Origin of the sequence: Tsukamurella paurometabola, assembly GCF_900631615.1 — a bacterium.
In the GTDB taxonomy this organism is placed as follows: Bacteria; Actinomycetota; Actinomycetes; order Mycobacteriales; family Mycobacteriaceae; genus Tsukamurella; species Tsukamurella paurometabola_A.
In genome coordinates this window covers 3,578,978-3,692,779 of sequence record NZ_LR131273.1, presented here as the reverse complement: position 1 = coordinate 3,692,779, position 113,802 = coordinate 3,578,978, and the positions used below count along the sequence as shown (strand labels likewise).

The following is a 113,802-nucleotide window of genomic DNA, read 5'->3' as shown; positions in this document are numbered from 1 at the left end:
CGCGATAGCCGAGGAGTTCGTCCGGGATGGTGTCGTTCGGGAACAGCCCCGGGGCGATGTCCTCGAGCGTGCCCTGCGTCCCCGCGGCGGTCTCCGCCTGCGGCGCGTTCTGCCCGGTGCCGTCCTGATCGGTCACTGCCGTCTCCCTCGTGAGGTCCGTGCGCACTCCTGAGAGTACGCCTCCCGCGTGGAGGCCGTCGGTGTAATTCCCTCGGTGCCATTCGCGGTGTTCGGCGTGAACGCTAGGGGGCGGAGAGCGCCGAATCAACGCGACACACCGACACCCTCAAGTTGAAGTTGAGGTCGAGATCGAATCGTGACCTCGGGCCGCCGCCCGATTCAGGAGTCGCCCGGCGCCTTGAAGTCGTCGGCGGAGATCGAATCGAGGAACTCCTTGAACGCCTCGACCTCCTCGTCGGCGGGCGGCTCCTCACCGGAATCGGTTGTCTCCGCGTCGATCTCCTCGTCGGGCAGCAGGAGGCCCGCCTCGGCGAGCACCTCCTCCTCCGCGAAGATGGGGACCTCCAGCCGCACGGCCATGGCGACCGAGTCCGACGGGCGGGCCGAGACGGTCTGGTCACCGTCGAGCACCAGGTCCGCGAAGAACGTGCCCTCCTGCAGCCCGGTGATGCGCACCTCGGTGAGGGAACGCCCCAGAGTCTCGAGCAGGTCGGCGATGAGATCGTGCGTCAGCGGGCGCCGCGGCTCGACGCCCTGCAGCTTGATCGCGATCGCGGTGGCCTCGCCCTGACCGATCCAGATGGGCAGGTACCGGGGTCCCGAGACCTCCCGCAGGAGCAGCACGGGATCGTTCTGCGGCGGGTCCATCCGGATGCCCGCGACGGTCATCTCGATCATGGTTCCAGCTTACCGGCGCGACGGCCGGACCGAGCGCCGACGCCCGGTTGCCCGGAGCCCGAGACCCCGTTGCCGGAGCGAAGCGGCCCCGAGGCGGGGCGTCAGCGCACCGCGTCCTTGACGGCGGCCTTGACCAACTGGGTGTGGAAGGTGACCGAGAGCGCGGCGAGCTCGCGCACCAGCTCGGCCGCGCGCTCCGCGGCACCGGCGTCTCCGCCGCGAGCGACGGGATTGGCGATCTGCGCGATGAGGCCGGCCTCGCGGTCGGCGGAGGTCTTGAAGGCGCGCAGGTGCCGCGCCTCCAGGCCGTACTCGGCGAGCGCCTTAGCGGCCTGCACCAGGGCGACCGCGTCCTCGTCGAAGAAGCCGGCCTTGCCGGAGGTGAGCAGTGCCGAGCGCTCGAGCTCCCGGAGGAAGGCCTCGTCGGCCCCGGACCGGGCGAGCAGATCGGCGCGGCTGATCCGGGTCTGCCGGCGCGCCGAGAAGTCCGTGGCGGGCGCCGTCTTCGACGACACCGAGGCGAGCGCCCGGGGCGCACGCGGCGCGGGACCCTCGACGGTCTCGCCGCGGTCGTGCGCGTCCAGCTGCTCCTTGATGATCTTCAGCGGCAGGTAGTAGTCGCGCTGCGCGGTGAGCACGTACCTGAGCCGCTCACAGTCCTTCGGCGAGAACCGCCGGTACCCCGACGGGGACCGGTCGGGTGTGACCAGCCCCTCCGACTCGAGGAATCGGATCTTGGAGATGGTCACGTCCGGGAACTCGTCACGAAGGCGCTCGAGGACGGCCCCGATCGACATCGCGCTCGGGGCCGCCGATTCCTGGCGTGGGGCCGTCACTGGGGTCAGCCGGCCGCCGGGACGAAGAAGACCAGGCGGAACTTGCCGATCTGGACCTCGTCGCCGTGCGCGAGCGGCGAGGCGTCCACCGGCTCGCGATTGACGTACGTACCGTTCAGGCTGCCCACGTCCACGACGGTGAAGCCGCCCTCGACCGAGCGGAACTCGGCGTGCCGACGCGACACGGTCACGTCGTCGAGGAAGATGTCGCTGTCGGGATGGCGACCGGCGGAGGTCGTCTCCTGGTCCAGCAGGAAGCGGGAACCCGCGTTCGGGCCGCGCTTCACCACGAGCAGGGCGGCGCCGGCCGGGAGGTTCTCGAGGCCCTGGACGGGCGCATCGTTCTCGGGGCCGCCGGAGGCGTCCATCTCGCGGATGATGTCGGCGCGGAACACCGAAGTGGTCTCAACGGGGGCCGATTCGTTGCCCTTGTCGTTCTCGCTCACATCGCTCCTTCGTCAGTGATTACTGCACAGGTCTGTAGTTCACGACACCTGATGGACGTACGGTCCACGGTACCGCGCCCGGCGCCCGGAGGGCGGCCGGATTCGTCGGCTCTAAAGCCGTTCTAAGGAATGGCGTTCACGCCTCGGCGGTCAGCGCCTTGTACGCATCTGCGTCGAGCAGTTCACCCAGAGCGGTCTCCAGGTCCTCGGGAGACGCGGCCTCGATCTCCACGATCCAGCCCTCGCCGTACGGGTCCGAGTTGATCAGGTCGGGGCTGGAGTCGAGTTCTCCGTTGATCGCGACGACGGTCCCGGACAGCGGCGCGTAGATGTCGGAGACGCTCTTGGTGGACTCCACCTCGGCGAACGAGTCACCGGAGGCGACCTCGGCGTCGTCCTCGGGCAGCTGCACGAAGACCACGTCGCCCAGCTGATCCTGCGCGTAGTCGGTGATCCCGATCCGCACCACCGTCTCGCTCTTCTTCAGCAGCCACTCGTGATCGGGGGTGTACAGCAGTTCTCCGGGGAAGCTGGCACTCAACGTGGACGTCCTTTCGCGAGGGCTGTGCGGGGCGCGCAGCGGGTTACAACTTAGTGGGCGGCATGATGATTGAGCAACACACCCCCCGGTTACCGCACCCGGGGCAGGTCACGTACCACCAGCACCGTCTGCCACCAGTACAGCACCAGGGTCCACCAGTACATGCCCAGGCCCCAGATCAGGAACGCCCAGCCCAGTGGGTGCATCGCCGCGCCGAACCCGTTGTCGAAGGTGCCCGCCAGGAGCATCGGGAGCGCGTACATCAGGGCCATCGTCGCGGCCTTGCCGAGGTACAGCGTCGGCAGCGCGGTCAGGCCCCGGCTGCGCAGCAGCGGCACCGTGCCGGCGAGCACGACCTCCCGGCCGATGAGGAGTCCGATCACCCACCAGGGCAGGATCCCGCGGATACCGAACGCGATCGGGATCGCGATCATGTAGAGCCGGTCGGCGGCCGGATCCAGCAGCTCGCCCAGCCGCGTCTGCTGGTTCAGCAGGCGCGCGAGCTTGCCGTCGAGCCAGTCGGTGAAGCCCGAGGCCATGAGCACCGCCAGCGCCCAGCCGTCGGCGTGCTCCACGAGCAGCAGCCACAGGAACAGCGGCACGCCGAGCAGACGGAGAACGCTCAGGGCGTTGGGCACGTTCAGCGGGTTCGGGGGCTCTCCCGGGGCCGACGGTGCGCCGCCGGCCTCGGGTGTGGACCGCCCGGGTTCGCTCACGGTCCGCTCAGATCATCCCGAACATGTTCGCCATCCCCTTCGTGGCGAACGGGTTGTCGTGGACCATGTAGGTCCAGGTCAGGGTGTTCCGGCCGAGGTCGGCACCGTCGAGGTCGATTCCCTCGTCGGTGATCTCGGCCTCCCGCAGCGTCTCCCGGGCGCGGCGGACCGCCTCCTCGGGAAGCTTGCGGAACTCCTCGATCACGAGGCGGTGGAACTCGTCGAGCGGCGACTGACGGCCCAGCGCACGCAGGTGGATCGTGGTCTGCACCTCGGAGACGAACGCGAGATGCTCGGCCCACGTCCGGTCGAGGTGGAACAGGAAGGCCTCGCGGGCCGCCTGCTCGATCACGTCGTCGGCGACGCCCGCCTCGCGCAGCTCGGCGAGCCGCTCCGGCTCGAGATCGGCGAAGTCGGTGAGCGGCCGATCGGTGGTGAGCAGGGTGTGGCGGCGCGCCATCACCAGGTCGCGCTGCTGGTTGACCAGCTGGTTGTAGCGCCACGTGTTGGCGTGCGTCTCGAGCATCCCGCCCTCCGCGACCCGCTGCGCCGACTCGAGCATGTCGGCGGCCTTGCCGCGCGGGAACTCCCCCGTCTCGGGGTCCGCACCGCCCGGCGGGCGCTTGAGCGGCAGGTGCCGCTCCACGATCGGGTCCTCCACCGACGCGAAGATCACCGACGTACCGGGATCGCCCTGCCGGCCCGCGCGACCGCGCAACTGCTGGTCCAGGCGCTCGGTGTCGTGCAGGCCCGTGCCGACGACGGCCAGGCCTCCGAGGGCGGCGACCTCGTCGTGCTCGGGACTCTCGTCGCCCGCGTCGTGGCCGCCGAGCTTGATGTCGGTGCCGCGGCCCGCCATCTGGGTGGAGACGGTCACGGCGCCCTTGGTGCCCGCGTCGGCGATGATCCGCGCCTCGTCGGCATCGTTCTTGGCGTTGAGGACCGTCGCGATCACGCCCGAGATCTTGAGCATGTGGGCGAGTTCCTCGGACTCGGCCACGTCATGGGTGCCGATCAGCACCGGCTGGCCGGTCTCGTGCACCTCACGCACGTAGTCGACGATGCCCGCGACCTTGTTGCCCTTGTTGTCGTAGACGCGCATGGGCTGGTCGACCCGGATGTTCGGCGTGTTCGGCGGGATCTGCGAGACGCCCAGGTCGTAGAACTGGCGCAGCTGCTCACCGGCCGCGATCGCGGTGCCGGTCATGCCGCACACCAGCGCGTAGCGCTGCAGCAGCGCCTGCACGGTGATGGTGTCGATGACCTCGCCCGAATCGGTCTGCGAGAGCCCCTCCTTGGCCTCGACGGCCGCCTGCAGGCCGTCCGGCCAGCGCTGCAGCTCGGCGACGCGGCCGCGGGAGGAGTTGATGAGCTTCACCTGGCCGTCGCGCACGATGTAGTGCACGTCCCGCTCCACGAGCGCGTAGGCGTGCAGCGCGATGTTCACCTGCGGCAGCGTCGACGCCACGTGCGCGTCGGAGTACAGGTCGATGCCGCCCAGCTCCTCCTCGACCAGTTTCGCGCCGTCGTCGGTGAGGAAGGCGGACTTGCCGTCGGCGTCGATCTCGTAGTGCTTGCCCTCGCGGAGCCGGGCCACGACCTCCATGATCGCGGCCTGCGGCACGTCGCCCTTGACGGAGCCCGCCAACACCAGCGGGATGAGGGCCTCGTCGACCAGCACCGAATCGGCCTCGTCGACGATCGCCACGTCGGGCGTCGGGGAGAGCAGGTCCTCGGCGCGGGTGGCGAGCTGGTCGCGGAGGACGTCGAAGCCGATCTCGTTCACCGAGCCGTAGACGACGTCCTTCCCGTAGGCCTCGCGCCGTTCGTCCCGGGTGGACGACTCCGCGACGTACCCGACTGTCACGTCGAGCAGGTCGAAGAACGGCTTCATCCACTCGGCGTCGCGGCGGGCGAGGTAGTCGTTCGGCGAGATCACGTGGACGCTGCGCCCGGCGAGCGCCATGCCGGCGGCGGCGACGGCCCCGGCGAGGGTCTTGCCCTCGCCGGTGGCCATCTCGACGACGTCGCCCTCGAGGAGCCGGTCGGCGCCCTGCAACTGGACGTCGAAGGGGCGCAGCCCCAGGGCGCGCTGGGCACCCTCGCGGGCGATCGCGATGAACTTCGCCCGATCGTCCGACTTGGCGGCGTAGACGTCCAGCGCCAGCGCGGCGTCGGGGAACTCGTCGTCGGAGAGCCCGTGCGCCCACTCGTCGAATGCGGCCGACTGCTCGATCAGCGCGACGGACCGGGACTGGTTCCGTGTGCTCTGCGCGCCGAGCACCTTCCACATCTTGTTGCTGAACCTGCCCACGTGACCTCCGCACTCGACACTCGACCGCTTGCGCAGTCGAGACTACCGGTGCCGCGCCCGCCGGTTCAGAGCGCCGCGAAGTACGCCGTCGACCAACCCACCGAGCCGAGCGAGATGCGGTACATGTCGCGGTTCACGTTCTCGATCGTGTCGCGCGGGCTGTGGTAGTTCGGGTCGAAGATGTCGCCGACGGTGCCGCCCCACTGCCGCTGCTGCTCCGCGGTCTTCTCGGCGTCGGCGCCGGTGTCCATGCCGCCGGAGGCGATGCCCACGTCCTTGAAGGGCCCGTAGTCCGAGCGGCCGTCGAAGGCGGACGCCTCGACGGGCACGTTGCGCCACGCGAAGTAGTTCCGGAAGACCTGCTCGATCACGCCGGAGCCGGCGGGCCCGGCGCCGCCCTCGAGCTTGGAGGAGCCGTCGCCGTCGAAGGTGAAGTAGCCGCCGTTGGGCGAGCCGAGCATGTCGAAGTTCAGGTAGCGCTTGATCTTCGAGGCCTGCTCCTCGCTCAGCTCCTTGACGTAGTGCTCCGATCCCACGAGGCCCTCCTCCTCGGCGCCCCACAGCGCGAACCGGACCTTGTTCTTGACGTCCGCGTTCGCGCCGAGCTTCGCGGCGGTCTCCAGGACCGCGGCCGAGCCGGTGCCGTTGTCGTTGATGCCGGGCCCCTCGGTCACGCCGTCGAGGTGCGCGCCGACCATCTGCACGTTGGCGTCGTCGCCCTTCGTGGTCTCCGCGAGGATGTTCCAGGTCTTGGCCTTCTCGGTCTTCGCGTCGACGGTGAGCGTGAGGTCCTGGCCGTCGGTGATCGGCGCGTCCTGCGCGACGCCGACGACGGCGATGGAGGCACCGTCGTCGAGGCCGAGCGTTCCGCCCTTCCAGTCCCCCGCCTGGTTGTTCGTGATGACGAGCGCCTTGACGCCCTTCGCGGCAGCGGCCTTGTACTTCTCGCCGAACGTGCACTTGCCGCGCTGCACGACCGCGATCGAACCGGCGGTGACCTTCTCCAGGTCGGCGGCGGTGCAGCCCTGCGTCCCGGTGACCACCGCCTTGGCGGTGACGGTGCCCTCCGTGGCGCCCGAGAAGGACAGCGCGGCGGCCTTCACCGGCGCGCCTGCGGCCTGCACGTCGACCTTGGACGCCGACCACACGGCCGTCGAGAACTCCTGGCGCACCGGGTTGTAGCCGGCGTCGCGGAGGACCTTCTCCGCGTACTCGACGCTCTGCTGATAGCCGGGCGAGCCCAGCGCGCGGTTGCCACCGTTGCGGTTCGCGATGTCCTGGAACGTCTCCAGGTGCTTGATCGCGCCGTCGAGGGTGACGGCGTCGGCGAGCGCGCGGGCCTTCTCCGTGGCGCCCGCGTCGTCGGCGGCGCCCGCCGGGGCGGGCCGGTCGACGCTGCTGGGCGCGGCCTTCGACGACGAGCCGGCGGCCGTGCTCGACGGTGCCGCGTCGTCGCCGGACGAGCCGCAGCCGGCCGCGACGAGACTCACGGCCGCCAGCACGCTGACGGCCCGGACGGTGGTGGACTTCTTTCGCCTGTGCAACATGCTCCCCATTAGATACACAACGGGGGACGATTGCGGGGTGAACGAGCACACTTATTCGGTCGACGTCGAATGGTCCTCGCCTGCGGGCACCGCCGATTACCGCTCCTACCCGCGCGAACACCGGCTCAGCTCCGCCGCCGAGATGTCGATCGACGCCTCGGCCGATCCGCAGTTCCGCGGCGACCCCGCGCTGTGGAACCCCGAGCAGTTGCTCGTCGCGGCGGCGGCGAACTGCCACATGCTCTCCTACCTCGCGCTGTGCGCGCGGCGCGGCGTCGTGGTGGTCGATTACGTGGATGCCGCCGTCGGGACGATGGTCGAGACGCCCGGCGCCGGTGGGCGGTTCACCTCCATCGACCTGCGGCCGCGGGTGGTCCTCGCGCCGGGTTCGGACGCCGAACTGGCGCTCGCTCTGCACCACGAGGCCGCCGAGCAGTGCTACATCGCGGCGTCGCTCAGCTGCCCCGTCACGCACGCCCCGCAGATCGTCCCGGGCTAGCGCACCGCGGCTCAGGTCGCGGCGAGATGCTCCAGCAGCAGGCCCGTGACCGCCTCCGGGGCCTGTTCGGGCGCCCAGTGCGACACGTCCTCGAGCATCTCGAACCGGTACGGCCCGCTGCAGTGGGCGGCGGTCGCGAGGGCGGCGACGTCGCCGAAGGCCGCGTCCTCGGTCGGCCAGACGTACAGGACCGGGGTGTCGACGGTGCCGAGCGCTGCGGGCGGGCGCCCGCTGCGGTACCAGTTCAGGGCGGCCGTGAGCGCACCCGGTTCCTGCAGCCGCAGGATGTAGTCGTCCACCGCGTCCCGTGGGACGTCGCGCCCGAAGATCCGGCGCAGCGCGTGGGCGTCGTCCGCGAGCATGGCCTTCTCGGTGGCGGGGGTGGCGCGCCATTCGGTCATGTAGCGCGAGCGGTTCGCCTGATCCTCGTCCGTCTTCAACGCGGTGGCGAGGGCGGCCGGGTGAGGTGTGGACACGACGGTGAGAGAGCGCAGCCGGTGCGGGTGATCGGTCGCGGTCCACCAGGCGACGGCGCCGCCCCAGTCGTGCCCCACGAGGTCGAACCGCGACCAGCCGAGCGTGTCGGCGATGGCCACCACGTCGGCGACCAGCTCGGAGATCCCGTACTCGGCGGGCCGTTCGGGGCGCACGCCGGGCGAGTAGCCCCGCTGGTCGACGGCGACGGCACGGAATCCCTTCTCCCCCAGCGCCGCCACCTGGAATCGCCACGCGATCGCCGCCTCGGGAAAGCCGTGCAGCAGGAGCACGGGACGCCCGTCCACGGGGCCGGCGGCGATCGCGTCGAAGGTGCCGGCGGCGGTGGGGATGCTGAGGTGTTCGGTCACGGATGTCACGGTAGGCCACGCACCTGTCGGTGGCCCGTGCCAGAGTGGCGCCATGACCGAACTCAGCACGCTCTCCCCCGCCGAGCGCCACCGTGCGGCGGCGGCCACGTTCGCCGGCGTCGCCGGCGCGATCACCGACTGGGACGCCCAGACCCCGGTCCCCGAGTGGAAGGCCCGCGACGTGGTCGGGCATCTCGTCGCGTGGCTCCCCGGGTTCCTCGGGGCGAACGGGGTCGAGCTGCCCGGCGCACCCTCGGACGCGGCGGAGCCGGCGGCGGCGTTCGGCCAGCTCAGCGAAGCGGTGCAGGCGCTGCTCGACGCGCCGGACGCCGCACGGGTGCTCACCACGCAGATGTTCGGGGAGAAGCCGCTCGACGCGCTGATCGACCAGTTCTACACCGCCGACGTGTTCATGCACACCTGGGACCTGGCCCGGTCGAACGGCATCACGCCCGACCTCGATCCGGCGTTCGCGCGGGCCCTGCACGGCGGCCTGGCGTCGATGGGGCCGATGCTGCAGGAATCGGGGCAGTTCGGCGCGCCGATCCCGGTGCCGGACGGGACGGACGAGGTCACCGCTCTGATGGCCTTCATCGGGCGGGATCCGTCGTTCGGGAAGTGACCGGGAGGCCCTCGACGTGTTGACGCCCCCGGACCGGCCCACCGCCGCCGACGTGCTCGCCGCGGTGCGGGACGCCTGGTCGATGGAGGTGACCGCGGCCGTTCACCTGCCGCTCGGCTTCGGCGCCCACCACTGGCGGGTCGACGGTGCCGCCGGGGCCGCGGCGTTCGCCACCGTCGACCTCGACACCGAGATCCGGCCTCTGGAACTGACCGCTGCCGCCTACCGCTCGGCCGCCCGGCTGCAGGCCGACGGGGTGCCGGGCGTCGTCGCGCCGGTCCCTGCCGCCGACGGCCGGTACCTCGTCCCGCTCGGTCCGGACGGCCTGAGTCTGACCCCGTGGCTCGACGGCCGCACCCCGTCCGAGGACGAGGCACGCGCCGCGGCTGAGCGAACCGTCGGCCTCCTGCTCGAGCTGCACGCCGCGACGCCGCCCGCCGGGATCCCCCGCTGGTCGACGCGCGTACCCGCCGACCTCGCGACGCGGGCGGGGCGGATGACGGCGAAGCCCTGGGACCAGGGACCGTACGGCGAGGCCGCGCGGGCCGCCGTCGCGAGCCGGCTCGACGCGATCGGAGACTGGGTGGTGCGGCACGCCGCACTGGTGGCCCGCGCGGGCACCGGCGCCGGGTGGGTGCCGACGCACGGGGAGCCGCACCACGCCAACCAGATGCTCATCGGCGATGAGCTGGTGTTCGTCGACTGGGAGTCGCTGCGCCTGGCACCGCCCGAACGCGATCTGCTCGACGTGCCCGCCCCGCTCCGCCCGGCGTTCGGCGCACGGGACTGGGCCGTCGAGCTGTTCGCGCTCGAATGGCGCCTGACCGAGATCGCCGAGTACCTCGACGGGTTCAGCGGCCCCCACGGCGACGGCCCCGACGAGGTGGCGGCCTACCGCGGCCTGTTGGAGGAGCTCGGGCTCACGCCGTGATCCGCGGCCCGTCCGTCACCGCGGAGTGAGGACCACGACCGGGATGTCGCGGTCGGTGCGCTTCTGGTAGCCCTCGTATCCGCTGTAGGCCCGGGTGATCTGCGGCCAGAGCCGCGCCTTCTCCTCGGGCGTGGCGGCTTTCGCGGTCCACGGGGTGGTGACGTCGTCGACCGTGATCTCGACGTCGGGGTTCGCCGCGAGGTTCTTGAACCAGTCCGGGTTGTCCGAGTGTCCGCCCTTGGACGCGACCACCACGACGCGATCCGGTCCGTAGATCGGCGCGGTGAGCATCGTCGACCGACGTTGGCCGGACTTGCGTCCGATCGTGTGCAGTTCCAGCGTCTGCATGCCCAGCACGCGCTTGGGGAAGCGACCGCCGGTGATCGCGAGCAGGGCGCGGTGCCCGTTCTCGAGACCCCACGCGCCGAGCTCCGTCACCTTGTCAGAAAGACTCATGCGCCCATCATGCACGCCGCGACGCCCACCCGCCCGCCTGCGACTGCCGTACGGTCGGGGTATGGCCCCGCGCTCCGTCCAGATCGTCCTCTTCGACGGGACGACGTGGCCGCGACCGCGACGGGTAGGGCCGAACTCGACTACCGGACCGACTCGACCGAGGACCCTTTCGCGGCGCTGCACGGCCTATGACGGGTGCCGATGCGCCGGACCTCCGGACAGCCCCGCGGCCACGTGCGGGTGCAGGGCGATGGAGTGGTCGTAGAACTCGTCCGTCATCGGCAGATACGGGATCGGCGCCTCGGTCGCGACGGTGCCGAGCCGCTCCGCGAGGTTCGCGGCGAGGCGGCGCGCGCCCACGGCGTCGATGCCGTGCACGTCCGTGATGAGGTGCGGCGCCAGCGCCTCCATGCCCGTGTACCAGAACGTGCCGTGCAGGAGGGTCCAGAACAGGTCCTCGACGTCGCCGCTGATCCCGCGCGGCGAGATCGAATTCGCCCGGTCGCCGGCGGTGACGACGGCCAGTGCACGGCGGCCGGCGAGGCCACCATCGCCGTACTTGCGGTTGCGCCCGGTGACCGGGTCCGGGACGTCGTAGGCGAACCCCCGTTCGAAGACCCGGTCGATCCAGCCCTTGAGCATCGCCGGCGGGCCGTACCACCACAGAGGGAACTGGAGGACAACGAGATCCGCGGCGAGGAGGCGGCGTTGTTCCGCCCGGACGTCCGCGCCGCCCTCCTCGACCAGGATCGGGTCGAAGCCCTCCGCGTACAGGTCGGCCACGTCCACCGACCACCCGTCGGCCCGGAGCCGCGCTCCCCCCGCTTCCCGGAGGGTCGCGTTGAGCGAACCCGGCCGCGGATGCGCGTAGACCCACAATGCGTGCGCGTTCACTCGTTCACCGCCCATGTCAGAGCCAACCCCGCAGCGGCGTCGAGGATTCCATCGGGCATCCGGATCAGCAGCCCGGAAACCAGAGAAGTCCCGAGACACTGTGTGTCTCGGGACTTCTGGTCGGGCTGACAGGATTTGAACCTGCGACCACTTGACCCCCAGTCAAGTGCGCTACCAAGCTGCGCCACAGCCCGTGGCCCGCTCTCGCGGTGCTGTAGGAGATTACCCCATGGGTCACGTGGAGGAGAAATCGCCTGGACGCGGAGTCAGTGCCGCGCGTTCGCGAACGGCAGACGCCCGCCCGTGTCGCGCCTCGAAGGCGGCGAGCATCGCGCTCAGTCAAGCATCGATCGCAGGCGCAAGCCGGTGGAATCGGACGTTCCGCCCTAGTGTGGACGCATGCGCACCCCGATCCGGCACCGAGGCGTGGCGGTCGCACTCCTCGCGGCGCTGACCGTCACGGCGTGCGGGGGCGGCGCACCGTCGGACATCCCGGAACCGCGCTCGAGCGCGGCCCCAACCGCGGAGACCACGATCGCGACGGGCCTCGACGCACCCTGGTCGATCGCCTTCGCCGACGGCGCTCCCCTGGTCAGCGAGCGCGACCGCGGCAGGGTCGTGGAGATCGTCGACGGGAAGCCGCGGGAGGTCGGCCGGATCGAGGGCGTCGCGGCGCGCGGCGAGGGTGGGCTGCTCGGCATCGCGGTCCACGCCGGCGATCTCTTCGCGTACTTCACGACCGCGACCGACAACCGGATCGCCCGCATGCCCCTACTGGGCACGCCGGGTGCGCGCACCCTCGGCCCCGCTCGCACGATCCTCACGGGGCTGCCCGCCGCGTCGATCCACAACGGCGGTCGCATCGCGTTCGGGCCCGACGGCATGCTGTACGCCACCGTCGGCGACGCGGGGCGCCCGGACGACGCGCAGGATCCCCGAGCACTCGGCGGCAAGATCCTACGGATGACGGCCGACGGGACCCGCCCCGCGGACAACCCGTTCCCCGATTCGCTCGTCTTCAGCCTCGGCCACCGGAACGCCCAGGGACTGGCCTGGGCACCCGACGGTGCGCTCTACGCCAGCGAGTTCGGCCAGAACACCTGGGACGAACTCAACCTCATCCGCGCGGGCGCGAACTACGGCTGGCCGGTGGTCGAGGGCATCGGGCGACGCGAGGGCTTCGCCGACCCGCTGCAGCAGTGGGACACCTCGTCGGCGAGTCCCAGCGGGATCGCCGTGGTGGGCACGGATCTGCTCATCGCGAACCTCCGGGGCGAGCGGCTCCGGACGGTACCGCTGGCCGCCACCGGTACGGCCACAGAGCAGTACCGCGAGGCCCTGGGTCGCCTCCGCGATGTGGTGCGGGCGCCCGACGGCTCGGCCTGGATCCTCACCAACAACACCGACGGTCGCGGCGACCCGAGGCCCGGCGACGACCGGATCGTGCGGGTGGGTCCGCGTTAGCCCAGCTACCTGCGGTGTACGCGCGGTACAGTGGCGTGCATGAAGCGTGCTCTCCTGGTGTCGGCGATCGTCGCCGCCTCCTGCGTGGTCGCGCTGCCCGCCATGGCCGAGCCGGCCGTCGACGGCGACCGCTACCGCGCCGAGGGCGGCGGCTACGCCTTCCTCTACCGCTACGACGGCGGCAAGCGGGTCTGCACCATCGAGGCGGACCCGACCACCGTGCGATGCGGGATCTCCGCGCCGGCGGGCACGCGGATCACGGTGAAGAATCGCAGCGTCCGGCCCGAGGCCGTGGAGATCACCGAGCGCGGCTGGCGCTACCTCGACAAACTCTCCGTGCAGGAGCGTCCGCGGGCGCTGCCCGAAGGGGCCCGGCTCTCGGTGCACGGTGCTTCGTGCACCGCGCTGCGCGACGGCGGCTTGGACTGCTCCGTCGACGCGGCAGGCTTCACCCAGGAGGACGGGCGGTTCTCGACGCGCGGCCGGAAGCTGGGCTAGGCGGCTCGGAGCGCCGGCGCCTGCTCAGCCGACCAGTTTCGCGTGCAGACGCTCGATGACGGCGTCGTCGAGCCCCAGCCCCGCGCGGACGTACCCGGCGAAGTCACCGTATCGGGCATCGGCCTCGTCGAACGCCGCGGTCAGGGCCTCGGGGAAGACGCCGGCGAGCACCCGCGCCGCTTCGCCGATCGCCTCGCCGCGCTCGGCCGCCGCTCCGGCGGCGATCTTGTCGATCACGGCGGCGGAGTAGTCGTTGGTCAGCAGGTAGTCGGCCATCACGTCGTCGGGCGAGACCCCCACGATCCGCTGCACGATCGCCGCGGCCCATCCCGTGCGGTCCTTGCCCGCGGTGCAGTGGAAGACCTGCGGGCGATCCTCGCCGGCGACGGCGCGCACCAACGTCGCGAACTGGGCGCGCGCGTTGTCCTCGCTCACGAACATCCGGTAGACATCGGTGAGCAGGCCGCGGGCACCCGCGGCGTCCTTGAGCGACTTCGGATCCAGCGCGCCGAGCTCCACGTCGTCGCCGATCACGTTGAGGCGCACGTACCGGGCACCGTCGGGCACGACATCGGGCTTGGGGGTCACCTCGGCCGTCATGCGGAGGTCGAACACGTCCGCCAGGCGGGCCTCGGCGAGCCGGGCGGGGTCGATGGCGTCGGCGTCCAGGGCGCTGGAGCGGAAGAGCAGGCCGCGGCGCATCCGACCACCGTCGGCCGCGTAGCCGTCGACACCTGCCACGTCGCGGAAGTTGTGCACGGGCCGAGCCTAATCCACCGGGCCCGCGCCTCCACCCGCAGCGCCGCTCAGGCCAGGCGTTCGAGGCCGCGACGGGCGCAGGCAGCGGGCCACCACGCTCGGGCCCCGGGGGTCGCGAGGCCGTGCGGCAGCGTCAGTGCGAGGGCGATCGGCGCATCCACCGGCACGTCGACGGGAACCTCGACGCGGGCGGCGAGACGCGCACCGTCGGCGCCGCGGACCAGCAGCTGCCGCATGCGGGCACCTGCGAGCCGAGCGCCGGGCCAGGCGACGTCGGCCAGGCGCGCGTGCGGCGGGAGCTCGCCGGCGACGTCGCAGATAACCACCGGGCCGGATCGCACGAGCCGGCTGATCCGGCTCACCACCACGGGGTAGGCCGACGGTGCGCCGTCCGCCAGTGCGGCTGCCGGGGTGCCGGCGATGAGGACGTCGTCGCCGTCCATCGCGGTCCCTTCGGGCCAGATCGTGGGGTCGAACGAGCGGGCGACGCCGGCGCGGGCGAGCGAGGGAAGTACCTCCATCAGAGTCACGCCTACCGGTCTACGCGGACCGCGCGGCGGACGGAAGATCCGGCGGCGTCAAGGTCGCGCTAAGACCGTCAGACGCCCGGCTCGGCGCACGGCAGAACTCCGGCCTTGACGGCGGCCTGCACTGCGGCGTAGTCCTTTTCGTTCTGATCGGCGTACGCCGTGGCGAACTTCGCGACGGCCTCCTCGAACTCCGCCGACTTCCCGAGGTAGGCCGAGGCGGTGGCGGATCCCGGCGATTGCGCGTGGGCGCGCGCCAGGACCGCGGCGCACGCCTGGCCGTACCGCTCGAACTGGTCGTGGGTCAGCAATTCGGGGACGACGGAGCCCTTCATGTCGCGGAACTGTCGCCAGTAGAAGTCCTTGCCTCGGATCGTCGGCGTGTAGCCGAGGAAGGAATCGGACTGCGCCTGCAGGATCTGCTGTCCGGCGACGACGCGCCAGGCCTGCGCCCCGCTCGACGGTGCGCGCGGGGGCATCGTCGACGGGCCGAGCTTGCCGTAGGTCTGCAGGACCGATTGCGTCGCCTCCTTGACCTGGAGGAAGAGGGTCTCGGTACCGCCACCGGGGACGTCGCGCCCGAGCAGGACGATGAAGCAGCGGGTGCCGACGCTGCCGACGCCGACGACCCGCAGCGCCCAGTCGAGCACGCGGAACTGCCCCAGTAGTTGCGCGGCGTCGGCGCGGATCGAGTCGAGGTACTTCGCGTAGAGGCCCTCGAAGCCCTCGACGAGCTTCGCCGGTGCGGGCACGAGGGTGGGCGGGTCGGCGACGATGTGCGGCTCGCCGTCCGCGCTCGTCGCGGTGATCTTCTCGACCATGCGCGCCGACGTGCGTTTACGCGCCTTCTTGGCCGTCTGCTCGATGAGGTCCCTCAGCGACTGGTCGTCCGCGGCCTGTGCGGTGAGCCGGTCCACGTCGACGGACAGGTAGTAGCGGTCGACGGCACTCTGTCCGACGAGGCCGGCGAGCGTGGTCCGGTAGGCGCCTGCGGCGCTGACGACGGCGCCGCGCGCCTGGTCCTCGGTGTACCCGTTCTCGCGGGCGGCGATCATCACGCTCGCCGCGAGGCGCTTGACGTCCCATTCCCAGGGAGCGTTGCCCGCCTCGTCGAAGTCGTTGACGTCGAACAGCTGCCGGCGCTCCGGGGAGGCGAACAGACCGAAGTTGGAGATGTGGGCGTCGCCGCAACTCATGACCGTGACGCCGGTGTCGGCTTCGCCCGCGAGGTCGTGCGCCATGAGTGCCGCGCCACCGCGGTAGAAGGAGAACGGCGAGTGCAGCATGCGCGAGATCCGCACGGGCACCAGTTCCTGGATGCGGGTGCTGTTCTGCTCGCGGATGATGTCGACGGGATCGCGGCCGTCCGGAGTGAAGGCCGCCTGCGCGGATCGGGGGACGCGCTTGCGAAGATCCTTGCCGTTCGGGGCATCTGCACTCATGGTGGGAGATGCTAGTCCCGGCCCACCCCGGGACGGACCGTTCTGAGTAGCAAACCCCACCCCCGACCGATTGATTAGGAGACCCTAACTTTCGAGGCGTACGGTGGAGTCGTGACTGATTCGCGTACTGAAACTCCACCCGCCCGGCGCCCGCGGCCGACGTACGAACTCACGGTCGTGCGCACCGAGACGATCGGCGCCCACCTGGTCCGCGTGATCGCCGAGGGCGAATCCCTCGCGACCTTCGGCGACCCCGACCTTCCCGGCCTGCCGAGCACCGACGCGTACGTCAAACTCGCCTTCGGCGATGCGACGCGCACGTACACGGTGCGGTTCTTCGACCGCGCCGAGCGCACGATCGCGATCGACTTCGTGGTGCACGGCGACGAGGGGCTCGCCGGCCCCTGGGCACAGCGCGCCCGGGCGGGCGACACGCTGACCCTCATGGGCCCGGGCGGCGCCTACACCCCGGACCCGGCGGCGGCATGGCACCTCCTGGCCGGCGACCTGTCCGCGGTGCCGGCGATCGCGTCGGCCCTCGAGGCGCTGCCCGGGGACGCTCGGGGCGCCGCGCTCATCGAGGTCGAGAGCGACGCCGACCGGGTCGCGCTCACGGCACCGTCGGGCGTGGACGTGCGATGGGCCGTGAACCCCGATGTGGCCGACGTCGATTTCCTGGCACGCCAGGTGGCCGTCGCGGACTGGCCCGCGGATCGCAGCACCGCACACGTCTTCGCCCACGGCGAGCGTGAGTCGATCAAGGCGATCCGCAAGGTGCTGCGCGAACTCGAGGTGCCCCGCGAACGCATCTCCATCTCCGGGTACTGGGCGCGGGGCCGCGCGGAGGACGCCTTCCAGGCGGAGAAGCGCACCGCCGTGGGGCAGATCGACTGACGCCTCCCGGGGTCCGATCGGACGCGGACGTGTCTGTCGTCACAGCAACGCCGGCGACGTGAGTGTGGGCACAAAAGGCCCCGCCGGAGCATGGATTTCAGACAGCTACGGATAATTTGTCTATCTGTGGATCTTGCACCGGTGCCCGGCTTCTCCCCGTCGCCCGCCCAGCTCCGGCGGCGCGGCGTCGCGTTCAGCCTGTGCCTGGTACTGATCGCCGCCGTGGCGTGGGGCGTGAACGCTCTGCGACCGCAGGACGTCTTCACGTTCACCCTGCGCACTCCGTCGGTCGCCGCCGGCATCGTCGAGGGCGCCAAGGTCCGGATTCAGGGCGTCGAGGTGGGCACCGTCTCCGAGATCCGGGCGCTGGGGAACGCCCAGCAGGGCGTCACCCTGCGCATCGACGGTCCCCAGGGCCGCTCCCTCACGACCAAGGTGGAGGCCGCGTTCTCGGCGGGCAATCTGTTCGGCGTCTCCGAGGTGATCCTCACGCCCCACGAGGGAGGTGCCGCGCTGCAGAACGGCGCAGAGCTCGCCCCGACTCGGCGGATCACCGACAACACCATCTCCAACATGATCACCACGCTCGGCGACGTGAACAAGGACGCGCTGCGCCCCCACATGAGCCAGCTGCTGCTCAACCTCAACGCGTCGTCGGAGGCGATGCTGCCGCTGCTGACCGCGGTGGGCAGTCTGACGCAGGCCGTACAGGACACGCAGCGCCTGTCGACGTCGCAGACCTTCCCCACGGTGACCGCGTCGCTGCGAGCGGCCGACTCGTCCCTGGCGGCGTTCATCCCGGCGTTCCGCACGAACTTCGAGCACAAGCCGCTGCACGACGGATCGAGCGCGCGGACGATCGCGATGCTCGATGGGATCAACAACGAGCGCACCGGTATGCTCGCGGGCCTCGAGGCCATCCTTACGCCGGAGGCCCTCAACGGCCTCCGAACCGCGACACCGATGCTCGTCAGCCTGCTGCAACCGCTGCTCAAGGCGTTCCCGAACGGCAGCGCGAGCGGCGTCGGCGTGCAGCTGTCGCAGCTCATCGAGAACGTCCGTCGGGCCATGCCCAACACCCCCAACGGCCCGGTGCTGAACCTTCGCCTGTCCGTGGACTACCCCGCCATCGCCGCCCTGCTCCCTCCCGGCGCTGACGCCGCGAAGCCCGGCACTCCGGCCAAGCCCGGTTCCGGGTCCCCGGCGAAGCCGGCCTCTCCGTCGAAGCCCGCCTCCCCCACCACCTCCGCGTCGGCCCCGCGCTGACACGGGCACCCACAGACACGGAACGCGCCCGCCGAGAGGCTCTCGGATACCCCCAACCCCTCATTTGTTTCAAACAGTTGACACATTACGGGTGTCGTGATCAACTCCTTGTATCAAACACACGACACAAGGAGTCAAAATGCGTTGCTCCGTGATCGCCGCTCCGGCGGTTGTTCTCGCCGTCCTGCTCACCGGCTGCGGCATGAGTACGACGGTGACGAAGTACCCGGTGTCGGGCACGCTAGTCGCCCTGCCGGAGTGCCCGGGCGAGGACTTCATCGTGTTCAACGAGGGAATCGGTCCAGCCATCAAGCGGGCGAGCCAAGGGCTCGCCGAACTGGAGCACCCAGTCAACTTCAGCGGCTCCTTCCGTGCAGACCAGGCAGCGGACGGGCGACTCGCGCTCACGATCGAGATGTGCGGACCGGGCGCCGGCCCTGACGAAACACGGGACGGTGCCACCACACTCGCACGATCCTTCGCTCGCACCGAGGGCCTCCGTGACAAGTTGGGCAGCATTCTGGTCATCAACAGCGACAACGGAATCCGCATCGAAACCTCCCTGTTCGACAAGGAACGATTCGACACCGACACCCCTGTGGCCGACCTCCGGTCCGAGTGGCGCGACGCCCCCAAGGAGAAGTGACCGATGCTCGGAGCAATCCTCCTTCTGCCCCTCATCCCGCTGGCGATCGCCGCCGTGATCGTCCGGTTGGTCTACGTGCTGGCGACCACTGACACAGCCACGGCACGCACCCCGGAGGCACGACGCGCATCTCGTTGGGTGGCCGGGGTACTCGGCGTCTCCTCCGTTCTCGCCGTCGCCACTGCGATGGTTCTGATCGCCAACGACCGCCTCGGTCGAGGGCTCCTCCTCGCCTTTCCATCCCTGCTCGTCGTCCTACAGATCGGGCTGGCCGTCGCCACACGCATCATCGGTTCAGCGGTTCGCGTTCGCGAGTCGGTGCGGGTCGCTTCGCTCTCGCCACGGACGATCGGTGTCACAGCGCCCCGCAAGCTCCTCGTCGCCACCGCAGTGGGCGTCCTGGGCGCCTTGTCGTTCGCCGCGATCGGATGCGCCACCGCAGCCGCCGATGACAATGGTCTGAGCCGCGCCTTCGCCTCCCCCGGCGAGTACGGCGGCATCGAGATCACGACGCCGTTCGTCGGCTCGTTCTACGCCGTCCCAGCGGCGCTCGCGATCACGGTGTCGACGGTGCTCACTGTCTCGACAGTGATCGGGGCCCGGCGGTGGGGAGCCCTGAACCAGGCCGAATTGGATATCGCTCTTCGCGTCGCGATCACTACCCGCACGATCGCCGCGACCGCGATGACGACCGCATTCCTCCTCGTCGTGATGGGTTGGTCTCTCATCGAAGCATCACTGCAGGTCGCACACTCGCCAGATGATTCGGCCTGGTGGTCGATCGGCCGTTTCGGCTTTCCGCTCGGCGCGGCGTTCGGCTTCGCCCTCGGGATCTGGGCATTCATCGCCTTCCTGGTTCCGGCACGCGTCAGGAAGGCAGCGACCGCACCGATTCGCTTGCAGGAGGTGCGGCCGTGACCGGTCCAGCGATCGTGGTGCGCGCCGACGATCCGCTGCCTCCGTACGAGCAGATCCGGCGGCAGATCGCGGGCGTGATCGCCTCGGGCGGACTCCAGCCCGGCGACCGGCTGCCCCCACTGCGACAGCTGGCGCGGGACCTCGACGTGGCCGTCGGCACCGTCGGTCGGGCGTACCGGGACCTGGAGGCGCAGGGGTGGGTGGAGTCGCGGCGCGGACGTGGCACGCACGTGCTCTCGCCGCCCACCGCCACCGTCGCGCCGCCGACGGAGGACCTGCACCGCCTGGCTCGCAACTATCTCGCCGCCGCCATGGAACTGGGGTTCACGCACCAGCAGGCCGTCGACGCCGTGCACCGCTGAGCAACGGCGCCCGCCGATGAACCGACAGAAACGGAGCGACTCTCGGATTCCGTCCACCCCGGACACCGTGTCCGTTCCGGACAGAATCCGAGAGTGCACCGGTCCGGACTGTGCGCCCCGCCTCCGTCGAGCCCGGCCGCCGGCGCCCGGCGCACGACGAGCCCGCTCAGGCGAGCGCGCGATCGCGGGCGGGGCGAACCTGCAGGAGCAGGAGCAATCCCAGCGCGAGGACGACGAGAATGCCGCCGATACCGGCCCGATCGGTGCCGAACGCCGCAACGAAGATCCCGAACAACAGCGGACCGAGGAACGACGCCGCGCGGCCGGTCGTCTGGTAGAGCCCGAACATCTGGCCCTCACGGCCGGGCACCGTCATCCGCGCGAGCATACTGCGCGCCGACGACTGGGCCGGGCCCACGAACACCGTGAGCATCAGCCCGAAGATCCAGAACATGGCCTCGCCGCGCACGAACAGCAGCACCGTCCCGGCCATCAGCATGCCCACGAGACACGTCACGATCACCGGCTTCGGGCCGACGCGATCGTCGAACCGGCCAGCGACCACCGCACCCAACGCCGCCACGACGTTCGCGGCCACGCCGAACAGCAGCACCGTCGATTCGCTCATCCCGTACACGCTGTGCGCCAGCACCGCGCCGAAGGTGAAGGTCGCCGCGAGCCCGTCGCGGAACACCGCCGACGAGACCAGGAACCACACGACGTTGCGGTCCGCGCGCCACAGCGAGCCGATCGTCGCGAACAGATCCCGGTAGGCCCCGACGATCCCGCGCCGGGGCACCGCGGTCGGGTCCGCGGGGAGCTCGGGCACGAGGAACAGCACCGGCAGCGCCGATATCGCGAACCATACGGCCGCGAGCAGCGCGACGAGCCGGATGTTGAGCCCGCCCTCGGTGGGCACGTTCAGGAACCCGCGGGTCGGGCCGTCACCCGCGATGAAGCCGAAGTTGCAGAGCAGCAGCAGGACGATGCCGCCGAAGTAGCCGCAGGCCCAGCCGATCCCGGACACCCGCCCTATGGTCCGCGGAGTCGAGACCTGCCGGAGCATCGCGTAGTACGGCACGTTCGCCAGCTCGAAGGCCGCCGTCCCCACCGCGAGCAACAGCAGGCCGAGCCACAGGTACTGGTACTCGTCACGGACGAAGAAACAACCGGCGGTACACAGCGTGACGACTGCGCTCCACACGGCGAGGGAGAACTTCCGCCGACCGGCGGCGTCGGCGCGCCCGCCCAGCACCGGCGCCGACAGCGCGACGACCACCCCGGCCGCGGCCATCGCCCACGACAGCCAGCTGGTGGCACTGATCGAGCCCGGGAGATCCTCGCCGACCGCACCGGTGAGGTACACGGTGAAGATGAACGTGGTCATCACCGCGTTGAACGCGGCGCTCCCCCAGTCCCATGCGCACCACGCCGCCACCTGCCGGCGCGGCACGGGAGCGGCCGGCACCTCCACCGCCGTCACGGCGCTACTTCTTTGCGCGCTTCTCGCGGACCCGGACGTTCACCCGCACCGGCGAGCCGTCGAATCCGAACTCCTCGCGGAGCCGGCGCTCGAGGAACCGTCGATACCCCGCCTCGAGGAAGCCCGTCGTGAACAGCACGAACGTCGGCGGCCGCGTCGCGGCCTGCGTCGCGAACAGCACCTTGGGCAGTTTGCCGCCGCGCAGGGGCGGCGGGGTCGCGGCCATCACCTCGCGCAGCCAATTGTTGAGGCGGCCCGTCGGGATCCGCTTGTCCCAGGACTCGAGCGAGGTCTCGATGGCGGGCACCAGCTTCTGCAACGCGCGGCCGGTCTGCGCGGAGATGTTCACCCGCAGCGCCCACGGCAACTGCACGAGTTCCCGGTCGATCTCCTTCTCCAGCTGGTACCGGCGGTCCTCGTCGACCAAGTCCCACTTGTTGTAGGCGATCACCAGCGCCCGGCCCGAATCGATCACCATCGACAGCACCCGCAGATCCTGCTCGGTGATCGGCTGCGAGGCGTCGATGAGCACGATCGCGACCTCGGCGGCCTCGATCGCTCCCTTGGTGCGCAGCGAGGCGTAGAACTCGTGCCCGCTGGCCTGGTTCACCTTCTTGCGCAACCCTGCGGTGTCGATGAACTTCCAGGTCTTGCCGCCGAGCTCGACGAGCGAGTCCACGGGATCGACGGTGGTGCCCGCGACGTTGTCGACGACGGAGCGGGTCTCGCCGGTGAGCTTGTTCAACAGCGAACTCTTGCCGACGTTCGGCTTGCCGATCAGCGCGATGCGGCGCGGTCCGCTGCCGCCGGTGCCCTCACGCGGCGTCTCCGGGAGTTTCTCCAGGATGACGTCCAGCAGATCGCCCGTGCCACGACCGTGCGCGGCGGAGATGGTGTGCGGCTCACCGAGCCCCAGGGACCACAACGCCGCGGCCTCGGCCTCGGTGCGCTGATCGTCGACCTTGTTCGCCGCGAGGATGACGGGGGCCTTCGACCGGCGCAGCACCCGCGCGACTGCCTCGTCCGTCGCGGTGGCGCCGACGGTCGCGTCCACGACCACGACGATCGCGTCCGCGGTGCGCATGGCGACCTCCGCCTGCGCCGCGACGGACTGCTGCAGTCCCTTGGCGTCCGGCTCCCAACCACCCGTGTCCTGCACCAGGAACCGTCGCCCGGCCCAGTTGGCCTCGTAACTGATCCGGTCGCGAGTGACGCCGGGAATGTCCTCGACGACGGCCTCGCGGCGCCCGAGGATGCGGTTGACCAGCGTCGACTTACCCACGTTGGGGCGGCCGACGATGGCGACCGTCGGCAGCTTGGCGGCGGCCTCGGCCGCCTCGGCCTCGAGATCGGCGAAATCGCCCTCGTAGTCGGCGAAGTCGCCCTCGTCGTCCCACGTACCGTCCTCGACGGCGTACTCGAACTCGTTGTCACTCATCGGGTGGCCTCCTTGTCGCGGGAGGCGCTCAGTGCACGGTCGGCCGTCTCGGCCACCGCGGCGACGGTCTCCTCCAGGTTCATCTCCGACGAGTCCAACTCGATCGCGTCGTCGGCCGGGCGCAGCGGTGAGATCTTCCGCGTCGAGTCCAGCCCGTCGCGGCGCTGCACGGACGCGAGCACCTCGTCGAAGTCGCTGGGCAGACCCAGCTCGATGTTCTGCGCGTGCCGGCGCTCGGCACGCGCCTGCGCCGATGCGGTCAGGTAGATCTTCACCGGCGCATCGGGGAAGACGACGGTGCCGATGTCGCGGCCCTCCACCACGATCGGCGATTCGTCGTCGGCGGCGATGGCCCGCTGGTAGTCCACGAGCTGCTCGCGCACCTCGGGCACCGCCGACACCGCCGAGACCGCCGCCGTCACGTCGTCCTCGCGGATCCGGCGGGTGATCGAGATCCCGTCCAGCTCCACCTGTTCCGACAGCGGATCGCATCCCATCGCCAGTGGCAGGTCGGCCGTCACCGCGGCGATCGCGGCGGGGTCGGTGAGGTCCACGTCCTGCTCCAGCGCCCACACGGTAGCGGCGCGGTACATCGCGCCGGTGTCGAGGTACCGCGCGCCGAGGTTCTCGGCGATGCGCCGGGCCACCGTCGACTTGCCGGTCCCCGACGGGCCGTCCATGGCGATCACGAGCGTCACAGTCCCACCGCCTTGTAGAGAGCAGTCACTTCGTCGCGGCCGAGCACGCGCAGCGAGCCCGGGCGCTGGTCGCCGAGGGCCACCGACCCGACGTGCGTGCGCACGAGACGCTCGACGGGATGCCCGACCTCGGCCAGCAGCCGCCGCACGATGTGCTTGCGGCCCTCGTGCAGCACGATCCGCACCATCGAGCGCCCCTCGGACGCCTCCAGCACCGAGAACTTGTCGGCCTTCACGGGGCCGTCCTCGAGCTCGACGCCCGACCGCAGCGTGTTACCGAGCCGACGCGGCACCTCGCCCTGCACCCACGCGAGGTACGTCTTGGGCACCTCGTAGGACGGGTGCATGAGGCGGTGCGCGAGCTCACCGTCGTTGGTGACGAGCAGCAGACCCTCGGTGTCGGCGTCGAGACGGCCGACGTGGAAGAGACGCTGGCCCGCGGCGACCCGCTCGGCGACGATGTCGCCCACACAGGGACGGCCCATGTCGTCGCTCATCGTCGACTGCCAACCGCGCGGCTTGTTCAGCGCGAGGTGCACGAGGTTCTCGTTGACCACCACGCGCACGCCGTCGACGCGGACCACCGCGACGTTGGGGTCGACGCGACGTCCTTGTTCCGTGACGATCTCGCCGTCGACCTCGACGCGACCGTCGGCGATCATCTCCTCGGCCACGCGCCGCGAGGCGACGCCGGCCTGGGCGAGTACCTTCTGCAGGCGGATGCCCTCCCCCTCGGCGGCGGCCGCCGGCGCGTGATCCGAGGACGCGCGATCCGCCCTGCGCGCCGCGACGTTCTGCGTGCGAGCGGGCTTGGCGTTGGAGAGGCGCGGGACGCCGCCCTGCTTCGAGGGCTGCTTGGGCTTGCTGGTTCGATTTCTGTCCGGTGTGCCATCACGGCGAGCGGGTCTGTTCATGATCCCTCCATGATCGCAGGTCGCGGGCGAAAGCGGTATTCGTCAGCGCGGCGCGGCGCGCGAGGCGCTCAGCGGGCGGTTCCGGCGGCCCATGAACAGCACGGCGGCGCCGACGGACGTGACGGCGATGGTGCTCACCAACCCGGGCCTGGCTGGGAAGAACAGCGGGTCGCCGCCCGCATCGCCGCCGGTCAGGTCTTCGAGACCGCTCATCATCATGGAGGGAAAGATCCACACCAGGATGGACAGCATCGCGGCCAGCCCCAGCAGTCCGCTCGCGATCGCGCGTCCGCGCACGGCGAACGACGGGCGGACGGTGGCGACGATCACCAGGACCAGGGCCACGACCGCGAGCCCCGCGGTGGCGTAGCCCCACGGGAGCACCCCGTCCGTGGCGACGCCGCGGACCGGCCCTTCCACCTCGGGTCCGGTGACGACCGTCCGGCCGGTGCCGGTGAAGGCGAACGGGACGGTGACGCGGCCGATGGTCAGCCCGAACCACGTGGCCGTCGCCGCCCACACGGTCAGCGCCGCCACGGCCCCGGTGAGGACGAGCGGCCACCAGCGGCGCACCGTCGGACCGGCGGCGCCGAGCGGAAACGCTTCGCGGAGAACGGCGGAGAGGTCAGGCATCGGGATCGAATCCGATCACGTCGGCACTCTTGCGCCCGAGCCTGGCGAACCGCGGTTCCTCATCGAGATGACTGCTGAGGTCCTCGATCACGTCGACCTCGGGCAGGAGGGGTGCGAGCGGCGGCAACTCGTCGAGCGAGCTCAGGCCGAGCCGTTCGAGGAAGAGGTCGGTGGTCGCGTAGGTGGTGGCCCCGCCGTCGCTGCCGGCCTCGGCGATGAGGCCGCGGGCGGCGAGCGTGCGCATCACACCGTCGACGTTGACGCCGCGTACCGCGCTCACCTGCGACCGGCTCACCGGCTGCTTGTAGGCGATCACCGCGAGGGTCTCCAGCGCGGCACGGGTCAGCTTGGACCGCACCCCGTCGAGCAGCAGCCGCTCGACGTAGGGCGCGTACTCGGCCCGGCTGTAGAGCCGCCAGCCCTCGGCGGACTCGCGCAGCTCCATACCCGAGCGCCGGTCGGCGAGTTCCCCCGCCCAGGCACGCAGGTCCGCGGTGATCCTTTCCTCCGGCTCCTCGAGCGCGGTCCCCAGCTGCTCCGCGGTCGCGGGCGCGTCGACCACCAGGAGCAGCGCCTCGAGCGCCGACCGCAGCTCGTCCGGCTCCATGCCCTCGACCAGGGCGAAATCCTCGGCCTGCTCGCTCATCGTTCCTCCTGCCCATCGTCGGGTGCGTCGTCGTATTCGTCGCGGGTCCCACCCACCACGGTGCCATCGTTCTCCCCCGACCACCGCACCTTGAGGTCGCCGAGCGCCTCGGGCTGGTCGAACAGCACGGCGCGTTCGCGGTACAACTCGAGCAGCGCGAGGAAGCGCGCGATGACGGCGATGCCCGAATCGCAGTCGGCGACCAGCTCGGCGAAACCGGACCAGTGGTCGGGCCGCTCGCGCAGCCGCGCCGCGATGAGCCGGGCCTGCTCGGGCACCGACACCTTGGGCACGTGGAGGTGCCCCAGGCCCACCGTCGGCTTCGGCTTCGGGGTGAACGCGGACGCCGCGACCAGCGCGAACTGTTCCGGGGTGACGCCCAGCTGGACCGGGGGCACGAGCTCCTCGAACCGGGGCTCCAGGCCCACGGCCCGCGGGTACCGACGGTTCGCCTTCGCCTCGAGCTGGGCCATCAGCTCGGCCACCTGCTTGTAGGCGCGGTACTGGAGCAGGCGCGCGAACAGGAGGTCGCGCGCCTCCAGCAGCGCCAGGTCCTCGGCGTCCTCGACCTCGCCGGCGGGCAGCAACCGGGCGGCCTTGAGGTCGAGCAGCGTCGCGGCGACCACGAGGAACTCCGTGGTCTGGTCGAGGTCGGCCCGGGCACCGAGTTCCTTGGTGTAGGCGATGAACTCGTCGGTGACGACGTGCAGCGCCACCTCGGTGACATCCAGGCGGTGCCCACCGATCAGCTGCAGCAGGAGGTCGAACGGGCCCTCGAAGTTCGCGAGCTTGACCGTGAAGCCCGACGGTGCCTCCGGCGCACCGTCGGGCGCGGGGCCGGCGGACTCGGACGGCTCCGGCTCCGCGACCGCCTCGATCGGCTCGGCGTCGGTGGGGCTCACTTCTCCTGCGCGATCACCTCGCGCGCGAGCGCGCGATAAGCGGTGGCGCCGGAGGACTTCGGTGCCCACGACGTGATGGGCTCGCCCGCGACGGAGGTCTCGGGGAAGCGCACCGTACGCGAGATGACCGAGTGGTACACGGCGTCGCCGAAGACCTCGACCACGCGGGCCATCACGTCGCGCGAGTGCAGCGTGCGCGCGTCGAACATGGTGACCACGATCCCGGCGAGGTCGAGCCGCGGGTTGAGTCGGTCCTTCACCTTGTCCACGGTGTCGGTGAGCAGCGCGAGGCCGCGGAGCGCGAAGTACTCGCACTCCATCGGGATGAGCACCTGGTCGGCGCAGGCGAGCGCGTTCACGGTGAGCAGCCCCAGCGAGGGTTGGCAGTCGATGAGGATGTAGTCGTAGCGGTCCAGCACCGGGTACAGCGCGCGGCCGAGGGTCTGCTCGCGCCCGACCTCGTTGACCAGCTGGATCTCCGCGGCGGAGAGGTCGATGTTCGACGGGAGCAGGTCGAGGCCGTCGATGCGGGTGCGCAGCAGCACGTCGTCCGCGGAGATCCGGGACTCCATGAGCAGGTTGTGCACGGTGAGCTCCAGCTCGTGGTGGGCCACACCGAGCCCCGCGGAGAGGGCGCCCTGGGGATCGAGGTCGACGAGCAGGACCCGCCGCCCGTACGACGCGAGCGAGGCGCCGAGGTTGATGGTGGTCGTCGTCTTGCCGACGCCGCCCTTCTGGTTGCACACCGCGATGACGCGGGCCGGGCCGTGGGTGGCCTTGGGCGTCGGCTCGGGGAAGTCGACGCGGGGCCGGCCGGTGGCGTCGAGGCCGTCTTCGGCCGTGGGCTTCGGCGCGTGGTGATGATCCAGCTCCCCCAGGTCCAGGCCCGGGTTCTCCGCATCCGGCGCTGCCGCCACTAGCCCACCTCCTTCGTCCTTCCCTCACACCCTAATGCGCGCTGTGCAGTCACGGATGCAGCGGCGCGCGCGAGCGCCGATTCTACGGACCGGAACGGCGACGACTCGGTCGTCAGCCGAGCGCCCGCGGGTGTGCCTGGGCGTACACCTCGCGCAGTGCGCTCACCGTCACGAGCGTGTAGACCTGCGTCGTGGTGACCGATGCGTGGCCGAGCAGTTCCTGCACGACACGCACGTCGGCCCCGCCCTCGAGCAGGTGCGTGGCGAAGGAGTGGCGCAGGGTGTGCGGCGAGACGTGCGTGGTGGCGGTGTCGATCCCGGCGCGTTCCGCTGCGGCGGCCAGCACCTGCCACGCGGACTGCCGCGACAGCCGGCCGCCGCGCACGTTGAGGAACAGCGCCGGGTTCGAGCGCTTCACCAGCGCCGGTCGTCCCCGCACCAGGTAGGCGTCGAGCGCGGCGAGCGCCGGGCGGCCGATGGGCACGACGCGCTGCTTACCGCCCTTGCCGAGCAGCACCACGGACCGGGACTCCGCGTCGATGTCGTCCACGTCGAGCGCGGTCACTTCGGAGATGCGGGCGCCGCACGAGTACAGGAGTTCGAGCATCGCGCGGTCGCGCAACCGCGACGGGGTGTCGGCGTCGGAGTCGCCCCCGGCCGCCTCGAGCAACGCGATGACCTGCTCCACGGGCAGTGCCTTGGGCAGCCGCTTCGCGGGGGCCGGCGGCCGCACCTCGCGGGCCACGTCCGCGGCCGTCACGCCCTCGGCCGCCGCGAATCGGTGCAGCCCGCGGACCGCGATCAAGGACCGGGCGGCGGAGCTGGCGGCGAGCGGCGGATGATCGTCGCCGCCTTCGCGCAGTGCCACCAGGAATCCGCTCACCTGCTCCTGGGTGACCTCGGCGAGGTCGTCCACCCCGAGCCCGGCGAGGTACTCGCGGTACCGGCCGAGATCGCGCCGATAGCTGCTCAGGGTGTTCGCCGCGGCGCCCCGTTCGACGGTGAGGTGGTCGAGGTAGGTCCGCAGTTGATCGTCGAGCGCAACCCCGACCGACACAGTTACCGACCGTCCTCCACGGGCCGCCCCTTCCGGGCGGCCAGGGCCGTCGGGCGACCCGGCCACGGCGCGTCGGAACAGCGCAGCGGCGTGTCGTCGTCGGTGACCATCGTGGCCGCGAGGATGGCGCTCACGGAGGTCGAGTTCACGATCTCGCCCGAGAGGACCATGCGGACGGCGTCGGGCATGGCGATCCACTCGACCGTCATGTCGAGCTCCTCGTCCTCCTGCTCGGCCATCTCGCAGTACCGCAGATCCGTGGCGAGGTAGACGCGCACCATCTCGTCGGTGAAGCCGGGCGACGGGGCGAGATCCACCAGTACGTGCCAGTCGCGGGCGCCGAGGCCCGTCTCCTCCGCCAGCTCGCGCTGCGCGGCGCACACGGGCTCCTCCTCGCCGGTGTGGTCGAGCAGGCCCGCCGGGATCTCCAGCATCCGACGCCCCATGGGGTGGCGGTACTGGTTCACCATGGCGATGGCGCCGTCGGCGTTCATGGCGACGACGGCCACGGCACCGTCGTGCTCGACGACGTCCCGGACGGCCGTCCCGCCACCCGGCATGGTCACCTCGTCGCGCCGGACCGCGAAGATCGGCCCCTCGTAGACGGTGTCACTGCTGAGCGTCTGGAAATCGTGCTGCTGCACGGAACCGAGCGATTCGAGCTGCTCAGTCATCTGCGCGGTCATCCTCCGACGGTACCTCCTCCGGGGCGGTGCGCACGCCGACCGGCAGTTCCAGTTCCGAGCGGTACTTCAGCGCGGCACCGATGAACGCCGCGAACAGCGGGTGCGGGCGGGTGGGGCGCGACTTCAGCTCGGGGTGCGCCTGCGTGCCGACGAGGAACGGGTGCACCTCCTTCGGGTACTCGACGAACTCGACGAGGTGGCCGTCGGGCGAAACACCCGAGAACCGCAGGCCCGACTCGGCGACCTTGTCCCGGTAGGCGTTGTTGACCTCGAAGCGGTGGCGGTGCCGCTCCGAGACCTCGGTCGCGCCGTACGCGTTCGCCACGATCGAGCCGCGTTCGAGGGCCGCCGGGTACGCGCCCAGGCGCATCGTGCCGCCCAGGTCGGCCTCGCCGGCGACGGCCTGCTCCTGATCCGCCATGGTGGAGATCACGGGGTGCTGGGTGTCACCGTCGAACTCGGTGGAGCTCGCGCCCTCGAGGCCGACGGAGCGCGCGGCCTCGATCACGATGCACTGCAGGCCCAGGCAAAGGCCGAGCAGCGGCACGCCGCGCTTGCGGGCGTAGCGGATCGCGCCGAGCTTGCCCTCGATACCGCGGATGCCGAAGCCGCCGGGGATGAGGATGCCGTCGACGTCGCGCAGCGCGGCGGACGCGCCCGCATCCGTCTCGCAGTCGTCGGACGGGACCCAGGAGATCTGCACCTTCGCCCAGTTCGCGAAGCCACCGGCGCGCAGCGCCTCGGTGACCGAGAGGTAGGCGTCGGGCAGGTCGATGTACTTGCCCACCAGCGCGATGTGCACGGTCTCGCGCGGCTCGTGGACGCGGCGCAGCAGGTCGCCCCACACGGTCCAGTCGACGTCGCGGAAGGGCAGGCCGAGCTTGCGCACCACATAGGCGTCGAGCTGGTTCTGGTGCAGCACCTTCGGCACGTCGTAGATCGAGCCGGCGTCGGGGCAGGAGATGACACCGTCGATGTCGACGTCGCACATGAGCGCGATCTTGTTCCGCTGTCCCTCCGGGACGTCGCGGTCGCAGCGCAGGATCAGCGCGTCGGGCGTGATACCGATGCTGCGCAGCGCGGCGACGGAGTGCTGCGTGGGCTTGGTCTTGAGCTCCCCCGACGCGGCGAGGTACGGCACCAGCGAGACGTGCAGGAAGAAGACGTTGTCGCGGCCCACGTCGTGGCGCACCTGTCGGGCGGCCTCGAGGAAGGGCTGGGACTCGATGTCACCGACGGTGCCGCCGATCTCGGTGATCACGACGTCGGGGACGATGCCCTCGGAGTCGGGCGCCTGCATCGCGAGGATGCGGGCCTTGATCTCGTCGGTGATGTGCGGGATGACCTGCACGGTGTCGCCCAGGTACTCGCCGCGGCGCTCCTTGGCGATGACCGTCGAGTACACCTGGCCGGTGGTGACGTTCGCGATGCCCGAGAGGTCGCGGTCCAGGAAGCGCTCGTAGTGGCCGACGTCGAGGTCGGTCTCGGCGCCGTCCTCGGTGACGAACACCTCGCCGTGCTGGAACGGGTTCATCGTGCCCGGATCCACGTTGAGGTAGGGATCGAGCTTCTGCATCGTCACGCGCAGGCCGCGCGCGGTGAGGAGCTGTCCCAAGCTGGAGGCCGTCAGGCCCTTACCCAGGGAGGACGCAACGCCTCCGGAGACGAAAATGTGCTTCGTGGCGACACGCGCGCCAACGCGAGGAGAGGGCAACGAGACTCCCGTATTCGAGCGGACAGACCTGCTTCTACTACGGGACTCCAGCCTATCACCAGGAGTCAGCGGACGCCCGTTCCGTAGGCGCGGACGTCGTCGCGCGTCGCCTGCGCGAGCGCGAGCGCGGTCGAGACCTGCCCCACCACGGTGTCCGCGTCGTCGACGGTGGCGAGCCGCTCACCGAGGCCCTTGTCCTGCCGCACGACCACGACAGGGCCCGCACCCTGCGACGATCCGGTGCGGCCGGCGAGGACGGCACCGTCGCCGTGGCGCGACAGCGCGGCCGCGAGGCGCCCGATCCCCTGCCCCTCGCCGGCTCGTTCCCCGGGCACTGTTCCGCCCGTCACGATCACCGTGGCGCGCGCGCCGGGCACCGTCGGGCCGGAGAAGCCGACGAAGCCCGCCTGCTTCAGGGCGGCGAGGGCGTCGGTGCGCCCGTTCGACGGCGGCGTGACCGCGCCCTCGGAGAGGAGCACCGCGCCGATCAGGTCGCCGGCGCGGGCGCGCGGGTCGACGAGGGAGGAGTCGAGGGTGACGCCGTTCGGGACGGCGTTGTCGACGACCCCGCGCAGGCGTTCGGCCTTGTCCTCGGCGTAGAGATCGTCGGTCAGCTCCAGCGTGCCCGCGACGGTGCCGCCGCCCTGCGTGACGCGCCTGCTGATCTGCGCGACGTCACCGCGGTCGGCCGACGGAGCGACGACCATCAGGACGGGCACCCCCGCCAGGCTCCGCCCCAGCGACGACGGTGCCGCCGCGTCGGCGAAAGCGTCCGCCGCCCGGGCGCGGTCCGTGAGCGCGGCGTTGCTCTGCTCGAGCTGATCGACCTTGGTGCGCAGATCCTTGAGGTCGCCGTCGGTCGTGAACCGGGAGAGCACTCCCCCGCCCAGGGCGACGCCGAGCGCGAAGGCGAGCAGGACCGCCGCCCAGAACAGCGCGGGCCGGCGAGCGCCGGGCGTGCGGAGGCGGCGCGACGGGCCGCGCACCTAGAGTGCCCGGAACTGGCCCTGAACCCAGAGCGCGAAGCGGTTCCACTGGTCGATGACCCACTGCAGCAGGTCGTGCCCCTGGTTGGAGACGAGCACGGCGGCGACGACGGCGACCAGCGCGGCGAGGATGAACAGGGCGATGGCACCGCCGTGTCCACGGCTGCGGTACAGGGTCGCGACGGCCTTGCCGTCGACCAGCTTGGTGCCCACCTTGAGCCGGGTGAGGAACGTCGACGGGTTGGACTCGCGGCGCCCCGCGTCGAAGAACTCCTCCAGCGAGGCGGAGTGGCCGACCGAGACGATGAGCGAGGCGCCGTGGTGATCGGCGATGATGAGCGCGAGGTCGGCGGCCGAACCGGTCGCCGGGAAGGTCATCGCGCCGATCCCGAGGTCCTGGATCCGCTCGAGGCCGGGCGCGTGCCCGTCGGGGGCGGCGGGCAGCACGACCTGCGCGCCGGAGCGCAGGGTGTTGGTCGTGATCATCTCCGGATCGCCGACGATGAGATCGGGGCGGTAGCCGGCCTTGACCAGCGCGTCGGCGCCGCGGTTCACGCCGATGAGCACCGGCGCGTACTCCTTGATGAAGGGCTTGAGCCGCTTGAGGTCCTCGGCGTGATCGGGTCCGTCGGAGACGACGAGCACGTGCCGCTCGTTGAGGTTGACCTCCACGTCGGGGATGCCGACGCCGTCGATGAGCAGCGGCGACTCGACGCGGATGAACTCGACGGTGTTGCCGGCGAAGGCCTCCAAGTGGTCGACGACACCGGAACGCGCAGCGAGCATGCGCGAGGTCACGTCGGTGTCGGTGAGCGCCTCGCCCTGGGCCAGCTCGCGCTCACCGGTGTAGACGACGCCCTCGTGGACGCGCACCTTCGCGCCGTCCTTGATGCGGGAGAAGACCTCCTTGCCCGCATCGTCGACGAGTTCGATACCGGCGGCGGCCAGCACCTCGGGACCGAGGTTGGGGTACCGGCCGGAGATGAACGGCGAGGCGTTGACCACCGCCGCGACCCCCGCCTCGACCATGAGGTCGGCGGTCGTGCGGTCGAGGTCGAGCTCATCGCACACCACGATGTCGCCCGCGCCGATCCGGCCGAGCAGACGGGTGGTGTCCTTGTCGACCCGGGCGGTGCCGGTGACGCCGGGCAGGTTCGACGTGTTGCGGGACAGCAGGCCAGTGAGCTTCATGCCGCACATACTGCCCCGTGAGTCACAGAAGTCACGTGAGGCGCGCCGACAACACTGGAAACTTTCAGTCCCACCCGCCCCACCGTGCGCCGGACGGGATACTGAAACCGCCCCTCAGCGCGATCACGATGCACAGACGTCGCCGCGACTCATCTCCGGCCCGGCTTCTGGCGCTCAGCGGCTGGCGTGGGCCCCCGACTGCGCGACCTTGTCCGCGTCGGCGGCCTCGAGCAGCTCCTCCGCATGCGCGCGGCCGGTGTCGGAGTCGCCCAGTCCGGCGAGCATGCGAGCCAGTTCGGCGATGCGCTCCTCGCGCGACAGTGCGGTCAGCGTCGAGGTCACCGAGCCCTTACCGGTCTGCTTCCCGACCGTCAGGTGGGTGTCCGCGAAGGCGGCGACCTGCGGGAGGTGCGTCACGACGATCACCTGGTGGCGCTGTGCGAGGGCGGCGAGCCGCCGGCCGATCTCCACCGCCGCCTTACCGCCGACGCCGGCGTCGACCTCGTCGAACACCATCGTCAGACCCTGCTCGGTGGCCGCGAGGACCACTTCGAGGGCGAGCATCACGCGGGACAACTCGCCGCCCGAGGCGGACTTGCCGATGGGCAACGGGTTCGCGCCGTCGTGCGCGACGAGCCGGAACTCGACCACGTCCGTGCCGTGCGCACCGGCGCGGCGCCGCGCACCGTCGACCACGACGCCGTCGGGCTCGGAGGTGTCGGGCGCGACGTCGACCGTGATCGAGGCGCCGCCCATGGCGAGCTTGCGCAGCTCGCCGGTGACCTTCTTGCCGAGCGAGCCGGCGGCCTTGACCCGGGCGGCGGTCAGCGCGGCGGCGGCACCGGCGAGGTCCGCCTCGAGCGACGTGACGCGAGCCTGCAGGGCGGCGAGCCCCTCGGCGGACGTGTCGATCCCCGCCAGCCGCTCGCGGGCCTCGTCGGCCCACGCGAGGACGCCGTCGATGTCGGGGGCGTACTTGCGGGTGAGGGTCTTCAGCTCGGACTGGCGCAGCAGCAGCGACTCGAGTTCCGACGGGTCGCTGGGCAGATCCGTGAGGTAGGCGCCCAGCTCGGTCGCCACGTCGCCCGCGACGGTCGCCGCCTCGTCGATGCGCTCGGCGAGCGCGCGCAGCGCGGCGTCGTCCGAACCGGCGAGCGCGGCGCGCACGGTGCCGAGCAGGTCCAGCACCGCCCCGGCGCCCTCACCGTCGCCGCCGTAGCCCGCGCCGGTGAGCGCGGCGTACGAGGTGTCGGCGGCCTCGCGGAGGGTGTCGAGGTCCGACAGCCGTTTGATCTTCTCGACGGTGTCGACGTCCTCACCGGAGACCGGCGCGACCCCGTCGATCTCGGCGAGCGACGCGGTGAGGTGGTCCTGTTCGAGGGCGAGCTCGCGCGAGCGGGTCGTGCGGTCGGCGAGTTCGGCGCGCGCGGCGAGCCACTCCTCGCGGACGGCCTGGTAGGTGCGCAGCGCCTTGGTCGCCGGAGCACCCGCGAAGGCGTCGAGGAGATCGCGCTGCCGTTCGGGCCGCAGCAGGCGCAGCTGGTCGTTCTGGCCGTGGACGGTGAGCAGGGGCCCCGCGAACTCGGACAGGGTGCCGACGGGCACGCTGCGCCCGCCGAGGTAGGCGCGGGAACGGCCGTCGGCGGCGACACTGCGCACCGCGATGACGGCGTCGTCGTCGAGCTCGCCCCCGGCGTCGTCGACCGTCGCGCGGACCAGGTCGGCGGAGCTGGCGCCCGCCAGCGAGAACCGGCCCTCGACGATCGCCTTGTCGGCGCCGGCGCGGATGCGTCCGGGGTCCGCCCGCGCCCCCGCCAGGAGGTGCAGGCTCGTCACGACCATCGTCTTACCCGCGCCGGTCTCGCCGGTGAGCACCGTGAGGCCGGGCGCGAACTCCGCCGCGGCCTGCTCGATCACGCCGAGCGACGAGATGCGGATCTCCTCGAGCACTTCGCTATCCCCCGATTCCCGTGCTGTTGTCGGCGGCACCGCTGTCGCCGTCGCGGCGGCCGCGCCAGCCGCTGATGGGCAGTTGGAACTTGTGCACCAGGCGGTCGGTGAACGGCGCGGCACCCAACTTGATGAACCGCACCGGCTCGGCGCCGCGGCGGATCTCGATGCGCCCGCGCTGCGGTACCTCCAGGGTGCGGCGGCCGTCGCAGAAGGCGATCGCCTCGTGTCGGCTGCCCTCGACCTCGATCGCGATCACGGACCGCGGGCTCGTGACCATGGGGCGCGCGAACAGGGCGTGCGCGTTGCTCGGCACGATGAGGAGGGCCTCCAGGTCGGGCCACATGACGGGGCCGCCCGCGGAGAACGCGTACGCCGTGGATCCGGTGGGCGTCGCGACGAGCAGCCCGTCGCACGCGAAGCGCGAGACGGGGCGGCCGTCGACCTCGGTGACGAGTTCGAGGAGGCCCTGCCGGGAGCGGTTCTCCACGGAGACCTCGTTGAGGGCCCAGCCCTCGGAGACGCGCCGGTCGCCGTCGTGGATCTCGACGTCGAGGGTCATCCTCGGGTGCACCGTGTAGCGGCGGTGCACGAGGTCGTCGATGGTGTCGGGAACGGTGTCGACCTCGGATTCGGCGAGGAAGCCGACGTGGCCGAGGTTGATGCCGATGATGGGGACGTCCGCGCGACGCGCCAGCTCGGCACCGCGGAGGAATCCGCCGTCACCGCCGAGCACCACGACGACCTCGCAGCCGACGGCGGCATCGTCGGGGGCCTCACGGACGTCGCTCTCGAGCTTCATCCGCACGCCCGCCGCGTCGAGCCGCCGGCGGATCTCGTCCACCGTGCGGCCCACGTCGCTGCGGAGCGTGTGGACCACCACCAGGAACGTGCGGTCGTGCGGTGCGGTCACTGCGGTCCTTCCGTCACAGCCGTGCCGATCATGTCGTCCACCTCGTCGGGGAGGGCCACGGGGCCGTCCCCGTCGGACTCTCTGCGCAGCCACAGGAAGTACTCGACGTTGCCCGACGGTCCGGGCAGCGGGCTGAAGGTCACGCCGCGCGTGGCGAGTCCGACCGCGGCGGCGGCCTCGGCGACCGCGCGGACGGCGCCGGCGCGCAGGGCGGGATCGCGGACCACGCCGCCGGACCCCAGCCGCTCCTTGCCCACTTCGAACTGCGGCTTGACCATGGGGAGCAGGTCGGAGCCGGGTGCCGCGCACCGCGCGAGCGCGGGTAGTACCAGGCCGAGGGAGATGAAGGAGAGGTCGCCGACCACCAGGTCGACGGGGCCGCCGAGGGCCTCCGGTTCGAGGAAGCGCACGTTCGTCCGGTCGAGAACCGTCACGCGGTGATCGTCGCGGAGCCGCCAGATCAGCTCGCCGTACCCCACGTCGACGGCGTACACCCGCTCGGCGCCGCGATGCAGGAGCACGTCGGTGAAGCCGCCGGTCGAGGCGCCGGCGTCGAGGCACCGGCGTCCGTCGACCGTGACATCGGGGAAGGCGTCGAGGGCCCCGATCAGCTTGTGGGCGCCGCGGGAGGCCCACTCGATCTCGCCGGCGACCGCCGTCACGTGCACGGGGTCGGCGGGGTCGATCTGGTTGGCGGCCTTGCGCGCGACCTGCTTGTTGACGGTGACCCGCCCGGACTCGATGAGCTCCCGGGCGTGCTCGCGCGAGCGGGCCATGCCGCGGCGGACCAGCTCGGCGTCGAGCCGCACCCTCCGAGCCATCAGGCGCGGTCCACGGTGTCGAGGGCGTCCACGAGGAGCTGATGCGCCTGCTCGAAGAGGGCCGCCTGGCGTCCGAGGGTCGCGAGTTCGCCGACACCGGCCACCGCGCCGGGGTCGACGACGGGCGCCCCGTCGAGCTCGTCGACGCGGTGCATCAAATCCTCGACGGCCGTGCGGACGTCAGCGGGGTCTTCCATCACGTCCACGCTATCGGATGGTCAGGCGCAGGCCCGAGCGACGCTCCTCGGGGACGTCCCGGGCGGCGGCGATCGCGGCGTACTTCGCGTCGGCGGGGTCCGCACCCGGGTCCCCGGTCACGGTCAGGGCGTCGCCGTCGACGGTGGCGGTCCACCCGTCCCGCGGCCCCGGCAGCGTCGCCCCACGGGGCACGCGGAGGCCCGCGAGGGTGTCCGCGACGAACGTCGGCTGGTGCCGGTCCGGCGCGCTGACGACGTCCTGCACGTCGTTGACGCCGGTGAGTACGAGGTAGGTGTCGGCGCCGAAGGCGTTGCCGCCCTCGATATCGGTGTCGAGACGATCTCCCACTACGAGCGCCGTATGGGCGCCCGAGGCCCGCATCGCGTCGACGAAGATCGGCGTGTACGGCTTGCCCGCGACCTGCGGCTCACGCCCGGTGGCGTTGCGCACGGCCGCCACCATCGAACCGTTGCCGACGAGCAGCCCCCGCTCGGTGGGGAGCGTGGCGTCCGTGTTCGTCGCCACCCACTCCGCGCCCGCACGGATCGCGAGCGCCGCCTCGGACAGGCGCGCCCACCCGGTGTCCGGGCTGTGCCCCTGAATCACGGCGCGGGCGTCCTCCGCCGACTCCACGAGCGTCAGTCCGCGCGCTTCGACCTCGGCGCGCAGTGCCGGGGCACCGACGACGAGCACCGGGGTGCCGGTGGGGACGAGGGACGACAGCAGGCCGGCACCGGCCTGGGCACTGGTGACGACGGACGCGTCCGGGGCCTCGAAGCCGAGGTCGCGCAGGTGCTGCGCGACCTCGCCCGGCCCCCGGCTCGCGTTGTTGGTCACGTAGGTGACGGGCAGGCCGTCGAGTGCGTCGGCCGCGCCGGGGATCGCGACGGCGCCCGCGTACACGGTGCCGTCCAGGTCGACGAGCAACCGATCGTAGGCGGCCGCGAGCGCAGTGCTCATTCCGCGTTGTCCGCGGAGAGCTCTGCGACGCGCTCCTCCGCGTCCGTGAACTCGTCCTCGTCCGCGGCGGCCGCGTTCAGGAACCAGGTGAGCGCGTCGTCGCGTCGCTCGGCGCCGAGCAATGCCTCGGCGTAGACGTAGAACAGGCGGGCCGCGTGGAAGCCGCGGCGCGAGGGATCGAGGTCCTCCGCCTGGAGAGTGACGACGGCCTTGTCGTACTCGCCCAGGTCCATCCGAGCGCCGGCCTCGACCATCCGCAGCTCCGTGCGATCATCGCCGGTGAGCTGGGCCGCCTCGTCGCCGCGGGCCGTCTCGATGGCCTTCTCGGGCCGGCCGAGACCGCGCTCGCTGTCCGCGATCATCGGGAGCAGGTTGACGGTGCCGCCCATCCGCTTCGCAGCGCGCAGCTCGCTCAGCGCTTCGGACCACTCGCCGTTCATGTACGCCGCGATGCCGCAGGCCTCACGGACCGCGGCGATGCGGCCGGCACGCTCCCGCGCGGCCCGCGCATGGGCGAGCGCGGCCGCCGGGTCCGTGTCGAGGAGCCGTCCCGCCATCACCAGATGGGAGGAGACGAGTTCGGCGTTGTTCTTGTCGAGGCTGAGCAGGTCGCGCCGGATCGCCGGATCCAGTTCCTTCGGATCGACGTCGTTCGGGATCGACGGTTCGCCGGCCCGGGTCCGCGGCCGTTCCGAGCGCTGATCCTCGCGCTGGAAACCGCTCCGGCTCCCGTGCCCCGGCCGTGAGCCGGAGCCGTTGCGGCTGAAGGAGTTACCCCCGCGTCGGTCGCCACCGCGACGGTCCCCACCCGGCGCCCCGCCTCGCCGGTCCGCCGTGCCTCCGCCGGACCGGCGGTCACCGGACGGCCTGCCGCCGAAGTCCCGGCGATCACCGGGAGCGGAGGACCGTCGATCACCCGACGGGCGGCCCCCGTACTCGCGCCGGTCGCCGCCGCGGGACTCACCACCGCGGTACTCGCGACGGTCCCCACCGCGTGCGTCGCCGCCCCGGTTGTCGCCGCGCTCGCCGCGGAAGTCGCGACGGTCACCGCCGCGGTGGCCGCCGGTGTCGCGCCGCTCACTCCGGGCGCCCTCGGATCGTCGCTCGCCTCCGCGGCTCTGGAAGCCGCCGCGCCGACCGTCGGCACGATCGCCACCGCCCCGCCGGCCGTCGGCACGATCGCCACCGCCCCGCCGGTCCTCGCCGCGACCACGGTCGTTGCCGCGCGTCGCGCCACGTGACGAATCTCCGCCGGTGCCGCGCTCGGCTCGGTCCGCCGGGTTGGTGAACCCCGCGCGCTGCCGCCGCTCGCCGTTCGACTCAGCCGCCACGTTGCACCCACTTCCCGTCGCCCCCGCGGCGACACACGTTCTTACTGTACTTGGACATGGCGAAGGCCCCTGAGGAGTGGAACACGAAAGTGTTCGACACGATCCCCAAGGGCCTTCATCCTGTATCTAATTTTAGTCCGGCGGTGTCCTACTCTCCCACACCCTCGCGAGTGCAGTACCATCGGCGCTGGAGGGCTTAGCTTCCGGGTTCGGAATGGAGCCGGGCGTTTCCCCTCCGCTATGGCCGCCGTAACACTGCGAAACAACACTCGTGTGCTGTCTCAGACATTGCATAGTGGACGCGAACCAGAACACTGTTCTGATTTCTGTTGTTGTTACACGCTTTCACCTGTGAGCTTGTGCTCGTTTTGGCGAATGTTATGTGTGTGGTAAGCCCTCGACCGATTAGTACCAGTCACCTACACGCATTACTGCGCTTCCAGTTCTGGCCTATCAACCCCATAGTCTGTAGGGGGTCTTACCCACTCAAGGTGGTGAGAAACCTAATCTTGGAACAGGCTTCCCGCTTAGATGCTTTCAGCGGTTATCCCTTCCGAACGTAGCCAACCAGCCGTGCTCCTGGTGGAACAACTGGCACACCAGAGGTTCGTCCGTCCCGGTCCTCTCGTACTAGGGACAGCCTTCCTCAAGTTTCTAACGCGCGCGGCGGATAGAGACCGAACTGTCTCACGACGTTCTAAACCCAGCTCGCGTGCCGCTTTAATGGGCGAACAGCCCAACCCTTGGGACCTACTCCAGCCCCAGGATGCGACGAGCCGACATCGAGGTGCCAAACCATCCCGTCGATATGGACTCTTGGGGAAGATCAGCCTGTTATCCCCGGGGTACCTTTTATCCGTTGAGCGACACCGCTTCCACTTGCCGGTGCCGGATCACTAGTCCCGACTTTCGTCCCTGCTCGACCTGTCAGTCTCACAGTCAAGCTCCCTTGTGCACTTGCACTCAACACCTGATTGCCAACCAGGCTGAGGGAACCTTTGGGCGCCTCCGTTACATTTTGGGAGGCAACCGCCCCAGTTAAACTACCCACCAGGCACTGTCCCTGAACCAGATCATGGTCCGAGGTTGAGGTATCCAATACGATCAGAGTGGTATTTCAACAACGACTCCACGAACACTGGCGTGCCCGCTTCACAGTCTCCCACCTATCCTACACAAACCGAACCGAACACCAATACCAAGCTATAGTGAAGGTCCCGGGGTCTTTTCGTCCTGCCGCGCGTAACGAGCATCTTTACTCGTACTGCAATTTCGCCGAGTCTGTGGTTGAGACAGCAGAGAAGTCGTTACGCCATTCGTGCAGGTCGGAACTTACCCGACAAGGAATTTCGCTACCTTAGGATGGTTATAGTTACCACCGCCGTTTACTGGGGCTTAAATTCTCAGCTTCGCCTTACGGCTAACCGGTCCTCTTAACCTTCCAGCACCGGGCAGGCGTCAGTCCATATACATCGTCTTACGACTTCGCATGGACCTGTGTTTTTAGTAAACAGTCGCTTCTCTCTGGTCTCTGCGACCCCACACAGCTCACGGAGCAAGTCCGGTCACCATGCGAGGTCCCCCTTCTCCCGAAGTTACGGGGGCATTTTGCCGAGTTCCTTAACCACAGTTCTCTCGATCTCCTTGGTATTCTCTACCTGACCACCTGTGTTGGTTTGGGGTACGGGCCACATCAGATCTCGCTAGAGGCTTTTCTCGGCAGCATAGGATCATGGAATTCACCGCAACGGCTACGCATCACCTCTCAGGCTGCATGAGATCCGGATTTGCCTAGATCTCGCCCTACAGGCTTACACCAGTACAACCACTGACTGGCCCCACTACCTTCCTGCGTCACCCCATCGCTTGACTACTACCAGCCGAGGTCCCGTGCATCCACCAGCTCGTCACCCGAAGGTGATCTCGCGGCTTCAGGACGGTTAGTACAACTGATTCATCAGGGGCGATCTGACACGGGTACGGGAATATCAACCCGTTGTCCATCGACTACGCCTGTCGGCCTCGCCTTAGGTCCCGACTCACCCTGGGAGGATTAACCTAGCCCAGGAACCCTTGGTCATCCGGAGGACAAGTTTCTCACTTGTCATTCGCTACTCATGCCTGCATTCTCACTCGCGCAGCCTCCACAACTAGGTCACCCTGCTGCTTCTACGGCTGCACGACGCTCCCCTACCCACCCACAGTCAAAACCGTGAGTGCCGCGGCTTCGGCGGTGTACTTGAGCCCCGCTACATTGTCGGCGCCCAGCCACTAGACCAGTGAGCTATTACGCACTCTTTCAAGGGTGGCTGCTTCTAAGCCAACCTCCTGGTTGTCTTCGCGACCGGACATCCTTTTCCACTTAGTACACGCTTAGGGGCCTTAGCCGGCGATCTGGGCTGTTTCCCTCTCGACTACGAAGCTTATCCCCCGCAGTCTCACTGCCACGCTCTCACTTACCGGCATTCGGAGTTTGGCTGACGTCAGTAACCTGTGAGGGCCCATCGGCCATCCAGTAGCTCTACCTCCGGCAAGAAACACGTGACGCTGCACCTAAATGCATTTCGGGGAGAACCAGCTATCACGGAGTTTGATTGGCCTTTCACCCCTACCCACAGCTCATCCCCTCAGTTTTCAACCTAAGTGGGTTCGGGCCTCCACAACATCTTACTGCTGCTTCACCCTGGCCATGGGTAGATCACTCCGCTTCGGGTCCAGACCCGGCGACTCACACGCCCTATTCGGACTCGCTTTCGCTACGGCTACCCCCATCGGGTTAACCTCGCCACCGAGCACTGACTCGCAGGCTCATTCTTCAAAAGGCACGCCATCACCCCACAACGAGGGCTCTGACGGATTGTAAGCACACGGTTTCAGGTACTATTTCACTCCCCTCCCGGGGTACTTTTCACCTTTCCCTCACGGTACTTGTCCGCTATCGGTCGCAAGGTAGTATTCAGGCTTACCGGGTGGTCCCGGCAGATTCACAGCAAATTCCACGGGCTCGCTGCTACTCGGGAATCCATCACAACAGGCACCACGTTTTCGGTTACAGGACTCTCACCCTCTCCGGCAGACCATTCCAGGCCACTTCACCTAACACGATGCTTTCTTACTGCTGTCCAGCCAGGTAGAACTGGAAAGATGAACCCCACAACACCACACACACAACCCCTACCCGGTATCACATGTGCATGGTTTAGCCTCATCCGCTTTCGCTCGCCACTACTCACGGAATCACTATTGTTTTCTCTTCCTGAGGGTACTGAGATGTTTCACTTCCCCTCGTTCCCTCCACACCGTCTATATATTCAACGGCGGGTAACACCACATGACTGGTGCTGGGTTTCCCCATTCGGAAATCCTCGGATCACAGCTCGGTTGACAGCTCCCCGAGGCATATCGCAGCCTCCCACGTCCTTCATCGGCTCCTTGCGCCAAGGCATCCACCGTGCGCCCTTAGACACTTACAACACACAAAACACACACCAAACCCGAGACAACATCAAGCCATCACAAATTCCGGTGCGCCCTTCATGACATCAAGCGCCAAAAAAACACAACAAAATGCTTACACAGAAACATGTAAAATTACAGAAACAAAAACCACGACAACCAGACACAAACGATCCGGCATCATGGTTGATGCTCGCGTCCACTATACAATTCTCAAACAACACACACCACCACACCGCCACCAGCCCGGCCCCAAAGGAACCAGTACGCCGGCGCAGACATCCAGCAGCAAACAGAGAAGACGTGTCCTCTCAGACACCCAACAGTGTGCCGACGAAACCCCACCAACCAACCCGAAGGCCGGCCCAGCAGGCAATAACAATTACCGTGTCAGTGTTCCACCCAATAATATGAGCAACCGCATCAGCCACATTCGAGCCGATCAACGGTACTACATGCTCCTTAGAAAGGAGGTGATCCAGCCGCACCTTCCGGTACGGCTACCTTGTTACGACTTCGTCCCAATCGCCAATCCCACCTTCGACAGCTCCCTCCCACAAGGGGTTAGGCCACCGGCTTCGGGTGTTACCGACTTTCATGACGTGACGGGCGGTGTGTACAAGGCCCGGGAACGTATTCACCGCAGCGTTGCTGATCTGCGATTACTAGCGACTCCGACTTCATGGGGTCGAGTTGCAGACCCCAATCCGAACTGAGACGCGCTTTAAGGGATTCGCTCCACCTCACGGTATCGCAGCCCTCTGTACGCGCCATTGTAGCATGTGTGAAGCCCTGGACATAAGGGGCATGATGACTTGACGTCATCCCCACCTTCCTCCGAGTTGACCCCGGCAGTCTCTCACGAGTCCCCACCATAACGTGCTGGCAACATGAGACAAGGGTTGCGCTCGTTGCGGGACTTAACCCAACATCTCACGACACGAGCTGACGACAGCCATGCACCACCTGTATAGAAGGCACAAGGCAAACCACATCTCTGCGGCGATCCTCTATATGTCAAACCCAGGTAAGGTTCTTCGCGTTGCATCGAATTAATCCACATGCTCCGCCGCTTGTGCGGGCCCCCGTCAATTCCTTTGAGTTTTAGCCTTGCGGCCGTACTCCCCAGGCGGGGTACTTAATGCGTTAGCTACGGCACGGATCCCGTGGAAGGAAACCCACACCTAGTACCCACCGTTTACGGCGTGGACTACCAGGGTATCTAATCCTGTTCGCTACCCACGCTTTCGCTCCTCAGCGTCAGTTACTGCCCAGAGACCCGCCTTCGCCACCGGTGTTCCTCCTGATATCTGCGCATTCCACCGCTACACCAGGAATTCCAGTCTCCCCTACAGTACTCAAGTCTGCCCGTATCGCCTGCAGGCCCGAGGTTAAGCCTCGGGTTTTCACAGACGACGCGACAAACCGCCTACGAGCTCTTTACGCCCAGTAAATCCGGACAACGCTCGCACCCTACGTATTACCGCGGCTGCTGGCACGTAGTTGGCCGGTGCTTCTTCTGTAGGTACCGTCACTTGCGCTTCGTCCCTACTGAAAGAGGTTTACAACCCGAAGGCCGTCATCCCTCACGCGGCGTCGCTGCATCAGGCTTGCGCCCATTGTGCAATATTCCCCACTGCTGCCTCCCGTAGGAGTCTGGGCCGTGTCTCAGTCCCAGTGTGGCCGGTCGCCCTCTCAGGCCGGCTACCCGTCGTCGCCTTGGTAGGCCATTACCCCACCAACAAGCTGATAGGCCGCGGGCCCATCCTGTACCGCAAAAGCTTTCCACCAACCCCCATGCAGGAGAAGGTCATATCCGGTATTAGACCCAGTTTCCCAGGCTTATCCCGAAGTACAGGGCAGGTCACCCACGTGTTACTCACCCGTTCGCCACTCGTGTACCCCCGAAAGGGCCTTACCGTTCGACTTGCATGTGTTAAGCACGCCGCCAGCGTTCGTCCTGAGCCAGGATCAAACTCTCCATAAAAAACACTAGAAACACAAAGTTTCAGCATAATCCAGGAAATCCTGAACAAAACGAAACCACTGACAAAAATCAATGATTCCAGAAATACATCTCGCAAAGAAATAAACGAGAAAAGCCACAACACAAACAACCAAATAATGATTGTCCATGCGTGCCAAAAATTTTGGCACTGACAATTTCATCGACACACTGTTGAGTTCTCAAAGAACACGCCAAACGCGGCTCACTTCACCACGATCCCGTACGACGGGACCTTAACGGCGGAGTGGAAACCTTCGCAGGCAACCGTTCCAGGTTACATTCTCGCGCCTCGCCTGTCAAGGCGACCCGCTCGAAGCAACCGTTCAAGCTTAGCAGAGCGGATTTCCGTGTGCAACTCGCTCTCGCGGGCCGCTCTCGGAACTGCCTCGAACCGCTCAACCGCACGTGTCAACTATCTCGACCGTGTGACACGCTCGAGAGGAAGTCTCTTCGTAGTGGCTGGCTGCTCGGAGCAACCGTTCCAGCTTATGTCGGAGTCGATCTCGGTGTCAAACCGGGGCTCGGCTCCCTGTTGTCAAAGCGTCTGCGTTTCTACCGTCTGACCTGGGCTTTTCGGCCCCGTCCTGGTCGGTGTCGCGCTGACTTCGAATAAGTTACGCACCGACGAACGGAAGCACAAATCCCCAGGTCAACGCGAAACATGCCGTTCATCTGCCCAGGTCAGCGCGGTGGCACCCGCCCGCGTCCGCCGAATCGCGTTCGTGTGAGCTGCGGCACAAAGGCCGCCCCGCGGACGATGGCGGGGCGGCCTTTGTGGCTGTGACCTGTGTTTTCAGACGAATCGAACGCCCGCGAAGGTCTTCTTGCCGCGGCGGAGGACCAACCAGCGGCCGTGGAGCAGGTCCGAGTCCGTCGGCTCCCACTCCTCGGACTCGACCTTGACGTTGTTCGCGTACGCCCCGCCCTCCTTCACGGCGCGGCGCGCAGCCCCCTTCGATTCGCACAGTCCGGACGCGGTCAGCAGATCCACAATGGTCCGCGGCTCCCCCGCCGTCACCGCGACCACCGATGCCTCCTCGAGCGCGGCCGCGAGTGTTCGCTCGGGGAGATCCGCCAGTTCGCCGCGTCCGAACAGCGCCTGGGCGGCCAGTTCCGCGGCCCGGGTGTGCTCCTCGCCGTGCACCAGCGTGGTCATCTCCGCGGCGAGCCGCTTCTGGGCCGCCCGCTTGTGCGGGGCCTCCGCCGTCTCGCGCTCCAACTCCGCGATCTCCTCCTGCGCGAGGAAGGTGAACCAGCGCAGGTACCGGATCACGTCGGCGTCCGCCGTGTTCACGAAGTACTGGTACCAGGCGTAGGGGCTGGTCAGCTCCGGGTCGAGCCACAGGGAACCGCCGCCCGTGGACTTGCCGAACTTCTTCCCGTCCGACGAGGTCACCAGTTGGGTGGTCAGGGCGTGGACGTGCCGGCCGTCGATCTTGCGGTTCAGATCCACCCCGGCGACGATGTTGCCCCACTGGTCCGACCCGCCGATCTGCAGTGCGGCGTCGTAACGGCGCGCGAGTTCCACGTAGTCGTACGCCTGGAGCAGCATGTAGCTGAACTCGGTGTAGCTGATCCCGTCCGATTCGAGGCGGCGCTTGACCGTCTCGCGCGCCAGCATCACGTTGATGGAGAAGTGCTTGCCCACGTCCCGGAGGAAGGTGGGGACGTTCATCTTCCCGTGCCAGTCGAGGTTGTTGACGAGGATCGCCGCGTTGTCCCCGTCGAAGGCGACGAAGCGCTGCAGTTGGGTGTCGATCTTCGCCGCCCACTCCGCGACGGTGTCCACGGAGTTCATGACGCGCTCGCCGACGTCGCGCGGATCGCCCACCTGTCCCGTCGCGCCGCCGCCCAGCACGATCGGGCGGTGCCCCGCCTCCTGGAACCGCCGCAGCGTGAGCAACTGGACGAGGTGACCGGCGTGCAGCGAGGACGCGGTGGGGTCGAACCCGGCATAGAGCGTGATCGGCCCCGCGGCGAGCCGCTCGCGCAGCGCGTCGAGATCGGTGGACTGCGCGATCAGGCCGCGCCAGGACAGTTCCTCGAGAATGTCAGTGCTCACCGGTCCATTGTGAACGAACCGCCGCCTCGCCGAGGTCGCCGCCCTGCAGAGCGGTGACGAACAGTTCCCGGTCCGCGGGGCCGCCGCCCCGCGTGAACATCACCAGCTCCCCGTGCACCAACTGATCCACCAGCACGCCGGCGACGGCCCGCGCGGCCTCATCGGCGCCGAGGAGGCGGGCCGCCCCCGACGCCTCCGCGAGCCCCGCCAGGTCCGCGACCAGCACCGCAGCGGGTTCGTCGTCGTACTCGCGCGACAGCTCGCCGACGAGCGCCCGCCCGCGCACCGTCCACCGAGCGGAGATCGGGCCGATGGAGCCGAATCGGTCGAACAGGCGCTCCCACCCGTCGAAGGGGCCGCGGAGCCACGCGGGATCCGGCACCGGCCGGCGCAGGGCCAAGGCGCCCCGCGCCCCCGGCCGCAGGTAGCCGCGCAGCAGGTCCCGCACGTCGTCGCAGGTCGACGGTGCCGAGCGTTCCACGTCGGCGAGGAACCGGGCACGGGCGACGATCGCGGCGGCGCCGGCACCGTCGTCCAGTGCGATGAGGTCGCGATCCCCGACGTAGAAGAGGTCACCGAGGCCGTGCGGCAGGTCGAACAGCGACTGCACCGCGGCGGCGGACGTGGGCGGCAGGTCCTCGAGCCACGGCGCGATGCGCAGCGCGTGGACCACGCCCGCTCCCAGCGCGAGCTCAGTGCGCGTCATCGCGCGCAGGCTGACGAACACCGCTGCGACCAGGACCACGAGCGCCACGACCGCGCCGAGCGCGAAGGCGGTGCCGAGCAGCGACAGCAGCCACACCACGACGGTGCCGGCCGCGGTGAGCGCCAGCCCGATCACGCAGGCCGCGGCGAGCTCCAAGGGGATCTGCGCGCGATGCGCGGTGCGGCGGTGCCCCTCGAGTTCGGCCCGGGCCCGCGCCGCCGAGGGCTCGAGCCGCCGCAGGTCGAGCAGACCGAGGATCGTGGTCAGCCTGGCCTCGGCGGCCGTCGCCAGGGCCGTGCCCGATCGTGCCTGCAGGATCGGCACCAGCGCCCAGCCCGCCTCGAACAGGCCGATGGTCGTCACCGGGAGGGGCACCGACATCAGTGCGCGGGCCGCCGTCTCCTCGTCGGGGTGCGCGAACGCCCGCGCGTTCAGGGCGTTGAGGCCACGGTCACGGGCGAGCTGGTCGATGTCGGTCACGCGCGGTAGTGCACCCGGTCCCTCTTGGTGCGCGGTTGGATTCCGCTGGGCGCGTCACCGGCTCACGGAGGGATGTCCCTCCAGCCAGAGCCGCCACGGCAGGTCGACGGCCTTGCTGATCCCGATCCGGGGCCCGGCGGCGACGGGGCCCCGTCGGGTTGCGATCTCGAGCGCGACGTGCGCGCCGGGGTCGAGCACGTCGATCCCCTTGTCGGCCACAGTGATCCCGAGGGACTGACCGAGCCGGCCCGGCCCGGCGGCGAGCCGGGCGTCCGGATCGCGCACGGCGCGACGTTCGCGAACCACATCGAGTCCGGATTCGATCGAGGCGGCGCGGAGCAGCACCCCAGCACCGACACCGTCGGGTCCCGCGGTGATGTTGACGCACTGGTGGATGCCGTAGGAGAGGTACACGTAGAGGTGGCCCGCCGGTCCGAACATCACGTCGTTGCGCGGCGTCGGCCCCGGATAGGTGTGCGCGGCCGGGTCGGGCCAGGGGCCGGACTCCGGCGAGCCGTACGCCTCGACCTCGACGATGCGGGCGCGCACCTCGCCGACGACGAGGACGGAGCCGAGGACCAACCGGGCGGCCTTGAGCGGATGGGCCGCGAGCCGGTCCCGCGCGGTCGCGGTCACCCGAGGCGGATCACTGCTCGGCGCGGGCCAGGATCGACTCGTGCTCGGCCTCGTCCACATCGCGCGCCTCCCCGATGAGGAGCACGGGCAGGCCGTCCTCGATCGGGTAGGCGCGGCGCAGCCGCGGGTTGTAGAAGAGCTCGTCCGGCACGTACAGCAGCGGCCCCTTGTCCTGCGGGCAGGCGAGGATCTTCAGCAGCGTCGCGTCGATGGGCATGGCGCCATGCTACCCAGCCGGGAGCCACACCGGCTTGACCGCGGTGCCCTCGCGGGCCGCGGCCCAGGCCTCGTCGAAGTCGGTGAAGACGGTGACGAGCCGGTCGACGGGCAGGCGTCCCTCCGCCGCGGCGGCGGCGAGGTCGGGAAGGAACTCCGACGGTTCGCTGTCCCCTTCGATCACGCCGATCACCCGCAGCCCGCGCGCCATGATGAGCATGACGGGCAACTCTGCCGACGGTGCCCCGAGACCGACCACTGCGAGGGTGCCGCGCGGGCGGAGTGCGAGGACGGCCTGGCCGAGCACGTCGGCCCGGGCCGTGGTGTCGACGGCGGCGTGCGCGCCGCCGTCGGTCGCCTCGATGGTCTGCTGTGCCGCCTGCGGCCCCGCCTCGACGGCGTGCGTGGCGCCCAGTTCGAGAGCGAGCGCGCGCCGATCCTCCCGCGGGTCGACCGCGACGATGGTGGTGGCGCCCGCGAGTTTCGCGCCCATGATCGCGGCGAGGCCGACGGCGCCGGTACCGAACACCACCACGGACTGCCCGGGCCGGACCTGCAGCGCGCGGGTCACGGTGCCGACCCCGGTCTGAACACTGCACCCGAGTGGGGCGGCGAGCTCGAAGGGTAGGTCGCCGATGCGCACGGTGTTGCGGTCGGTCGCGAGCGCGAGGCCCGCGAAGCTCGACTGGCCGAAGAAGCCGCCGGTCACGGCCGTCTCCCCCGATCGGATGCCGGGCAGACCGAGGTAGTTGCGGGTGATGGACTGCTCGCAGTAGCCGGGCGTACCCACCGCGCAGAACTCGCAGGCGCCGCAGCTGTCGAAGGTGAGCGACACTCGGTCGCCCACCGCGAGGCCCTGCGCGTCCGGGCCGAGCGCCTCGACGACGCCGGCGCCCTCGTGACCGAGAATGACGGGCAGTCCCTGTTCGGGCCACTGCGCGGCGAGCGTCAGGTCGGTGTGGCAGACGCCCACCGCGTGGATCCGCACCAGGACCTGGTTGCCGACGGGCTCCGGCACCTGCACTTCGAGGGGCGACGGTGCCGCGCCCGGCGCGGCGATGACCCGCGCGACGGTGGCGGTCACCGGTCCGCCAAGCATCCGCCGGACGCGGCCGGGCGACCGTCGCGTTCGAGGTAGAAGTAGAAGTACGGTTCGGCCAGCTTCTTCCCGGTCATCACGCCCATCACGGTGTCCTCGTCGACCTTCGCGAAGTGATCGATCACCGGCTGTCCGTCGTAGACCATCGACGCGGTCACGGTCCCACCGAAATCGATGAGCCGCAGTGTGGCCTCGCCCTTGCCGAGCGCGACGTTCGAGAACTTCCGGCCCTGCTCGTCCAGGCACACCAGCGGCTGGACGTCGTTCGCCGAGACGAAACTCTTCCCGTACCACCGCGCCTTGCCGAGGGCACCGTCCATCGGGTGACCCGACGGCAGCTCCCCGCCGCGCCAATCGCCGAGGAGGAACTCGATCGAGACGGGCTCGAGCTGCGCGAACAGCGCAGCGAGTTCGGTGGGCTCGGAGTGGCGCGGCTCGTCGATGAGCTCCCGGACGGTGCGTTCTGCGGTCATACTCCGGAATGTTATCCGACGTTCTCCGCGGCACGACCCGAAACGGGAACACGTTCCAACCTCGGCCGGCGCCGATGCCCGGGCCCGGCCGATGCCGGGTGGCTAGGTTCTCCGGGTATGACATCGATCGCAGTAGTGACCGGAGCGGGCCGCGGCATCGGCCTGCGATTCGCCCACCGTCTCGCCGACCAGGGCCATCGCGTCCTCCTCACCGACATCGACGGCGACGCCGCCCGCGCCGCGGCGGCGCAGGTCGGGCGGGACGCCGTCGGCGTCGACCAGGACGTGCGTGACCTGGCATCGCACCGCCGGATCGCGGACCGCGCCCAGGACATGGGACGCCTCGCGGTGTGGGTGAACAACGCCGGGATCCTCCTCGCCGGGGACGCATGGACCCATGCCGACGACGAGGTCGCGGCGATCCTCGACATCAACCTCCGCGGGCCGGTCGGCGGGTCGACGGCGGCGGTCAGCGCGATGGGCGAGACCGGCGGCGCCATCCTCAACGTCGCGTCGATCTCGGCGCTGGCACCGGTTCCCGGCCTCGCGCTCTACGCGGCGACCAAGGCGGCCGTCCTCTCCTACACGACGTCGCTCCAGGGGGATCTCGACCACGCCGGGTTGCCGATCCGCGCGCGAGCACTGTGCCCCGACGTGGTGAGCACCGCGATGGTGGCGGACCGGCAGAAGGACCCCGGTGCCGCCCTTCTCTTCGCCGGCCCCGCGCCGCTCGACGCGGACGCCGTGGCCCGGGAGGGATTGCGACTCCTGGAGTCGCGCCAGATCTTCCGCGTCGTGCCGCGATGGCGCGGGGTTCTCGCCCGCGCGTCGGACCTGGCCCCCTCCGTGGGGTTGCCCGTGCTGAGCGCGATGCGCCGACTCGGGGATCGCAAGCAGCGCGACTGAGCCGTACTTGACACTCCCGAGCCGACGGGCGCACAATTCACTCGACGATGAATTCATCGTCGAGTGAATTTCTTGGAGGCGCCATGACCAGCGCGATAAACCTGTCCGGACTCACCGTCGTGCGCTCGGGCACCACCGTCCTCGATCACCTCGATGCCGACATTCCCGCCGGCGCCATCACCGGGCTCCTCGGCCCCTCGGGATCCGGCAAGACCACCCTGATGCGCGTGATCGTCGGCGCGCAGCGCATCACCGCCGGCTCCGCGACGGTGCTCGGCCGTCCGGCGGGGAGCCCCGACCTGCGCGACCGCGTCGGGTACACGACGCAGTCCCCCGCGGTGTACGGCGATCTCACCGTGACGCAGAACGTCGAGTACTTCGGCGCCCTCTACCCCGCCCGGCGCGCCTCCGCGACGGCGGATGCCGCGGAGGCGATCGACGCCGTCGGGCTGGGCGCCTTCGCCGACCGCCGGGCCGACGCCCTCTCGGGCGGCCAGCGGTCGCGGGTCAGCATCGCCTGCGCGCTCGTCGCGCACCCCGAACTGCTCATCCTGGACGAGCCGACCGTCGGCCTCGACCCGCTGCTCCGCGCCGAGCTGTGGGAGCGGTTCACCGCCATGGCCGCCGGCGGCACCACGCTCCTCGTCTCGAGCCACGTCATGGACGAGGCGGCGCACTGCGCCCGGCTCCTCCTGCTGCGCGAGGGGCGCCTGGTCGCCGAGCTCGCACCGTCGGACCTCCTGACCCGCACCGGTGCACCCACCCTGGACGACGCCTTCCTCGCGCTCGTCCGCGAACAGGAGGCGACCGCATGAGCACCGTCCTGAACCCGAGCATCACCCGCGCGACGACGCTGCGCGTGCTCCGTCAGCTCCGCGCCGACCCGCGCACCATCGCCATGATCGTGGTGGTGCCGACCGCCCTGCTGACCCTGATGTACTTCCTCTACCGCGACTCCCCCGGCGGCACAGCGCTGTTCAGCCGCATCGCGCTGGTCCTGCTGGGCGTCCTGCCCTTCGCGCTGATGTTCATCGTCACCTCCATCGCCATGCAACGCGAACGCGTCTCGGGCACGCTCGAGCGGTTACTCACCACACCGCTCGCCAAGGCCGACCTGCTGCTCGGCTACGCCGTCGCCTTCTCGGTCGCGGCGACCGCGCAGGCCGTGGTCGCCACCACGGTGGCGGCGTACCTGCTCGGCATGGAGACGGCCGGCAGCGTGTGGCTGGTGGTGCTCATCGCCGTCGTCGACGCCTGGCTCGGCGTCGCCCTGGGCCTGCTGTTCAGCGCCTTCGCCCGCACCGAGTTCCAGGCGGTGCAGTTCATGCCGATCGTCGTGGTGCCGCAGATCTTCCTGTGCGGTCTGCTGGTCCCGCACGACGCGATGCCGGGCTGGTTGCAGGGCATCGCCGACGTCTTGCCGATGACCTACGCCGTCCGCGCGCTGCAGGAAGTGGGCGCCCACGGCGCCCCCACCTCCACGATGTGGACCTCGCTCGCCGTGGTCGCCGGATTCGCCGTCGCCGCGCTCGCGCTCGCCGCGGCCACCCTGCCGCGCAAGGTCGCGTGAGCGGGCCCGCCCGCAGGCCCGGCCGGCGCACCGGTAGCCCCGATACGAAGGCCGAGATCCTCGCCGCCGCGCGGACCGCGTTCGCCCGCGGCGGCATGGCGGGGACGACGGTGCGCGCCGTCGCCGAGGCCGCGGGCGTGGATTCCGCTCTGGTGCACCACTACTTCGGCACGAAGCAGCAGCTGTACCTCGCGGCGCTGGCGATCCCGGTGGATCCCGAAGTCGTCCGGGCGCCCCTGCGGGAGGCGCCGCTCGACGACGCCGCCCGGGCTCTGCTGCGCGCCCTGCTGACGATGTGGGACGGGCCCCTGCGCGACGTGGGTGTCGCCGTGATCCGGACGAACCTCGGCGGCGACGGCGACCCCGCCATCGTCCGCGGTTTCCTGCTGGAGATCGCCCTGGCGGAGCTCATCGGCCGGATGGACGACGGCCCCGGCGACGGCCTGCTGCGTGCGAACCTCGTGGTGGCGCAGGTCTTCGGCCTGCTCGTCTCCCGCTACGTGGTCGGCTTCGAGCCACTCGCCTCACTCAGCGCCGATGCGGTCGTCGACCTCGCCGCGCCCCCGCTGCAGCGGGTCATCACCGGCCCGCTGCATCCGCCCGCCTGCGATTGAACACCGTTTCTGTTCACGACGACCTGCGGTTTCCGTGTCAGAAACGGTGTTCAATTCGAGGTCAGGCGGTGGTGGTGGCCCAGGTGCGCAGGGGCGGGACGGCGGCGGTGACGGTGGCCAGCTGGCGGGCGACGGCCGACGGGGCGGTGCCGCCGCGGGCGCTGCGGGAGGAGACGGAGCCGCGCACCGTCAGCACCTCGCGGACCTGCGGGGTGAGCGCGGGGTGGATCGCGGCGAACTCCTCGTCGGTGAGGCCGTCGAGGCCGACGCCACGGGACTCGGCCGCGCGGACGCACTCGCCCGCCGCCTCGTGCGCGACGCGGAAGGGCACGCCCTGCCGCACCATCCACTCCGCGACGTCCGTCGCGAGGGTGAAGCCGGCCGGGGCCAGCGCGCCCATGCGCTCCGGGTGGAAGGTGAGCGTCGCGGTGAGCCCGGCGACGGCGGGCAGTAGCAGCCGCAGTTGCTCCACCGAGTCGAAGACCGGCTCCTTGTCCTCCTGCAGGTCGCGGTTGTACGCGAGCGGCTGCGCCTTGAGCGTCGCCAGCAGGCCCGACAGGTTGCCGATGAGCCGGCCGGCCTTGCCGCGGGAGAGCTCGGCGACGTCGGGGTTCTTCTTCTGCGGCATGATCGAGCTGCCCGTGGACCACGCGTCCGCGAGGGTCACGTAGCCGAACTCGGCCGTGCTCCACAGGATCACGTCCTCGGACCAGCGCGACAGGTCGACGGCGATCTGCGCGAACACGTAGGCGGCCTCCGCCGCGAAGTCGCGCGACGCCGTGGCGTCGAGGCTGTTGTCCGCCGCGGATTCGAAGCCTAGATCGGCGGCGATGGCGTCGGGGTCGAGCCCCAGCGACGATCCGGCGAGCGCGCCGGACCCGTACGGCGAGACCGCGATCCGATTGTCCAGGTCCTGCAGCCGCTGCACGTCGCGCAGCAGCGGGTGCGTGTAGGCGAGCAGGTGGTGCGACAGGAGGATCGGCTGCGCTGCCTGCAGGTGCGTCTTGCCCGGCAGGATCACGTCCGGGTTCGCCTGCGCCTGCGCGACGAAGGCGTCCACCACGTCGAGCACGCCGACGGCCACGAGCCGCACCGCGTCGCGCAGCCACATCCGGAAGAGGGTGGCCACCTGGTCGTTCCGCGACCGGCCCGCGCGCAGTCGGCCGCCGATCTCGGGCCCGGCGCGCTCGATGAGACCGCGCTCCAGCGCGCCGTGCACGTCCTCGTCGGACTCGGCCGGCTGGAAGGCCCCGGACGCCACGTCCTCCCCGAGACGGGTCAACGCCGCGAGCATGGCCTCGAGGTCCGCGTCGGACAGCAGCCCCGCGCGGTTCAGTACGCGGGCGTGCGCCTGCGACGCGCGCACGTCGTACGGGGCGAGCGCCCAGTCGAAGTGCGTGGACTTGCTCAGCGCGGCCATCGCCTCGGCCGGGCCCGACGCGAACCGTCCGCCCCAGAGGCTGCCCTCGTTGGTGCCGTGCTTCTCGGCGTTACCCGCGTTCTCGCTCAACGGATCTCCTAGTCGGTGCCGAGGTCGAACGCGGCGTGGTTGCCGACCTCGTCGAAGTTCGACGGGGTCTTCTCCCCGCCCGCGACGATGGCATCGGCGCCGCCCTGCTCGAGCTCCCCGACCAGCGCGGCCGTCTCACCCGCGACGATGCCCTGCGCCGCGTACTGCTCGAGCCGCGAGCGCGAGTCCGCGATGTCGAGGTTGCGCATGGTCAGCTGGCCGATGCGCTCGTCCGGGCCGAAGGCGGCGTCGCCCACGCGCTCCATCGAGAGCTTCTCGGGGTGGTACGAGAGGTTGGGGCCGGTGGTGTCGATGATCGAGTAGTCGTCGCCGCGGCGCAGGCGCAGCGTGACGGAGCCGGTGACTGCGGAGGCGACCCAGCGGATGATGGCCTCGCGCTGCATGAGCGACTGCGGGTCCAGCCAGCGGCCCTCGTACATCAGTCGGCCCAGGCGGCGGCCCTCGTTGTGGTACGTGGCGATGGTGTCCTCGTTGTGGATCGCGTTCACCAGGCGCTCGTAGGTGGCGTGCAGCAGCGCCATGCCGGGCGCCTCGTAGATGCCGCGCGACTTGGCCTCGATGATGCGGTTCTCGATCTGGTCCGAGATGCCCAGGCCGTGACGGCCGCCGATGCGGTTCGCCTCGCGCACCAGCTCGACCGGGTCGGAGTACTCGACGCCGTTGATCGCGACCGGGACGCCGGCCTCGTAGGTCACGGTCACGTCCTCGGTCGCGATCGCGACGGACTCGTCCCACGGCGCGACACCCATGATCGGCTCGACGATCTCGACGCCGGTGTTGAGGAACTCCAGGTCCTTCGCCTCATGCGTGGCGCCCCAGATGTTGGCGTCCGTCGAATAGGCCTTCTCGGTGGAGTCGCGGTACGGGAAGCCGTGGGCGACGAGCCACTCGCTCATCTCCTTGCGACCGCCGAGTTCGGTGACGAACTGCGAATCGAGCCACGGCTTGTAGATGCGCAGGTTCGGGTTCGCCATCAGGCCGTAGCGGTAGAACCGCTCGATGTCGTTGCCCTTGTAGGTGGAGCCGTCGCCCCAGATCTCGACGCCGTCCTCCTTCATGGCCCGCACCAGCATGGTGCCGGTCACGACGCGGCCGATCGGGGTGGTGTTGAAGTAGGTCTTGCCGCCGGAACGGATGTGGAAGGCGCCGGTCTGCAGCGCGGCGATGCCCTCCTGCACCAGCAGCGGCTGCACGTCCACCAGGCGCGCGATCTCGGCGCCGTACTCCGTGGCGCGGCCGGGGACCGCGTCGATGTCCGGCTCGTCCGGCTGGCCGATGTTGGCGGTGTAGGTGCAGGGCACGGCGCCCTTGTCGCGCATCCACGCGACGGCCACGGAGGTGTCGAGGCCGCCGGAGAAGGCGATGCCGACGCGCTCGCCGATGGGCAGGGTGGAGAGGACCTTGGACATGGTCGATAAGCCTATCTGGTGGTGAGTGTGCGGATTCAGGCGAGCGCCACGAGGCGCTCGGCGAGGTCTTTACCGGTCAGGGGCTCGCGGGCGATGACGAGCACGGTGTCGTCACCGGCGACGGTGCCGACGACCTCGGGCAGCGACGACCGGTCGAGCGCGCTGGCGAGGAAGTTGGCGGCGCCCGGCGGCGTACGCAGCACACAGATGTTGCCGCTGTGATCGGTGGAGACGAGCAGCTCACCGAGCAGGCGGGAGAGCCGCTCGGTGCCACCGGACACCCCACGGACGGGCGAGCCGTCCTCGGGCACCACATACACCCCGGTGCCGCCGTCGGCGCCGCGCAGCTTCACCGCACCGAGCTCGTCGAGGTCGCGCGAGATCGTCGCCTGCGTCGCCTCGTACCCGCCCTGGACGAGCAGCGCCTGCAGCTCGGCCTGGCTGCGCACCTGGTGGTTCGCCAGGATCTCGACGATGGCCGCCTGCCGCCCGGCGCGGGTGGCGAGCGGCTGCTCGCTCACGACCGCTCCAGCAGCCAGGTGAGCAGCGCCTTCTGCGCGTGCAAGCGGTTCTCGGCCTCGTCGAACACCGCGGACTGCGGCCCGTCGATCACGTCGTCGGTGATCTCGTCGCCGCGGTGCGCGGGCAGGCAGTGCAGCACGATCGCTGCCGGATCGGCGTGGGCGAGCAGCTCGGCGTTGATCTGGTACGGCCGGAACGGCGCGTTGCGGTCGACGCCGTCGCCCTCCTGCCCCATCGACACCCAGGTGTCGGTGACCACCACGTCGACACCCGCGACGGCGAGGACGGGGTCGGAGATGATGCTGACCTCCGCGCCGGTCTCCTTCGCCCGCGCCCGCGCCGCCTCCACGAATCGCTCGTCCGGCTGGAAGCCGGACGGCGCGCTGATGGTCACGTCCATGCCGGCCGTCACGCAACCCAGCATGTAGCTGTGGGCCATGTTGTTGGCGCCGTCGCCGAGGTAGGTCAGCTTGAGGCCGGCGACGGACCCGGTACCCTCGGCGCCCTTGCGCTCCGCGATGGTCTGCAGGTCCGCGAGGATCTGGCAGGGGTGGAAGTCGTCGGAGAGTGCGTTGACGACGGGCACCGTCGAGTACCGGGCGAGTTCCTCGAGCCCCTCCTGGGCGTAGGTGCGCCAGACGATGGCGTCGACGAACCGCGACAACACGCGGGCGGTGTCGGCGAGGGACTCGTCGCGGCCCATCTGGGTGGACTTGGTGTCCACCACGACGGCATGGCCGCCGAGCTGCGCGATGCCGACGTCGAAGCTGAACCGGGTCCGCGTGGAGTTCTTGTCGAACAGCACCGCAACACCCTTCGGGCCCTCCAGCGGGCGCCGCGAGAACGGCGCCGCCTTCAGCTCCGCGGCGAGCGCGAGCACCTCGCGCTGTTCGGCCGGGCTGAGATCGTCGTCGCGGAGGAAGTGGCGGGTCATGGGGTCTCCTGGGCTGAGTCGAGCAGGGCGGGAAGCGCGGTGAGGAAGCGGTCGGCCTGCTCGTCGGTGAGGACGAGGGGCGGTGCCAGGCGGACCACGTCGGGCTGGGCGGCGTTGATCAGGAACCCGGCGTCGCGCGCGCCGGTCTCGATCGCCTTGGCGACGCCGCGGGACAGGGTGATCCCGAGGAGCAGGCCGGAGCCCCGGACGCCGGTGACGAGCGGATGGCCGAATCCCTCGATCGTCGCGGCGATGTGCTTGCCGAGGGCGTCGGCGCGCTCGGCCAGGCCCTCCGCCTCGATCACGTCGAGGACGGCGTTCGCGGCGGCCGCGGCGATGGGGTTGCCGCCGAAGGTGGTGCCGTGCTGTCCGGGAGTGAGCAGCTCGCCGGCGGCACCGACGGCGACCGTCGCGCCGATGGGCAGGCCGCCGCCGAGTCCCTTGGCGAGGGTGAAGACGTCGGGCGTGACGCCGGCCCGCTGGTACGCGAAGAGCGTTCCGGTGCGGGCGATCCCGGTCTGCACCTCGTCGAGGACGAGGAGCGCGCCGGCCTCGGTCGCGGCGGCACGGGCCTCAGCGAGGTAGCCCGCGGGCGGGACGACGACGCCGCCCTCCCCCATGATCGGCTCCAGGAAGATCGCGGCGGCTCCCTCCGCGGCGGCACGGAGGGCGGCACCGTCGCCGTAGGGCACGTGGGTGACCGATTCGATGAGGGGCGCGAAGGGTTCCCGCTTGGCGGGCTGACCGGTCAGCGCGAGCGAGCCCATGGTGCGGCCGTGGAAGGCGCCCTCGGCGGCGACCATCCGCGTGCGGCCGGTGCGCCGTCCGATCTTGATGGCTGCCTCGTTGGCCTCGGCGCCCGAATTGCTGAAGAAGACCCGCGTTCCGGGGACGCCGACGGCCTCGGTGAGCCGCTCGGCGAGGCGCACGACGGGCTCGCTGATGTACAGGTTCGAGACGTGCCCCAGGGTCGAGACCTGGTGCGTCACCGCCTCGATGATCTTCGGGTGGGCGTGGCCGAGCGCGTTGACGGCGATGCCGCCGAGCAGATCGACGTACTCCTTGCCGTCGGCGTCGGTCACCGCGGCGCCGCGACCTTTCGCCAGCGCGATGGGAGGCGTGCCGTAGGTGTCCATCACGGCGGCGTTCCACCGCGACTGCATCGATTCGTTCGTCATGTGTGTCGGATCCCAGTCTATGAAGAAGGTTTCGGCGGGGTCACCATCGTGCCGATGCCCCTGCTCGTGAACAGTTCGAGGAGCACGGAGTGCGGCACCCGCCCGTCGATGACGTGCGCGGTGGGAACGCCCCCGTGCACGGCTCGCAGACACGCCTCCATCTTCGGGACCATGCCGGAGTCCAGGCTCGGCAGCAACGCGGTCAGCGCGTCCGTATCGATCTCGGACGTGAGCGACGAGCGATCCGGCCAGTTCGTGTACAGGCCCTCGACATCGGTGAGCACCACCAGCTTCTCGGCGCCCAGCGCCTCCGCCAGCGCGGCGGCGGCGGTATCGGCGTTGATGTTGTGCACCACCCCGTCGGCGTCCGGCGCGATCGTCGAGATGACAGGGATCCTGCCGGCCGCGATGAGGTCGTTGACCGCCTCCGGGCTCACCGCGGTCACGTCGCCGACGAGACCGATGTCGGTGGGCGCACCGTCGACCACGACCTGCCGCCGCGTCGCGGTGAACAGATGCGCGTCCTCGCCCGACATCCCGACCGCGAAGGGACCGTACGAGTTGATCAGGCCCACGAGCTCACGCCCGACCTGCCCGAACAGCACCATGCGCACGACGTCCATGACCTCGGGCGTCGTCACCCGGAAGCCGCCGCGGAACTCGCCCTCCATACCGAGCCGCTTCAGCATGGCGTTGATCTGCGGGCCGCCGCCGTGCACCACGACGGGGTGCAGACCGCAGGTCCGCAGGAAGACCATGTCCTGCGCGAAGGAGCGCTTGAGCTCGTCGTCGATCATGGCGTTGCCGCCGTACTTGACCACCACCGTCTTCCCGTGGAAGTCCAGGAGCCAGGGCAGTGCCTCGGCGAGTACGCCGGCCTTGTCGAGCGGCGTGAGCTGCGGTGCCTGATCCGGTGCGCTCATGAGGAGTACGCCGAGTTCTCTTCGACGTAGGCGTGCGAGAGGTCCGTGGTGCGGATCGTCGCCGTACCGCGCCCGAGGCCCAGGTCGACGGTGACCGTGATCTCCGGTCCGGAGAGGTCCACGTCGCGCGCTCCCGGTACGCCGCAGCCGTTCTCGGCGATGGGCTGCCCGTTGAAGGACACGGTGAGCTTGTCGTGGATCAGCTCGATCGGGGCGATCCCGATCGCCGCCATGACGCGGCCCCAGTTGGGGTCGCTGCCGAACAGCGCGGTCTTGACCAGGCTGTCGCGGGCGATGGCGCGGGCGCCGATCAGGGCCTCCTCCTCGGAGACCGCGCCGGTCACGGTGATGAGGATCCGCTTGGTGACCCCCTCGGCGTCGCCCTGCAGCTGGGCGGCGAGGTCGTCGCAGACCTCGCGCACGGCCGCGTTCAGTTCCTCCTGCGTGCAGGTCTTCTCGCTCGCGCCGCTGCTCAGCAGGAGCACGGTGTCGTTGGTCGAGGTGGCGCCGTCCACGTCGAGCCGGTCGAAGGTGTAGGCCGTGGCGAACCGCAGCGCCTCGTCCAGTTGTTCCGGGGTGGCGTGGACGTCGGTCGTGAGTACCACGAGCATGGTCGCGAGCGAGGGCGCCATCATCCCGGCGCCCTTCGCCATCCCCCCGACGTTCCAGCCGTCGGCGTGGTGCAGCGCGGCCTCCTTGGGCACGGTGTCCGTCGTCATGATGGCGTGCGCGGCATCGGTGCCGCCGGTGAGGCCGCCGCCCATCTCGTGCACGATCTCGGTGACCCCGGCGAGCACCTTGTCCATCGGCAGGCGATCGCCGATGAGTCCGGTGGAGCACACGGCGACCTCGCCGGCGCCGGTCTCGGTCCCCCAGTGGCTCAGCGTCTCCGCGACCTTCTCGGCCGTGGCGTGGGTGTCCTGGAAGCCGCCGGGGCCGGTGCAGGCGTTCGCGCCGCCCGAGTTGAGGATCACCGCCCGCAGGTGGCCGTCCTTGATCACCTGCTCGCTCCAGAGCACCGGGGCGGCCTTGACCTTGTTGCGGGTGAAGACGCCCGCGGCGGCGTAGTGCGGCCCCTCGTTGAAGACCAGGGCGAGGTCGGGCTTGCCCGACACCTTGATGCCGGCGGCGATGCCCGCGGCCTTGAACCCCAGGGGCGCGGTGACGCCCTGGTTCCGAACGAGTTTGAAGGTCACGGTGCGACTCCTACGGTGGACAGGCCGGCGGTCTCGGGCCAGCCGAGCGCGAGGTTCATGGACTGGACGGCGGCGCCGCCGGTGCCCTTGGTGAGGTTGTCGATGGCGGCGGTGGCGATGAGGCGTCCGGCGCGCTCATCGACCGCCACCTGGACCTGCACCGCGTTGCTACCGAGCACCGACTTGGTCTGCGGCTGCAGGCCTTCGGGGAGCAGGTGCACGAAGGGCTCGTCGGCGTACGCCGTCGCGTAGACCTCCCGGGCCTGCGCGGCCGTCGCCGTCGTCGCGGCGGAGACGGTGGCGAGGATGCCCCGCGCCATCGGGACGAGCACCGGAGTGAACGACACGGTGACGGGCGAATTCGCGACCGCCGAGAGGTTCTGCGTGATCTCCGGGGTGTGCCGGTGCGTGGTCACGCCGTAGGCCCGCGCCGACCCGATGGCCTCGGACGCCAGCAGGTCGGTCCGGAGGGACTTCCCGGCGCCCGACGTCCCGCTCACCGCGACGACCGTCACCTCCGGACCGACGATGCCCGCCGCGACGGCGGGCAGGAGGGCGAGGGTCGACACCGTCGGGTAGCAGCCCGGAACGGCGATGCGGGACGCGCCCGCGAGCACGTCCCGGTTGCCCGGGAGTTCGGGCAGTCCGTAGGGCCAGGTGCCGGCGTGCGCGCTGCCGTAGTAGTGCTCCCACTCCGCGGCGTCCTTGAGCCGGTAGTCCGCGCCGCAGTCGATGATGAGCGTCGACGGAGGCAGCGCCTCGGCGATCTCGGCGGACTTGCCATGCGGCAGGCCGAGGAAGACGACGTCGTGTCCGCGCAGCGTGTCCGGGGTGGTCTCCTGCAGGACGCGGTCGGCGAGCGGCAGCAGGTGCGGGTGGTGCTCGAAGAGGGTGCTGCCGGCGTTACCGCCGGCGGTGAGCGCGCCGATCGTGAGCTCACCGGCCAGGTACTGCGGGTGGCCGAGCAGCAGCCGGAGGATCTCTCCCCCGGCGTAACCGCTCGCGCCCGCGATCGCCACGGAAACAGTCATGCGATGATTATGCACCATCATGCAAGCCTATTCACTTCGGGTGGCGCAACGGCGCGCCGTGCAGCGATGCCGCTGGGGCGCCCGGGTACCGGAGCCCCGAATACCCCGCCCCTGCTACGCCACGTTCCGGACCGGCCCGGACGGCGTCGTCCTGGAGGGCGTGTGTCACGCGACACCCGCCTGACCGGAATCCCTCAGCTTCCCGCCAGCCGATGACCAGGCGCGCTGGGCACCCTGGGTACCGGTAACGAACCGAACCCGGCACCCGAAAGACTCGACATGCGCAACGACCTTCCGACTTCGAACCCCGACGCCCTCACGCAGCCGCTGTCGCTGCCCCGCCGCGAGCGCGGTCTGCGCGGCCGCGTCAACCGCGTCCTCGACGGCTTCGCGCCGCGCGTGGAGAACCGTGCCATGCTGGTCAAGATGGGACGCGGCCGGCCCAGCCTGGTGGGCGATCACCGGCGCGGCAACCACATCACCCAAGCCTTCCACCTGGGCTGACCGACCGGCCCTCAGCCGCCCGTGGGCCCCACGCTGAGCCGCGTCGGGATGTCCGAGACCAGCGCCAGGACCTGGGCCTCGCTCATCTCCACCGTCCCGGCGATCCATTGCGAGAGGACCTCGACCGTCCCCGCGACCACGAACCACGCCGTCCCTGCGCGGCACGGGCGCCCCGCGCGGAGTTCGATCCGCTACGGGAGGTCGCGAAAGCCCACGGTGTGCCGGAATTCGCCGCGCGGCAGGCACGCGGAGGCCACCTGTTCGCGGGCCTGCTCGATGACGGGCGTGACCGGGTCCAGCACCGACAGGTACTGGCGGTGTTCCGCCAGCGATTCCACGGCACGCTCGGTGAAGCCGGTGACGTCGACGATGTACGTCGGCTCCGGCGCGGTCTGGTACGCGGTGACACCCGCCGCCGCGGCGGCCTCGGCGACCGCCCGGGTGAACTCCATGTGGTCGCTCTGGTTCGGGGCGCCGGGCGCCCACTCGGGGCCGCCCCACAGGGTGATCACGATGTCGGGGTCGTACCGGGCGATGGCCTTGCGGATCGAGTCCCGCAGCTCGGGTGTGTTCGTCACCCGCGAGTCGGGATAGCCCCAGAACCGCACCTCGTCGACGCCGACGACGGCCGCGGACCGTCGTTGCTCCTCCTCGCGCACGGGCCCCGCGGTGCCCGGCGACATGCCCTCGATGCCCGCCTCACCGGAGGTCGCGAGGCCGTACGCCACGGTCTTCCCCTGGGAGGTCCAGCGGGCGACGGCCGCCGCCATGCCGTATTCGGGGTCGTCCGGGTGCGCCACCAGGACGAGCGCCGTGGTCCAGTCCTCGGGAAAGATCTGCGGCTCGGTCACGGACTCCACGCTAGAGGCCGGGGCCGGTCAGCGCAGCAACTCGACCGACACGCCGTCCGCGAAGCGGTAGGGCTGGGCGGCGATCACGCCCGACAGCACCCGCCGCAGCCGCGATATCTCCGCCCGCACCGTGACCACCCGGCCCGGATCGCCGAACAGCGCGTCGGCGAGCTGGGCCGCGGTACGGCCTGCACCGTCGGCGAGGAGCTCGAGGATCTGTGCGTGCCGCCGCGAGGGCTGATACCGCCAGCCTCCGCCGCCGCCCGCGACCGCGACCTCCGGCGCACGCCCCGGTCGGAGGTCGACGGTGATCCGCGTGGCGGTGTCGGGGCCGTCGCCGGGGTCGGGCTGCAGCAACCAGCCACCGGGAAGGGGGTCGACGGTGCACAGCCCGAGGTCGGGGAGCCGGACCGACGGCCCGGTCAGGTGTGCGGGCAGGGCGACCCGCGAGCGCGGGGGAAGGTCACCGACCGCCGCCACCCAGCCGTTGGTGTCGACGGCGAGGCCCGGGCGGCCCAGCCCCGCGAGCATGGGCGCCGCGACCGACCGCAGCCGTTCGAGCCCCGCGAGGTGCGCCTCGCGCAGCCGCGATTCGGCGAGCTTGGCGACGGTGGACACCAGCGCGAGGGTCGTCGCGTGCACGGTCGCCGCGGGCCCGGAGACGTCGACGACGCCGAGGATGTGGCCGGTGTGCACGTCGCGGATCGGGGCGCCGGCGCACGTCCAGGAATGGTGGCTGCGGGCGAAGTGCTCGGCGGAGAAGATCTGCACGGGCGTCCGCGAGGCGATGGCCGTGCCGATGGCATTGGTGCCCACCTGGTCCTCGGCCCAGCCCGCGCCCTCGACGAAGCCCAGCCGGTCCGCGTGCGCGAGGACGCGCGTCGAGCCGGAACGCCACAGGACGCGCCCGAACCTGTCGGCGACCACGAGGATGTTGTCACCGTCGGCGGTGAGCGGGGCGAGGCCCGCGGTGAGTTCCTCGAGCACGGGTCCGAGACCCGACTCCTGGCGACTCAGCTCGACGTCCACCCAGCCGAGCGCCGGCCCGGGATCGGTGTCGGGGGCGAGCCCGGCGGCGCGCACGCGCCGCCAGGAATCGTCGATCACGCCCCGCGGCCGTGCCGGCGGGCGGGACCCGCTCATGGTCGCGTCGTACACCTCGGACAGCAGCCGCGCGTAACGGCGCGGGTCCTCCCCCGCCGACATCGCCGGTTCCGTCACCGTCGTCCCCTTCCCCACGATGTCAGCGGTAGACCAGGCCGCCGTCGATGAGCACGGCCTGCCCCGTCATGTAATCGGAGTCGGGGCTCGCGAGATGCGAGACGAACGCCGCCACGTCCTCCGGCGTCTGGGCGCGGCCCAACGCGATGCCGCCCACGAACTTCTCGTACGTCTCCCCCACCGCGGCGCCCGTGAGGTCGGCGAACCGCTGGTCGATCTCGACCCACATGTCGGTGCCCACCACGCCCGGGCAGTAGGCGTTGACGGTGATGCCGTGCGTCGCGTACTCCTTCGCGGCGGCCTGGGTGAAGCCGCGCACCGCGAACTTGGTGGCGCTGTACGCGCCGAGCATGGCGAAGCCCTCATGACCGGCGATCGACGCGGCGTTGACGATCTTGCCGCGCACGCCCCGGTCGATGAAGGACGCCGCGGCGGCCTGGATGCCCCAGAGCACGCCGTCGACGTTGATGGAGAACAGGCGGCGCAGTTCGTCGGGTGTCACGTCCGCGACGGGTCCGACCAGCGCCACGCCGGCGTTGTTGATCATCACGTCGAGCCCGCCCAATGCCTCGACGGTGGCCGCGACCGCCGCGAAGACCGCGTCACGGTCGGACACGTCGGCGGTGAACGCGACCGCGCGGCGGCCCGTCGCCCGGATCTCCTCGGCAACGGCTTCGACGCCGTCGGCGGTGAGGTCGACCAGCGCCAGGTCGAGGCCGTCCGCGGCGAGTCGCCGCGCGATCCCCGCGCCGATCCCTCGTCCCGCTCCCGTCACCAGTGCTATGCGTGCCATCGTGCGTCCCTTCGTCGGCGTCGTCACCCCGGTTTTATGTGACCCGGGACACACGCGGCAAAGGTTGCGCGGGGTTGCGTCCGTGCGACGGTCAGCGGAGGGTCTCGACCACCGCGGCGTCGGCGAAGCGGTACGGCTGTGCGGCGATCAACCCGGAGAGCACGCGGCGCAGCCGCGAGATCTCGGCGCGGACGGTGACCACCCGCGCGGCGTCCCCGAACAGCGCCTCCGCGACCTGCGCAGCGGTGTGCCCGCGCCCGTCGGCCAGGAGCTCGAGGATCTGCGCGTGCCGGGGCGTCAGCTGGTGACGCCACTCCCCGGTCGCCCCGGCGACGGTCACCGACGGGGTCCGGCCCGCGCGCAGATCGAGTGTCACTCGGGTGGCCCCGTCGCGGGGCTCTTCGGCGACGGGGCGCAGCAGCCATCCTCCGGGCAACGGCTCGACGGTGCACTGCCCCAGCTCCGGGAGCCACAGATGCGCCGAATCCACGACGTTCGGGAGGGTCACGCGCGTGCACGGCGCGAGCTGCCCGACGGCCGCGACCCAGCCGTGGGAGTCGACGACGAGGCCCGGCCCGGCGAGGCCCGCGAGCAGCGGAGCGGCCACGGTGCGCAGTTGGTCGAGGCCGGCGAGGTGCGCCTCGCGCAGCGTCGCCTCGGCGAGGCCGGCGACGGCGGCGACCAACGCGAGCGTGGTGGGGTGCACGGTGGAGGCGGGGCCGCTGACATCGACGACGCCGAGGACCCGACCGGTGCGGCGATCCCGGACGGGCGCGGCGGAGCACGTCCACGGGTGCTGGTTGCGGGCGAAGTGCTCGGCCGAGAAGGTCTGCACGGCGGCGCGGGACGCCAGCGCGGTGCCGATCGCGTTGGTGCCCACATCGTTCTCCGACCAGGCGGCCCCCTCGACGAAGCCGAGCCGGTCGGCCTCGCGGAGCACCCGGGTGGAGCCGCTGCGCCACAGCAGGCGTCCCTCGGCGTCCGAGACCACCATGATGCTCGAACCGGCGTCCGTGATCGGGGCGAGACCCGCGGTGAAGTCGTCGATGAGCCCCATCAGTCCGGATTCGCGGCGCAGCCGGGACAGGTCGGCGGAGTGGATCGCGGGGCCGGCACCCGAATCGGGCCGCAGGCCTGCGGCGATCACGCGTTCCCAGGAGTCGCCGATCACCTCGCGCGGACGCGCGGGCGGTCGCTCCCCGGCCATCGTCGCGTCGTACACCTCGGCCAGCAGACGCGCGTAGGTCCGGGGGTCCTCTCCGTGCGCCACGGCCGGCTCGACTGCGTGTGCCACCCCTCGATTCTGCATCGCCGCTCGTCGCAGCAGGCGCGTTCGCCCAGAACGGTGCAACGGGACGCAACCCTTGTAACCCCCGTCACACGAGGCGTGTGATTCACACCACAGCGCAGCATCACCGAACGTGAAGGAGTAGGACATGACCGCGATCGCGGAATCGGCACAGGACGTCGCCACCGGCCCCCAGGAGCGAGTGGACGCCTGGCTCGCGCAGTTCGAGGCGGCGCTCGTCGCGCGTGACGTCGCCGCGGCGTCGGAGTTGTTCGAGCCCGGCGGCTTCTGGCGTGATCTGGTGTCGTTCACCTGGAACCTGCACACCAGCGAGGGCCGCGACCAGATCGCCGCGATGCTCACCGCGCGCCTCGACGGCACGGCTCCGAGCGGCTTCGCGACCACCGACCCCGCGTCGGGCGACGAGGTCGCCGAGGCCTTCATCGGCTTCGAGACCGGCGTCGGTCGCGGCAAGGGGCACGTGCGCATCCGCCGGGGTGAGGACGGCGTCGACCGGGCCTGGACACTCCTGACCACGCTGCGCGAGCTCAAGGGCCACGAGGAGTCCTTCGGCCCCAACCGGCCCATGGGCGCGGTGCACGGCGCGCACAACGTCGCGCCGACCTGGGCCGAGCGCCGCGAACAGGAGGAGGCCGAACTCGGGCGCTCGATCCAGCCCGACACGCTCGTCATCGGCGGTGGTCAGGGCGGCATCGCGCTCGGCGCGCGCCTGCGGCAGCTCGGCGTGCCGGCGCTGGTCGTCGACAAGTACGACCGCCCGGGCGATCAGTGGCGCGGCCGCTACAAGTCGCTGTGCCTGCACGACCCCGTCTGGTACGACCACCTGCCGTACCTGCCCTTCCCCGCCAACTGGCCCGTCTTCGCCCCGAAGGACAAGATCGGCGACTGGCTGGAGATGTACACCCGCGTGATGGAGGTGCCCTACTGGTCGCGCACCGAGGCGCTGTCCGCGTCCTACGACGAGGCCAAGGGCGAGTGGACCGTCGAGGTGAACAAGGACGGCGAGCGGCTGACGCTGCACCCCAAGCAACTCGTCCTCGCGACGGGCATGTCAGGCAAACCGAACATCCCCGACTTCCCCGGCATGGACGTCTTCCAGGGCGAGCAGCACCACTCCAGCAAGCACCCGGGACCCGACGCCTACGCGGGCAAGAGGGTCGTGGTGATCGGCGCGAACAACTCGGCCCTCGACATCAGCAAGGCCCTCATCGAGGCCGGCGCCGAGGTGACCATGGTGCAGCGCAGCTCCACCCACATCATCAAGTCCGAGTCGCTCATGGAGCACGGCCTGGGCGACCTGTACAGCGAGCGCGCGCTCGCGAACGGAGTGACCACCGACAAGGCGGACATGATCTTCGCCTCGCTCCCGTACCGGATCATGAACGAGTTCCAGAAGCCGATCTACGACAAGGTGCGCGAGATCGACGCCGACTTCTACCGCGGCCTCGAGGACGCCGGGTACGAGCTGGACTTCGGCGACGACGATTCGGGCCTGTTCATGAAGTACCTGCGCCGCGGCTCGGGCTACTACATCGACGTCGGCGCCGCCGGCCTCATCATCGACGGGTCGATCAAGCTGGCCAAGGGGCAGGTCGACCACCTGTCCGAGAACAGCGTCGTCCTCAAGGACGGGAAGGAGTTGCCCGCCGACCTCGTCGTGTACGCCACCGGCTACGGCTCGATGAACGGCTGGGCCGCGGACCTCATGGGCCAGGAGACCGCCGATCGCCTCGGCAAGTGCTGGGGCCTCGGTTCCGACACCACCAAGGACCCCGGCCCGTGGGAGGGCGAGCAGCGGAACATGTGGAAGCCCACGCAGGTGCCCGGCCTGTGGATGATGGGCGGCAACCTGCACCAGTCACGCCACTACTCGCTCTACCTGGCGCTCCAGCTCAAGGCCCGGTACGAGGGCATCGACACCCCCGTCTACAAGCTCGCCGAGGTGCATCACACCAGCTAGGCGTCTCCACCGACTCCGGCCCCGTCGACCTGCACAGCGGTCGGCGGGGCCGGCTCCACGTCCGGGTCAGCGGAGAACGGCGCCGACGGTCTCTGAAGCCCTCGCCACGGCGGCGTCGCGAGCTGCGGAGGCCTCGTCCTCGGTCAGCGTGCGATCGCCCGCGCGGAAGCGCAGCGAGAAGGCCATCGACTTGCGGCCCTCGCCCACCTGCGCGCCCGTGAAGACGTCGAACAGCGAGATCGCCTCGAGGAGTTCCCCGGCTCCGTCGGCCAGCGCGGCCCGGACGGCTTCCGCGGGGACCGCGGCGTCGACGACGACCGCCACGTCCTGCAGCACCGCCGGGAACGGCGAGACCACAGGCGCGGGCAGGTTCTCGACGAGCGGGATCGCGTCGAGGTCGAGCTCGACGGCGCAGGTCCGCGCCGGGAGCCCGGCACGCTCGAGCACGGCCGGGTGCAGCTCGCCCGCGTGGCCCACCACGACGTCACCGGCGAGGACCTCCGCACACCGGCCCGGATGGAACGGCGCGAACTGGGCCGCCCGTAGCGTGAGCTCGATGTTGCTCGCCCGGCCGATCTCGCGCGCGGCCTCGAAGGCGTCCGTCGCGTCGGCGGGCCGCCCCTCGCCCCAGGGGCCGGAGGGGGTGCGCCGCCCGGCGAACACGAGAGCGATGTGCTCCGGCTGGCTCGGCAGCGACGCGTTGAGCTCCTCGATCTGCTCAGCGGTGGGGCGCCGGTCGACGGGGATCGGGTCGACCGCGGCCGTGGCCTCCGATGGAAGCACCACCTGCGCGATCGTGTACAGCGCGAGGTCGCGCTGCCCGCGGGAGACGTTGCGCGCCAGGATCTCCAGCAGGCCGGGGAGCAGCGTGGTCGCGAGCGACGGGCGGTCGACCTCCAGCGGGTTGAGCACCGTCGTGGTGTTGCGACGCGGGTCGTCGGCCTCCAGGCCCCAGGTGTCGAAGACGCCGGCGGGCAGGAACGGGCTGGTGAGCACCTCGACGTGGCCGGTGTGCGCGAGCGAGCGGCTCACCGTGCGGCGCCGGCGCTGCCGGGCGCTGAGGCCCCGACCGCCCGGCGCGGCGGGCAGCACCGGCGGGATCTGCTCCAGCCCCTCGAGGCGGAGCACCTCCTCGACCAGGTCGGCGACCATGGTCAGGTCGGGGCGCCACGTCGGCGGGGTCACGGTCAGGCTGCTCTCCCCCTGCACGGCACAGCCGATCTGGGTGAGGCGGCGCACCGTGGTGCCCGCGGCGTAGGTGATTCCGGCGACTCGGTCCGGACGGTCCGCCGCGATCGTCACCTGCGGGCGCTCCTCGTATCCGCCCAGATCCGTGAGGTCGCCCACGACGGTGCCGCCCGCGATCTCGGTGAGCAGGCGGGCCGCCTCCCGGACGGTCCACACCGAGATGGCGGGGTCGACGGTGCGCTCGTACCGCTTGGCCGCGTCCGAACTGAGCTTGTGCCGCTTGCCGGTGCGGAACACCTTGACCGGGTTCCACACGGCGCCCTCGAGGATCACGTTGACCGTCTCGTCGCCGACCTCGGTCGTCGCGCCGCCCATCACACCCGCGAGCGACACGGGGCCGGAGTCGTCGACGATGACCGCGTCCTCCGGATCGAGCTTCCGCACCACGTGATCGAGCGTCTCCAGGGTCTCGCCGGCACGCGCGGCGCGGACGACGAGGCCGCCCCGCACCGTGTCGGCGTCGAACGCGTGCAGGGGCTGGCCGCTGAGCAGCATGAGGTAGTTCGTCACGTCGACCGCCGGGCTGATCGGTCGCACGCCGGAGGTGAGCAGGCGGCGCTGCAGCCACCACGGGCTGACCGCCTTCGGGTCGATGCCCTCGACGCGCAGAGCGGTGAACCGGGTGCAGCCCGACTCGGGCTCGACCGTGACGTCCACCCCGCCGGCACCCGAGCCCAGCGCGGGCGACGGGGTCGTGATGTCGGTGAACGGCAGGTCGTAGCCGCAGGCGAGCTCGCGGGCGAGGCCGCGTACCGAGAAGGCGTAGCCGCGGTCGGGGGTCACGTTGAGTTCGATGACGGTGTCGTCCATCCCGAGCACCGGCTTCGCGTCGTCGCCGGGCTCCGCGGTCCCCGCCGGCAGCACGAGGATCCCCGAGTGGTCGTTGCCCAGCCCGAGTTCCGACACCGAGCAGATCATCCCGTCGGAGACGTGGTCGTAGGTCTTGCGGGACGCGATCTCGAAACCACCGGGCAGCACGGCGCCGGGCAGGGCGGCGACGATGAGGTCGCCCTCGGCGAAGTTCCGGGCGCCGCAGACGATGCCCCGCGGCTCGGCCTCGCCGACGTCCACCTGGCAGAACCGGATGGGCTTGCGGAAGTTCGTGAGTTCCTCGATGTGCGCGACGCGGCCGATCTTCAGCGGGCCGGTCACGGTGTCGAGCGAGTCGACCTCCTCGACCTCGAAGCCGACGCGCACGAACCCGGCGTCCAGCTCGTCGGCCGTGACACCCCAGTCGGGGGTGTCGCGGCGGAGGATCTCGGTGAGCCATGACTGTGCAACACGCACGGTGGAAGTCCTTCTCCTGGTGAGGCTGTGGGAACGGGAGCCGCTTAGCCGCGGACGCCGAAGGGCAGGGTGAAGCGGACGTCGCCCTCGACGATGTCGCGCATGTCGGACAGGCCGGTGCGGAACTGCAGGGTGCGCTCCAGGCCCATGCCGAACGCGAAGCCCGAGTACTCCTCGGGATCGATGCCGCTGGCGCGCAGCACGTTCGGGTTGACCATGCCGCAGCCTCCCCACTCGATCCAGCCGGCCCCGCCCTTCTTGTTCGGGAACCACACGTCGACCTCGGCCGACGGTTCGGTGAACGGGAAGTAGTTCGGCCGCATGCGGGTGGTGGTCTCGGGGCCGAACATCGCCTTGGCGAAGGCCTCGAGGGTGCCGCGCAGGTGCGCCATCGTCAGGCCCTTGTCCACGGCGAGCCCCTCGACCTGACTGAAGACCGGGGTGTGGGTGGCGTCGAGTTCGTCCGTGCGGAACGTGCGGCCGGGGCAGGCCACGTAGATCGGCACGTCGCGGGTGAGCATCGAGCGCACCTGCACCGGCGAGGTGTGCGTGCGCAGGACCTGCCGCGACCCCTCCGGGGCCACGTAGAACGTGTCCTGCATCGACCGCGCCGGGTGGTCGGGGAGGAAGTTGAGCGCGTCGAAGTTGAAGTGCTCGGTCTCGACCTCGGGCCCCTCGGCGATCTCCCAGCCGATGCCGACGAAGAAGTCGGCCACCTCGTCGGCGATGATGCTGACGGGGTGGCGGGCGCCCTGCGGCGCGCGGGCCGACGGCAGCGTCACATCGATCGACTCGGAGACGAGGACGGCGGCGTCCCGCTCGGCGTCGAGCACCGCCTTCCGCTGCTCGTAGGCGGCGCGGGCACGCCCCTGCGCGACGTTGACGCGCTTGCCGGCGTCCTTGCGCTCCTCCTTGGGGATGGTCCCCAGGGCGCGCTTGCTCAGCGCCAGCGGCGACTTCTCCCCGAGGTGCGCCAGCCGCGCCGCGTTCAGGGCATCGAGGTCGGAGGCGGCGTCGAACGCCCGCGCGGCCTCGTCCGCGAAGGCGTCGAGTGCCGCTTCGCTGAGGTCGTCGACGGGGGCGGTCTGGTCTTCCGACACTGCTCTCAAGCTCCTCGGTGAGGGTGGGACGGTACCCGATCAGAGTAGTCGACGGCGTTCCCCGGACGGAATCGCATTACCGCTGGTACGCGCCCACCAGGTCGCTCAGCGCCCGACGGTGCGCGGCGCGGCGGTCCGTCGCGACGGCACGATCGACGACCATCCCCCAGGCCGTCGTCGCGACCGCGAGGGCGCGAGCCGGCTCGCCGACGGCGCGGGCCACGCAGAAGGCTCCGATCGTCATCGCGACGATCGCCTCCGCCTCGGCCGTCACGTCGACGTCGGCGGCGAGGTCGCCCGCGTCCCGCGCGGCCGCGAACAGACCGGCGAACGCGTGGGACCAGTCGGCGACGGGGCGCGCCCACGGGGCGAGGTCGGGATGCGGGCGATCGATGACCACGCCGAGGGCGGCGCGGAACCGGACGTCGTCGACACTGGCGGCGAGCGCCTGGAACGTGACTTCGGCCGCGTGCAGGACGGGCATCCCCGGAACGCTCGGGTCCGCCAGCGCGGGCGCGAACTGCTCCTCGACCAGGGCGCCGACCAGGGCGGCCTTGGACGGGAAATGGTGATACATCGCCCCCTTGGTCACGCCGGCGCGCGCGAGGACGTCCGTGAGCGCGGCACCGTCGTAGCCTCGCGCATCGACGATCTCCGCCGCCGCATCGAGGAGGGACTCCCGTGTGCGCGCCGCCCTCTCCTGCATCCGTCCCCCTCTTGACAGTCCGTGATTCATCTTGAAACATACCAACCGGTCTGGTTCTTCGGAGGTGGAATGTCCCGCACAGCTGCACTACTCCTCGCCGCGGCCGTCGCCTGCGAGGTCGCCGGCACCCTCGCCCTCCGCGCGACGGACGGGTACAAGAACCTCTGGCCGCTCCTCGTCGTGATACCCGGCTACCTCGGCGCGTTCGCCTTCCTCGGGTTGTCGCTCCGCGAGGTCTCCGTCGGTGTGGCCTACGCGGTCTGGTCTGCGGCCGGGACCGTGCTGGTCACCGCTGCGGCGGCGGTCCTGTTCGGCGATCGCGTCTCGGCGAGCACGATCCTCGGCATGGCGATCACGGTGGTCGGTGTCGCGATCATCAATCTGTCGACGGCCGCCGAATGAGGGCCGCGAAGGCGTTGCTCCTCGCTGTCGACCTGGCCCTCGCCGCCTATTGGGCGGCGATCATCGCCGGCGCCGTCCCCGAGCAGTGGCGCTTCCGCGACTACTCGAGCCCCGTCGTGCAGGCGTGGAACTGGTCCTTCCTCCCGCTCGACGCGCTCGCCGTCGGTCTCGGCGCGGCGGGCCTGCGGCTCGTGCGTACGCGCCCCGCGGCAGGGCGGATCGTCCTCACCGCCGGTTGCACCCTGACGTTCTGCGCGGGCCTCATGGCGATCTCGTTCTGGGCGTTCGCGGGCGATGTCGACCTCGCGTGGTGGGGACCGAATATCGCGCTGATGGCGGCCCCGGCGATCGTCGTCGCCGGCCTCGTCCGAACCCCGCCGGGCGTCAGCGGGCGCGCTCAGCCAACCAGGCCCTGACGACCGTCTTCGGGGCGCACGCGCACCACGCGTCCTCGATGACCTCGGCCAGCTCGTCGCGGGTGATCTCACCGAGGCGCGACGCCCGGATCAGAACCGCGTTGTAGCCGTCGAAATGCGGCGTGGTGAAGAACGGGCCCTCGGCCTGGACGAGAGCGAGCTTGTCGGACTCGTCCGGCGTGCGGATGAGAATCACGTCATCCAACCGGACGCCCGCATCGTCGACGGCGTCCGGGCGCGGAGACCGGTTGCCGCAGAACACCTTCTTGCCCACCTGCCACGCCGGGCGGCCACCCCACGCCGCGACCTCCACCACCCGCGGCAGGGCGAGCGCGACCGCGGCCACGTCCTCGATGCGTGCCGCCCTCGTCACGGCCCCGACGGTACGCCGGCTCAGCGGCAGTTCGCCACGTACGGCATCGACCCGTACGGGCCCCAGATCTTCGACTCCGCGTTCGCGCGCGCGGCTGCGCGATTCGGCCCGGTCCCGTGCACAGTCCCCGCGAACGACGCGAACTGGTTGCCGAACTGCTGCGCGTACACGTCACAGGTGACCGTGACCGGTGCACCCGGAGCCGCCTGAGCCGCTGCGGCCGGCACGGCGATCGCGCCCATTCCGATGATTCCTGCGATGACGATCCGCTTCATCCCGATCTCCCTCCACATGATTCGACACTCTGTGTTTATCACACCACACACCGTCCTCGGTCCGCGCGCACCCGGGCAGCATCGCGCTCGCATGATGCAACACCGCCGTCACATCGAGGCAATCGACCGGCGGATCGGGCTGCCTACCGTCGGGCCATGGCGATCACGACGACGGACGACGGCACGCCGCACACGCGACCCGAGGACGAGTACCTGGGCGTCGGGAAGACTCTCGGCTACGGGGTCCAGCACATCCTCGCGATGTTCGGCGGTGTCATCGCCGTCCCGCTGATCGTGGGCGGCGCGGCCGGCTTGGACACCGCGCAGAAGGCGCTCCTCGTCGCGAGCGGCCTCTTCGTCAGCGGCCTGGCGACGATGCTGCAGACGCTCGCCGTGCCGTTCTTCGGCAGCAGGTTGCCGCTGGTGCAGGGCACCAGTTTCGCGACCGTGTCGACGATCCTCACGATCCTCGCCGGCGACCCCGAAAACGGGCTCCGTGTCGTCTTCGGATCGTTGCTCGTCGCGGCAGCGATCGGTCTGGCCATCACCCCGTTCTTCGCGCGGGTGATCCGCTTCTTCCCACCGGTCGTCACCGGGTCGATCATCACGGTGATCGGCCTGTCGCTCATGCCGGTGGCGGCGGGATGGATCACGGGGCAGCCGACGGTCACCGTCGACGGGCGGAAGGTGGCCAATCCGGATTTCGCCGCGCTCCCGAACATCGGCCTCGCGATGTTCACGTTCCTCGCCGTCGTCCTGCTCAGCAGGGTGCGTGTGTTCTCCCGGCTGTCGGTGCTGCTGGGGCTGGTGGTCGGCACCGTCGTCGCCCTGATCCTCGGCCGCGCCGATGTCGGCGCCGTGGGGTCTGCGTCGGTGTTCTCCCTCCCCCATCCCTTCGCCTTCGGCGGGCCCATGTTCGAGATCGGCGCGATCGTCTCGCTCACCGTCGTGATCCTGGTGACGATGGTCGAGACCACCGCGGACATCCTGGCGGTCGGCGAGGTCGTGAGCACGAAGGTCGACTCGCGTCGGGTCGCCGACGGGTTGCGGGCAGACATGGCGTCCTCGCTGCTGGCGCCGGTGTTCAACTCCTTTCCCGCCACCGCGTTCGCGCAGAACGTCGGGCTGGTCGCACTCACCGGGATCAAGAGCCGGTTCGCCGTCGCCGCGGGCGGCGCGATCCTGCTGCTCCTCGGGCTGTCCCCGATCGCGGCGGCCGCGTTCAGCGTGATCCCCGGGCCGGTCCTCGGGGGCGCCGGGTTCGTCCTGTTCGGCACCGTCGCGGCCAGCGGGATCCGCACCCTCGCCACGGTCGACTACCAGGGCAACAACAACCTGCTGGTGGTCGCGGCGTCGATCGCCTTCGGGCTCATCCCGGTCGTCTCCACGGACTTCTGGCACGCCTTCCCGTCGTGGTTCGTGGTGATCTTCCATTCGGGCATCAGCGCAGCCGCGATCGTGGCGGTGGTCCTCAACCTGCTGTTCAACGTCCTTCTCCCCGGCGCGCCCGAGCAGCCGTCGATCGTGGCGGCGGGCCCCGCGGTCGGGGTCCCCGACGAGGTCGAACGCACCGGTCAGGCGTCCGACGGTGCCGCGGCGGCACCGTCGGCCACGGAGGCGCACGGCACGCGCACGTCCGCCGCCTGACCCGCCCCGGCGATAGCCCTCGTCGGGCGGCGGAAGACCACCGCGCTGGCGACGGCGAAGAACACCGCCGCGACGCCCCCGTACAGGGTGAAGCGGGCCAGTCCATCGGTGGGAGACGGGGCCGCGTTGAAGAGCACGCCCATCACCGCGATGTTCACGGCCAGCGAGACCATCCGGGCGCTCATGTCGAGACCGGATGCCATGCCGGCGCGGTCGGCGCTCACCGAGCCTGTGATCGTGTTCGTGACGGGCGTGTTCGTGAGTCCGAGACCGATGCCCGCCACCGCGAAGCCGGCTAGGAGCACGGCGGGCGCATCGACGACGACGCCGCCTGCGCACACCAGGAACAGCCCCGCGGCGATCGTCGCGAGCCCCGCCGGAATCGTGCGCCGCGCGCCGTACCGGACGGCGAGGCGTTCGGCGATCGGCGGCAACAGCAGCGTCGGGAGGGTGTAGCCCAGTAGGAGCAGGCCCGCCCCGGCGACCGAGTACCCGCGCCCCGCCTGCAGATAGGCCGGCAGGTAGACGATCGCGGGCCAGAACGCGAAGTTCATCCCGGCCGAACCGAGGAGCGCCCCGGAGAAGTCGCGGTGGCCGAAGATACCGAAGTCCACCATCGGATGCGCGCTCCACCGCTCGACCGCGACGAACACGGCGGCTGCGATCGCGCTGAGACCGAAGGCCGCGAGTGCGGACGCGCTGAGCCCGCCCGCGACTCCCTCGGTGACGCCGAAGGCGCACGCCGCCACCGCCACGCTCAGGCTGATCACGCCGGGCACGTCGACCCGCGCGGAGCCGGTGTCCCGCGACTCGCGGACCGCCGCCAGAATCAGCACCACGGTGACCACGCCGACCGGAACGTTCACCAGGAACACCCACTGCCAGCCGAAAGCCGACGAGATCAGGCCGCCCAGGATGGGCCCGAAACCGAGGCCCGCGCCGAAGACGACGCCCCAGAACCCGAAGGCGACGGTGCGCGGGCGTCCGGCGGGGAAGGCATGAGCCAGGACCGCCACGAGGGTCGTCAACATTGCGCCACCACCGATGCCCTGCAGGACTCGCGCGGCGATCAGCGGCCCCGGCGCGGTGACGAGGCCGCAGAACAGCGTCGCGGCGGTGAACAGCACGGTCGCGACGACGAAGGCACGGCGCCGCCCGAACCTGTCGGCGAGCGATCCCGTGGCCATCAGCACGCTCGCGACGGCGACGGTGTATCCGTCGGCGATCCATTGCTGGGCAACGGCATCGGCGCCGATACTCGCCTCCAGGGTGGGGAGGATCACGGGGACGCTCGAGATCTCGAAACCGCTCATCATGGCGGCGAGGCAGACCGCGGCAAGGGTGGCCGTCGAGCGACGGTCGAATTCTCGGAATGCAGTCACGCTACGACGATAGGAGTGTCGAACGCCCGCCGGAACCGATGATCCACGGTCATGTCGCAAAGCCGCCGATGATTCTCGCGTAGATTCGATGAAGTGACGAGCAATCCACGGATTCCCCTCGACGGCACCGATCGCGCGATCCTCGCGCTCCTCCTCGAGGACGGCCGCACGACGACTGCGGACCTGGCGCGAGGCGTCGGCCTGTCGCCGTCTGCGACCGCCGATCGCGTCCGCCGCCTCACCGATGCCGGCGTGATCGGCGGCTACACGGCCGTCGTGGAGCCCGCGGCGCTCGGCCACGACGTGACCGCCTACATCCGGCTGCGCTTCGGCCCCGGCCGGACCGCCGCCTTCCACGAGTACCTCGCCGGAGTTCCGCAGGTCCTCGAGGCGCACCACGTGACAGGTGAGGACTGCTACCTGATCAAGGTGGTCGCGGGGTCGATGGATCACCTCGAGCAGTTGGCGAGCGGACTGGCCACCTACGGCCACATCACCACGAACGTGGTCTTCTCCAGCCCGGTGAAGCCCCGGCCGCTCAGCCCCGGCCTGCAGCCCGCGGACGCGTGAGGCCGACACCCGCGGCGTCGTCGAGCGACTCGGTCCCGCGCCCGACGGTGTCCGCCTCCGACCCGCACGAGGCCCGTGCGCCGAGGAGCGCCACCACGAACACGGTGAGCGACCACCAGCCCGGCGACGCGCCGAGTCCCTCCTTGGCCATGAGCAGCACCGCCACACCGGCCGCGCACACGAGGCCGCCGACGCTCGCACCCCGACGGCCGGAGGCCGTGACTCGCGCGTCCCACCACGGCAGACGCCGGTGCTCGAGCGGCGAGAGCAGGACGAACAGCGCGAACATCACGACGGCGAACACCATGGCGCGCAGCGCCATCAGGCCCCAGAAGCCCGCCTGGGCCGGGTCGACGGCGTCGATGCCCACGGCGTGCAGGGCGAAGGCGGCGACGGCGATCGCGGGGATGTGCCAGAGGTAGAGGGTCATCGCGCCGCTGTTGCCGACGGCGATCGGGTACCAGACCCGCGGGATCCTGGCCCACCGGCCGATCGCGGGCGCCGCCGCGACGAAGAGCAGGCTCACCCACACGCAATGCAGGCCCAGCAGGAAGGTCGGCGGCGTGGTGTTGGAGAAGGTCTCGGTGCCGGTCACGACGAGCGGCACGTCGTACGGTCCGAGAACGACTGCGGCGAGCGCGGCGGCGAAGGCGACCGCCGCGATCACGAGTGCGACCCGCGTGCGGATCTGCCGCCGCGCATACGCGACCCCGATGACGACGGGGATCAGCCACACGATGAGGAAGTTCGGGAATCCCCACTCGATCGCTCCGGAGGCGAGCCGCGCACCGTCGACCAGGGCGGACGCGGCCAGCAGCGCCACGACGACCCCGGCGAGCGCGGCGGCGCCGCACCGCATCAGGGCCGGCACGAACGCCAGGACCAGCAGGTACACGCCGATGAACCACAGCAGCGCGACGGACTCGCCGCCGAGGCGCGCCGCGCTCGACTCCCCCAGCAGCACCCGGGTCGCGGCCAGAGCGACCGTCCAGAACGCGAGGTACCAGAACACCGGCCGGGCGAGCCGCTGCGCCCGGCCGAACAGCCATCCGCCCCACGGCGTACCCCGCTGCAGGCCGTAGGCGCTGCTCGCGGCGCCGGCGAGGAAGAACAACGGCATGACCTGCACCATCCACGTGATCGGCTGGAGCGAGGGCTGCGCACCGAGGGTGTTCCCCACCCATACGCCCGACGGAGCGACGGTGGCGAGCAGGAGCACGCAGTGGCCGAACATGACGACGAGCAGGCTCACGAGGCGCGCGACGTCGATCGCACGGTCGCGGGTGTCCAGGGTGCCGTCGATGACGGCGGCGCGGGCGGGCAGCAATCTCATGGTCACCATGCTTCCGGCGCGGACGCCGTCAGGGATGAGTAGTCCTACCCGGATCGGGTGCGGACCTATCCCCGATTCTGCACTCGGGAGCTGGCGTACAGGCAGATCGACGCGGCGGTCGCGAGGTTGAGGGACTCGGCGCGACCACGGATCGGGATGGCGACGCGGTGGTCGGCGCGGGACTGCAACTCGCGCGGAAGACCGTGGGCCTCGTTGCCGAACAGCCACGCGGTGGGGCCGGCGAGCAGGTCGTCGGCATCGTCGAGGGAGACCTCGCCGTCGGCGGCGGTAGCGAGCACCGTCAGCCCGGTGGCCCTGAGCTGCTCGACCGCCGCGGCGGCATCGCGTTCCTGGACCACGGGCAGGTGGAAGACGGATCCGGCGGAGGCGCGCACGACCTTGCCGTTCATCGGGTCGACGGCGTCTCCGGCGAGCAGCACCGCGTCGGCACCCACGGCGTCTGCCACGCGGATGACGGTGCCGGCGTTGCCGGGCTCGGCGACATCGACGGGCACGGCGACCAGTCGCGCACCGTCGGGCACGTCAGCCTCGGGCAGGGCCCGGCAGACGGCCACGATGCCGGGCGGGGTGACGGTGTCCGACAGGCCGCGCATGGCGCGCTCGGTCACGTACACCTCGCGGCCCGTGAGCAGATCGGGGTACCGCGCGGCCCCCTCTTCGGTGACGTACAGCTCGTCGACCAGGCCCGCGGCCAGCGCCGACGTCACGGCGTTGGAGCCCTCGGCGAGGAATCTTCCGGCCTTCCGGCGGCCGGCGGCGCGGAGGAGCTTGGAAGCGGCAACGACCCGCGGGGTCCGCTCCGTGAAGAGCTGGTCCGCGGGTCGTTGCGTGTGGTCCGTCACATTACGCGGCGGGCGCGTTCACGTCGGCCGGGAGCGCCTTGCGGGCGACCTCGACGAGCGCGGTGAAGGCGGCGGCGTCCGAGACGGCGATCTCGGCGAGGTTCTTGCGGTCGACCTCGACACCGGCCAGCTTCAGGCCCTGGATCAGGCGGTTGTACGTGATGTCGTTGGCCCGCGCCGCGGCGTTGATGCGGGTGATCCACAGCTTGCGGAAATCGCCCTTGCGCGCACGACGGTCGCGGTACGCGTAGGTCATCGAGTGGAGCTGCTGCTCCTTGGCCTTGCGGTACAGGCGCGACCGCTGGCCGCGGTAGCCCTTCGACGCCTCGAGGATGGAACGACGCTTCTTCTGAGCGTTCACTGCGCGCTTGACGCGTGCCATAGGTCTTCAGTCCTTACGTGATGGAAAAGTTCGAGCGGGTACCGGGAGCGGCTTACTTGCCGAGCAGCTTCTTGACGCGACGCACGTCGGCGGGCGCGACCTCGGCCACACCGTCGAGGCGGCGAGTCACGCGCGAGCTCTTGTGCTCGAGCAGGTGGCGGCGGCCGGCCTTCTGGCGCAGCACCTTGCCGCTCCCCGAGAGCTTGAAGCGCTTCGAGGTACCGCTGTGGGACTTGTTCTTCGGCATGTGTTCGTCTCTCTGTGTCGTGTACTGCCGGGCGCGACGTGCGTCGCTACTCGGCCGAAGCCTCGGGCGCGGCGGGCCGCGCCACCGGGGCTTCCTTGTCCTGCTGCGCCTTGGCGCGGGTCTTCGCGCCCTTGTGCGGGGCGAGGACCATGGTCATGTTGCGGCCGTCCTGCTTCGCGGACGTCTCGACGAAGCCGTACTCGGCGACATCGGCGCCCAGGCGCTGCAGAAGACGGAAACCCAGTTCCGGACGCGACTGCTCGCGGCCGCGGAACATGATCGTGACCTTGACCTTGGAGCCCTGCTCCAGGAATCGGACGACGTGACCCTTCTTGGTCTCGTAGTCGTGGTCGTCGATCTTCGGGCGGAGCTTCTGCTCCTTGATCACGGTCAGCTGCTGGTTCTTCCGGGACTCGCGCTGCTTCTGCGCCGCCTCGTACTTGAACTTGCCGTAATCCATGATCTTGCACACGGGCGGGCGGGCGTTCGGCGCCACCTCGACCAGGTCGAGATCCGCCTCGTACGCCAGCTTGAGCGCATCCTCAACTCGCACGATCCCGACCTGCTCGCCGCCGGGGCCGACGAGTCGGACCTCGGGAACGCGGATCTGACCGTTGGTGCGTGTCTCAGTGCTGATGGGGCCTCCTTGAATAGGTGCTCGTGTCTCGTTGCGAGCGGTCTTCACTCGTAGACCGCCGCGCAGCCGACGAGGCCCACCCATGTCCCACACAGCGAAAAGGCCCCGACCAGGCTTTTCGCCTGACGGGGCCCACACCGACCGATTCGGGCCCCCGACGGCGTACGCCGACGATCGACCCCTCCTCCAACGAGGAGACCGCAGCGGAAATTCCTTGCGGAACCACTGCGGCGACCGGACCAGCCGACCGACGATCGACGTGGTGGGAGTGGACTCCACTTGCTGCCCCGGACAGAGCCGGAGCGGTCGCACATGACAGTGTAGCAGTCGTGAGTGAGAATCCGAATTCGTCCCCCGAGCCCGACACCCTGGAGCGCCTGGTCGCGGACTCGCCGTCGATCGAGGTCATCTCCAGCGCGTGGATGCTGCTGATGAGCGCCGCGGCGGAGAAGCTCGGCCTGACGGGCGTCGACGGCGACGACTCCGAGGCCTTCGACCCGCGCGAGAGCCCGCACTTCGACCTCGACGAGGCGCGGCGCCTCATCACCGCACTCGCCGGCCTGACCACCGCGTCGGTCGAGTACCTCGGCCCCCACGCGGGCCCGTATCGCGACGGGCTGAAGTCCCTCCAACTCGCCTTCCGTGAATACAGCAGTTATCCGGATGAACCGGGCCACGGTCCGGGCGAGAAGTACACGGGACCGGTGTACAGCTAACCCTCAGGGTTATCCCCCAAAACCACCCTGACCTGTGTAAATACGTCTAGTGTTCCACGTCACACCAGGCGTACCGTCACGGCATGACAAGGATGAGAACGCTCGCGGCCGGCGTACTGGTCGCTGCTGGAGTACTGGCACCTCTGGGGACGATGACCGCCACAACGGCGGCCGCCGCCCCGACCCCCGCGGTCTCGCACCCCGGGCACGGATGGTGCGAACCGGGCCGCTGGGTCGGCGGCTACTGGACCCCCGGCCGGTGGCACAACGGCTGGTGGTCCCCCGGCTACTGGCGCCCCGGCTGGGTCGACCGGTGGGGCTGGCATCCCGGCTACTGGGTGCAGCCGCGGTGGAACCCGGGCTGGTACGAGCAGGGCCGCTGGGTGCCCGGCCGGTGGGAGCCCGGCCGCTGCTATCCGCATCGCTGACCTCCGCCGACCCCGTCCACGGCCGTACGAACGGGCCCTCCGCCGCACTCCCGCGACCGAGGGCCCGTTCTGCTTCGTCGCACGGGAACGAGACGAGACGGGCCCTCAGTCGCATCCCCGCGACTGAGGGCCCGTCCGAAGGCGCCGGACCGCGCTACGCGCCGGCGACCGCTGCGGGCGCCGAGGCCAGCGCCTTGATGCGGTCGGGACGGAAGCCCGACCAGTGCTCGGCGCCGTCGACCACGACCACCGGCGCCTGCAGGTAACCGAGCGCGAGGACGTACTCCCGGGCCTCCTCGTCGAGACTGATGTCGACCGAGGTGTACTCGACACCGGCCTTGTCGAGCGCACGGTGGGTCGCCGTGCACTGCACGCACGCGGGCTTGGTGTAGACGGTCACGTTGCTCATGCCTTCAACACTACATCTAGTGTCACACGCGTGCAATTTACACAAGATGCTGTGGATTGCCCTCCACAGGCGTCCCCAGGCGATCCACCGTCCCTCCACAGCCGCATCCCCAGGGCGACACGCCCTACGACGAGGCCAGGACCTCCGCGAGGAACTTGCCTGTGTAGGACTCCGGCACCGCGGCGACGTCCTCGGGCGTGCCCTGGGCGACGACGGTGCCGCCCCCACTGCCGCCCTCGGGACCCATGTCGACGATCCAGTCGGCGGTCTTGATCACGTCCAGGTTGTGCTCGATGACGAGCACCGAGTTCCCCTTGTCGACGAGCCCGTCGATCACCTGTAGCAACTTCGCGATGTCCTCGAAGTGGAGGCCCGTGGTGGGCTCGTCGAGGATGTAGACGGTGCGGCCGTTGGACCGCTTCTGCAGCTCGGCCGCCAGCTTGACGCGCTGCGCCTCGCCGCCCGACAGGGTGGTGGCCGGCTGGCCCAACCGTACGTACCCGAGGCCGACCTCGACCAGCGTCTTGAGGTAGCGGTGGATCGACGTCACCGCCTCGAAGAACTCGGCGGCCTCCTCGATCGGCATGTCGAGTACCTCGGCAATGTTCTTGCCCTTGTAGTGCACTTCCAGCGTCTCGCGGTTGTACCGCGCGCCGTGGCACACCTCGCACGGGACGTACACGTCCGGCAGGAAGTTCATCTCGATCTTGATCGTGCCGTCGCCCGAGCACGCCTCGCACCGGCCGCCCTTGACGTTGAACGAGAACCGGCCAGGTTGGTAGCCGCGCACCTTCGCCTCCGTCGTGGCGGCGAACAGCGTCCGGATCTTGTCGAAGACACCCGTGTAGGTGGCGGGGTTGGACCGGGGCGTCCGGCCGATCGGCGACTGGTCCACCTGCACGAGCTTGTCGAGCCCGTCGAGGCCGGTGACCCGGCTGTGCCGCCCCGGTACCTGGCGCGCGCCGTTGAGCTTGTTCGCCAGCACCGTCGCGAGGATGTCGTTCACGAGCGTCGACTTGCCCGAGCCCGAGACTCCCGTGACCGCCGTGAGCACGCCCAGTGGGAACGCCACGTCGATGTTCTTGAGGTTGTGCTCGCGAGCGCCGACGACCTTGAGCTGGCGCTTCTTATCGATCGGCCGCCGCACCGCGGGGACCGGGAGCGCGCGCCGCCCCGACAGGTAGGCGCCGGTGAGGGACTCCTTGTTCTTGAGCAGCGCCTTGTACGTGCCGCTGTGCACGACTTTGCCGCCGTGTTCGCCCGCGTAGGGGCCGATGTCCACGACCCAGTCGGCGGTACGAATGGTGTCCTCGTCGTGCTCAACGACGATGAGCGTGTTACCCAGGTCGCGCAGCCGCACGAGCGTGTCGATGAGCCGGCGGTTGTCGCGCTGGTGCAGGCCGATCGACGGCTCGTCGAGCACGTACAGCACGCCCGCGAGGCCGGAGCCGATCTGCGTGGCGAGCCGGATGCGCTGCGCCTCACCGCCCGACAGCGATCCGGCGGCACGCGACAGGGAGAGGTACTCCAGGCCCACGTCCAGCAGGAAGGCGATGCGGGCCTGCACCTCCTTGAGCACCCGACCGGCGATCGCGGCCTCCCGCGCGCCCAGCTTGAGGTCGGAGAGGTAGTCGGAGCACTCCCCCACGGACATCGCCGCGACGTCCGCGATCGACTTCTCGCCGAACCGCGGATGGTCGAGGGTCACGGCGAGGATCTCGGGGCGGAGCCGTGCCCCGGAGCACGCCGGGCACGGCACGTCGCGCATGTACCCCTCGTACCGTTCCTTCATCTGTTCCGACTCGGTGGACTCGAGGCGGCGGTGCAGGAACGGCATGACGCCCTCGAACTCGGCGTAGTACGACCGTGTGCGGCCGTACCGGTTGCGGTACTTCACGTGCACCTGGTGCTCGGAGCCCTCGATGACCGCCTTGCGGGCCTTGGCCGGCAGATCCTTCCAGGGGGTCTCCAGGTCGAAACCCATCGCGTCGGCGAGACCGGAGAGGAGCCGGAGGAAGTACTCGGCGCTCTGCCCGGACGACCACGGGGCGATGGCACCGTCGGCCAGCGAGAGCAGGGGGTCGGGCACGACGAGCTCCGGATCGACCTCCTTCCGGACGCCGAGGCCGTCGCACTCCGGGCACGCGCCGTAGGGCGAGTTGAAGGAGAACGAGCGGGGCTCGAGGTCGTCGACCGCGATCGGGTGGCCGTTGGGGCAGGCCATCTTCTCGGAGAATCGCCGCTCGCGCTCGGGGTCGTTCTCCTCTCGATCCACGAAATCGAGCACGACGATGCCGTCGGCCAGTCGCAGGGCGGTCTCGATGGAGTCGGTGAGACGCTGCTTGGCCGTCGCCTTCACGGCCAGGCGGTCGATCACGACCTCGATGTCGTGCTTCTCCTGCTTCTTCAGCTTCGGCGGCTCGGCGAGCTGGTACACCACCCCATCGATCCGGGCGCGGGAGTAGCCCTGCGTCTGCAGCTGGTTGAACAGGTCGACGAACTCGCCCTTACGGGTGCGGACGACGGGCGCGAGGACCTGGAAGCGGGTGCCCTGCTCCATGTCGAGCACCTGGTCCACGATCTGCTGCGGCGTCTGCCGCGCGATCACGGAGCCGCACTCGGGACAGTGCGGCGTGCCGGCCCGCGCGTAGAGCAGGCGCAGGTAGTCGTACACCTCGGTGATGGTGCCGACGGTCGACCGCGGGTTCCGGTTGGTCGACTTCTGATCGATCGACACAGCGGGCGAGAGCCCCTCGATGAAGTCGACGTCGGGCTTGTCCATCTGCCCCAGGAACTGCCGCGCGTACGCCGACAGGGACTCGACGTAGCGCCGCTGTCCCTCCGCGAAGATGGTGTCGAACGCGAGGCTGGACTTGCCGGAGCCGGAGAGCCCGGTGAAGACGATCAGGCTGTCGCGCGGGAGATCCACATCGATACCCCGCAGGTTGTGTTCGCGCGCGCCGCGCACGATCAAACGATCGACCACCGTGATCCCCTCATCCGCCTCGTTGCAGGCCCACAGCTCGGGCCCTCGTCAATGCTAGGCAACCCCACTGACAAGTTTTCGCCGCGCGGTAGCGTGAGGCCCGTGACCACCACGATCAAGCAACTCTCCGTCGGCGGTATGGACAACAACGTGTACCTGGTGAGTGATTCCGCGGGGCGCACGCTGCTCATCGACGCAGCCAATGAGGCGGAGCGGGTCCTCGAGGTCGCACGCGAGACCGGCGGCGTCGAGTTGATCGTCACCACCCACCGCCACCTGGACCATTGGTACGCCCTGGCCGAGGTCCGCGACGGGCTGGGCGTGCCCGCGGCCGCCGGCGTCAACGACGCCGAGGGCATCGAGGCCCCCACCGACCGCACGCTCGCCGACGGCGAGGTGCTCACCGTGGGCGACCTCACGTTCGACGTCATCGAGCTCGTCGGCCACACCCCGGGTTCGATCACGCTCGCCCTGCGCCCCGAGGTCGACGGCGCCCCCGTCCACCTGTTCACCGGCGACAGCCTGTTCCCGGGCGGCGTCGGTAAGACCGGCTCGCCGGAGGACTTCGACCGCCTCTACGCCGACGTGACCACCAAGCTCTTCGACCGGTACGACGACGACACCGTCGTGCACCCCGGCCACGGCAAGGGCACCACCCTCGGCGCCGAGCGCCCGCACCTCGCGGAGTGGCGCGAGCGCGGCTGGTAGCGGGTCAGGGGTAGCCGCCCTCGGGCGGCACCATCTCGCCGCGCACGCCCAACAGCCGCACCGGGCGGTCGTCGTCGAGGGCGCGGTACAGCGCTTCGGCGGTATCGGCGATGGTCGACGGGTCGAACGTCGGCTCGGTCAGTTTCCGCACGCGATTGACGGTGAAGAAGGGCGCGAATCGAACCTTGACGTGCACCCGCATGCACGGGCGCGTCTCCGCCCGCAGGTCCGTCGCGACCGCGCGTGCAAGGTCGTCCAGCGCGCCGCGAACCTGTTCGGGTGTCGTGAGATCCTCCTGGAAGGTCCGCTCGTGTCCGTGAGCTCGGGCGACCCACGGCGTCTCGTCCACGCGGTCGGGTCCGGCGCCGCGTCCCAGCCCCAGTAGGTGGGGCCCGGTGCGCGGCCCGAATTCCGCGGCCAGGACCGCCTCGTCCGCCGCGGCGAGATCCGAGACCGTCGTGATACCCAGCCCCGCCATGCGCTGGGACAGGCGCGATCCTATTCCCCACAGGTCACGCACCGGCCTGCCGCCCATCACCGCGAGCCAGTTCTCGCGCGTGAGCGCAAACGTACCCCGGGGCTTTCCGAGGTCGGTGGCGTTCTTCGCACGGACGGTGGTGTCACCGATCCCGATCGAGCAGTGCAGGCCGGTCTTCGCGAGCACGGCCCGCTGAATGGCGGCGGCCGCCGCGGTCGGGTCCTCCGTGTCCAGCCCGACGAACGCCTCGTCCCAACCCAACACCTGGACCGCGGCCTCGGGGAACGCCCGCAGGACTCCCATGACCTCGGCGGACACCTGCTCGTAGGCCGGGAAATCCACAGGCAGGAAGACCGCCTCGGGACACCGCTTGACCGCGGTCCGCAGCGGCATCCCCGATCGAATGCCGAATGCCCGGGCCTCGTACGACGCGGTCGACACCACAGCCCGCTCGGTCGGGTCGCCGCGCCCACCGACCACCACGGGCAGGCCCACCAGCTCGGGGCGACGCCGCATCTCGATCGCGGCCAGGAACTGGTCCATGTCCACGTGCAGCACCCACCGCGTCATGCGTCCAGTGTGCAGCGCGGCCGCTGTGTACCGCCCCGGGATCCACCGACGTCACGCCGACACTGTTCCCACTGGCACGCGACTGTCACGCGACGGGATCACCATGCGCCGCCGAGCACCGCAGCCAGCCCCTCCCGCAGATCCTGAATGTACAGATCGGGGACCTCGAGCGAGGGAAAGTGGCCGCCCCGCTCCGGGGATCGCCATCGAACGATGCGCCGGTAGCGCTGCTCGGCCCACGGACGCGGACACTTCTCGATGTCACGCGGGTAGATCGTGATCGCCGCAGGCACGTCGACGCGGAGGTCCGGGTCGAGGGACGCGTGGCTCTCGGCGTAGATCCGCGCGGCCGACGCGCCCGTCCGGGTGAGCCAGTAGAGGGTGACGTCGTCCAGGATCCGGTCGCGGGAGATCGTCTCGAACGGGCCGTCCACGGTGTCCGACCACTCGGCGAACTTGTCGAGGATCCACGCGAGCAGCCCCACCGGGGAGTCCACGAGCGCGTATCCGATGGTCTGCGGCCGGGCGGCCTGCTGCTTGGCGTAGCCCGCACGGTTCGCCCAGAAGTCCGCGGTCTCCGCCGCCCATCGTCGTTCCTCGGTCGTCAGGCCATCCGTGGACATCCCGGGCGGCCCCTCGGCGAAGGTGGTGTGGATGCCGAGCACCCTATCCGGGAACCTGCCCGCGAGCACCGTGGTGATGTTGCCGCCCCAGTCGCCACCGTGCGCCAGGAACCTCGGGTAGCCGAGCCGCTCCATCAATGCGACCCACGCCGCCGCGATCCGCTCGGTGCCCCATCCCGTGCTCGACGGCCTGTCGCTGAACCCGAATCCGGGGAGTGACGGGACCACGACATGGAAGGCCGGCATCCCGTCGTCGACCGGATTCGCCAGATCCTCCACGACGTCGATGAACTCCGCGATGCTGCCCGGCCAGCCGTGGGTCACGATGAGCGGCGTCGCGTCAGGACGGGACGAGCGCCGGTGGAGGAAGTGGATCCCGAGACCGTCGATCACCGTGCGGAACTGGCCGATCCGGCGCAGGCGGTTCTCGAACGAGCGCCAGTCGTAGTCAGTACGCCAGTAGGCCACGACGTCGACGAGGTCGGCGAGCGGGACTCCCTGAGCCCATCGCGCCCGCCCCACAGCACTGGCGCACACCGTCTCGCGCTCCGGGAGACGTGCGGCCCGTAGGCGCGATCGGAGCGCCGCCAACTCACCGTGCTGGATGTGGACGTCGAACGTCTCGATGCCATCGGAACCCATGCCCGCCTCCTGACGGTCGTCCTGACACGGCTGCCCTCTGAACCGGCTATGACGGTTCTATCAGTCCATCCAGAACCCTGCAACCACCTATGCTGGTTCCATGGCAGCGTTCCCCGACTTCCGGCTCGGCAATGTGCTCGCCACGAGCTTCACCGCAACGCTCACGGAACGCGCCGGCGACCCCGTCGAGCGGATACCGACGCCGCAGCGCCTCACCGATTGGTTCGTCGCCGTCAGCCTCCCGGTCCATGCGTGCACGACCGACGACCTCGCACGGGCGGTGGCCCTGCGCGAGGCCATCCACCGCTCTGCCACAGCCGCCGCGAGCGACGAGATCCTCCCGCGTCGAGCGGTGCGACTCATCAACGCGTCCAGCGCCCGGGGCCGCGCCGCGGCCGCCCTGACGCCGGAGCGCGAGCGCCGGTGGCTCCTCTCGCAGGACACCCCGGTCGGTGATGCTCTCGGGGTGATCGCCGCTGATGCCGTCGCGCTCCTGAGCGGGGAACGCGCCGGGCGGTGGGCGCTGTGCGCCTCGCCCACCTGCCGAGCCGCGTTCTTCGATACGAGCCGGAGCCGCAGTCGTCGCTGGTGCGAGATGAACACGTGCGGGAACAAGGAGAAGAAGGCCCGCTTCACCGCCGCCCACAGCGCATCCGTACGCCTATGATCAGCACATTGTTTGCGCGAACGATCGAGGAGAAGTCATGGCCGGCCCCACCGTCCTGATCGCCGGCGCGAGCATCGCCGGGCCCGCTCTCGCGCACTGGCTCGCGCGCTACGGCGCGGAGGTCACCGTCGTCGAGCGTGCGCCCGCACTACGCCCCGGAGGGCAGGCGGTGGATGCACGCGGGGTGGCGCGCGAGGTGATCCGCCGCATGGGGCTCGACGATGCGGTCCGCTCGGCGCGCACCGAGACCGCGGGCGCGAGGTTCGTCGACGAGGCCGGCACGGTCGTGCAGACCTTCAGTGCGGAGGACGACGGTGGCGACGGCTTCATCGCCGACATCGAGATCCTGCGCGGCGACCTCTCGGACGTGCTCGTCGGCGCCACCCGCGACGAGGCCGCCTACGTCTTCGGCGATCGGATCGCCGCGCTCACGCAGGACGCAGATGGGGTCGACGTGACCTTCGCGAGCGGCGCCGCGCGCCGGTTCGACCTGGTCATCGGGGCCGACGGCCTGCACTCCTCGCTCCGGGCGCTCGTCTTCGGGCCGCACGAGCGGTACCTGCGCCACCTCGGCCAGGCGATGGCCTTCTACACGGTGCCGAACGAGTTCGGCCTCGACCGCTGGCTCCTCGACTGCGTGGTCCCCGGCCGGTCGGCGGGCCTGCGCCCCATTCGCGACGCCGCGTTGGGCATGGCACTGTTCTCGTTCGCCGCTACCGAGGCGGAGCTCGCGCCGCGCGACCTCGACACCCAGAAGGCTCTGCTCCGCGAGAAGATGACCGGCCTGGGCTGGTTGACGCCGCAGATCCTGCAGCACGCCGAGGAAGCCGACGACTTCTACCTCGACGCAGTCGCGCAGGTGGTGCTGGACCGATGGTCGGCGGGGCGGGTCGCCCTCCTCGGCGACGCGGCGTACTGCTCGTCGCCGATGTCGGGCCAGGGCACCAGTCTCGCTCTCGTGGGGGCCTACGTGCTGGCGGGTGAGCTCGCCGTCTCCGACTGGCGGCCGGCGCCGGCGTTCGCCGCCTACGAACGCCTGCTGCGGCCGATGGTCGACGCGAATCAGCAGGTCGCGCAGTGGAACGCGGCGAGTCGTACCGTCCCCGCCCCGGGCGAACCGCCGGCGACGCCACCCGAGGAGTGGGACATGACGGTGATCGAGCGCGCCATCAACGGCATCGAGCTGCCCGACTACCCGGAAGGAGCACCGTCGTGACCGCCGAATGGGACGAGGAGCAGACCCAGGAGGTCAGCGCCCGCGAACGACTCCGTTCCGGCGCCGTCGAGACTCCCCCGCCGGACAACCGCCGCACCCGGCGCGCCGCGGTGCTCCTGTTCGTGCCCGCGTTTCTCGGCGCACCGATGGCGGCCATCGTCTTCCTCGACAGCGACCCCGTGACGCGGCGGATCGTCGGGCTCATCCTGCTGGCTTACGTCCTGGTGCTCGGCTACCTGATGGTGAAGTCGATCGCCCGACGGTGACGCCGGGGTCACAGCGCGGATTCCGCGGATCGTGGACAATGGACGGTCTGATTCATCGCTGCCGTCCACGAGGAGTCCCGTGACCACCGACGCCGTCGATCCCCTGCTCGCCGAGGAGCAGGCCCACCTCGATCGCGTGTACGCCCGGATCGACGCCATGCGGAGCACCGCGAACCGTCGGCGGGCCGACAACCTGCAGGAGGTCGGCGAGAACCCGCAGGAGATCTCCGAGCGGGACTCGTACCACCAGCTCTACACCGACGACATCGCGAAGTACGACGCCGCCGAGCAGAACCTGTACTTCGGCCGCCTCGACATGGCGGACACCGAGAGCGGGTCCCCGGATGCGGTCCGCCGCATCGGGCGGATCGGCGTCCTCGACGACGACGAGGACCTGAGCACCCTGCTGCTCGACTGGCGCGCACCGCTCGCCCGTCCGTTCTACCTCGCGACCCCCGCGCAGCCGGAGGGCGTCGCGGTGCGCAGGCACGTGCGCACCCGGGGCCGGGACCTCACCGGCGTGGTCGCGGAGCGCCTCACCCTCACCGACGGCGGGGGCGACGGTGCCGAGGCGGGCCAGGGCCTGGGCTCCAACGTCGCCGGTGAGTCCGCTCTGGTGGAGGCGCTGAACCGGGCGCGCACCGGCCACATGGCCGACATCGTGGAGACGATCCAGCGCGAGCAGGACGCGATCATCCGGTCCGAGCACCGCGGTGTTCTGGTGGTGCAGGGCGGGCCGGGCACCGGCAAGACGGCGGTGGCGCTGCACCGCGCGGCCTATCTGCTCTACACGTACCGGCAGAACCTCTCCCGCACCGGTGTACTCATCGTCGGCCCCAACGAGACCTTCCTCAACTACATCAGCCAGGTGCTCCCGAGCCTCGGTGAAACCGGTGTCCTCCTCAGCACCATCGGTGACCTGTACCCGGGCGTCGTCGCCACGCTCAAGGACACGGCCGCGGCCGCCCGGCTCAAGGGCTCGACCGCGATGGTCGAGGTGATGAAGCAGGCGGTCCGGGGCTGGCAGACCGTGCCCGACGAGCCGATCGTGCTGAAGTTCGACGGCTATCCACTCACTCTGGACAAGAAGCTCGCCACGCGGGCGCGGGGCCGCGCCCGCTCGTCGCGGCGACCGCACAACACGGCGCGGGCGATCTTCCGGCAGTCGGCGCTCGACGCGCTGGCCGCGCAGCACGCGGCGACGATCGGCTCGTCGGTGGTGGACAACACGATGCTGCTCTCCCGCACCGACATCTCCGACATCCGTGACGAACTCGCGCAGGACCCGGAGGTGCTCGGGGCCCTCGATCAGCTGTGGCCGGCGCTGACCCCGCAGCGTGTGCTGACGGAGCTGCTGCGCGACGAGGATCGTCTCGCCGAGGCCGCTCCCGACCTCACCGACGCCGAACGCGCCGAGCTCCGCCGTGCCGCCACGACGGGCGCCGACGGCAAGCCGGCGTTCTCCCCCGCCGATGCACCGCTGCTCGACGAGATCGCCGAGTTCCTCGGCGACGACGACGCGGACGCGGACGAGGCGGAGCGCCTATGGCGACAGCGGCTGGAGGAGGCGCAGGAGGCCCTCGACATCCTGACCGGTTCGGCGCCACAGGATCTCGACGACGAGTTCGACGCGGAGATCCTCATGGCGTACGACCTGATCGACGCGGAGCAACTCGCGCAGCGGCAGACCGTCCGGGAGTTCAACTCCACGGCCGACCGCGCCCGCGACGACCGCACGTGGACGTTTGGGCACGTCATCGTCGATGAGGCGCAGGAGCTTTCGGCGATGGCCTGGCGAATGCTGATGCGGCGCAGCCCGAACCGCTGGATGACGCTGGTCGGTGACACGGCGCAGACCGGCGACGCCGCCGGGATGACCAGCTGGGGCGAGGCGCTCGACCCGTACGTGCCGGGCCGGTTCCAGGTGTCCGAGCTGACGGTGAACTACCGCACGCCCAAGGAGATCATGGACCTGGCGGCGGACGTGCTGGCCGAGATCGATCCGACGCTGTCGCCGCCGGCGTCGGTGCGGACCGGTGCCGAGCCGCCTCGCCTCGTGCGGGTCGACGGTGACCGGCCCCTTGCGGAGGCGGTGCGGGCCGAACTACCCGGCGAGGACGATCGCCTGACGGCGGTCCTCGCACCGTCGGACCTGGTCGCCCCGCTGCGCCGGCTGACGACTCCGAGTGTGCGCGTGATGAGTGTGCGCGAGTCCAAGGGGCTCGAGTTCGACCACGTGATCGTGGTGGAACCGGGGCTGATCGTCGGAGAGCCGGCCGAGATCGAGTTCGATCGGGGCCTGCGGGACCTGTACGTGGCCCTGACGCGAGCGACCCAGACGTTGACCGTGGTCACGTCCGGGTCGCTGCCGCGCGCGTTGCGCGCTCTGGAGGCCTGACGCCCCCGCTGCTCCGAGGAGCTGAACTACGTGGTGTGGACGATGAGGATGTCCACGGAGGTCTTGCGGGCCGCGTCCGAGGGCACCGAGCCCAGCAGGCGACCGGTCAGCGAGTTCATGCCCTTGTTGCCCACCACCAGCAGGGCCGGCTCGGGGAGCGACTTGACCAGGTCGAGGAGCGCGTCGACCGGCTGGCCCTTGATGGCCCGCTTCTCGACGTTGGAGGCGCCGGCCTTGACGGCGCGCCCCTCGGCGGTGCGCAGCATGTCGTTGACGGGGTTCGCGCCCTGCAGCTGGTAGGCGTCGGCGCCCAGGATGTCGGCGGCGGCCGGATCGGCGCCCTCGCTCGGCAGGAAGGCGCAGGCGATCACGAGCTTCGCGTCGCCGGCCAGTGCAGCGGCGCGCTCCACGGCGCGCAGCGACGACTCCGAGCCGTCGGTGCCGACGACGATCGTGCTGTAGCCACTCATCGAGTCTCCTCTTTCTCTACATTTCTCCAGCGGAGGTCTGCCACGGGAAGGCCCTAGCATTACTTCTCCGACACAATAGCCCCATCCTCCCCGGGAACAGGCAGTTTGCGGCAGGGAACACACCCGGTCTGCCGATGTCGGCGGATTCGCAGGTCATTGCAAACCGGCCGCGTCCATTCCGCGGAGTTCCTTCTTCAGGTCGGCGATCTCGTCCCGGATACGGCCCGCGAGCTCGAACTGCAGCTCCCGTGCGGCGTTCATCATCTGATCCGTGAGTTCGGAGATCAGATCCGCGAGCTCCGCCCGCGGCATCGATTTCACGTCCTCCCCCTCGTACATCCCGGCGCTCACGGCCGAGACCGACCGGAGCTCCCCCTGCGCGCGGCGGCCGCGGGTCGCGTTGCGGCCCGATCCACCGATGGCCTGCTCCGTGTCGTCCGCCTCGGTGTAGACCTGGTCGAGGATGTCGGCGATCTTCTTGCGCAGCGGTTTCGGATCGACCCCCATCTCCTTGTTGTAGGCGATCTGCTTCTCGCGGCGGCGTTCCGTCTCCTCGATCGCCACACGCATCGATTCGGTCACCTTGTCGGCGTACATGTGCACCTGGCCGGAGACGTTGCGGGCCGCACGGCCGATGGTCTGGATCAGCGAGGTGGTCGACCGGAGGAAGCCCTCCTTGTCGGCGTCGAGGATCGCCACGAGCGAGACCTCGGGCAGGTCCAGGCCCTCGCGGAGCAGGTTGATGCCCACCAGCACGTCGTACTCGCCGAGGCGCAGCTGCCGCAGCAGCTCCACCCGGCGCAGCGTGTCGATGTCGCTGTGCAGGTATCGGACCCGGATACCGGCCTCCAGCAGGTAGTCGGTGAGGTCCTCCGCCATCTTCTTGGTGAGGGTGGTGACGAGCACGCGCTCGTCGCGCTCGGTGCGTTCACGGATCTCGTGGATCAGGTCGTCGATCTGGCCCTTGGTGGGCTTGATGACGACCTCCGGGTCGACGAGCCCGGTGGGCCGGATTACCTGCTCGACGAACTCGCCGCCGGTCTGCCCCAGCTCGTACTGGCCCGGCGTGGCCGACAGGTAGACCGTCTGGCCGATGCGCTCGGTGAACTCCTCCCAGGTGAGCGGACGGTTGTCGACCGCCGACGGAAGCCGGAAGCCGAAGTCCACGAGGTTGCGCTTGCGGGAGGTGTCCCCCTCGAACATGGCGCCGATCTGCGGCACGGTCACGTGCGACTCGTCGATCACCAGGAGGAAGTCCTCCGGGAAGTAGTCGATCAGGGTCGCGGGCGCCGATCCCGCCTCCCGGCCGTCGATGTGCCGGCTGTAGTTCTCGATGCCGGAGCAGAACCCGACCTGCCGCATCATCTCGATGTCGTACTGCGTGCGCATGCGCAGCCGCTGGGCCTCGAGCAGCTTCCCCTGCCGCTCGAACTCCGCGAGCCGCTCCTCGAGCTCCTGCTCGATGCCCTCGATCGCCCGGGCCATTCGTTCCGGACCGGCGACGTAGTGCGTGGCGGGGAAGATGCGCAGGTCGTCCACCTGCCGGACGGTGTCTCCGGTGAGCGGGTGCAGGTAGTACAGCGCTTCGATCTCGTCGCCGAAGAACTCGATCCGGATCGCCAGCTCCTCGTAGGACGGGATGATCTCGACCGTGTCGCCACGCACCCGGAAGGTGCCGCGCGTGAAGGCGGTGTCGTTGCGGGTGTACTGCACGTCCACGAGCAGGCGCAGCAGCGCATCGCGGTCGACCTCCATGCCCACCTCGAGCTGGACCGACCTGTCGAGGTAGCTCTGCGGGGTGCCGAGGCCGTAGATGCACGACACCGAGGCGACGACGACCACGTCCCGCCGTGACAGCAGCGACGATGTGGCGGAGTGCCGCAGCCGCTCCACGTCGTCGTTGATGGACGAGTCCTTCTCGATGTAGGTATCGGTCTGCGCGATGTACGCCTCGGGCTGGTAGTAGTCGTAGTACGAGACGAAGTACTCGACCGCGTTGTGCGGCAGCATCGCCCGCAATTCGTTCGCGAGCTGCGCGGCCAGGGTCTTGTTCGGCGCCATGATGAGCGTGGGCCGCTGCACCTTCTCGATCAGCCACGCCGTGGTCGCCGATTTGCCGGTACCGGTGGCGCCGAGCAGGACCACATCGCGCTCCCCCGCCTTCAGTCGGCGTTCGAGTTCCGCGATCGCCGTGGGCTGGTCACCGGCCGGCTCGTACTCGCTGACCACCGTGAACTCCGCCGGGGCCCGCTCGATCTCCCCGATGGGCCGGTGCTCGGAGTGCGCCACCACCGGTTGTTCTGCCGCGAATGCCATGTCACCAGGGTAGGCCGACCCACCGACAAGTTCTCCGCGCACGGCCCGGGGGCGGTCAGTCCTTCCGCGCCACGACCACGTCGCGCGTGATCGCCCGATCCACGCGGTGCCGCAGGTCGTCGTACCCGGGTCCGTCGAGCACCGTGAGCCCGGCGGACTCCAGCAGCGCGCGGACCCGGTCCCGGGGCGCGACGCGGACGTTCCACGCGAGGCCCATCGCCCCGCCCTTGCGAAGTGTGGACGCCCACCCCGCGAGGGCACCGTCGAGCAGGTCGAGCGGGCTGCGCACCAACCCGCGCGGTCCGCGGCTGCCGTGCTGCACGCCGTACGGCAGGTCTCCGACCAGCACGTCGACCGTGCCAGGGCGCACCAGCTCGGCGGCACGCAGCGTGTCGGCGGCGTAGCAGGTGAGCGTCTGCTTCGCCCCCGCCAGGTAGTCGGCCTTCTCCGCGGCGAAGACCGCCTCGTACTTCTTCGCGATCACCGACTTCTCACGCCGCACGGGTGTCGTGGCGGCGGCGTGCTTGAACCGGTGGTCCTTGAGCCAGGTGGTGAAGAAGGAACTGTAGAGCTCGAAGTCCTTGGTGTCGACGTCGATGCCGACCGCGTCGAGCCCGTACATGACGGCCTGGCTCAACGTGGTGCCGCGGCCGCACACCGGATCGAGAACGCGCAGCGTCCGGTCGAGTACGCCCTCGGGGCGGGCCGTCGACGCCGCCGTCACGTTCAGCACGAGTCGCGTGAACTGCTCGTTGGTCTTGCCCTGGTACTTGAGGATCGTCAGCAGGTCGGACGGGTACCGGTCGGGCGAGGGCACGGCGACGGGCCGCAGCAGGTCACCATCGGCCTCGAACAGCGCGTAGAACGCGGAGGTCAGTCCGAGGAAACCGAGGTCACGGTCGGTCAGCTCGTCCGCCTCGAAGGCGAGGTACTCGACGCCCGCCACGGTGGCGGACTCGATCGATCCGACCCGCGTGGCGAGCGCCGCGCGACTGAGCACCGTCAGCTCGGCGCGCACCATCGACGCGGCGGCCTCGGCGTAGACGCGGTTGGCGGCAGGAGCGGGAAGGAGCAGGTACTGGGGCACGGCTGAGATCGTACGTGGGCTGTCCGGACCGACCGCCCCACACCGGCCCCGGCGCCGCGGCCACCCGGGAGTCGCAGCGGGGCGTCGTATCGTGGACGAATGGACGCGGACGTGACCTTCGAGCTCACCGTGGACGGCGCGGCGGCCATCGGCGCCGTGGGCGGCGGCTGGCTCGACCTGACGGTGCTCGACGCCGCGGAGGACGCGGTACCCGCGTTGCTCGCCGCCGCGCAGGAGCGGGCGTCCGGCCTGGACGGCGCGCTCGTCCGCACCCACGACGACGCCCTCGCGGCACTGCTGCGCCGGCACGGCTTCCGCCCGTCGGGCGCCGTCGCCGGGCGGCCGCGCGGGCACACCGAGGTGACGCTGGTACTGCGGCTCGGCGTCGACGCCGCGGTCGACGACGGTGCCGTCCACCCGCCCAAGCGCGAGGTCTTCGACCCGCCGGCGATGACGAACACCGACCCCAAGGGATTCGTGCGGGAGGTCGAGGAGTTCCGGGAGACGACCTTCGGGCTGTACGTCGCGCGCCGCGCGGATCACCCGCGGTTCGCTGCGATCGAGTCCTGGCTGCTGCCGGCGTTCGACCTGCGCGCGACGATCTTCCACTTCACACCCGGTCACGAGCGCGATCAGCGCGTATATCTCGACGTCGCGCGCGTGTGGCGCGCGGGGAACCGCTGGCACACCGAGGACTGGTACCTCGACCTGGTGGAGCATCCCGGGCGCCCGATCGAGCTGATCGACGTCGACGAGCTGCTGGCGGCCTCGGCCGCCGACCTCCTGAGCGCGGCCGACGCCGAGCGGGCGATGCTCGCGGCGGCACGCGCGATCGGCGGCACCGCGGCGCACGGCCACAGCGTGGACGCCTGGCTCGCAGCCGAGGGCGCGCCCGTCAGCTGGCGCTGACGTCCGGCGTCCGCGCATCCCGCAGGCCGGGGATCCGCGACTCCAGGCCGTCGAGCAGCACCTGCAGTCCCAGCTCGAAGCCGGCGTCGGGATCTCCGGGACCGCTGTAGTACTCACCCACGACGGAACCGACCCGCCCCGCGATCGGATACCTCTCGGGCGGCATCACTGCGGCCAGCTCCGGCCCGACGACCTCCCACCACTGCGCGTCGGTGAGCGGCCGGGAGGCCGCGCCCCGCGCGCCGGAGCTGCGGGCCGCACCCGCGGCGAAGCTCTCGAGGAGCACGATCAACCAGTCGCGTTCGAGGTCGCTGATCCGCAGATCCTCGAGGAGCGCGAGCTGCGCCTCGTACTGGCCGATCTTCCCCGGGCCCAGCACGTCCCGCCACGACGGCGCGTCGAGGAGCCAGGTGTGCGCGAGGTACTCGCCACGGCGGGCCCGGACGGCGGCCGCGAGCGCGTCGCGCAGCATCGGCGGGCGTTCCGCCGGGAGTTGCGCCAGAGCGACCGCGTCGACCATGAGAGCGACGAGGACGTCGCGGGTCGGGACGTACGTGTAGACGCTCATGGGGCCGACGCCCAACCGCGTCGCGAGGGCCCGCATGGTGACCGCGGCGAGCCCCTCCACGTCGGCGAGCGCGATGGCGGAGTCCACCACCTCGTCGACGGTGAGGCGCTGTTTGGGCCCCTTGCGGCTCCGGGCGGGTTCCCCCGACTCGGCTCGCCAGAGCAACCGGACCAGCGCTCGGCCCTCATCCTCCGGATTCATTGGACACCTTTCTCCGTACGTTGTACACTGTTCAGGTACTCCGTACAACGTACCCTATTGGACTCTCCGCGAAGGACGCACCCTGAGCCTCGAAGTCACCTACCTCCCCGACCTCCATCAGTTCGCCCTCTGGTCGTCCCACCACCCGGACGACCCCGCGCGCGCCACCGTGCTGCCTCTCGCCGTCCCGGTCGACGGTGCGCTCACCGTGACGGACGTGCGCTGCGACATCGTCGACGTCACGGCGCTGCCCGGCGGCACGCGCCCGTCGGCGTCCCTCGCCGCATGGACCGCCCGGAGCCGGGGCGAGGATGCGCCGTTGCCGATCGCGGCCCACGCCGAGCCGGATCCGACGGGGACGGCCGTCACCTCCGCCGCCTACGCGGCGGCGGCCTTCGCCGACACCGTGGCGACGGCCACGTCCCTGGGCGGCGCCCTCGACGCGAAGCCGCGCCCCTACCAGGCGGCCGGCGTCGCGTGGCTGCTCCGGACCCTGCGCGATCACGGCGGCGCGCTGCTCGCCGACGAGATGGGGCTCGGCAAGACCCTGCAGGCGATCGCGGCGCTCACCCGGCTCGGCCCGGGCCCGTACCTGGTGGTGTGTCCCACGAGTCTCGCCACCAACTGGCGGCGCGAGATCGCACGATTCGCGCCGGCACTCCTCGACGAGGTCACCATCGTGACCTACGCCCGGCTGCGACTCTCCGCAGCGGAGCTCGCGGCGACCCGCTGGACCGCCGTCGTCTTCGACGAGGCGCACACCCTGAAGAACCCCCGGACCCAGGTCTCGCGCGCCGCACGGGAGTTGAACACCGACTTCCGCATCGCGCTCACCGGTACCCCGATCGAGAACTCGCTCGACGACCTGTGGGCGATCCTGCGCGTGGTCGCCCCGCGGATGTTCCCGGTCAAGGCGGTCTTCCGGCGCCGGTTCACCCGGGCCGTCGAATCCGGCGACGACGGTGCCCTGCGCCGCCTGCGCGCCGCCGTCGCGCCGGTGATGCTGGCCCGGACCAAGGACCGGGCGGCCGGCGCGCTGCCACCCAAGATCGACAATCCGGTGCTCTGCGACCTCAGCGACGACCAGGCGCGGCACTACGACGCGGTCCTCGCCCGCGCCGCCGACGACGGCTTCGGCAGTGGGCTGGAGCGGCACGGCCGACTTCTCGCCGTGCTCACCACGCTCAAGCAGATCTGCAATCATCCGGGGCTGGTCGACGGTGCCGCATCCTGGGAGCCGGGGCGTTCCGGCAAGCTGGACGTGGCGCTGGAGATCCTGGAGGCGAATGCCGCCGCGCACCGTCCGACGCTGGTGTTCACGCAGTACCGGGAGACGGGCGAGATGCTGGCCGCGGCCGCGTCGTCCGTGCTGGGCCGACCGGTGCCGTTCTTCCACGGCGGACTGTCGCTCGCGGAACGGTCGTCGATCGCCGACGACTTCCAGTCGGGCACCGGCCCGGAGATCCTCGTGATGAGCCTGAAGGCGGGCGGCACGGGCCTCACGCTGACCCGGGCGAGCGAGGTCATCCACTACGACCGGTGGTGGAACCCGGCCGTGGAGGCGCAGGCCACCGATCGGGCGCACCGCATCGGCCAGGACCGCCCCGTCACCGTGACCACGCTGACCACCGCGACGACGATCGAGGAGCACATCGACGAGATGCACCGCCGCAAGGCCCTTCTCGGCGTACACGCCGACGACGGGTCGATCGTGACCGAACTGGCCGCGCTCGACGACGAGCGCCTGATGGACGTCCTGCGCCGGAACCGGGAGAACTGATATGGCGACGAACCCCTTCGGATTCACCACATGGGGCGCCGACCTCGTGCGCATCGCGGAACCGATCACGGCCAGCACCCCGAACACCCACGCACCGCGGGCCCGGATGCTCGCCCGCAACGGGGGCGTCACGCTGCGGTTCGACGGTGGCCGCGTCACGGCTCTCGTGCACAGCGGCGCGAACGCCTCCGTCGCGCACCTCGAATTCGCCCCGATGGCACCGGCGGTCGCGAGCGCGCTGCGCGACGAGCTGGGCTCCCGCTCGGAGCCCGACGACGCGATCCATGCGTCGCTGATCGCCCGCGGACTGCGGCCCGCCCCGGTCCTCGACGCCGCGGACTGCTCATGCACGGCGCGGAGCACGATGTGCGTACACGTGCTCGCCGCGGCGTACGCGCTCGCGGCGCTCGTCGACCACGAGCCGGTGACAGCGCTGACGATCCAGTCGTACGGCTCGTCCGCACCTGCGGTCGACGCGCAGGACGACCGCCCGGTGCCGCGCTGGACACCGCTGGCGGCGCTCTCCGTGCGGGACTACTACGCGGCGCCGGCCCCGGCCTGAGTCTCGACCCGCACCGACACCGCGCGTCCCGGGTCGGAACCGACGAACGCACCGTCCCCGGTGTGCGCGAAACCGGCGTCCGCCAGCGCGTCCGCGACCGCGTCGACGGTCACGCCGTCGGCGAGCACGACCACTGCCTCGGCGCCGTCGGCCGTGACGGAGGAAGCGGCGGCACCGAGGGTGACCCACAGCCGCCCGACGAGCCGCTCGTCGTAGGCGGCGTCCTCCACCCGCGGCGCGCCGTGGGCGGGGCGGTGAGCGGCGACGTTCGCGGCGAAGGGCGCGATGCGGTCGGCCCAGAGCGCGCGGACGGCGGCGCGGGTGGCCTCCTCGGTGCCGGTGTTCTCGAGCCACACGTCGGCCACGGCGCGGCGTTGTTCGTCGGTGGCCTGGGCCGCGATGCGGGCGCGGGCGTCGTCCTCGGCCATGCCGCGTGAACCCACGAGGCGGCGGACCCGCTCCTCGGCGTCGACCCAGACGATGACCACGAGGTGGAACATCGGCGCCACCTTGTTCTCGACGAGGAGCGGGATGTCCTGCACGATCACGGCGTCCGGCCCCGCGGCCTCGATCAGCTCGGCCGATCGCGCGCCCACCAGTGGATGCGTGATGGCGTTGAGCTTGGCGCGGGACTCGTCGTCGGAGAAGGCGATCGCCGCGAGGGCGGGTCGGTTGAGGCTGCCGTCCTCGGCGAGGATGCCCGCACCGAAGGCCTCGACGAGGGCGGCGAGGCCGGGCGTGCCCGGCTCGACCACCTCGCGGGCGATCTTGTCGCCGTCCACGATCACGGCACCGAGCGCGGCGAGTTCCTTCGCCACCGTCGACTTGCCCGCGCCGATGCCGCCCGTGAGTCCGATCCGCAACATGCCCTCAGACTAGTGAGTGACCCCGACCCCGGTGACGCCCGACACCTCGTCGGGGGTGTGCTCGAGCGCCCCGCGCCGCAGCTCCTTGCCGGTGGGGACGTCGATCGCGACGATGGACCTGGCCGCGGGGTCGGTGACGTAGGCGGTGGACCCCAGGGTGAAGACCGCAGGGCGCGGCTCCTGCCAGTTCGCGTCCTCCGTCCACGGTCCCGTGACCTTCACCTCGCGGACCGTGGCGCCGCTGTCGGGGTCGAGGACGCGGAGCACGCCGTCGGTCCCGAGCACGAGGGCCTCGCCGAACTGGCCCCGTGCGAGCGAGCGGAAGCTGTAGGAGGCGGGCAGGTCGACGAGCTTCACCGCGCCCGCGCGGGTGTCGATGAGACTGACCCGGGTGGGGCGCTCGGGCTTGGCGGCCTTGTCCACCTTGTAGTCGCCCAGGACGACGGCGTGGGCCTCGGTGGCGGCGACGTTGCCCGTGCGCGCGTAGCCGGGGGTGGGGGCGGCGGTCTTGACGATCTCGTTGCCACGCACGACCAGCACGCCGTCCTCGCAGCCGAACAGCACGACGCCGCCCTCCGCGGCGCCCTCGCCGTGCACTCCCGGGCACTGCTCGTTGCGCGCGATCTCCTTCCGCTCCTTGTCGAGGATCGCGACGCCCGTGCGCGTCTTCTCGTCGCCGAGGGTGATGAGCATCGAGCCGTCGGCACGCTCGACCGCCACGCCGTGATGGGGCTTCGGGGCGGTGTACGTCGCGCGGGGCGCGGTCGGGTCGGCGACGCGGTCCGAGGCGATCGACGTGACGGCGCCGGTGCCGTCGGCGAAGAAGACGGTGCGCCCGTCGTGCCGCACGACGTGCCCGGGTTCGGGCGCCGCGATCGTGATGTCGGTGCGCCGGGGCGCGGCGGTGTAGAAGTGCTGATGGTCGCCGTGGGGCACCGACCAGGTGCCGAGGTCCAGGAGGCGGAAGCCGCCGCCCTCGGAGAGGACGGCGTGCCGGCCGTCGCCGGCGGGATTCACCCGGAGGTAGCCCTCGCCGGGGAAGTCCGCGACGCGCTCGAAGGTCCCGGCGTCGAGGATCTGCACCCCGCCCTCGTAGGTCACGGCGAGACGCGGTGTCGCGCGCCGCTGTTCGGCGGCTCCGCTGGGCGCGTCCGCGTCGGAACCGGAGGCGCTCGTCGACGACGGTGCCGGATCCTGCTGGGAGGATCCGCATCCGGCGGCCAGCAGGGCGGCGGCGAGGAGGGGCGCGACGAGGTACGGGTGCTTGGGCATGACCACAGGTGTAATCGTTGATGAAAATCATTGTCAAAGATCACCATGGCGATACGTGCATGGGCGGCCCGCGGGTCTGGGAGGATCGCGGGCATGCCCCTCGTCGCCGGTATCGATTCCTCCACGCAGTCGTGCAAGGTCGTGGTGTGCGACGCGGATTCGGGCGAGGTCGTCCGTTCCGGAAGCGCCCCACACCCTCCGGGCACGGAGGTCGCGCCCGATGCGTGGTTCGAGGCGTTCGCCGTGGCGGCGCGCGCAGCCGGCGGGCTCGACGACGTCGCCGCCACGTCGGTGGGCGCCCAGCAGCACGGCATGGTCTGCCTCGACCACGACGGCGCGGTGGTCCGGGATGCGCTGTTGTGGAACGATACCCGCTCGGCCGCGGCAGCAGAGCGGCTCGTCGCCGACCTCGGCGGCGCGCAACGCTGGGCCGATGCGGTGGGAGTGGTCCCCGTCGCGGCGGTGACGGCCGCCAAACTGCGCTGGCTCGCGGATGCCGAGCCCGCGCACGCGGACGCGACGGCGGCGGTCTGCCTCCCGCACGACTGGCTCACGTGGCGGCTCGGCGGGGGTGGGCTCGACACGCTCGCCACGGACCGCTCGGACGCGTCCGGCACCGGATACTTCAGCGCGGCGACGGGCGAGTATCGAACGGACCTCCTCGAACTCGCACTCCGTGGGCGAGCGCCCGCCCTCCCCCGGGTCCTCGGCCCGGCGGAGTCGGCACCGGTGATCGCCGGCGACGGCCCCGTGCGCCGGGGAACGCGGCTCGGTGCCGGCGCCGGCGATAACGCCGGCGCCGCGCTCGGGCTCGACGCCCGGCCCGGGGACTGCATCGTCTCCCTCGGAACCTCGGGCGTGGTCAGCGCGGTCACAGCGACGCCCCCGCGGGACCCGTCGGGCATCGTCGCGGGCTTCGCGGACGCGACCGGGCATCACCTGCCCCTGGTCTGCACCCTGAACGGCGCTCCTGTGCTGGCGGCGACCGCACGGATGCTGGGAGCGGATCTCGATGAGTTCGCGCGCCTCGCACTGGCCGCCCCGCCCGGCGCGGAGGGCCTGGTCCTGGTTCCGTTCTTCGCCGGGGAGCGCTCCCCCAACCTCCCGACGGCGACCGGATCGCTGCAGGGCGTGACCGGTTCGAACCTCACGCGGGAGAACATCGCGCGCGCGGCGGTCGAGGGCCTGCTCTGCTCCCTGCGGTTCTGCCTCGACGCGATCGCCGAACAGGGGACGACGATCGAGCGGATCCTGGTGGTGGGCGGCGGCGGCCGGTCGAGGGCGGTGCGCGACATCGCCCCGGCCGTCTTCGACCGCGCCGTGGACTTCCCCACGGACGGCGAGTACGTCGCCCGCGGCGCGGCCCGGCAGGCGGCGTGGGCACTCGCGGGCGACGGCCCGGCACCCGGGTGGCGGCGTCCCACCGCCGAATCGCGTACGGCCGCCCCCACTCCGGAGGTCTACGCGCGGTACCGCCGGGCCGCCGCGCTGGTGCTCGACCGTCCCTGAACCGCGAGGCGTCTACCGTGCGAGCAGATCCCGCAGCACGACGCGCGCGCCCTTCTCACGCAACGCGGCCAGCGTCGCGAGGTAGGGCTCGCTGAATCCCGGGCGTTCGGCGAGATCGCCGAAGAGGTCCGGCACCGCGACGAAGGCGAGCAGCTCGGTGCGCGAGCCGAGGGCGCGCCGAGCGAGCGCCTCCGCCTCGCGGTCGTTCAGCGTGATCGGAGCGCCGGCGTCGTCGAAGCCCTCGCAGCCCCGCGTCCACGCAGCGACGACCGCTGCGGCGAGCGGGGCTGCGGCACCGTCGTCGAGGCGCGCGACGATCACGGGCACGAGCCATTTCGGGATGCGATCGGAGGCGTCCTGGCACAGTCGCGCGACGGTGTCCGCGATGGCGGGGTTGGAGAACCGCTCGAGCAGGGTGTCGATGTAGTCGTCGAGGTCGATGCCGGGGACGGCGCGCAGGGTGGGCCTCCCCTCCTCCTGCATGTACCGGCGGAGCAGCTCCCGCACGTCCGGATCGGCCGCCGCGTCGTGCACGTACTCGTAACCCAGCAGCCGGGCGAAGTGCCCCAGAGCCTGGTGCCCCGCGTTGAGCAGCCGCAGCTTCATCAGCTCGTAGGGCGCGACGTCGTCGACCACCTGCACACCGGCGTCCTCGAAGCGCGGGCGGCCCGCGCCGAAGGCGTCCTCGAGCACCCACTGGGTGAACGGCTCGGCGACCACGGGCCAGCGGTCGTCGACGCCCGCCCGCGCCGCGACCTCGGCGCGCAGACCGTCGGGCGTCGCGGGCGTGATCCGGTCCACCATCGAATTGGGGAAGCGGACGTGCTCAGAGATCCATTCCGCGAGTTCGGGATCGGCCAGACGTGCGAAGGCGGTGACGGTGCGTCGCGCGACGTGCCCGTTGCCCTCGATGTTGTCGCAGGACATGACGGTGAAGGCGGCGAGCCCGCGGTCGCGCCGTCGACGCAGGGCCTCGGTGACGTAGCCGAAGACGGTGCGCGGTGCCGCGCCCGGCTCCAGGTCGTGCCGCACGTCCGGGTTCTCGGCGTCGAAGTCGCCGGTGGTCGCGGAGAAGTTGTAGCCGCCCTCGGTGATGGTCAGGGAGACGATGCGGGTCTCGGGTGCCGCGAGCCGCTCGATCACCGCCTCCGGATCGTCGGGGGCGTACAGGTAGTCGACGATCGCCCCGATGACGGAGGTCTCCACGACACCGTCGGGGTGTTTGAGGGTGAGCGTGTAGAGACCGCTCTGCGGAACGAGGGCGTCGCGCATCGCCGCGTCGGCGGGCCGGAGTCCCACGCCGCAGATGCCCCAGCCGGCGGCGTCGGGGCCGGACTCGAGCAGCCGGTCGACATAGGCGGCCTGGTGGGCGCGATGGAATCCGCCGACCCCGAAGTGGACGATGCCGAGCCGCACGACGGCACGGTCGTACGACGGTACGGCTGCGCCGCTCACCGCGGGCAGGGCGCTCGGCGTCAGGTCGATCGGTGTGCTCATCACAGCTCCTCGGAGTGCGGTTCGGTGCCGGCGCGCCGGGGATGGACGACGGCCTTGATGCTGCCCGGTTCGCGGTCGGCGTTGAGCGCGTCCTCGGCCCGCTCGAGCGGAAACCGCCCGGTGATCATGCCGTCGAGGTCGACACGGCCGCTGGCGGCGAGCGCGATCGCCGTCGGCCACGTGTTCGCGTAGCGGAAGACACCGGTGAGCACGAGCTCGCGGGCCTGGATGAGCGAGACGGGAAGCTCGAGCTCGTCGGCCCCCATGCCGACCAGCACGATCCGCCCACCGGGGCGGACGGCGCGAACGCCTGAGTGGATCGCGGGCGGCGCTCCGGACGCGTCGACGAACGCGTCGAAACCGTCACCCACGGCCGGCGCCTCCGCCCCGGGGTCAACGGCGAGCGTGGCACCGAACCGTTCCGCGGCCGCCCGCCGCACGGGATCGGGGTCGGTCACCACGATGCGCACGAGCCCGGATGCGCGCGCCACCTGGGCACACATCAGGCCGATCGGTCCGGCGCCGGCGATGAGGACCGACCCGCCGAGGCCGACCGCGGCCTTCCGGAGCGCCGCGATCCCCACGGAGAGCGGCTCGAACAGCGCCGCGGCCTCGTCGGAGACCGAGGCCGGCACGGCGTGCGCGAAGGCCGACCCGATCGTCACGTATTCGGCCAGGGCACCGTCCACCGGCGGAGTGGCGTAGAACCGCATGGCCGGACACAGGTTGTACTCGCCGCGCAGCGTCTCGGCACTGAGCGGGTCGGGACGCTGCGGCTCGATGGAGACGCGTTCACCGATCCGTTCGGCGGGAACGCCCGCGCCCACCGCGACGATCCGCCCGGACGCCTCGTGTCCCAGGACGATCGGCGCGGTCACGACGAACTCGCCGATCCGGCCGTGCCGCAGGTAGTGGGTGTCGGAGCCGCACACGCCGACCGCCGCCACCTCGACGAGGACGTCACCCGGATCGGGCACGGGCACGGGTCTCGTTTCGAGGGTCATCCCGCCCCCGGGGTGCAGGACGCTGGCGCGCATGTCTGTCGAAACTGTTGCCTGGGTCACATCTGCGATGCTAGCGTAGTGAGCATAATCACCGCTAGTGAGCATTTGCTCACGCTATCGACGGAGCAACGCGTGACCTCACCGCAGCGCACTCCCGGGGAACCCGGCCACGACCTTCGCCTGCTGGTGCGCGCGGCCACCATGTACCACCTCGAGGGCCTCACCCAGGCGCAGATCGCGGAGCGGCTGGGCGTCTCGCGGCCCACCGCCGGCCGGCTCGTCGCCCGCGCCCGCGCGCAGGGGCTGGTCACCGTCACCGTCGCCGCCCCGGCGCACCTCGCGGACTCCATCCACCCGGACCTCGAGCACGACCTGGAGTCGACGTTCGGTCTCACCGAGGCACTGATCATCGCCGAGGACGCCGACGGGACGCCCTCGGGTGACGCCGCGCTGGGGCGGGCCGGCGCTTCCCTCCTCGCCCGCCGCCTGCAGCCGACCGACACGTTCGGCTTCACCTGGGGCCCCGAGCAGGTGGCGGTCGCGGATGCACTCGGCGGCGGCGCGGCCTGCGCCCGCGTGGTGCAGATGGACGGCTCGATGACGTCCGTCGAGTACCACACCGGCGTCGATCACGCGCTCGGCCGATTCTCGGAGCGGCTCGGCGCCCGGCCGGTGCGGCTCGTGGCACCGCTGTTCGCGGATCCCGACACGGTGCGCGCGCTCGAGCGCGATTCCATCGTCTCCCAGGCACTGGCGGCCGCCCGCTCCGCCGAGGTCATGCTCTTCGGCGTCGGCTCCGTCTCCACCTCGACCACCCTCTTCGAGGGTGCGTACATCGACACCGAGATCCTCGGCGAGCTGCACGAGCTCGGAGCCGTCGGCGAGATCGGCGGGCGGTTCTACGGAGTCGACGGGGCGCCCGTCGCGTCGTCGCTCGTCGAGCGCACCGTCTCGGTGCCGCTGGAGGACATCCGGCGCTGCCCCACAGCGATTCTCACCTCCGGCGGCGAGCATCGCCGGGAATCGATCCTGGGCGCCCTGCGGGGCGGCTTCGCGACCGCCCTGGTCACGGACCGCCCCACCGCGCAGTGGCTGCTCGCAGAACAGAAGGGATGATCGTGATCCGCAGATCCGCACGACGCCGCGCGGCGGCCGCCGGTGGCCTCGCCGCCGTCACGGCGCTGCTCACCGGCTGCTCCGGAGCGGGTGTCTTCACCGACGGGGGCGGCTCAGCCGTGACCGTCGCCATGGTGTCGAACTCGCAGATGACGGACGCCGTGGGCCTGGCCCCCGAGTTCGAACGCGCCAACCCCGGAGTGAAGCTCAAGTTCATCACGCTCTCGGAGAACGAGGCGCGCGCCAAGATCACCGCCTCGGTCTCCACCGGCGGCGGCGAGTTCGACGTGGTGATGATCAGCAATTACGAGACGCGGATGTGGGCGCAGAACGGATGGCTCACGGATCTGTCCGCGTTGATGGACCGCGACCCGTCGTACGACCCGGGCGACTTCATCCCCACTCTGCGCGAGGCGCTCTCGTACCGGGGCCGGATGTACTCCGTCCCCTTCTACGGCGAGTCCTCCTTCCTCATGTACAACAAGCAGATGTTCGCGCAGGCGGGCATCACGCTGCCCGCCGAGCCGACGTGGCCCGAGGTCGCCGACGCGGCCCGCAGGCTGCACTCGCGCGACGTGGCGGGGATCTGCCTGCGCGGCAAGCCCGGCTGGGGCGAGGTGCTCGCACCGCTGAACACGGTGATCAACGCCTACGGCGGCCGCTGGTTCGACGAGCAGTGGAACCCGCAGTTCGACTCGCCGCAGATGCGCGACGCGGTGCGGTTCTACGTCGACACCGTGCGGAACTACGGAGAGGCCGGCGCCGCCTCCACGGGCTTCCAGGAATGCGGAAACCTGTTGGCGCAGGGGCAGGCCGCCATGTGGTACGACTCCACGGCGGCCGTCTCGTCGCTGGAGAGCCCCGAGACCTCGAAGATCGCCGGGCAGGTCGGGTACCTCCCCGCACCGAAGATGGCCAAGTCCGGCAACGGCTGGCTCTACACCTGGTCCCTCGGCATCCCCGCGAAGAGCACGCGCGCCGGCGACGCGTGGAAGTTCGTCTCCTGGATGACGAGCAAGCAGTACATCGCGGGAGTCGCCGACGAGCTGGGGCCGAGCCGGGTCCCGCCGGGCAGCCGGCTCTCGACGTACGAGCTACCCGCCTACAAGGAGCTGTCGTCGACCTTCGCCGACCAGACCCTCGGCTCGATGCTGGCCGCCGACCAGTCGCGGCCGACGCTGGAACCCGTGCCCTACACCGGCATCCAGTTCCTCGCCATCCCCGAGTTCCAAGACCTCGGCACCCGGGTCAGCCAGCAGATCAGCGCCGCGATCGCGGGGCAGATCTCCGTCGACGACGCTCTGGCCCAGTCGCAGAAGTACGCAGAGGTCGTCGGGAAGAGCTACCGCGACAGCCAGGACCGGACGGGGGCAGCACGATGACCACCACCGCCAGCACGCCGCCTGCAGCGCGGCCGGCGACACCCCTGCGCTCCAAGCGCGACCGGATCACCCGAGCGGAGGCGTGGCGCCGGCGCGGTCCGCTGCTCCCCGCGCTGATCTTCATGGTGATCGTCACGCAGATCCCGTTCCTGGTGACGCTCTACTACTCCACCCAGTCGTGGAACCTCGTGCGGCCGGGATCGCGGAAGTTCAACTGGCTCAACAACTACGTCGAGGTCTTCCGGGACACCCAGTTCTGGACGGTCACGCTCAACACCGTGCTGCTCATCGTCGGCACGGTCGTGCTGTCGGTGATCCTGGGACTGCTCCTGGCGCTGCTGCTGGACCGGAAGTTCCTGGGCCGCGGCGTGGTCCGCACGCTGCTCATCACCCCGTTCCTGGTCACGCCCGTCGCCGCCGCGCTGCTGTGGAAGACGAGCCTGCTCTCCCCCACCAACGGCCTGCTCGCGTGGGCGCTCAGTCCGCTCGGCATCCACGTCGACTGGCTCAGCGAGTACCCGCTCGCCTCCGTCGTCGCCGAGCTGGTCTGGCAGTGGACCCCGTTCATGATGCTGCTCATCCTCGCGGGCCTGCAGTCGATGCCCCGGGACGTGCAGGAGGCCGCGCGGGTCGACGGTGCCACCAGCGTGCGCCTGTTCCGCGAGCTGACGCTGCCGCACCTGCGGCGGTTCATCGAGCTGGGCGCGGTGCTGGGCGCGATCTACCTGGTCAACACCTTCGACGCGGTCTACATGATGACCTCGGGCGGACCGGGCGTGGCCAGCTCCAACCTGCCCTTCTACATCTATCAGCGTGCCTTCCTCGGCTTCGACATCGGCCAGGCCGCGGCCATGGGCGTCGTCACCGTGATCGGCACGATCGTCGTCTCGACGCTCGCGATCCGCCTGATCTTCAAGAGCTTCGGCGCCGGAGAGGAAGCAGCCTGATGTCCACGACCATCGTTCCCCGCCGTCGGCGCGACCCCAAGGGCGGCGCACTGACCGCCCTCACCTGGATCATCGCCATCGGCTTCTTCTTCCCGGTGCTGTGGATGGTGCTCACGGCCTTCAAGCAGGAGAGCGACGCGGCGACGCGGCCCCCGACCCTGTTCTTCGTGCCCACCCTGGACCAGTTCACGGCCGTCTTCGATTCCGGCATCGGCGTCCCGCTGCTCAACTCCGTCTTCGCGACGGTCATCTCGACGACGCTGGTTCTGGCACTCGGAGTGCCCGCGGCGTTCGCCCTGTCGCTGCGGCCGGTCCGCAAGACGCAGGACGCGCTGTTCTTCTTCATCAGCACCAAGATGCTGCCGATCGTGGCGGCGATCATCCCGCTGTACGTGATCGTCGGCCGGATCGGGATGCTCGACAACATCTGGACGCTGGTGATCCTCTACACGGCGATGAACCTGCCCATCGCGGTGTGGATGATGCGGTCCTTCTTCCTGGAGGTGCCGAGCGAACTGCTCGAGGCCGCCGGCATGGACGGCGCCGGCCTGTGGACCTCGGTGCGCGAGGTGATCCTGCCGATCATCTCCCCCGGCATCGCCGCCACCGCCCTGATCTGCGTGATCTTCTCGTGGAACGAATTCTTCTTCGCGGTGAACCTCACCGCGGTCAACGCCCAGACCATGCCGGTGGCCCTCACCGGGTTCATGTCCGGGCAGGGCCTGTTCTGGGCCAAGCTCTCCGCCGCGTCCGTGCTGGCCGCCCTTCCCGTGGTCATCTGCGGGTGGATCGCCCAGAACAAGCTGGTCCGCGGCCTGTCCTTCGGCGCCATCAAGTAGGCCGCCCACCTCGACCCCTCGAAAGCCCCAGGAGGAACCCATGGCTTCCATCACGTACGACAAGGCGTGTTGCGTCTACCCCGGCGCCGAGACGCTCGCCGTCGACTCCCTCGACCTCGACATCGCCGACGGCGAGTTCGTGGTCCTGGTCGGGCCGTCCGGCTCCGGAAAGTCCACCGCGCTGCGCATGCTCGCCGGCCTGGAGGAGATCGACTCCGGCGCGATCTCCATCGGCGGCCGCAGCATGGTGGGCGTCGCGCCCAAGGACCGCGACATCGCGATGGTCTTCCAGAACTACGCCCTCTACCCGAACAAGACGGTCGGCGAGAACATGGGCTTCGCGCTGAAGATGCGCGGCGTCCCCCTCGACGAGCGCAAGCAGAAGGTCGCCGAGGCCGCGAAGCTGCTCGACCTGACCGACTACCTCGACCGCAAGCCCGCGCGCCTGTCCGGCGGTCAGCGGCAGCGCGTCGCCATGGGCCGCGCGATCGTCCGCGAGCCCCAGGTCTTCTGCATGGACGAGCCGCTGTCGAACCTCGACGCCAAGCTCCGCGTGCAGACCCGGACGCAGATCGCCGCGCTGCAGCGGCGCCTGGGCACCACGACGGTCTACGTCACGCACGACCAGGTCGAGGCCATGACGATGGGCGATCGGGTCGCGGTGCTCAAGTTCGGCGTGCTGCAGCAGTTCGCCACGCCCGCCGAGCTGTACGACCGCCCGAAGAACGCCTTCGTGGCGGGGTTCATCGGTTCGCCCGCGATGAACCTGTTCACGGCGCCCGTCCGGGACGGGGTGATCGCGGTGGCGGGCGGCACCGTCGACCTGGACGCGGGGACGCAGGCCGCGCTGCGCGCCTCGGGCCTGGACCGCGTCACCGTCGGTATCCGCCCCGAGAGCCTCGGTCTCGCCAGCCCGGACGCGGGCGTGGCCGGCACCGTCGCGATCCTCGAGGACCTCGGCAGTGACACCTTCGTCTACGCGCGAGTGGAGGACCCGGACGTGACCGGTGTCGACGGTGCCCCCGTCACGCTGGTGGCTCGGTGCCCGCGGCGCACGGCGGCCCGGATCGGCGACGGCGTGCGGCTCGCGCAGGTGGAGCCGGCGGTCCACCTGTTCCACCCGGACACGGGCGACCGCCTCAACTAGGCCCGCGAAAACGGGGAACGCCCCGCATCCTCCAGGGGATGCGGGGCG

Annotated in this window: 111 protein-coding genes, 1 tRNA gene and 3 rRNA genes (1 of these 115 running past the window's edge); 36 read left to right on the top strand and 79 right to left on the bottom strand. The window is 70.5% G+C overall.

Annotated elements, in window-relative coordinates; all coding sequences use genetic code 11:
• From ELY19_RS18475 to ELY19_RS18440, 8 genes are all read right to left on the bottom strand, one after another.
• Positions 1–136, bottom strand: partial view of a MerR family transcriptional regulator gene (locus tag ELY19_RS18475; protein ID WP_126197523.1) — the start only. 479 nt of this gene lie to the left of the window's left edge; the window shows 136 of its 615 coding nt (coding positions 1–136); its start codon is at positions 134–136; its stop codon lies off the left edge, out of view.
• 203 nt (positions 137–339) lie between these two features.
• Positions 340–858, bottom strand: a complete 519-nt coding sequence (locus ELY19_RS18470) for a bifunctional nuclease family protein (RefSeq protein WP_126197522.1) — start codon at positions 856–858, stop codon at positions 340–342.
• A 101-nt stretch (positions 859–959) separates the two neighbouring features.
• The gene (gene ftsR / locus ELY19_RS18465; protein WP_445195058.1) at positions 960–1,694 is read right to left on the bottom strand and encodes a transcriptional regulator FtsR; all 735 of its coding nucleotides are present in this window, start codon (positions 1,692–1,694) and stop codon (positions 960–962) included.
• Between the two features lie 5 nt (positions 1,695–1,699).
• Positions 1,700–2,140, bottom strand: a complete 441-nt coding sequence (gene odhI, locus ELY19_RS18460; protein WP_126197521.1) for an oxoglutarate dehydrogenase inhibitor Odhl — start codon at positions 2,138–2,140, stop codon at positions 1,700–1,702.
• 136 nt (positions 2,141–2,276) lie between these two features.
• Positions 2,277–2,681, bottom strand: coding sequence for a glycine cleavage system protein GcvH (gene gcvH / locus ELY19_RS18455; protein ID WP_126197520.1), 405 nt, complete (start codon positions 2,679–2,681; stop codon positions 2,277–2,279).
• A gap of 89 nt (positions 2,682–2,770) precedes the next feature.
• Complete coding sequence (locus tag ELY19_RS18450) at positions 2,771–3,397, bottom strand: CDP-alcohol phosphatidyltransferase family protein (RefSeq protein ID WP_374101506.1); 627 nt, start codon at positions 3,395–3,397, stop codon at positions 2,771–2,773.
• 7 nt (positions 3,398–3,404) lie between these two features.
• Positions 3,405–5,711, bottom strand: coding sequence for an accessory Sec system translocase SecA2 (gene secA2 / locus ELY19_RS18445; protein ID WP_126197519.1), 2,307 nt, complete (start codon positions 5,709–5,711; stop codon positions 3,405–3,407).
• Positions 5,712–5,776: 65 nt separating this feature from the next.
• Positions 5,777–7,258 (bottom strand): M28 family peptidase, encoded by a 1,482-nt coding sequence (locus tag ELY19_RS18440; protein WP_164711647.1) that lies wholly within the window; start codon positions 7,256–7,258, stop codon positions 5,777–5,779.
• Between the two features lie 37 nt (positions 7,259–7,295).
• Here ELY19_RS18440 and ELY19_RS18435 point away from each other — a divergent pair, with 37 nt between their 5' ends.
• A complete protein-coding gene (locus tag ELY19_RS18435) occupies positions 7,296–7,757 on the top strand; it encodes an OsmC family protein (RefSeq protein WP_197715927.1) in 462 nt (153 codons plus the stop codon).
• An 11-nt stretch (positions 7,758–7,768) separates the two neighbouring features.
• On the opposite strand, the gene ELY19_RS18430 is transcribed toward ELY19_RS18435, so the two are convergent.
• Positions 7,769–8,602, bottom strand: coding sequence for an alpha/beta fold hydrolase (locus tag ELY19_RS18430; protein WP_126197516.1), 834 nt, complete (start codon positions 8,600–8,602; stop codon positions 7,769–7,771).
• 52 nt (positions 8,603–8,654) lie between these two features.
• Here ELY19_RS18430 and ELY19_RS18425 point away from each other — a divergent pair, with 52 nt between their 5' ends.
• On the top strand, positions 8,655–9,224 hold the full coding sequence (locus ELY19_RS18425; protein ID WP_126197515.1) for a maleylpyruvate isomerase family mycothiol-dependent enzyme: 570 nt from the start codon (positions 8,655–8,657) through the stop codon (positions 9,222–9,224).
• Positions 9,225–9,240: 16 nt separating this feature from the next.
• Positions 9,241–10,155 (top strand): phosphotransferase, encoded by a 915-nt coding sequence (locus ELY19_RS18420; RefSeq protein ID WP_126197514.1) that lies wholly within the window; start codon positions 9,241–9,243, stop codon positions 10,153–10,155.
• A gap of 15 nt (positions 10,156–10,170) precedes the next feature.
• On the opposite strand, the gene ELY19_RS18415 is transcribed toward ELY19_RS18420, so the two are convergent.
• The 3 genes from ELY19_RS18415 to ELY19_RS18405 form a co-directional block, all read right to left on the bottom strand.
• Entirely contained in the window at positions 10,171–10,611 is a 441-nt protein-coding gene (locus ELY19_RS18415; protein ID WP_126197513.1) for a nitroreductase/quinone reductase family protein, read from the bottom strand.
• Between the two features lie 186 nt (positions 10,612–10,797).
• Positions 10,798–11,505, bottom strand: coding sequence for an NAD(P)H-dependent oxidoreductase (locus tag ELY19_RS18410; RefSeq protein ID WP_227966950.1), 708 nt, complete (start codon positions 11,503–11,505; stop codon positions 10,798–10,800).
• A 117-nt stretch (positions 11,506–11,622) separates the two neighbouring features.
• Positions 11,623–11,699: transfer RNA gene (locus tag ELY19_RS18405), tRNA-Pro, on the bottom strand.
• A gap of 205 nt (positions 11,700–11,904) precedes the next feature.
• Between ELY19_RS18405 and ELY19_RS18400 the strand changes: the two genes are divergently transcribed.
• Both ELY19_RS18400 and ELY19_RS18395 read left to right on the top strand, forming a co-directional pair.
• Positions 11,905–12,969, top strand: a complete 1,065-nt coding sequence (locus ELY19_RS18400) for a PQQ-dependent sugar dehydrogenase (RefSeq protein WP_126197511.1) — start codon at positions 11,905–11,907, stop codon at positions 12,967–12,969.
• 39 nt (positions 12,970–13,008) lie between these two features.
• Positions 13,009–13,467: a hypothetical protein gene (locus tag ELY19_RS18395; RefSeq protein WP_126197510.1), complete on the top strand. Its 459-nt coding sequence runs from the start codon at positions 13,009–13,011 to the stop codon at positions 13,465–13,467.
• 24 nt (positions 13,468–13,491) lie between these two features.
• On the opposite strand, the gene ELY19_RS18390 is transcribed toward ELY19_RS18395, so the two are convergent.
• The 3 genes from ELY19_RS18390 to ELY19_RS18380 all read right to left on the bottom strand — a co-directional run bounded on the left by ELY19_RS18390 (position 13,492) and on the right by ELY19_RS18380 (position 16,195).
• Positions 13,492–14,226 (bottom strand): tyrosine-protein phosphatase, encoded by a 735-nt coding sequence (locus tag ELY19_RS18390; protein ID WP_126197509.1) that lies wholly within the window; start codon positions 14,224–14,226, stop codon positions 13,492–13,494.
• A gap of 47 nt (positions 14,227–14,273) precedes the next feature.
• Positions 14,274–14,747, bottom strand: a complete 474-nt coding sequence (locus ELY19_RS18385; RefSeq protein WP_126197508.1) for a hypothetical protein — start codon at positions 14,745–14,747, stop codon at positions 14,274–14,276.
• Between the two features lie 77 nt (positions 14,748–14,824).
• Complete coding sequence (locus ELY19_RS18380) at positions 14,825–16,195, bottom strand: DUF2252 domain-containing protein (RefSeq protein WP_126197507.1); 1,371 nt, start codon at positions 16,193–16,195, stop codon at positions 14,825–14,827.
• A 111-nt stretch (positions 16,196–16,306) separates the two neighbouring features.
• On the opposite strand from ELY19_RS18380, the gene ELY19_RS18375 reads away from it, so the two are divergent.
• The 5 genes from ELY19_RS18375 (at position 16,307) to ELY19_RS18355 (ending at position 20,281) form a co-directional block, all read left to right on the top strand.
• Positions 16,307–17,089: a siderophore-interacting protein gene (locus ELY19_RS18375; RefSeq protein WP_126197506.1), complete on the top strand. Its 783-nt coding sequence runs from the start codon at positions 16,307–16,309 to the stop codon at positions 17,087–17,089.
• A gap of 126 nt (positions 17,090–17,215) precedes the next feature.
• The gene (locus ELY19_RS18370; RefSeq protein ID WP_126197505.1) at positions 17,216–18,355 is read left to right on the top strand and encodes an MlaD family protein; all 1,140 of its coding nucleotides are present in this window, start codon (positions 17,216–17,218) and stop codon (positions 18,353–18,355) included.
• Between the two features lie 151 nt (positions 18,356–18,506).
• The gene (locus ELY19_RS18365) at positions 18,507–19,001 is read left to right on the top strand and encodes a hypothetical protein (protein ID WP_126197504.1); all 495 of its coding nucleotides are present in this window, start codon (positions 18,507–18,509) and stop codon (positions 18,999–19,001) included.
• 3 nt (positions 19,002–19,004) lie between these two features.
• Complete coding sequence (locus tag ELY19_RS18360; RefSeq protein ID WP_126197503.1) at positions 19,005–19,919, top strand: hypothetical protein; 915 nt, start codon at positions 19,005–19,007, stop codon at positions 19,917–19,919.
• Positions 19,916–20,281 (top strand): GntR family transcriptional regulator, encoded by a 366-nt coding sequence (locus tag ELY19_RS18355; protein WP_227966948.1) that lies wholly within the window; start codon positions 19,916–19,918, stop codon positions 20,279–20,281. Before ELY19_RS18360 ends, ELY19_RS18355 begins: the two co-directional genes overlap by 4 nt.
• Positions 20,282–20,447: 166 nt before the next feature.
• Here ELY19_RS18355 and ELY19_RS18350 read toward each other — a convergent pair whose 3' ends face one another.
• The 28 genes from ELY19_RS18350 to ELY19_RS18220 form a co-directional block, all read right to left on the bottom strand.
• Entirely contained in the window at positions 20,448–21,764 is a 1,317-nt protein-coding gene (locus ELY19_RS18350) for an MFS transporter (RefSeq protein WP_227966946.1), read from the bottom strand.
• A gap of 4 nt (positions 21,765–21,768) precedes the next feature.
• Complete coding sequence (gene der, locus ELY19_RS18345) at positions 21,769–23,202, bottom strand: ribosome biogenesis GTPase Der (protein ID WP_126197502.1); 1,434 nt, start codon at positions 23,200–23,202, stop codon at positions 21,769–21,771.
• Positions 23,199–23,882, bottom strand: a complete 684-nt coding sequence (gene cmk, locus ELY19_RS18340; RefSeq protein WP_126198919.1) for a (d)CMP kinase — start codon at positions 23,880–23,882, stop codon at positions 23,199–23,201. The genes der and cmk overlap by 4 nt, the downstream gene beginning before the upstream one ends.
• 14 nt (positions 23,883–23,896) lie before the next feature.
• Entirely contained in the window at positions 23,897–24,814 is a 918-nt protein-coding gene (locus tag ELY19_RS18335) for a pseudouridine synthase (protein ID WP_126197501.1), read from the bottom strand.
• 42 nt (positions 24,815–24,856) lie between these two features.
• The gene (locus ELY19_RS18330) at positions 24,857–25,447 is read right to left on the bottom strand and encodes a hypothetical protein (protein ID WP_126197500.1); all 591 of its coding nucleotides are present in this window, start codon (positions 25,445–25,447) and stop codon (positions 24,857–24,859) included.
• Complete coding sequence (gene scpB, locus ELY19_RS18325; protein ID WP_227966945.1) at positions 25,440–26,093, bottom strand: SMC-Scp complex subunit ScpB; 654 nt, start codon at positions 26,091–26,093, stop codon at positions 25,440–25,442. Before scpB ends, ELY19_RS18330 begins: the two co-directional genes overlap by 8 nt.
• A complete protein-coding gene (locus ELY19_RS18320) occupies positions 26,090–26,995 on the bottom strand; it encodes a segregation and condensation protein A (RefSeq protein WP_374101507.1) in 906 nt (301 codons plus the stop codon). Before ELY19_RS18320 ends, scpB begins: the two co-directional genes overlap by 4 nt.
• On the bottom strand, positions 26,992–27,873 hold the full coding sequence (locus ELY19_RS18315; protein WP_227967224.1) for a ParA family protein: 882 nt from the start codon (positions 27,871–27,873) through the stop codon (positions 26,992–26,994). Before ELY19_RS18315 ends, ELY19_RS18320 begins: the two co-directional genes overlap by 4 nt.
• Before the next feature lie 151 nt (positions 27,874–28,024).
• The gene (xerD, locus tag ELY19_RS18310) at positions 28,025–28,969 is read right to left on the bottom strand and encodes a site-specific tyrosine recombinase XerD (RefSeq protein WP_126197499.1); all 945 of its coding nucleotides are present in this window, start codon (positions 28,967–28,969) and stop codon (positions 28,025–28,027) included.
• Positions 28,970–28,971: 2 nt separating this feature from the next.
• Positions 28,972–29,655, bottom strand: a complete 684-nt coding sequence (locus tag ELY19_RS18305) for an NUDIX domain-containing protein (RefSeq protein ID WP_227966943.1) — start codon at positions 29,653–29,655, stop codon at positions 28,972–28,974.
• Positions 29,636–31,369, bottom strand: coding sequence for a CTP synthase (gene pyrG, locus ELY19_RS18300; RefSeq protein ID WP_126197498.1), 1,734 nt, complete (start codon positions 31,367–31,369; stop codon positions 29,636–29,638). The genes ELY19_RS18305 and pyrG overlap by 20 nt, the downstream gene beginning before the upstream one ends.
• A 65-nt stretch (positions 31,370–31,434) precedes the next feature.
• Positions 31,435–32,355, bottom strand: a complete 921-nt coding sequence (locus ELY19_RS18295; protein ID WP_126197497.1) for a copper transporter — start codon at positions 32,353–32,355, stop codon at positions 31,435–31,437.
• Positions 32,356–33,546: a putative cytokinetic ring protein SteA gene (gene steA / locus ELY19_RS18290; protein WP_126197496.1), complete on the bottom strand. Its 1,191-nt coding sequence runs from the start codon at positions 33,544–33,546 to the stop codon at positions 32,356–32,358.
• A gap of 174 nt (positions 33,547–33,720) precedes the next feature.
• Positions 33,721–35,496 (bottom strand): DNA repair protein RecN, encoded by a 1,776-nt coding sequence (gene recN, locus ELY19_RS18285; RefSeq protein ID WP_126197495.1) that lies wholly within the window; start codon positions 35,494–35,496, stop codon positions 33,721–33,723.
• A 4-nt stretch (positions 35,497–35,500) separates the two neighbouring features.
• Entirely contained in the window at positions 35,501–36,409 is a 909-nt protein-coding gene (locus ELY19_RS18280; RefSeq protein ID WP_126197494.1) for an NAD kinase, read from the bottom strand.
• On the bottom strand, positions 36,406–37,230 hold the full coding sequence (locus tag ELY19_RS18275; protein WP_126197493.1) for a TlyA family RNA methyltransferase: 825 nt from the start codon (positions 37,228–37,230) through the stop codon (positions 36,406–36,408). Before ELY19_RS18275 ends, ELY19_RS18280 begins: the two co-directional genes overlap by 4 nt.
• A complete protein-coding gene (locus ELY19_RS18270) occupies positions 37,230–37,427 on the bottom strand; it encodes a hypothetical protein (protein WP_126197492.1) in 198 nt (65 codons plus the stop codon). Before ELY19_RS18270 ends, ELY19_RS18275 begins: the two co-directional genes overlap by 1 nt.
• Positions 37,428–37,437: 10 nt before the next feature.
• Positions 37,438–38,388 (bottom strand): HAD-IIA family hydrolase, encoded by a 951-nt coding sequence (locus ELY19_RS23655; RefSeq protein ID WP_197715925.1) that lies wholly within the window; start codon positions 38,386–38,388, stop codon positions 37,438–37,440.
• Positions 38,385–39,719, bottom strand: coding sequence for a tetratricopeptide repeat protein (locus ELY19_RS23650; protein WP_197715924.1), 1,335 nt, complete (start codon positions 39,717–39,719; stop codon positions 38,385–38,387). The genes ELY19_RS23655 and ELY19_RS23650 overlap by 4 nt, the downstream gene beginning before the upstream one ends.
• A gap of 135 nt (positions 39,720–39,854) precedes the next feature.
• Positions 39,855–39,971 (bottom strand): 5S ribosomal RNA (rrf, locus tag ELY19_RS18260).
• A gap of 133 nt (positions 39,972–40,104) precedes the next feature.
• Positions 40,105–43,192, bottom strand: a 23S ribosomal RNA gene (locus ELY19_RS18255).
• Between the two features lie 449 nt (positions 43,193–43,641).
• Positions 43,642–45,162 (bottom strand): 16S ribosomal RNA (locus ELY19_RS18250).
• The 16S, 23S and 5S rRNA genes sit together here, the layout of an rRNA operon.
• A gap of 814 nt (positions 45,163–45,976) precedes the next feature.
• Positions 45,977–47,245 (bottom strand): tyrosine--tRNA ligase, encoded by a 1,269-nt coding sequence (gene tyrS, locus ELY19_RS18245; protein ID WP_126197491.1) that lies wholly within the window; start codon positions 47,243–47,245, stop codon positions 45,977–45,979.
• Positions 47,235–48,431: a hypothetical protein gene (locus tag ELY19_RS18240; RefSeq protein WP_126197490.1), complete on the bottom strand. Its 1,197-nt coding sequence runs from the start codon at positions 48,429–48,431 to the stop codon at positions 47,235–47,237. Before ELY19_RS18240 ends, tyrS begins: the two co-directional genes overlap by 11 nt.
• 54 nt (positions 48,432–48,485) lie before the next feature.
• A complete protein-coding gene (locus ELY19_RS18235) occupies positions 48,486–49,067 on the bottom strand; it encodes a DNA-3-methyladenine glycosylase (protein WP_227966942.1) in 582 nt (193 codons plus the stop codon).
• Between the two features lie 10 nt (positions 49,068–49,077).
• Complete coding sequence (locus ELY19_RS18230) at positions 49,078–49,284, bottom strand: Trm112 family protein (protein WP_126197488.1); 207 nt, start codon at positions 49,282–49,284, stop codon at positions 49,078–49,080.
• Positions 49,285–49,293: 9 nt separating this feature from the next.
• Positions 49,294–50,367 carry an NAD(P)-dependent alcohol dehydrogenase gene (locus ELY19_RS18225; protein ID WP_126197487.1) on the bottom strand — a complete coding sequence of 358 codons (1,074 nt, stop codon included), beginning with the start codon at positions 50,365–50,367 and terminating at the stop codon, positions 49,294–49,296.
• Positions 50,364–50,855: a DUF4334 domain-containing protein gene (locus tag ELY19_RS18220; RefSeq protein ID WP_126197486.1), complete on the bottom strand. Its 492-nt coding sequence runs from the start codon at positions 50,853–50,855 to the stop codon at positions 50,364–50,366. The genes ELY19_RS18225 and ELY19_RS18220 overlap by 4 nt, the downstream gene beginning before the upstream one ends.
• A 117-nt stretch (positions 50,856–50,972) precedes the next feature.
• On the opposite strand from ELY19_RS18220, the gene ELY19_RS18215 reads away from it, so the two are divergent.
• The 4 genes from ELY19_RS18215 to ELY19_RS18200 all read left to right on the top strand — a co-directional run bounded on the left by ELY19_RS18215 (position 50,973) and on the right by ELY19_RS18200 (position 53,945).
• Complete coding sequence (locus tag ELY19_RS18215) at positions 50,973–51,761, top strand: SDR family NAD(P)-dependent oxidoreductase (RefSeq protein WP_126197485.1); 789 nt, start codon at positions 50,973–50,975, stop codon at positions 51,759–51,761.
• An 83-nt stretch (positions 51,762–51,844) separates the two neighbouring features.
• The gene (locus ELY19_RS18210) at positions 51,845–52,576 is read left to right on the top strand and encodes an ABC transporter ATP-binding protein (protein ID WP_126197484.1); all 732 of its coding nucleotides are present in this window, start codon (positions 51,845–51,847) and stop codon (positions 52,574–52,576) included.
• Positions 52,573–53,331 (top strand): ABC transporter permease, encoded by a 759-nt coding sequence (locus ELY19_RS18205; protein WP_126197483.1) that lies wholly within the window; start codon positions 52,573–52,575, stop codon positions 53,329–53,331. Before ELY19_RS18210 ends, ELY19_RS18205 begins: the two co-directional genes overlap by 4 nt.
• Positions 53,328–53,945, top strand: a complete 618-nt coding sequence (locus ELY19_RS18200; protein ID WP_126197482.1) for a TetR/AcrR family transcriptional regulator — start codon at positions 53,328–53,330, stop codon at positions 53,943–53,945. Before ELY19_RS18205 ends, ELY19_RS18200 begins: the two co-directional genes overlap by 4 nt.
• A gap of 61 nt (positions 53,946–54,006) precedes the next feature.
• Here the strand turns inward: ELY19_RS18200 and argH are convergent, their stop codons facing one another.
• The 8 genes from argH to argC are packed head-to-tail and all read right to left on the bottom strand — an operon-like array spanning position 54,007 to position 62,669.
• The gene (argH, locus tag ELY19_RS18195) at positions 54,007–55,455 is read right to left on the bottom strand and encodes an argininosuccinate lyase (protein WP_126197481.1); all 1,449 of its coding nucleotides are present in this window, start codon (positions 55,453–55,455) and stop codon (positions 54,007–54,009) included.
• An 8-nt stretch (positions 55,456–55,463) separates the two neighbouring features.
• Positions 55,464–56,885, bottom strand: coding sequence for an argininosuccinate synthase (gene argG / locus ELY19_RS18190; protein WP_126197480.1), 1,422 nt, complete (start codon positions 56,883–56,885; stop codon positions 55,464–55,466).
• A gap of 35 nt (positions 56,886–56,920) precedes the next feature.
• Positions 56,921–57,424, bottom strand: coding sequence for an arginine repressor (locus ELY19_RS18185; RefSeq protein ID WP_126198916.1), 504 nt, complete (start codon positions 57,422–57,424; stop codon positions 56,921–56,923).
• Positions 57,403–58,341: an ornithine carbamoyltransferase gene (argF, locus tag ELY19_RS18180; protein WP_126197479.1), complete on the bottom strand. Its 939-nt coding sequence runs from the start codon at positions 58,339–58,341 to the stop codon at positions 57,403–57,405. The genes ELY19_RS18185 and argF overlap by 22 nt, the downstream gene beginning before the upstream one ends.
• Positions 58,338–59,519, bottom strand: a complete 1,182-nt coding sequence (locus ELY19_RS18175) for an acetylornithine transaminase (RefSeq protein ID WP_126197478.1) — start codon at positions 59,517–59,519, stop codon at positions 58,338–58,340. The genes argF and ELY19_RS18175 overlap by 4 nt, the downstream gene beginning before the upstream one ends.
• A 17-nt stretch (positions 59,520–59,536) precedes the next feature.
• The gene (argB, locus tag ELY19_RS18170) at positions 59,537–60,442 is read right to left on the bottom strand and encodes an acetylglutamate kinase (protein ID WP_126197477.1); all 906 of its coding nucleotides are present in this window, start codon (positions 60,440–60,442) and stop codon (positions 59,537–59,539) included.
• Complete coding sequence (gene argJ, locus ELY19_RS18165) at positions 60,439–61,638, bottom strand: bifunctional glutamate N-acetyltransferase/amino-acid acetyltransferase ArgJ (protein ID WP_126197476.1); 1,200 nt, start codon at positions 61,636–61,638, stop codon at positions 60,439–60,441. Before argJ ends, argB begins: the two co-directional genes overlap by 4 nt.
• A complete protein-coding gene (argC, locus tag ELY19_RS18160) occupies positions 61,635–62,669 on the bottom strand; it encodes an N-acetyl-gamma-glutamyl-phosphate reductase (protein ID WP_126197475.1) in 1,035 nt (344 codons plus the stop codon). Before argC ends, argJ begins: the two co-directional genes overlap by 4 nt.
• Before the next feature lie 279 nt (positions 62,670–62,948).
• On the opposite strand from argC, the gene ELY19_RS18155 reads away from it, so the two are divergent.
• Positions 62,949–63,173, top strand: a complete 225-nt coding sequence (locus ELY19_RS18155) for a hypothetical protein (RefSeq protein WP_126197474.1) — start codon at positions 62,949–62,951, stop codon at positions 63,171–63,173.
• Positions 63,174–63,184: 11 nt separating this feature from the next.
• Here the strand turns inward: ELY19_RS18155 and ELY19_RS24010 are convergent, their stop codons facing one another.
• The 5 genes from ELY19_RS24010 to ELY19_RS18135 all read right to left on the bottom strand — a co-directional run bounded on the left by ELY19_RS24010 (position 63,185) and on the right by ELY19_RS18135 (position 67,332).
• Positions 63,185–63,313 (bottom strand): hypothetical protein, encoded by a 129-nt coding sequence (locus ELY19_RS24010; RefSeq protein WP_265582796.1) that lies wholly within the window; start codon positions 63,311–63,313, stop codon positions 63,185–63,187.
• A gap of 51 nt (positions 63,314–63,364) precedes the next feature.
• On the bottom strand, positions 63,365–64,024 hold the full coding sequence (locus tag ELY19_RS18150; protein WP_164711645.1) for a PIG-L deacetylase family protein: 660 nt from the start codon (positions 64,022–64,024) through the stop codon (positions 63,365–63,367).
• A 27-nt stretch (positions 64,025–64,051) separates the two neighbouring features.
• On the bottom strand, positions 64,052–65,245 hold the full coding sequence (locus ELY19_RS18145) for a GAF domain-containing protein (RefSeq protein ID WP_227966940.1): 1,194 nt from the start codon (positions 65,243–65,245) through the stop codon (positions 64,052–64,054).
• A gap of 22 nt (positions 65,246–65,267) precedes the next feature.
• Complete coding sequence (locus tag ELY19_RS18140; RefSeq protein WP_126197472.1) at positions 65,268–66,038, bottom strand: acetoin reductase; 771 nt, start codon at positions 66,036–66,038, stop codon at positions 65,268–65,270.
• A 91-nt stretch (positions 66,039–66,129) separates the two neighbouring features.
• Positions 66,130–67,332, bottom strand: coding sequence for a helix-turn-helix domain-containing protein (locus ELY19_RS18135; protein WP_227966938.1), 1,203 nt, complete (start codon positions 67,330–67,332; stop codon positions 66,130–66,132).
• 142 nt (positions 67,333–67,474) lie between these two features.
• Between ELY19_RS18135 and ELY19_RS18130 the strand changes: the two genes are divergently transcribed.
• Entirely contained in the window at positions 67,475–69,307 is a 1,833-nt protein-coding gene (locus ELY19_RS18130; RefSeq protein WP_126197470.1) for a flavin-containing monooxygenase, read from the top strand.
• A 66-nt stretch (positions 69,308–69,373) separates the two neighbouring features.
• Here ELY19_RS18130 and pheT read toward each other — a convergent pair whose 3' ends face one another.
• The 3 genes from pheT to ELY19_RS23645 form a co-directional block, all read right to left on the bottom strand.
• Positions 69,374–71,842 (bottom strand): phenylalanine--tRNA ligase subunit beta, encoded by a 2,469-nt coding sequence (pheT, locus tag ELY19_RS18125; protein WP_126197469.1) that lies wholly within the window; start codon positions 71,840–71,842, stop codon positions 69,374–69,376.
• A gap of 44 nt (positions 71,843–71,886) precedes the next feature.
• Positions 71,887–72,942, bottom strand: a complete 1,056-nt coding sequence (gene pheS / locus ELY19_RS18120; RefSeq protein WP_197715923.1) for a phenylalanine--tRNA ligase subunit alpha — start codon at positions 72,940–72,942, stop codon at positions 71,887–71,889.
• A 76-nt stretch (positions 72,943–73,018) separates the two neighbouring features.
• Positions 73,019–73,648, bottom strand: a complete 630-nt coding sequence (locus ELY19_RS23645; protein ID WP_197715922.1) for a TetR family transcriptional regulator — start codon at positions 73,646–73,648, stop codon at positions 73,019–73,021.
• A gap of 69 nt (positions 73,649–73,717) precedes the next feature.
• Between ELY19_RS23645 and ELY19_RS18110 the strand changes: the two genes are divergently transcribed.
• Both ELY19_RS18110 and ELY19_RS18105 read left to right on the top strand, forming a co-directional pair.
• Positions 73,718–74,050, top strand: a complete 333-nt coding sequence (locus ELY19_RS18110) for a DMT family transporter (RefSeq protein ID WP_126197467.1) — start codon at positions 73,718–73,720, stop codon at positions 74,048–74,050.
• Entirely contained in the window at positions 74,047–74,466 is a 420-nt protein-coding gene (locus ELY19_RS18105) for a DUF5360 family protein (RefSeq protein WP_126197466.1), read from the top strand. Before ELY19_RS18110 ends, ELY19_RS18105 begins: the two co-directional genes overlap by 4 nt.
• Here the strand turns inward: ELY19_RS18105 and ELY19_RS18100 are convergent.
• Both ELY19_RS18100 and ELY19_RS18095 read right to left on the bottom strand, forming a co-directional pair.
• Positions 74,435–74,839, bottom strand: coding sequence for an MmcQ/YjbR family DNA-binding protein (locus ELY19_RS18100; RefSeq protein ID WP_126197465.1), 405 nt, complete (start codon positions 74,837–74,839; stop codon positions 74,435–74,437). The genes ELY19_RS18105 and ELY19_RS18100 overlap by 32 nt on opposite strands.
• A gap of 20 nt (positions 74,840–74,859) precedes the next feature.
• Complete coding sequence (locus ELY19_RS18095; protein ID WP_126197464.1) at positions 74,860–75,132, bottom strand: hypothetical protein; 273 nt, start codon at positions 75,130–75,132, stop codon at positions 74,860–74,862.
• A 138-nt stretch (positions 75,133–75,270) separates the two neighbouring features.
• Here ELY19_RS18095 and ELY19_RS18090 point away from each other — a divergent pair, with 138 nt between their 5' ends.
• Complete coding sequence (locus tag ELY19_RS18090) at positions 75,271–76,761, top strand: nucleobase:cation symporter-2 family protein (protein ID WP_126197463.1); 1,491 nt, start codon at positions 75,271–75,273, stop codon at positions 76,759–76,761.
• Here ELY19_RS18090 and ELY19_RS18085 read toward each other — a convergent pair.
• Entirely contained in the window at positions 76,689–78,143 is a 1,455-nt protein-coding gene (locus ELY19_RS18085; protein ID WP_197715921.1) for an MFS transporter, read from the bottom strand. The genes ELY19_RS18090 and ELY19_RS18085 overlap by 73 nt on opposite strands.
• 93 nt (positions 78,144–78,236) lie before the next feature.
• Between ELY19_RS18085 and ELY19_RS18080 the strand changes: the two genes are divergently transcribed.
• Complete coding sequence (locus ELY19_RS18080) at positions 78,237–78,713, top strand: Lrp/AsnC family transcriptional regulator (protein ID WP_126197462.1); 477 nt, start codon at positions 78,237–78,239, stop codon at positions 78,711–78,713.
• On the opposite strand, the gene ELY19_RS18075 is transcribed toward ELY19_RS18080, so the two are convergent.
• From ELY19_RS18075 to infC, 5 genes are read right to left on the bottom strand one after another with little or no spacing between them, the layout of a single operon-like run.
• Positions 78,682–80,055 carry an acyltransferase family protein gene (locus ELY19_RS18075; RefSeq protein WP_126197461.1) on the bottom strand — a complete coding sequence of 458 codons (1,374 nt, stop codon included), beginning with the start codon at positions 80,053–80,055 and terminating at the stop codon, positions 78,682–78,684. The genes ELY19_RS18080 and ELY19_RS18075 overlap by 32 nt on opposite strands.
• A gap of 56 nt (positions 80,056–80,111) precedes the next feature.
• The gene (locus ELY19_RS18070) at positions 80,112–80,909 is read right to left on the bottom strand and encodes a TrmH family RNA methyltransferase (protein ID WP_126197460.1); all 798 of its coding nucleotides are present in this window, start codon (positions 80,907–80,909) and stop codon (positions 80,112–80,114) included.
• A gap of 1 nt (position 80,910) precedes the next feature.
• Entirely contained in the window at positions 80,911–81,291 is a 381-nt protein-coding gene (gene rplT / locus ELY19_RS18065) for a 50S ribosomal protein L20 (protein WP_126197459.1), read from the bottom strand.
• Between the two features lie 52 nt (positions 81,292–81,343).
• Complete coding sequence (rpmI, locus tag ELY19_RS18060) at positions 81,344–81,538, bottom strand: 50S ribosomal protein L35 (RefSeq protein ID WP_068531598.1); 195 nt, start codon at positions 81,536–81,538, stop codon at positions 81,344–81,346.
• Positions 81,539–81,584: 46 nt separating this feature from the next.
• Positions 81,585–82,259, bottom strand: coding sequence for a translation initiation factor IF-3 (infC, locus tag ELY19_RS18055; protein WP_227967366.1), 675 nt, complete (start codon positions 82,257–82,259; stop codon positions 81,585–81,587).
• Positions 82,260–82,504: 245 nt separating this feature from the next.
• Here infC and ELY19_RS18050 point away from each other — a divergent pair, with 245 nt between their 5' ends.
• Positions 82,505–82,891, top strand: a complete 387-nt coding sequence (locus ELY19_RS18050; RefSeq protein WP_126197458.1) for a recombinase RecA — start codon at positions 82,505–82,507, stop codon at positions 82,889–82,891.
• Positions 82,892–82,974: 83 nt separating this feature from the next.
• Complete coding sequence (locus tag ELY19_RS18045) at positions 82,975–83,319, top strand: hypothetical protein (protein ID WP_126197457.1); 345 nt, start codon at positions 82,975–82,977, stop codon at positions 83,317–83,319.
• A 154-nt stretch (positions 83,320–83,473) separates the two neighbouring features.
• Here the strand turns inward: ELY19_RS18045 and nrdH are convergent, their stop codons facing one another.
• Positions 83,474–83,728 carry a glutaredoxin-like protein NrdH gene (nrdH, locus tag ELY19_RS18040; RefSeq protein ID WP_126197456.1) on the bottom strand — a complete coding sequence of 85 codons (255 nt, stop codon included), beginning with the start codon at positions 83,726–83,728 and terminating at the stop codon, positions 83,474–83,476.
• Between the two features lie 124 nt (positions 83,729–83,852).
• Positions 83,853–86,714, bottom strand: a complete 2,862-nt coding sequence (gene uvrA / locus ELY19_RS18035; RefSeq protein ID WP_126197455.1) for an excinuclease ABC subunit UvrA — start codon at positions 86,712–86,714, stop codon at positions 83,853–83,855.
• A gap of 51 nt (positions 86,715–86,765) precedes the next feature.
• Between uvrA and ELY19_RS18030 the strand changes: the two genes are divergently transcribed.
• Entirely contained in the window at positions 86,766–87,422 is a 657-nt protein-coding gene (locus ELY19_RS18030; RefSeq protein ID WP_416222712.1) for an MBL fold metallo-hydrolase, read from the top strand.
• A 4-nt stretch (positions 87,423–87,426) separates the two neighbouring features.
• On the opposite strand, the gene ELY19_RS18025 is transcribed toward ELY19_RS18030, so the two are convergent.
• Entirely contained in the window at positions 87,427–88,470 is a 1,044-nt protein-coding gene (locus ELY19_RS18025; protein WP_126197453.1) for a DNA polymerase IV, read from the bottom strand.
• A 98-nt stretch (positions 88,471–88,568) separates the two neighbouring features.
• Positions 88,569–89,735 carry an epoxide hydrolase family protein gene (locus tag ELY19_RS18020; RefSeq protein WP_126197452.1) on the bottom strand — a complete coding sequence of 389 codons (1,167 nt, stop codon included), beginning with the start codon at positions 89,733–89,735 and terminating at the stop codon, positions 88,569–88,571.
• A 100-nt stretch (positions 89,736–89,835) separates the two neighbouring features.
• On the opposite strand from ELY19_RS18020, the gene ELY19_RS18015 reads away from it, so the two are divergent.
• From ELY19_RS18015 to ELY19_RS18000, 4 genes are all read left to right on the top strand, one after another.
• On the top strand, positions 89,836–90,402 hold the full coding sequence (locus ELY19_RS18015; protein ID WP_126197451.1) for a CGNR zinc finger domain-containing protein: 567 nt from the start codon (positions 89,836–89,838) through the stop codon (positions 90,400–90,402).
• Between the two features lie 37 nt (positions 90,403–90,439).
• A complete protein-coding gene (locus ELY19_RS18010; RefSeq protein WP_126197450.1) occupies positions 90,440–91,618 on the top strand; it encodes an FAD-dependent monooxygenase in 1,179 nt (392 codons plus the stop codon).
• The gene (locus ELY19_RS18005; RefSeq protein ID WP_126197449.1) at positions 91,615–91,884 is read left to right on the top strand and encodes a hypothetical protein; all 270 of its coding nucleotides are present in this window, start codon (positions 91,615–91,617) and stop codon (positions 91,882–91,884) included. Before ELY19_RS18010 ends, ELY19_RS18005 begins: the two co-directional genes overlap by 4 nt.
• Before the next feature lie 157 nt (positions 91,885–92,041).
• Positions 92,042–94,282 carry a HelD family protein gene (locus ELY19_RS18000; RefSeq protein WP_227967362.1) on the top strand — a complete coding sequence of 747 codons (2,241 nt, stop codon included), beginning with the start codon at positions 92,042–92,044 and terminating at the stop codon, positions 94,280–94,282.
• A gap of 26 nt (positions 94,283–94,308) precedes the next feature.
• On the opposite strand, the gene ELY19_RS17995 is transcribed toward ELY19_RS18000, so the two are convergent.
• The 3 genes from ELY19_RS17995 to ELY19_RS17985 form a co-directional block, all read right to left on the bottom strand.
• Positions 94,309–94,752 (bottom strand): universal stress protein, encoded by a 444-nt coding sequence (locus ELY19_RS17995; RefSeq protein ID WP_126197447.1) that lies wholly within the window; start codon positions 94,750–94,752, stop codon positions 94,309–94,311.
• A gap of 153 nt (positions 94,753–94,905) precedes the next feature.
• Complete coding sequence (uvrB, locus tag ELY19_RS17990) at positions 94,906–97,068, bottom strand: excinuclease ABC subunit UvrB (protein WP_126197446.1); 2,163 nt, start codon at positions 97,066–97,068, stop codon at positions 94,906–94,908.
• A 55-nt stretch (positions 97,069–97,123) separates the two neighbouring features.
• Positions 97,124–98,155, bottom strand: coding sequence for a TRM11 family SAM-dependent methyltransferase (locus tag ELY19_RS17985; protein ID WP_126197445.1), 1,032 nt, complete (start codon positions 98,153–98,155; stop codon positions 97,124–97,126).
• A gap of 99 nt (positions 98,156–98,254) precedes the next feature.
• Between ELY19_RS17985 and ELY19_RS24160 the strand changes: the two genes are divergently transcribed.
• Complete coding sequence (locus tag ELY19_RS24160; RefSeq protein WP_374101475.1) at positions 98,255–99,064, top strand: ribonuclease FAU-1 family protein; 810 nt, start codon at positions 98,255–98,257, stop codon at positions 99,062–99,064.
• On the opposite strand, the gene ELY19_RS17975 is transcribed toward ELY19_RS24160, so the two are convergent.
• Complete coding sequence (locus tag ELY19_RS17975) at positions 99,051–99,833, bottom strand: TetR/AcrR family transcriptional regulator (RefSeq protein WP_126197444.1); 783 nt, start codon at positions 99,831–99,833, stop codon at positions 99,051–99,053. The two genes, ELY19_RS24160 and ELY19_RS17975, sit on opposite strands and share 14 nt — an antisense overlap.
• A 169-nt stretch (positions 99,834–100,002) precedes the next feature.
• On the opposite strand from ELY19_RS17975, the gene ELY19_RS17970 reads away from it, so the two are divergent.
• The gene (locus ELY19_RS17970) at positions 100,003–101,613 is read left to right on the top strand and encodes a DEAD/DEAH box helicase (protein ID WP_126197443.1); all 1,611 of its coding nucleotides are present in this window, start codon (positions 100,003–100,005) and stop codon (positions 101,611–101,613) included.
• A 1-nt stretch (position 101,614) separates the two neighbouring features.
• Entirely contained in the window at positions 101,615–102,175 is a 561-nt protein-coding gene (locus tag ELY19_RS17965) for a hypothetical protein (RefSeq protein ID WP_126197442.1), read from the top strand.
• Here the strand turns inward: ELY19_RS17965 and coaE are convergent.
• Together coaE and ELY19_RS17955 are read right to left on the bottom strand one after the other, a co-directional pair.
• Positions 102,151–103,041 carry a dephospho-CoA kinase gene (coaE, locus tag ELY19_RS17960; RefSeq protein ID WP_197715920.1) on the bottom strand — a complete coding sequence of 297 codons (891 nt, stop codon included), beginning with the start codon at positions 103,039–103,041 and terminating at the stop codon, positions 102,151–102,153. The genes ELY19_RS17965 and coaE overlap by 25 nt on opposite strands.
• A 9-nt stretch (positions 103,042–103,050) precedes the next feature.
• The gene (locus tag ELY19_RS17955) at positions 103,051–104,313 is read right to left on the bottom strand and encodes a hypothetical protein (protein ID WP_126197441.1); all 1,263 of its coding nucleotides are present in this window, start codon (positions 104,311–104,313) and stop codon (positions 103,051–103,053) included.
• Positions 104,314–104,406: 93 nt separating this feature from the next.
• On the opposite strand from ELY19_RS17955, the gene ELY19_RS17950 reads away from it, so the two are divergent.
• Complete coding sequence (locus ELY19_RS17950) at positions 104,407–105,822, top strand: FGGY family carbohydrate kinase (RefSeq protein WP_126197440.1); 1,416 nt, start codon at positions 104,407–104,409, stop codon at positions 105,820–105,822.
• Positions 105,823–105,834: 12 nt separating this feature from the next.
• Here the strand turns inward: ELY19_RS17950 and ELY19_RS17945 are convergent, their stop codons facing one another.
• Together ELY19_RS17945 and ELY19_RS17940 are read right to left on the bottom strand one after the other, a co-directional pair.
• The gene (locus tag ELY19_RS17945) at positions 105,835–107,319 is read right to left on the bottom strand and encodes a mannitol dehydrogenase family protein (protein ID WP_126197439.1); all 1,485 of its coding nucleotides are present in this window, start codon (positions 107,317–107,319) and stop codon (positions 105,835–105,837) included.
• A complete protein-coding gene (locus ELY19_RS17940) occupies positions 107,319–108,356 on the bottom strand; it encodes an NAD(P)-dependent alcohol dehydrogenase (protein ID WP_126197438.1) in 1,038 nt (345 codons plus the stop codon). The genes ELY19_RS17945 and ELY19_RS17940 overlap by 1 nt, the downstream gene beginning before the upstream one ends.
• 99 nt (positions 108,357–108,455) lie before the next feature.
• Here ELY19_RS17940 and ELY19_RS17935 point away from each other — a divergent pair, with 99 nt between their 5' ends.
• The 5 genes from ELY19_RS17935 to ELY19_RS17915 are packed head-to-tail and all read left to right on the top strand — an operon-like array spanning position 108,456 to position 113,754.
• Positions 108,456–109,439 carry a sugar-binding transcriptional regulator gene (locus ELY19_RS17935; RefSeq protein ID WP_126197437.1) on the top strand — a complete coding sequence of 328 codons (984 nt, stop codon included), beginning with the start codon at positions 108,456–108,458 and terminating at the stop codon, positions 109,437–109,439.
• Entirely contained in the window at positions 109,436–110,821 is a 1,386-nt protein-coding gene (locus ELY19_RS17930) for an ABC transporter substrate-binding protein (protein ID WP_126197436.1), read from the top strand. Before ELY19_RS17935 ends, ELY19_RS17930 begins: the two co-directional genes overlap by 4 nt.
• Positions 110,818–111,768, top strand: coding sequence for a carbohydrate ABC transporter permease (locus tag ELY19_RS17925; protein WP_126197435.1), 951 nt, complete (start codon positions 110,818–110,820; stop codon positions 111,766–111,768). Before ELY19_RS17930 ends, ELY19_RS17925 begins: the two co-directional genes overlap by 4 nt.
• A complete protein-coding gene (locus ELY19_RS17920; protein WP_126197434.1) occupies positions 111,768–112,607 on the top strand; it encodes a carbohydrate ABC transporter permease in 840 nt (279 codons plus the stop codon). Before ELY19_RS17925 ends, ELY19_RS17920 begins: the two co-directional genes overlap by 1 nt.
• A 40-nt stretch (positions 112,608–112,647) precedes the next feature.
• Positions 112,648–113,754, top strand: coding sequence for an ABC transporter ATP-binding protein (locus ELY19_RS17915; RefSeq protein ID WP_126197433.1), 1,107 nt, complete (start codon positions 112,648–112,650; stop codon positions 113,752–113,754).
• The last annotated feature ends 48 nt before the right edge of the window (positions 113,755–113,802 follow it).

What these genes read in the sequence shown, in the direction of transcription:
- ELY19_RS18470 (WP_126197522.1), bottom strand. Translation starts at nt 858, where the DNA reads ATGATCGAGATGACCGTCGCGGGCATCCGGATGGACCCGCCGCAGAAC.
- ELY19_RS18440 (WP_164711647.1), bottom strand. Translation starts at nt 7,258, where the DNA reads ATGTTGCACAGGCGAAAGAAGTCCACCACCGTCCGGGCCGTCAGCGTG.
- ELY19_RS18425 (WP_126197515.1), top strand. Translation starts at nt 8,655, where the DNA reads ATGACCGAACTCAGCACGCTCTCCCCCGCCGAGCGCCACCGTGCGGCG.
- ELY19_RS18415 (WP_126197513.1), bottom strand. Translation starts at nt 10,611, where the DNA reads ATGAGTCTTTCTGACAAGGTGACGGAGCTCGGCGCGTGGGGTCTCGAG.
- ELY19_RS18400 (WP_126197511.1), top strand. Translation starts at nt 11,905, where the DNA reads ATGCGCACCCCGATCCGGCACCGAGGCGTGGCGGTCGCACTCCTCGCG.
- ELY19_RS18395 (WP_126197510.1), top strand. Translation starts at nt 13,009, where the DNA reads ATGAAGCGTGCTCTCCTGGTGTCGGCGATCGTCGCCGCCTCCTGCGTG.
- ELY19_RS18385 (WP_126197508.1), bottom strand. Translation starts at nt 14,747, where the DNA reads ATGGAGGTACTTCCCTCGCTCGCCCGCGCCGGCGTCGCCCGCTCGTTC.
- ELY19_RS18380 (WP_126197507.1), bottom strand. Translation starts at nt 16,195, where the DNA reads ATGAGTGCAGATGCCCCGAACGGCAAGGATCTTCGCAAGCGCGTCCCC.
- ELY19_RS18360 (WP_126197503.1), top strand. Translation starts at nt 19,005, where the DNA reads ATGCTCGGAGCAATCCTCCTTCTGCCCCTCATCCCGCTGGCGATCGCC.
- der (WP_126197502.1), bottom strand. Translation starts at nt 23,202, where the DNA reads ATGAGTGACAACGAGTTCGAGTACGCCGTCGAGGACGGTACGTGGGAC.
- cmk (WP_126198919.1), bottom strand. Translation starts at nt 23,882, where the DNA reads ATGGACGGCCCGTCGGGGACCGGCAAGTCGACGGTGGCCCGGCGCATC.
- ELY19_RS18335 (WP_126197501.1), bottom strand. Translation starts at nt 24,814, where the DNA reads ATGAACAGACCCGCTCGCCGTGATGGCACACCGGACAGAAATCGAACC.
- ELY19_RS18330 (WP_126197500.1), bottom strand. Translation starts at nt 25,447, where the DNA reads ATGCCTGACCTCTCCGCCGTTCTCCGCGAAGCGTTTCCGCTCGGCGCC.
- scpB (WP_227966945.1), bottom strand. Translation starts at nt 26,093, where the DNA reads ATGAGCGAGCAGGCCGAGGATTTCGCCCTGGTCGAGGGCATGGAGCCG.
- ELY19_RS18305 (WP_227966943.1), bottom strand. Translation starts at nt 29,655, where the DNA reads ATGACCGCGCAGATGACTGAGCAGCTCGAATCGCTCGGTTCCGTGCAG.
- steA (WP_126197496.1), bottom strand. Translation starts at nt 33,546, where the DNA reads ATGAAGCTCACTGGCCTGCTGTCCCGCAACACGTCGAACCTGCCCGGC.
- ELY19_RS18275 (WP_126197493.1), bottom strand. Translation starts at nt 37,230, where the DNA reads ATGGCTCGGAGGGTGCGGCTCGACGCCGAGCTGGTCCGCCGCGGCATG.
- ELY19_RS18270 (WP_126197492.1), bottom strand. Translation starts at nt 37,427, where the DNA reads ATGGAAGACCCCGCTGACGTCCGCACGGCCGTCGAGGATTTGATGCAC.
- ELY19_RS23655 (WP_197715925.1), bottom strand. Translation starts at nt 38,388, where the DNA reads ATGAGCACTGCGCTCGCGGCCGCCTACGATCGGTTGCTCGTCGACCTG.
- ELY19_RS18230 (WP_126197488.1), bottom strand. Translation starts at nt 49,284, where the DNA reads ATGCCCATCGACGCGACGCTGCTGAAGATCCTCGCCTGCCCGCAGGAC.
- ELY19_RS18220 (WP_126197486.1), bottom strand. Translation starts at nt 50,855, where the DNA reads ATGACCGCAGAACGCACCGTCCGGGAGCTCATCGACGAGCCGCGCCAC.
- ELY19_RS18215 (WP_126197485.1), top strand. Translation starts at nt 50,973, where the DNA reads ATGACATCGATCGCAGTAGTGACCGGAGCGGGCCGCGGCATCGGCCTG.
- ELY19_RS18210 (WP_126197484.1), top strand. Translation starts at nt 51,845, where the DNA reads ATGACCAGCGCGATAAACCTGTCCGGACTCACCGTCGTGCGCTCGGGC.
- ELY19_RS18205 (WP_126197483.1), top strand. Translation starts at nt 52,573, where the DNA reads ATGAGCACCGTCCTGAACCCGAGCATCACCCGCGCGACGACGCTGCGC.
- argG (WP_126197480.1), bottom strand. Translation starts at nt 56,885, where the DNA reads ATGTCCAAGGTCCTCTCCACCCTGCCCATCGGCGAGCGCGTCGGCATC.
- argF (WP_126197479.1), bottom strand. Translation starts at nt 58,341, where the DNA reads ATGACCCGCCACTTCCTCCGCGACGACGATCTCAGCCCGGCCGAACAG.
- ELY19_RS18175 (WP_126197478.1), bottom strand. Translation starts at nt 59,519, where the DNA reads ATGACGAACGAATCGATGCAGTCGCGGTGGAACGCCGCCGTGATGGAC.
- argB (WP_126197477.1), bottom strand. Translation starts at nt 60,442, where the DNA reads ATGAGCGCACCGGATCAGGCACCGCAGCTCACGCCGCTCGACAAGGCC.
- argC (WP_126197475.1), bottom strand. Translation starts at nt 62,669, where the DNA reads ATGACTGTTTCCGTGGCGATCGCGGGCGCGAGCGGTTACGCCGGGGGA.
- ELY19_RS18155 (WP_126197474.1), top strand. Translation starts at nt 62,949, where the DNA reads ATGCGCAACGACCTTCCGACTTCGAACCCCGACGCCCTCACGCAGCCG.
- ELY19_RS18140 (WP_126197472.1), bottom strand. Translation starts at nt 66,038, where the DNA reads ATGGCACGCATAGCACTGGTGACGGGAGCGGGACGAGGGATCGGCGCG.
- ELY19_RS18130 (WP_126197470.1), top strand. Translation starts at nt 67,475, where the DNA reads ATGACCGCGATCGCGGAATCGGCACAGGACGTCGCCACCGGCCCCCAG.
- ELY19_RS23645 (WP_197715922.1), bottom strand. Translation starts at nt 73,648, where the DNA reads ATGCAGGAGAGGGCGGCGCGCACACGGGAGTCCCTCCTCGATGCGGCG.
- ELY19_RS18110 (WP_126197467.1), top strand. Translation starts at nt 73,718, where the DNA reads ATGTCCCGCACAGCTGCACTACTCCTCGCCGCGGCCGTCGCCTGCGAG.
- ELY19_RS18105 (WP_126197466.1), top strand. Translation starts at nt 74,047, where the DNA reads ATGAGGGCCGCGAAGGCGTTGCTCCTCGCTGTCGACCTGGCCCTCGCC.
- ELY19_RS18095 (WP_126197464.1), bottom strand. Translation starts at nt 75,132, where the DNA reads ATGTGGAGGGAGATCGGGATGAAGCGGATCGTCATCGCAGGAATCATC.
- ELY19_RS18090 (WP_126197463.1), top strand. Translation starts at nt 75,271, where the DNA reads ATGGCGATCACGACGACGGACGACGGCACGCCGCACACGCGACCCGAG.
- ELY19_RS18075 (WP_126197461.1), bottom strand. Translation starts at nt 80,055, where the DNA reads ATGGTGACCATGAGATTGCTGCCCGCCCGCGCCGCCGTCATCGACGGC.
- rplT (WP_126197459.1), bottom strand. Translation starts at nt 81,291, where the DNA reads ATGGCACGCGTCAAGCGCGCAGTGAACGCTCAGAAGAAGCGTCGTTCC.
- rpmI (WP_068531598.1), bottom strand. Translation starts at nt 81,538, where the DNA reads ATGCCGAAGAACAAGTCCCACAGCGGTACCTCGAAGCGCTTCAAGCTC.
- infC (WP_227967366.1), bottom strand. Translation starts at nt 82,259, where the DNA reads ATGGGTGGGCCTCGTCGGCTGCGCGGCGGTCTACGAGTGAAGACCGCT.
- ELY19_RS18045 (WP_126197457.1), top strand. Translation starts at nt 82,975, where the DNA reads ATGACAAGGATGAGAACGCTCGCGGCCGGCGTACTGGTCGCTGCTGGA.
- nrdH (WP_126197456.1), bottom strand. Translation starts at nt 83,728, where the DNA reads ATGAGCAACGTGACCGTCTACACCAAGCCCGCGTGCGTGCAGTGCACG.
- ELY19_RS18030 (WP_416222712.1), top strand. Translation starts at nt 86,766, where the DNA reads ATGCTAGGCAACCCCACTGACAAGTTTTCGCCGCGCGGTAGCGTGAGG.
- ELY19_RS18025 (WP_126197453.1), bottom strand. Translation starts at nt 88,470, where the DNA reads ATGACGCGGTGGGTGCTGCACGTGGACATGGACCAGTTCCTGGCCGCG.
- ELY19_RS18020 (WP_126197452.1), bottom strand. Translation starts at nt 89,735, where the DNA reads ATGGGTTCCGATGGCATCGAGACGTTCGACGTCCACATCCAGCACGGT.
- ELY19_RS18015 (WP_126197451.1), top strand. Translation starts at nt 89,836, where the DNA reads ATGGCAGCGTTCCCCGACTTCCGGCTCGGCAATGTGCTCGCCACGAGC.
- ELY19_RS18010 (WP_126197450.1), top strand. Translation starts at nt 90,440, where the DNA reads ATGGCCGGCCCCACCGTCCTGATCGCCGGCGCGAGCATCGCCGGGCCC.
- ELY19_RS18000 (WP_227967362.1), top strand. Translation starts at nt 92,042, where the DNA reads ATGCGGAGCACCGCGAACCGTCGGCGGGCCGACAACCTGCAGGAGGTC.
- ELY19_RS17995 (WP_126197447.1), bottom strand. Translation starts at nt 94,752, where the DNA reads ATGAGTGGCTACAGCACGATCGTCGTCGGCACCGACGGCTCGGAGTCG.
- uvrB (WP_126197446.1), bottom strand. Translation starts at nt 97,068, where the DNA reads ATGGCATTCGCGGCAGAACAACCGGTGGTGGCGCACTCCGAGCACCGG.
- ELY19_RS24160 (WP_374101475.1), top strand. Translation starts at nt 98,255, where the DNA reads ATGGACGCGGACGTGACCTTCGAGCTCACCGTGGACGGCGCGGCGGCC.
- ELY19_RS17975 (WP_126197444.1), bottom strand. Translation starts at nt 99,833, where the DNA reads ATGAATCCGGAGGATGAGGGCCGAGCGCTGGTCCGGTTGCTCTGGCGA.
- ELY19_RS17965 (WP_126197442.1), top strand. Translation starts at nt 101,615, where the DNA reads ATGGCGACGAACCCCTTCGGATTCACCACATGGGGCGCCGACCTCGTG.
- coaE (WP_197715920.1), bottom strand. Translation starts at nt 103,041, where the DNA reads ATGTTGCGGATCGGACTCACGGGCGGCATCGGCGCGGGCAAGTCGACG.
- ELY19_RS17955 (WP_126197441.1), bottom strand. Translation starts at nt 104,313, where the DNA reads ATGCCCAAGCACCCGTACCTCGTCGCGCCCCTCCTCGCCGCCGCCCTG.
- ELY19_RS17950 (WP_126197440.1), top strand. Translation starts at nt 104,407, where the DNA reads ATGCCCCTCGTCGCCGGTATCGATTCCTCCACGCAGTCGTGCAAGGTC.
- ELY19_RS17945 (WP_126197439.1), bottom strand. Translation starts at nt 107,319, where the DNA reads ATGAGCACACCGATCGACCTGACGCCGAGCGCCCTGCCCGCGGTGAGC.
- ELY19_RS17940 (WP_126197438.1), bottom strand. Translation starts at nt 108,356, where the DNA reads ATGCGCGCCAGCGTCCTGCACCCCGGGGGCGGGATGACCCTCGAAACG.
- ELY19_RS17930 (WP_126197436.1), top strand. Translation starts at nt 109,436, where the DNA reads ATGATCGTGATCCGCAGATCCGCACGACGCCGCGCGGCGGCCGCCGGT.
- ELY19_RS17925 (WP_126197435.1), top strand. Translation starts at nt 110,818, where the DNA reads ATGACCACCACCGCCAGCACGCCGCCTGCAGCGCGGCCGGCGACACCC.
- ELY19_RS17920 (WP_126197434.1), top strand. Translation starts at nt 111,768, where the DNA reads ATGTCCACGACCATCGTTCCCCGCCGTCGGCGCGACCCCAAGGGCGGC.
- ELY19_RS17915 (WP_126197433.1), top strand. Translation starts at nt 112,648, where the DNA reads ATGGCTTCCATCACGTACGACAAGGCGTGTTGCGTCTACCCCGGCGCC.